94 protein-coding genes and 1 pseudogene (1 of these 95 cut by a window edge) are annotated in these 115,343 nt (G+C 64.4%); 39 read left to right on the plus strand and 56 right to left on the minus strand.

Going from position 1 to position 115,343, the window contains the following annotated elements; all coding sequences use genetic code 11:
- Positions 1–8: 8 nt before the first annotated feature.
- The 4 genes from LFL96_RS13315 to LFL96_RS13330 form a co-directional block, all read right to left on the minus strand.
- Positions 9–362: a RidA family protein gene (locus LFL96_RS13315; RefSeq protein WP_280995696.1), complete on the minus strand. Its 354-nt coding sequence runs from the start codon at positions 360–362 to the stop codon at positions 9–11.
- 81 nt (positions 363–443) lie between these two features.
- The gene (locus LFL96_RS13320) at positions 444–1,358 is read right to left on the minus strand and encodes an alpha/beta hydrolase (protein ID WP_280995697.1); all 915 of its coding nucleotides are present in this window, start codon (positions 1,356–1,358) and stop codon (positions 444–446) included.
- Positions 1,359–1,649: 291 nt separating this feature from the next.
- Entirely contained in the window at positions 1,650–2,291 is a 642-nt protein-coding gene (locus LFL96_RS13325) for a CoA transferase subunit B (RefSeq protein ID WP_280995698.1), read from the minus strand.
- A gap of 2 nt (positions 2,292–2,293) precedes the next feature.
- On the minus strand, positions 2,294–2,998 hold the full coding sequence (locus LFL96_RS13330; RefSeq protein WP_280995699.1) for a CoA transferase subunit A: 705 nt from the start codon (positions 2,996–2,998) through the stop codon (positions 2,294–2,296).
- A 263-nt stretch (positions 2,999–3,261) separates the two neighbouring features.
- On the opposite strand from LFL96_RS13330, the gene LFL96_RS13335 reads away from it, so the two are divergent.
- Positions 3,262–3,807 carry a LuxR C-terminal-related transcriptional regulator gene (locus tag LFL96_RS13335; protein ID WP_280995700.1) on the plus strand — a complete coding sequence of 182 codons (546 nt, stop codon included), beginning with the start codon at positions 3,262–3,264 and terminating at the stop codon, positions 3,805–3,807.
- A 130-nt stretch (positions 3,808–3,937) separates the two neighbouring features.
- Here the strand turns inward: LFL96_RS13335 and LFL96_RS13340 are convergent, their stop codons facing one another.
- Both LFL96_RS13340 and LFL96_RS13345 read right to left on the minus strand, forming a co-directional pair.
- Complete coding sequence (locus LFL96_RS13340) at positions 3,938–4,369, minus strand: thioesterase family protein (RefSeq protein ID WP_280995701.1); 432 nt, start codon at positions 4,367–4,369, stop codon at positions 3,938–3,940.
- Positions 4,370–4,466: 97 nt separating this feature from the next.
- Entirely contained in the window at positions 4,467–5,243 is a 777-nt protein-coding gene (locus tag LFL96_RS13345; RefSeq protein ID WP_280995702.1) for an SDR family oxidoreductase, read from the minus strand.
- Positions 5,244–5,432: 189 nt separating this feature from the next.
- Here LFL96_RS13345 and LFL96_RS13350 point away from each other — a divergent pair, with 189 nt between their 5' ends.
- Positions 5,433–7,106, plus strand: coding sequence for an electron transfer flavoprotein-ubiquinone oxidoreductase (locus tag LFL96_RS13350; protein ID WP_280995703.1), 1,674 nt, complete (start codon positions 5,433–5,435; stop codon positions 7,104–7,106).
- Between the two features lie 114 nt (positions 7,107–7,220).
- On the opposite strand, the gene aroC is transcribed toward LFL96_RS13350, so the two are convergent.
- From aroC to LFL96_RS13365, 3 genes are all read right to left on the minus strand, one after another.
- On the minus strand, positions 7,221–8,321 hold the full coding sequence (gene aroC / locus LFL96_RS13355) for a chorismate synthase (protein WP_280995704.1): 1,101 nt from the start codon (positions 8,319–8,321) through the stop codon (positions 7,221–7,223).
- A 150-nt stretch (positions 8,322–8,471) separates the two neighbouring features.
- Positions 8,472–10,409, minus strand: a complete 1,938-nt coding sequence (locus LFL96_RS13360) for an MFS transporter (RefSeq protein WP_280995705.1) — start codon at positions 10,407–10,409, stop codon at positions 8,472–8,474.
- 259 nt (positions 10,410–10,668) lie between these two features.
- Positions 10,669–11,127, minus strand: a complete 459-nt coding sequence (locus tag LFL96_RS13365) for a CBS domain-containing protein (RefSeq protein ID WP_280995706.1) — start codon at positions 11,125–11,127, stop codon at positions 10,669–10,671.
- A 339-nt stretch (positions 11,128–11,466) separates the two neighbouring features.
- Here LFL96_RS13365 and LFL96_RS13370 point away from each other — a divergent pair, with 339 nt between their 5' ends.
- The 3 genes from LFL96_RS13370 to LFL96_RS13380 all read left to right on the plus strand — a co-directional run bounded on the left by LFL96_RS13370 (position 11,467) and on the right by LFL96_RS13380 (position 14,198).
- On the plus strand, positions 11,467–12,822 hold the full coding sequence (locus tag LFL96_RS13370; RefSeq protein WP_281000742.1) for an O-acetylhomoserine aminocarboxypropyltransferase: 1,356 nt from the start codon (positions 11,467–11,469) through the stop codon (positions 12,820–12,822).
- Entirely contained in the window at positions 12,819–13,652 is an 834-nt protein-coding gene (locus LFL96_RS13375) for an alpha/beta hydrolase (protein WP_280995707.1), read from the plus strand. The genes LFL96_RS13370 and LFL96_RS13375 overlap by 4 nt, the downstream gene beginning before the upstream one ends.
- A 225-nt stretch (positions 13,653–13,877) precedes the next feature.
- The gene (locus LFL96_RS13380; RefSeq protein WP_280995708.1) at positions 13,878–14,198 is read left to right on the plus strand and encodes an Mpo1-like protein; all 321 of its coding nucleotides are present in this window, start codon (positions 13,878–13,880) and stop codon (positions 14,196–14,198) included.
- Here LFL96_RS13380 and LFL96_RS13385 read toward each other — a convergent pair.
- Positions 14,199–15,455 (minus strand): annotated as a pseudogene (locus LFL96_RS13385) (YihY family inner membrane protein); the annotation flags it as partial.
- Between the two features lie 210 nt (positions 15,456–15,665).
- Here LFL96_RS13385 and wrbA point away from each other — a divergent pair.
- The 3 genes from wrbA to LFL96_RS13400 all read left to right on the plus strand — a co-directional run bounded on the left by wrbA (position 15,666) and on the right by LFL96_RS13400 (position 18,205).
- A complete protein-coding gene (gene wrbA, locus LFL96_RS13390; protein WP_280995709.1) occupies positions 15,666–16,268 on the plus strand; it encodes an NAD(P)H:quinone oxidoreductase in 603 nt (200 codons plus the stop codon).
- Positions 16,265–16,690 carry a DUF2069 domain-containing protein gene (locus LFL96_RS13395; protein WP_280995710.1) on the plus strand — a complete coding sequence of 142 codons (426 nt, stop codon included), beginning with the start codon at positions 16,265–16,267 and terminating at the stop codon, positions 16,688–16,690. The genes wrbA and LFL96_RS13395 overlap by 4 nt, the downstream gene beginning before the upstream one ends.
- Positions 16,691–16,786: 96 nt before the next feature.
- Entirely contained in the window at positions 16,787–18,205 is a 1,419-nt protein-coding gene (locus tag LFL96_RS13400; protein ID WP_280995711.1) for an FAD-binding oxidoreductase, read from the plus strand.
- Between the two features lie 162 nt (positions 18,206–18,367).
- Here LFL96_RS13400 and LFL96_RS13405 read toward each other — a convergent pair whose 3' ends face one another.
- From LFL96_RS13405 to LFL96_RS13435, 7 genes are all read right to left on the minus strand, one after another.
- Positions 18,368–19,468, minus strand: a complete 1,101-nt coding sequence (locus tag LFL96_RS13405) for a porin (protein WP_280995712.1) — start codon at positions 19,466–19,468, stop codon at positions 18,368–18,370.
- Between the two features lie 180 nt (positions 19,469–19,648).
- Positions 19,649–21,592 carry a CocE/NonD family hydrolase gene (locus LFL96_RS13410; RefSeq protein ID WP_280995713.1) on the minus strand — a complete coding sequence of 648 codons (1,944 nt, stop codon included), beginning with the start codon at positions 21,590–21,592 and terminating at the stop codon, positions 19,649–19,651.
- Positions 21,589–23,202 carry an ABC transporter substrate-binding protein gene (locus LFL96_RS13415; protein WP_280995714.1) on the minus strand — a complete coding sequence of 538 codons (1,614 nt, stop codon included), beginning with the start codon at positions 23,200–23,202 and terminating at the stop codon, positions 21,589–21,591. The genes LFL96_RS13410 and LFL96_RS13415 overlap by 4 nt, the downstream gene beginning before the upstream one ends.
- Entirely contained in the window at positions 23,199–24,242 is a 1,044-nt protein-coding gene (locus LFL96_RS13420) for an oligopeptide/dipeptide ABC transporter ATP-binding protein (RefSeq protein WP_280995715.1), read from the minus strand. Before LFL96_RS13420 ends, LFL96_RS13415 begins: the two co-directional genes overlap by 4 nt.
- Entirely contained in the window at positions 24,239–25,216 is a 978-nt protein-coding gene (locus tag LFL96_RS13425; protein ID WP_280995716.1) for an ABC transporter ATP-binding protein, read from the minus strand. Before LFL96_RS13425 ends, LFL96_RS13420 begins: the two co-directional genes overlap by 4 nt.
- Before the next feature lie 8 nt (positions 25,217–25,224).
- The gene (locus tag LFL96_RS13430) at positions 25,225–26,136 is read right to left on the minus strand and encodes an ABC transporter permease (RefSeq protein ID WP_280995717.1); all 912 of its coding nucleotides are present in this window, start codon (positions 26,134–26,136) and stop codon (positions 25,225–25,227) included.
- Positions 26,133–27,104 (minus strand): ABC transporter permease, encoded by a 972-nt coding sequence (locus LFL96_RS13435; protein ID WP_280995718.1) that lies wholly within the window; start codon positions 27,102–27,104, stop codon positions 26,133–26,135. Before LFL96_RS13435 ends, LFL96_RS13430 begins: the two co-directional genes overlap by 4 nt.
- 168 nt (positions 27,105–27,272) lie before the next feature.
- Between LFL96_RS13435 and LFL96_RS13440 the strand changes: the two genes are divergently transcribed.
- On the plus strand, positions 27,273–28,175 hold the full coding sequence (locus LFL96_RS13440) for a LysR family transcriptional regulator (RefSeq protein ID WP_280995719.1): 903 nt from the start codon (positions 27,273–27,275) through the stop codon (positions 28,173–28,175).
- Positions 28,176–28,197: 22 nt separating this feature from the next.
- Positions 28,198–29,007 (plus strand): metallophosphoesterase, encoded by an 810-nt coding sequence (locus LFL96_RS13445; RefSeq protein WP_281000744.1) that lies wholly within the window; start codon positions 28,198–28,200, stop codon positions 29,005–29,007.
- Positions 29,008–29,234: 227 nt separating this feature from the next.
- Here the strand turns inward: LFL96_RS13445 and LFL96_RS13450 are convergent, their stop codons facing one another.
- Both LFL96_RS13450 and LFL96_RS13455 read right to left on the minus strand, forming a co-directional pair.
- Entirely contained in the window at positions 29,235–29,393 is a 159-nt protein-coding gene (locus tag LFL96_RS13450; RefSeq protein ID WP_280995720.1) for a hypothetical protein, read from the minus strand.
- A 246-nt stretch (positions 29,394–29,639) separates the two neighbouring features.
- Entirely contained in the window at positions 29,640–30,578 is a 939-nt protein-coding gene (locus tag LFL96_RS13455) for a LysR family transcriptional regulator (protein WP_280995721.1), read from the minus strand.
- 251 nt (positions 30,579–30,829) lie between these two features.
- Between LFL96_RS13455 and LFL96_RS13460 the strand changes: the two genes are divergently transcribed.
- From LFL96_RS13460 to LFL96_RS13475, 4 genes are read left to right on the plus strand one after another with little or no spacing between them, the layout of a single operon-like run.
- Positions 30,830–32,344 (plus strand): efflux transporter outer membrane subunit, encoded by a 1,515-nt coding sequence (locus LFL96_RS13460; RefSeq protein ID WP_280995722.1) that lies wholly within the window; start codon positions 30,830–30,832, stop codon positions 32,342–32,344.
- Positions 32,345–32,355: 11 nt separating this feature from the next.
- Positions 32,356–34,563 (plus strand): FUSC family protein, encoded by a 2,208-nt coding sequence (locus LFL96_RS13465; RefSeq protein WP_280995723.1) that lies wholly within the window; start codon positions 32,356–32,358, stop codon positions 34,561–34,563.
- Positions 34,553–34,753: a DUF1656 domain-containing protein gene (locus LFL96_RS13470; protein WP_280995724.1), complete on the plus strand. Its 201-nt coding sequence runs from the start codon at positions 34,553–34,555 to the stop codon at positions 34,751–34,753. Before LFL96_RS13465 ends, LFL96_RS13470 begins: the two co-directional genes overlap by 11 nt.
- A 13-nt stretch (positions 34,754–34,766) precedes the next feature.
- The gene (locus LFL96_RS13475) at positions 34,767–35,627 is read left to right on the plus strand and encodes an HlyD family secretion protein (protein WP_280995725.1); all 861 of its coding nucleotides are present in this window, start codon (positions 34,767–34,769) and stop codon (positions 35,625–35,627) included.
- Positions 35,628–36,197: 570 nt separating this feature from the next.
- Here the strand turns inward: LFL96_RS13475 and LFL96_RS13480 are convergent.
- Positions 36,198–37,874, minus strand: a complete 1,677-nt coding sequence (locus LFL96_RS13480; protein WP_280995726.1) for a methyl-accepting chemotaxis protein — start codon at positions 37,872–37,874, stop codon at positions 36,198–36,200.
- A gap of 571 nt (positions 37,875–38,445) precedes the next feature.
- Between LFL96_RS13480 and LFL96_RS13485 the strand changes: the two genes are divergently transcribed.
- From LFL96_RS13485 to LFL96_RS13495, 3 genes are all read left to right on the plus strand, one after another.
- Positions 38,446–39,690 carry an MFS transporter gene (locus LFL96_RS13485; RefSeq protein WP_280995727.1) on the plus strand — a complete coding sequence of 415 codons (1,245 nt, stop codon included), beginning with the start codon at positions 38,446–38,448 and terminating at the stop codon, positions 39,688–39,690.
- A 529-nt stretch (positions 39,691–40,219) separates the two neighbouring features.
- The gene (locus LFL96_RS13490; protein ID WP_280995728.1) at positions 40,220–41,449 is read left to right on the plus strand and encodes a hypothetical protein; all 1,230 of its coding nucleotides are present in this window, start codon (positions 40,220–40,222) and stop codon (positions 41,447–41,449) included.
- Between the two features lie 266 nt (positions 41,450–41,715).
- The gene (locus LFL96_RS13495) at positions 41,716–43,623 is read left to right on the plus strand and encodes a propionate--CoA ligase (protein ID WP_280995729.1); all 1,908 of its coding nucleotides are present in this window, start codon (positions 41,716–41,718) and stop codon (positions 43,621–43,623) included.
- A gap of 121 nt (positions 43,624–43,744) precedes the next feature.
- Here LFL96_RS13495 and LFL96_RS13500 read toward each other — a convergent pair whose 3' ends face one another.
- Both LFL96_RS13500 and LFL96_RS13505 read right to left on the minus strand, forming a co-directional pair.
- Positions 43,745–44,581, minus strand: coding sequence for a 5'-methylthioadenosine/adenosylhomocysteine nucleosidase (locus LFL96_RS13500; protein ID WP_280995730.1), 837 nt, complete (start codon positions 44,579–44,581; stop codon positions 43,745–43,747).
- Positions 44,578–46,929, minus strand: a complete 2,352-nt coding sequence (locus LFL96_RS13505; protein WP_280995731.1) for a UvrD-helicase domain-containing protein — start codon at positions 46,927–46,929, stop codon at positions 44,578–44,580. The genes LFL96_RS13500 and LFL96_RS13505 overlap by 4 nt, the downstream gene beginning before the upstream one ends.
- An 822-nt stretch (positions 46,930–47,751) precedes the next feature.
- Between LFL96_RS13505 and LFL96_RS13510 the strand changes: the two genes are divergently transcribed.
- Positions 47,752–50,634, plus strand: a complete 2,883-nt coding sequence (locus tag LFL96_RS13510) for a valine--tRNA ligase (protein ID WP_280995732.1) — start codon at positions 47,752–47,754, stop codon at positions 50,632–50,634.
- Between the two features lie 70 nt (positions 50,635–50,704).
- The gene (gene galU, locus LFL96_RS13515; protein WP_280995733.1) at positions 50,705–51,586 is read left to right on the plus strand and encodes a UTP--glucose-1-phosphate uridylyltransferase GalU; all 882 of its coding nucleotides are present in this window, start codon (positions 50,705–50,707) and stop codon (positions 51,584–51,586) included.
- Between the two features lie 170 nt (positions 51,587–51,756).
- On the opposite strand, the gene LFL96_RS13520 is transcribed toward galU, so the two are convergent.
- From LFL96_RS13520 to LFL96_RS13535, 4 genes are all read right to left on the minus strand, one after another.
- Complete coding sequence (locus tag LFL96_RS13520) at positions 51,757–51,984, minus strand: sulfurtransferase TusA family protein (RefSeq protein WP_281000746.1); 228 nt, start codon at positions 51,982–51,984, stop codon at positions 51,757–51,759.
- Between the two features lie 745 nt (positions 51,985–52,729).
- Positions 52,730–53,779, minus strand: coding sequence for a Gfo/Idh/MocA family oxidoreductase (locus LFL96_RS13525; protein ID WP_280995734.1), 1,050 nt, complete (start codon positions 53,777–53,779; stop codon positions 52,730–52,732).
- The gene (gene iolG / locus LFL96_RS13530) at positions 53,779–54,816 is read right to left on the minus strand and encodes an inositol 2-dehydrogenase (RefSeq protein WP_280995735.1); all 1,038 of its coding nucleotides are present in this window, start codon (positions 54,814–54,816) and stop codon (positions 53,779–53,781) included. The genes LFL96_RS13525 and iolG overlap by 1 nt, the downstream gene beginning before the upstream one ends.
- Positions 54,809–55,690: a MurR/RpiR family transcriptional regulator gene (locus LFL96_RS13535; protein ID WP_280995736.1), complete on the minus strand. Its 882-nt coding sequence runs from the start codon at positions 55,688–55,690 to the stop codon at positions 54,809–54,811. Before LFL96_RS13535 ends, iolG begins: the two co-directional genes overlap by 8 nt.
- A gap of 289 nt (positions 55,691–55,979) precedes the next feature.
- Here LFL96_RS13535 and LFL96_RS13540 point away from each other — a divergent pair, with 289 nt between their 5' ends.
- From LFL96_RS13540 to iolB, 7 genes are all read left to right on the plus strand, one after another.
- Positions 55,980–57,026 carry a sugar ABC transporter substrate-binding protein gene (locus LFL96_RS13540; protein WP_280995737.1) on the plus strand — a complete coding sequence of 349 codons (1,047 nt, stop codon included), beginning with the start codon at positions 55,980–55,982 and terminating at the stop codon, positions 57,024–57,026.
- A gap of 165 nt (positions 57,027–57,191) precedes the next feature.
- Positions 57,192–58,376, plus strand: a complete 1,185-nt coding sequence (locus LFL96_RS13545) for an ABC transporter permease (protein WP_280995738.1) — start codon at positions 57,192–57,194, stop codon at positions 58,374–58,376.
- Between the two features lie 14 nt (positions 58,377–58,390).
- Positions 58,391–59,197 (plus strand): ATP-binding cassette domain-containing protein, encoded by an 807-nt coding sequence (locus tag LFL96_RS13550; RefSeq protein ID WP_280995739.1) that lies wholly within the window; start codon positions 58,391–58,393, stop codon positions 59,195–59,197.
- 65 nt (positions 59,198–59,262) lie between these two features.
- Positions 59,263–61,323, plus strand: coding sequence for a 5-dehydro-2-deoxygluconokinase (gene iolC / locus LFL96_RS13555; protein ID WP_280995740.1), 2,061 nt, complete (start codon positions 59,263–59,265; stop codon positions 61,321–61,323).
- A complete protein-coding gene (iolD, locus tag LFL96_RS13560; RefSeq protein ID WP_280995741.1) occupies positions 61,320–63,302 on the plus strand; it encodes a 3D-(3,5/4)-trihydroxycyclohexane-1,2-dione acylhydrolase (decyclizing) in 1,983 nt (660 codons plus the stop codon). The genes iolC and iolD overlap by 4 nt, the downstream gene beginning before the upstream one ends.
- Before the next feature lie 10 nt (positions 63,303–63,312).
- A complete protein-coding gene (gene iolE, locus LFL96_RS13565) occupies positions 63,313–64,230 on the plus strand; it encodes a myo-inosose-2 dehydratase (protein ID WP_280995742.1) in 918 nt (305 codons plus the stop codon).
- On the plus strand, positions 64,227–65,027 hold the full coding sequence (gene iolB, locus LFL96_RS13570) for a 5-deoxy-glucuronate isomerase (RefSeq protein ID WP_280995743.1): 801 nt from the start codon (positions 64,227–64,229) through the stop codon (positions 65,025–65,027). The genes iolE and iolB overlap by 4 nt, the downstream gene beginning before the upstream one ends.
- 60 nt (positions 65,028–65,087) lie before the next feature.
- Here iolB and LFL96_RS13575 read toward each other — a convergent pair whose 3' ends face one another.
- A complete protein-coding gene (locus tag LFL96_RS13575) occupies positions 65,088–67,106 on the minus strand; it encodes a hypothetical protein (protein WP_280995744.1) in 2,019 nt (672 codons plus the stop codon).
- Here LFL96_RS13575 and LFL96_RS13580 point away from each other — a divergent pair.
- Both LFL96_RS13580 and LFL96_RS13585 read left to right on the plus strand, forming a co-directional pair.
- Positions 67,105–67,587 carry a hypothetical protein gene (locus LFL96_RS13580; protein WP_280995745.1) on the plus strand — a complete coding sequence of 161 codons (483 nt, stop codon included), beginning with the start codon at positions 67,105–67,107 and terminating at the stop codon, positions 67,585–67,587. The two genes, LFL96_RS13575 and LFL96_RS13580, sit on opposite strands and share 2 nt — an antisense overlap.
- 624 nt (positions 67,588–68,211) lie before the next feature.
- Positions 68,212–69,240: a hypothetical protein gene (locus LFL96_RS13585; protein WP_280995746.1), complete on the plus strand. Its 1,029-nt coding sequence runs from the start codon at positions 68,212–68,214 to the stop codon at positions 69,238–69,240.
- Here LFL96_RS13585 and map read toward each other — a convergent pair.
- From map to LFL96_RS13600, 3 genes are all read right to left on the minus strand, one after another.
- Positions 69,234–70,016: a type I methionyl aminopeptidase gene (gene map / locus LFL96_RS13590; RefSeq protein WP_280995747.1), complete on the minus strand. Its 783-nt coding sequence runs from the start codon at positions 70,014–70,016 to the stop codon at positions 69,234–69,236. The genes LFL96_RS13585 and map overlap by 7 nt on opposite strands.
- On the minus strand, positions 70,013–70,225 hold the full coding sequence (locus LFL96_RS13595; protein WP_280995748.1) for a ParD-like family protein: 213 nt from the start codon (positions 70,223–70,225) through the stop codon (positions 70,013–70,015). The genes map and LFL96_RS13595 overlap by 4 nt, the downstream gene beginning before the upstream one ends.
- A gap of 103 nt (positions 70,226–70,328) precedes the next feature.
- Entirely contained in the window at positions 70,329–71,315 is a 987-nt protein-coding gene (locus LFL96_RS13600; RefSeq protein ID WP_280995749.1) for a zinc-dependent alcohol dehydrogenase family protein, read from the minus strand.
- Between the two features lie 133 nt (positions 71,316–71,448).
- On the opposite strand from LFL96_RS13600, the gene LFL96_RS13605 reads away from it, so the two are divergent.
- Positions 71,449–72,318: a LysR family transcriptional regulator gene (locus LFL96_RS13605; RefSeq protein WP_280995750.1), complete on the plus strand. Its 870-nt coding sequence runs from the start codon at positions 71,449–71,451 to the stop codon at positions 72,316–72,318.
- Positions 72,319–72,570: 252 nt separating this feature from the next.
- Positions 72,571–72,867, plus strand: a complete 297-nt coding sequence (locus LFL96_RS13610; RefSeq protein ID WP_280995751.1) for a YrhB domain-containing protein — start codon at positions 72,571–72,573, stop codon at positions 72,865–72,867.
- A gap of 140 nt (positions 72,868–73,007) precedes the next feature.
- On the opposite strand, the gene LFL96_RS13615 is transcribed toward LFL96_RS13610, so the two are convergent.
- Both LFL96_RS13615 and LFL96_RS13620 read right to left on the minus strand, forming a co-directional pair.
- Entirely contained in the window at positions 73,008–73,994 is a 987-nt protein-coding gene (locus LFL96_RS13615) for a hypothetical protein (protein ID WP_280995752.1), read from the minus strand.
- Positions 73,995–74,123: 129 nt separating this feature from the next.
- Positions 74,124–74,960, minus strand: coding sequence for a DUF5677 domain-containing protein (locus LFL96_RS13620; protein ID WP_280995753.1), 837 nt, complete (start codon positions 74,958–74,960; stop codon positions 74,124–74,126).
- Between the two features lie 1,234 nt (positions 74,961–76,194).
- Between LFL96_RS13620 and LFL96_RS13625 the strand changes: the two genes are divergently transcribed.
- A complete protein-coding gene (locus LFL96_RS13625; protein ID WP_280995754.1) occupies positions 76,195–76,668 on the plus strand; it encodes a cupin domain-containing protein in 474 nt (157 codons plus the stop codon).
- A gap of 42 nt (positions 76,669–76,710) precedes the next feature.
- Here LFL96_RS13625 and LFL96_RS13630 read toward each other — a convergent pair whose 3' ends face one another.
- The 8 genes from LFL96_RS13630 to LFL96_RS13665 form a co-directional block, all read right to left on the minus strand.
- Positions 76,711–77,430 carry an ABC transporter ATP-binding protein gene (locus LFL96_RS13630; RefSeq protein ID WP_280995755.1) on the minus strand — a complete coding sequence of 240 codons (720 nt, stop codon included), beginning with the start codon at positions 77,428–77,430 and terminating at the stop codon, positions 76,711–76,713.
- On the minus strand, positions 77,427–78,263 hold the full coding sequence (locus LFL96_RS13635) for an ABC transporter ATP-binding protein (protein ID WP_280995756.1): 837 nt from the start codon (positions 78,261–78,263) through the stop codon (positions 77,427–77,429). The genes LFL96_RS13630 and LFL96_RS13635 overlap by 4 nt, the downstream gene beginning before the upstream one ends.
- Complete coding sequence (locus LFL96_RS13640) at positions 78,260–79,474, minus strand: branched-chain amino acid ABC transporter permease (RefSeq protein ID WP_280995757.1); 1,215 nt, start codon at positions 79,472–79,474, stop codon at positions 78,260–78,262. Before LFL96_RS13640 ends, LFL96_RS13635 begins: the two co-directional genes overlap by 4 nt.
- Before the next feature lie 169 nt (positions 79,475–79,643).
- The gene (locus LFL96_RS13645) at positions 79,644–80,582 is read right to left on the minus strand and encodes a branched-chain amino acid ABC transporter permease (RefSeq protein WP_280995758.1); all 939 of its coding nucleotides are present in this window, start codon (positions 80,580–80,582) and stop codon (positions 79,644–79,646) included.
- Between the two features lie 4 nt (positions 80,583–80,586).
- Complete coding sequence (locus LFL96_RS13650; protein WP_280995759.1) at positions 80,587–81,036, minus strand: thioesterase family protein; 450 nt, start codon at positions 81,034–81,036, stop codon at positions 80,587–80,589.
- A gap of 2 nt (positions 81,037–81,038) precedes the next feature.
- Positions 81,039–81,569 carry an NUDIX domain-containing protein gene (locus LFL96_RS13655; RefSeq protein ID WP_280995760.1) on the minus strand — a complete coding sequence of 177 codons (531 nt, stop codon included), beginning with the start codon at positions 81,567–81,569 and terminating at the stop codon, positions 81,039–81,041.
- A gap of 112 nt (positions 81,570–81,681) precedes the next feature.
- Positions 81,682–82,074, minus strand: a complete 393-nt coding sequence (locus tag LFL96_RS13660) for a hypothetical protein (RefSeq protein WP_280995761.1) — start codon at positions 82,072–82,074, stop codon at positions 81,682–81,684.
- Positions 82,075–82,155: 81 nt separating this feature from the next.
- Positions 82,156–83,463 (minus strand): YbfB/YjiJ family MFS transporter, encoded by a 1,308-nt coding sequence (locus LFL96_RS13665; protein ID WP_281000748.1) that lies wholly within the window; start codon positions 83,461–83,463, stop codon positions 82,156–82,158.
- 212 nt (positions 83,464–83,675) lie between these two features.
- Here LFL96_RS13665 and LFL96_RS13670 point away from each other — a divergent pair, with 212 nt between their 5' ends.
- Positions 83,676–84,581, plus strand: a complete 906-nt coding sequence (locus LFL96_RS13670; protein ID WP_280995762.1) for a LysR substrate-binding domain-containing protein — start codon at positions 83,676–83,678, stop codon at positions 84,579–84,581.
- A gap of 248 nt (positions 84,582–84,829) precedes the next feature.
- On the opposite strand, the gene alaS is transcribed toward LFL96_RS13670, so the two are convergent.
- A complete protein-coding gene (gene alaS / locus LFL96_RS13675) occupies positions 84,830–87,454 on the minus strand; it encodes an alanine--tRNA ligase (RefSeq protein WP_280995763.1) in 2,625 nt (874 codons plus the stop codon).
- 329 nt (positions 87,455–87,783) lie between these two features.
- On the opposite strand from alaS, the gene LFL96_RS13680 reads away from it, so the two are divergent.
- The gene (locus tag LFL96_RS13680; protein WP_280995764.1) at positions 87,784–89,004 is read left to right on the plus strand and encodes a CaiB/BaiF CoA-transferase family protein; all 1,221 of its coding nucleotides are present in this window, start codon (positions 87,784–87,786) and stop codon (positions 89,002–89,004) included.
- A gap of 24 nt (positions 89,005–89,028) precedes the next feature.
- On the opposite strand, the gene LFL96_RS13685 is transcribed toward LFL96_RS13680, so the two are convergent.
- On the minus strand, positions 89,029–89,607 hold the full coding sequence (locus tag LFL96_RS13685) for an alpha/beta hydrolase (protein WP_280995765.1): 579 nt from the start codon (positions 89,605–89,607) through the stop codon (positions 89,029–89,031).
- Positions 89,608–89,874: 267 nt separating this feature from the next.
- Positions 89,875–91,566 (minus strand): gamma-glutamyltransferase, encoded by a 1,692-nt coding sequence (gene ggt / locus LFL96_RS13690; protein ID WP_281000750.1) that lies wholly within the window; start codon positions 91,564–91,566, stop codon positions 89,875–89,877.
- 580 nt (positions 91,567–92,146) lie between these two features.
- Between ggt and LFL96_RS13695 the strand changes: the two genes are divergently transcribed.
- Positions 92,147–93,856: a glutamine--tRNA ligase/YqeY domain fusion protein gene (locus LFL96_RS13695; protein ID WP_280995766.1), complete on the plus strand. Its 1,710-nt coding sequence runs from the start codon at positions 92,147–92,149 to the stop codon at positions 93,854–93,856.
- Between the two features lie 160 nt (positions 93,857–94,016).
- Positions 94,017–94,934, plus strand: coding sequence for a transporter substrate-binding domain-containing protein (locus LFL96_RS13700; protein ID WP_280995767.1), 918 nt, complete (start codon positions 94,017–94,019; stop codon positions 94,932–94,934).
- A gap of 21 nt (positions 94,935–94,955) precedes the next feature.
- Here LFL96_RS13700 and LFL96_RS13705 read toward each other — a convergent pair whose 3' ends face one another.
- Both LFL96_RS13705 and LFL96_RS13710 read right to left on the minus strand, forming a co-directional pair.
- Positions 94,956–95,411 carry an NUDIX domain-containing protein gene (locus LFL96_RS13705; RefSeq protein WP_280995768.1) on the minus strand — a complete coding sequence of 152 codons (456 nt, stop codon included), beginning with the start codon at positions 95,409–95,411 and terminating at the stop codon, positions 94,956–94,958.
- Positions 95,412–95,493: 82 nt separating this feature from the next.
- On the minus strand, positions 95,494–95,886 hold the full coding sequence (locus LFL96_RS13710; RefSeq protein WP_280995769.1) for a hypothetical protein: 393 nt from the start codon (positions 95,884–95,886) through the stop codon (positions 95,494–95,496).
- 217 nt (positions 95,887–96,103) lie between these two features.
- On the opposite strand from LFL96_RS13710, the gene LFL96_RS13715 reads away from it, so the two are divergent.
- A complete protein-coding gene (locus tag LFL96_RS13715; protein ID WP_280995770.1) occupies positions 96,104–96,343 on the plus strand; it encodes a hypothetical protein in 240 nt (79 codons plus the stop codon).
- Here LFL96_RS13715 and LFL96_RS13720 read toward each other — a convergent pair.
- Positions 96,316–97,728 carry a cytochrome c peroxidase gene (locus tag LFL96_RS13720; protein ID WP_280995771.1) on the minus strand — a complete coding sequence of 471 codons (1,413 nt, stop codon included), beginning with the start codon at positions 97,726–97,728 and terminating at the stop codon, positions 96,316–96,318. The genes LFL96_RS13715 and LFL96_RS13720 overlap by 28 nt on opposite strands.
- A 262-nt stretch (positions 97,729–97,990) precedes the next feature.
- On the opposite strand from LFL96_RS13720, the gene LFL96_RS13725 reads away from it, so the two are divergent.
- The 3 genes from LFL96_RS13725 to LFL96_RS13735 all read left to right on the plus strand — a co-directional run bounded on the left by LFL96_RS13725 (position 97,991) and on the right by LFL96_RS13735 (position 101,640).
- Positions 97,991–99,601 carry an acid phosphatase gene (locus LFL96_RS13725; RefSeq protein WP_280995772.1) on the plus strand — a complete coding sequence of 537 codons (1,611 nt, stop codon included), beginning with the start codon at positions 97,991–97,993 and terminating at the stop codon, positions 99,599–99,601.
- Positions 99,602–99,789: 188 nt separating this feature from the next.
- Positions 99,790–100,173: a DUF427 domain-containing protein gene (locus tag LFL96_RS13730; RefSeq protein ID WP_280995773.1), complete on the plus strand. Its 384-nt coding sequence runs from the start codon at positions 99,790–99,792 to the stop codon at positions 100,171–100,173.
- 723 nt (positions 100,174–100,896) lie between these two features.
- Entirely contained in the window at positions 100,897–101,640 is a 744-nt protein-coding gene (locus tag LFL96_RS13735; RefSeq protein WP_280995774.1) for an AfsA-related hotdog domain-containing protein, read from the plus strand.
- 144 nt (positions 101,641–101,784) lie between these two features.
- On the opposite strand, the gene LFL96_RS13740 is transcribed toward LFL96_RS13735, so the two are convergent.
- From LFL96_RS13740 to LFL96_RS13785, 10 genes are all read right to left on the minus strand, one after another.
- The gene (locus LFL96_RS13740) at positions 101,785–102,807 is read right to left on the minus strand and encodes an aldo/keto reductase (protein WP_280995775.1); all 1,023 of its coding nucleotides are present in this window, start codon (positions 102,805–102,807) and stop codon (positions 101,785–101,787) included.
- Between the two features lie 39 nt (positions 102,808–102,846).
- Positions 102,847–103,491, minus strand: a complete 645-nt coding sequence (locus LFL96_RS13745) for an HAD-IB family hydrolase (RefSeq protein WP_280995776.1) — start codon at positions 103,489–103,491, stop codon at positions 102,847–102,849.
- Between the two features lie 129 nt (positions 103,492–103,620).
- On the minus strand, positions 103,621–105,225 hold the full coding sequence (locus tag LFL96_RS13750; protein WP_280995777.1) for an FAD-dependent monooxygenase: 1,605 nt from the start codon (positions 105,223–105,225) through the stop codon (positions 103,621–103,623).
- A 328-nt stretch (positions 105,226–105,553) separates the two neighbouring features.
- Entirely contained in the window at positions 105,554–106,450 is an 897-nt protein-coding gene (locus LFL96_RS13755) for a LysR family transcriptional regulator (RefSeq protein ID WP_280995778.1), read from the minus strand.
- A gap of 293 nt (positions 106,451–106,743) precedes the next feature.
- Positions 106,744–108,336, minus strand: coding sequence for an efflux transporter outer membrane subunit (locus tag LFL96_RS13760; protein WP_280995779.1), 1,593 nt, complete (start codon positions 108,334–108,336; stop codon positions 106,744–106,746).
- An 11-nt stretch (positions 108,337–108,347) separates the two neighbouring features.
- The gene (locus tag LFL96_RS13765) at positions 108,348–111,542 is read right to left on the minus strand and encodes a multidrug efflux RND transporter permease subunit (RefSeq protein WP_280995780.1); all 3,195 of its coding nucleotides are present in this window, start codon (positions 111,540–111,542) and stop codon (positions 108,348–108,350) included.
- 7 nt (positions 111,543–111,549) lie between these two features.
- Complete coding sequence (locus tag LFL96_RS13770; protein WP_280995781.1) at positions 111,550–112,713, minus strand: efflux RND transporter periplasmic adaptor subunit; 1,164 nt, start codon at positions 112,711–112,713, stop codon at positions 111,550–111,552.
- Positions 112,714–112,812: 99 nt separating this feature from the next.
- Positions 112,813–113,958, minus strand: coding sequence for a ketoacyl-ACP synthase III family protein (locus tag LFL96_RS13775; RefSeq protein WP_280995782.1), 1,146 nt, complete (start codon positions 113,956–113,958; stop codon positions 112,813–112,815).
- A complete protein-coding gene (locus LFL96_RS13780; protein WP_280995783.1) occupies positions 113,951–115,003 on the minus strand; it encodes a LysR family transcriptional regulator in 1,053 nt (350 codons plus the stop codon). The genes LFL96_RS13775 and LFL96_RS13780 overlap by 8 nt, the downstream gene beginning before the upstream one ends.
- A gap of 91 nt (positions 115,004–115,094) precedes the next feature.
- Positions 115,095–115,343, minus strand: the final stretch of a protein-coding gene (locus LFL96_RS13785) for an SDR family oxidoreductase (protein ID WP_280995784.1). It continues 510 nt past the right edge of the window; the window shows 249 of its 759 coding nt (coding positions 511–759); its start codon lies off the right edge, out of view — the gene reads right to left on this strand; the stop codon is at positions 115,095–115,097.

Genomic DNA, 115,343 nt, shown 5'->3' on the forward strand with positions numbered 1-115,343 from the left:
AAGCCGGTTCAGTCGCGCTGCGCCGCGACCACGACGATCTCGACGAGGCACTTCGGATTCGCGAGCTTGGCTTCGACGGTGGCGCGCGGCGGCGTGGCGCCCTGCGCGACCCACTCGTCCCACACCGCGTTCATGCCGGCAAAGTGCACCATGTCCGAGATATAGATCTGCACCGACAGCAAATGCGACTTGTCGCTATTCACTTCCGCCAGCAAACGGTCGATGTGGCCGAGCACTTCACGCGTCTGACCCGTGATGTCCTGATCCGCGTCTTCGGCGATCTGGCCTGCGAGGTACACCGTGCCGTTATGCACGGCGGTTTCGGAGAGGCGCTTGCCGACGTGATGACGAATGACTGCCATGAAGAATCCTGATTGGGTTGAAGATTGAACGGAGAGGCATCCGCGCGGCATCCATTCGCGGATGCCGCGCGCAACTGCATATTATGACGCGTCGCCGGCGGCTCCGATGAAGAACTGCCGCGCGACATCGATCTGATCGGGCGAGAGAAATGCCGGCGCATGCCCGACGCCGGCGATTTCGACGCTCGACACCGCCCGCCCGGTCTCGACCATCTTCGCGACGGTTTCGCGCGACAACAAATCGGACTGCTCGCCGCGCACCACCAGCACCGGCCCCTGGAAGCTCGCGAGCGAATGCCACAACGCGGCCTCGCCGAGTTTGGCGGCTTCCTCGGTGATCGCGGCAAACGGCACGGCGATGCGCGGGTCGTAGCGCAACAGCCAGGCGCCGTCTTGCTCGTGCAGCAGCGGCGTGTTGATTTCGCGCCAGTCGTCCGCCGACAGTGGCCCGAACGATTGCGCGAGCGAGGCCGCGTAGTCGACACCTTGTTGCAGCGTATCGAAGCGCACCGGCTTGCCGAGATAGTCGCCAATGCGCTTCACGGCCACCGGTTCAAGATGCGGGCCGACGTCGTTGAGCAGCAGCTTGCGGATCGGCGTGTCCGGCAAGCCGGCGAGCGCCATGCCGATCAGCCCGCCCATCGAGGTGCCGAACCAGTCCACCGTCTCGACATTCAGCCGCGCGATCAGCGTGACCATGTCGGCCACATATTGCGGCACGCTATAGAAGTTGGGGTTCGCGAGCCACGACGACAATCCCCGCCCCGCCACGTCCGGACACACCACGCGATAAGTGCCCGCGAACTGCGCCGCGAGCCGGTCGAAATCGCGCCCGGACCGCGTCAGGCCATGCACGCAGACGAGCACGCGCGGATTGGCCGGATCGCCCCACTCGGTATAGGCGATGCGATGCAGACCCGCGGCGCTCGCGCATTGCACGTAACGTTGACGCGGAGCCGTGGGCCCGGCGCTGGAAGCGGACGTTGTTGCGGTCATCGGGGCTCCTTGCGAAAGCGCCGCGGAGCACGGCTCTCACGGCGAAGATCGACGAGGCATCGATCGAGGAAAGATTGTAAACCGCTTTGCCGCGCGACAAGGATCGGCCAAACGGCATAGGACGGTGTAGGACGACATAGGACTGCATCGCTAGGCATCAGGCAAAGCGGAACACCCACCCCATCGCACCAAACAAAACGGGCGAGACTCACGTCCCGCCCGCCTGTCGATTCAGACTTCGCCGCCGCAACCGCCAGCGACGCAAGTCCCGTTAAAGCTCGCGCACCGTCTTCAACTCACCGCGCTCACATCGAGCGGCGCGCCGGTCTTCGCCTGGATTTCCTCGACGCTGACGCCCGGCGCCAGTTCGCTCACCTTCAGGCCGTTTTCCGTCACGTCGATCACGCCAAGATCGGTGATGATCTGGTCGACCACGCCGACACCCGTCAGCGGCAACGTGCATTCCTCGAGAATCTTATGCTGGTCGCCCTTCGCGACGTGTTCCATCAGCACGACCACGCGCTTGACGCCCGCGACCAGATCCATCGCGCCGCCCATGCCCTTGATCATCTTGCCCGGGATCATCCAGTTGGCCAGATCGCCTTTCTTGCTGATCTGCATCGCGCCCAGAATCGCCAGGTTGATGTGGCCGCCGCGAATCATCGCGAACGAATCCGCCGACGAGAAGATCGACGAGCCCGGCAGCGTCGTCACGGTCTGCTTGCCGGCGTTGATCAGGTCGGCGTCCACTTCGTCCTCGGTCGGCGACGGGCCAATGCCCAGCAAGCCGTTCTCCGATTGCAGCCACACTTCGACGCCGGCGGGCACGTGGTTCGCGACCAGCGTCGGCAAACCGATGCCGAGGTTCACGTAGAAGCCGTCCTGCAATTCCTTCGCCGCGCGCGCGGCCATTTCGTCACGAGTCCATGCCATGATCAGGCTCCTTTCGCGCGGACGACGCGTTGTTCGATGCGTTTTTCCGGAGTCGCATTGAGCACAATGCGCTGAACGAAGATGCCGGGCGTGTGGATCGCGTCCGGATCGAGTTCGCCCACCTCGACGATCTCCTCGACCTCGGCGACGGTGATCTTGCCGGCCATCGCGCACATCGGGTTGAAGTTGCGCGCGGTGCGGCGGTAGATCAGGTTGCCGGCCTTGTCGGCCTTCCATGCCTTGACGAGCGCGACGTCCGCGGTCAGCGAGTGTTCGAGCACGTAGTGGTTCTCGCCGAACTGGCGGGTTTCCTTGCCCTCGGCGATCAGCGTGCCGTAGCCGGTATTGGTGAAGAACGCCGGAATGCCCGAGCCGCCCGCGCGCAGTTTTTCGGCGAGCGTGCCTTGCGGCGTGAATTCGAGTTCGAGTTCGCCGGCCAGATACTGGCGCTCGAATTCCTTGTTCTCGCCGACGTACGACGAGATCATCTTCTTCACCTGGCGCGTTTCGAGCAGCAGGCCGAGGCCGAAACCGTCGACGCCCGCGTTGTTGCTGATGCAGGTGATGCCCTGCACCTTCGAATCGCGCAGCGCGGCGATCAACGCCTCCGGAATGCCGCACAGGCCGAAGCCGCCGACGGCGAATGTCTGCCCGTCCTTGACGATGTCCTTGAGCGCCTCGGCGGCGCCTGGATAGACCTTGTTCATCAGTTTGTCCCTTCCTCTATGGAAACCCGAAACCGCTGTGCCGGACGCCGGAACCTGCCTGATGCATGCACCGGCACGCCGACCTTGATCGCTGCGACGCGTAGCAAGACGTTGCGCGGGCTCGTACCCGACACGTCATTCTAGTCATCCGACGCAAACCGTGCGCCCGGCTTTGCCGGCATGTCGTCATGTGCCCGAAAGAGTACGCTGGGCGCGCCATGCGGCACAATACGCAAAAATACATAAGTACTTGCCGCCAACCCATGCCCGCACTGGACTACCAAACCGCTTTTCAACTCGCGCCGATCGGACTCGTGCTGTCGCGCGAGCGGGTGATCGAGGATTGCAACGAAGAACTGGCGTCGATATTCGGCTGTCCGCGCGAGGCGCTGCTCGGCCAGTCATTCCAGGTGCTGTATCCGTCGACGGACGAATTCGAGCGGATCGGCGCGCGCATTCCGCCGATCATGACCGCGCAAGGCAGCTACGCGGACGACCGCATCATGAAGCGCGCCAACGGCGAACTGTTCTGGTGTCATGTGACAGGCCGCGCGCGTCAACGCGCCGACGCGCACGCGGCCGGTGTCTGGACCTTCGAGGATTTGAGCGCGACGCGCCGCGTGGCGGTCGAATTGACGCCGCGCGAACGCGAGATCGCCGCGCAACTGGTGACCGGCAAGACCAGCAAGCAGATAGGGCGCGTGCTGGACATCAGCCCGCGCACCGTGGACGTGTACCGTGCGCGGTTGATGCGTAAATACGATACGGGTAATGCGACCGAGCTGTTGCAGCGCTTGCTGGGGCATTGAACCGGGCATTGAACCGGAAAGCCGATCGGGAACTGAACGCGGCACGCGGGCCGCCTGTTTCGTACCGGTTGCGCTTCATGCCGATCGCTTCATGCCGCACGTTCAACCCAAACGGCCCTGACTGTCCGGATCAGGCCGCCTTGACCAGCGCGGCGCGCTCGATCGTCTCGCGCAGCAGATCGGGCACCGGCACCGACTTGCCGGCGGCGTAGTCGATCCACACGCAGCGCGCGGCGCCGCGCGCGTACACGGTGTGCGGATCGTCCGCACGCACCAGTTCGAAGCCGGTGTCGAAGCTGCTGCGGCCCGGCGTGGCCACCGTCATCCGGCCGATCACGTCGCCGGGATAATGCAGTTGCTTGAGAAACTCCATCGATGCATTGACGATCACCGGACCTTGCCCATCGGCATTGCTGCCCGCCAGACCCAGTTGCTCGAACCACGAGATCCGCACCTGCTCCATGTAACGGAAATAAACCGTGTTGTTCACATGGCCGAATGCATCCATGTCGCCCCAGCGGATCGGCATCGACATCTCGAAAACTGCGTGAAAATCGCTCATCTTGCTTCCGTTCTACTTGCTTCTTGAGTGGTTGAAATCTGTTGCGGCCGGTGAGCGCGGTCCGGTCCGCCTATGTTTTTCCGCCTGCCACGCACGCTCAGGACAGGCCGAACCCATCGTCGGCGGCAATCACCGAGCCGTTGATGAACTGCGATTCGTCGGCCGCCAGCAGCAGCAGGAGCCCGTCGAGATCGTCCGGCTTGCCGACGCGGTGGCGCGGCAGCATCGACACCAGTTTCTGCCCCTGCTCGGTCGACCAGTGATGGTGATTGATCTCGGTATCGATATAGCCCGGGCAGATCGCGTTCACGTTGATGCCGTGCTTGCCCCATTCGAGCGCCATGGCCTTCGTCATATGGACGACGGCGGCCTTGCTCATCGAATACAGGCCGATCTGCGGCAGCACGCGCAGCCCCGCCATGGACGCGATATTGATGATCCGGTACGACGGGTTCTGCGTGCCGTTGCCGCGCATGATCATGCGTTTGGCCACCTCCTGGGCGACGAAGAAGGCGCCGCGCGTGTTCGTGTCGAACACGTACTCGAAGTCCGCCGGCGTGACCTCCGAAAGCTTCTGCGTGGTCGACACCCCCGAGTTGTTCACCAGAATGTCGATGGTGCCCGCCTCGGTTTCCGCATGCGCGACCGCCGACTTGATGCTCTGGTAGTCGGTCACGTCGAGCGACACCACGTGCGCCGCGCCGCCCGACGCCTCGATCTCGGCGCGCAGTTCCTTCAACCGCTCGGTGCGCCGGCTCGCCAGCACGACCTTGGCGCCCGCCTGCGACAACACTTGAGCAAAGCGCTTCCCCAACCCGCTCGAAGCGCCGGTGATCAGCGCGACCTTGCCTTCCAGATTGATCGAACGGCCCATTGTCGTTCCCTTGTTCGGTTGTTGTTACCACTGCGATTGACAGAAGCGGTAGGACCGTCGCCGCGGGCCGCTACCGTATCATATAAATAGAACGATCGTGCTAATCTCCGCTCATCCGGTTGCAGTGCGGGTGTGCATCGCCCACAATACGAACCCGAAAAAAGCATTCTAACGGTAAGAGGAGCATCAATGACCCCCGCAAGTCTCATTGAGCAATACGGTCCACGCGAGTCGATGGAATACGACGTCGTGGTCGTCGGCGGCGGCCCGGCTGGCTTGTCCGCGGCGATCCGCCTGAAGCAGCTGGCGGCGGAAAAAGGCGTCGAGCTGGGCGTGTGCGTGCTGGAAAAAGGCTCGGAGATCGGGGCTCACATTCTGTCGGGCGCGGTGATGGACCCGCGCGCGATCACCGAACTGATCCCGGACTGGAAGGAAAAAGGCGCGCCGCTCACGGTCGACGTCACCGAGGACAAGTTCCTGTTCCTGACCGAGACCGGTTCGAAGAGCGTGCCGACCTGGGCGCTGCCGGATAACTTCAAGAACCACGGCAACTATGTCATCTCGCTCGCCAATGTGACGCGCTGGCTGGGTCAGCAGGCCGAGGCGCTGGGCGTCGAGATTTTCCCGGGCTTTCCGGCCGCTGAAATCCTTTACAACGACGACGGCTCGGTCAAGGGCGTCGCGACCGGCAATCTCGGTATCGGCAAGGATGGCCAGCCGACCGAGAATTTCCAGCTCGGCATGGAACTGCATGCGAAATACACGTTGTTCTGCGAAGGCGCGCGCGGGCATCTGGGCCGCCAGCTGAGCGACAGGTTCAAGCTGCGCGACGGCGCCGATCCGCAGGTGTACGGCATCGGCATCAAGGAGCTGTGGGAAATCGATCCGTCGAAGCACAAGCCCGGTCTCGTGATGCACACCGCCGGCTGGCCGCTCGAAAACGATACCTACGGCGGCTCGTTCCTCTATCACATGGACAACAACCAGGTGGTGGTGGGCTTCGTCGTCGGCCTCGGCTACACGAATCCGTATCTGTCGCCGTTCGAGGAATTCCAGCGCTACAAGACGCATCCGGCCATCCGCGCGGTGCTCGAAGGCGGCAAGCGCGTGTCGTACGGCGCGCGGGCCATTACCGCCGGTGGCCTGCTCTCGCTGCCGAAGCTGGTGTTCCCGGGCGGTGCGCTGGTGGGCGACGACGCGGGCTTTCTCAATGCGTCGCGAATCAAGGGTTCGCACGCGGCGATCAAGACCGGCATGCTGGCGGCCGACGCCGCTTTCGATGCCGTGCAGGCAGGTCGTCAGAACGACGAATTGACCGCCTATCCGGAGAGCTTCAAGACGTCGTGGCTGCACACCGAGCTGCATCGCGCACGTAACTTCAAGCAGTGGATGAGCAAGGGCCTGTACCTCGGCACGCTGATGGTCGGTCTCGAACAGAAGGTGCTGGGCGGCAATGTGCCGTGGACGCTGCATCACCAGCACTCGGATCACGAGATGCTGAAGCCGGCGTCGCAATGCAAGCCGATCACGTATCCGAAGCCGGACGGCAAGCTGACGTTCGACCGGCTGTCTTCAGTGTTCATCTCGAACACGAATCACGAGGAGAACCAGCCGGCTCACCTGACGCTGAAAGATCCTTCGGTGCCGGTGAACGTGAACTGGCAGACCTATGCAGGTCCGGAATCGCGCTACTGCCCGGCGGCGGTGTATGAGTTCGTCAAGAACGACGATGGCGGCGAGCGTCTGGTGATCAATGCGCAGAACTGCGTGCATTGCAAAACGTGCGATATCAAGGACCCGACGCAGAACATCGTGTGGGTTACGCCCGAGGGTGGCGGCGGTCCGAACTACCCGAATATGTAATGGAGTAGTTTGCCTTCGCGGCGCGGTGACTCGGAGTCGCCCGCTGCGAAGGTGGCATGCGTGAAGTTGGGATGAAAGCGCGCGGCTTAAGTGCGCTTGGTGCGCCTCGGGCGCTTAAGGTGCGCTTGCCGCGATCTTCGGCGTATCGACCGCGACATCGCCGCATTGCGCACGATGGCGCAGCGCGTGGTCGATCAGCACCAGCGCGAGCATCGATTCGGCGATCGGCGTGGCGCGGATCCCGACACACGGATCATGCCGCCCGAACGTTTCCACCACCGCCGGTTGTCCGGCCTTGTCGATCGAACGGCGCGGCGTGCGAATGCTCGACGTCGGCTTGATCGCGATCGACACGGTAATGTCCTGCCCCGTCGAAATACCGCCGAGCACCCCGCCCGCGTGATTGCCGACGAAACCCTCCGGCGTGAGCTCATCGCCATGCACGGAGCCGCGTTGCGCGACGCTCGCGAAACCCGCGCCGATCTCCACACCCTTCACCGCGTTAATGCCCATCATTGCGTGCGCGATGTCCGCGTCGAGGCGATCGAACAACGGTTCGCCAAGACCGACCGGCACGCCCGACGCGACGACGTTGATACGCGCGCCGATCGAGTCGCCGTCTTTACGCAGCGCGTCCATATAGTCTTCGAGCTGCGGCACGATGTCCGCGTTCGGCACGAAAAACGGGTTCTCTCGCACGTGCGCCCAATCGACGAAGGGCACGTCGATCTCGCCCAATGCCGCCATGTAGCCGCGGATTTCAGTGCCGAATTTCTCGCGCAACCATTTCTTCGCGACCGCGCCGGCAGCGACCGTGGGCGCCGTCAAACGCGCCGATGAACGGCCACCGCCGCGATAGTCGCGAATGCCGTATTTCTGCCAGTAGGTGTAGTCGGCGTGGCCGGGACGGAACGTGTCGACGATGTTGCCGTAGTCCTTGCTGCGCTGATCCGTATTGCGGATCAGCAGCGCGATCGGCGCGCCGGTGGTCTGGCCTTCGAACACGCCGGACAGGATTTCGACCTTGTCTTCTTCCTGGCGTTGCGTGACGTGGCGCGACGTGCCGGGCTTGCGACGGTCGAGTTCGAACTGGATGTCGGCCTCGCTGAGCGCCATGCCCGGCGGGCAACCGTCGATCACGCAGCCGATAGCGGGGCCGTGCGATTCGCCGAAGGTCGTGACAGTGAAAAGCGTACCGAGCGTGTTGCCGGACATGGGCGTCGTCCAAAGGAATGCGGGGAAAACGCTATTATGCCAGCCCGTTACGGGCCGGGCATGTGGCCATCGCGCAGGTATGACTTGCGGCGAGGCGAATGATGCGGGGTACGCCGGGGGACCATCCGCCCCGGCTAGTCCGCTCGCCCCCTACTTCCGCGCGCCGCGCAACTCCGTCACCACCTGCTGCAACAACTCGGGCGTCGCCAGCGCCGGCTCGATCGGCTCGCCGACGGCGAGCGTCAGCCGGCTCATCACGCCCTTCTGGACAGGGCGCGGCCAGCGCGCGTCGTTGGCGCGCGAGAACACGCTACCCCAGAGGCCGCGCAGCGCCATCGGCACCACCGGCGCCGGCGTGCGCTTGATGATCTCGGTCACGCCATGACGGAACGGGTTCATATCGCCGGTTTTGGTCAGCTTGCCTTCCGGGAAGATGCAGACCAGATCGCCCTCGGCCAGCGCCTGCGCGCAACGCTCGTAGGCGCGCGTCAGCAGCTCGGCATCCTGATGCGCGGGCGCGATCGGAATCGCTTTCGCGTGACGGAACACCCAGCCGGCCAACGGCGACTTGAAGATCTGATGATCCATCACGAAACGGATCGGCCGCGGGCTTTCGGCCATGATGACGATCGCATCGACGAAGCTCACGTGATTGCACACGAGCACGGCGGCGCCCTCTTCCGGAATCCGCTCGGCGTGCACGAGCCGGATCCGGTAGAACGTGTGCACCAGCACCCACGCGACGAAGCGCAGCAGAAACTCCGGCACCAGCGAGTAGATATACGTGGCGACGACGATATTCAGCAGCGCGGTGACGAGGAAAATCGCCGGAATGCTGAAACCGGCCGAGGTCAAGCCGACCGCCATCAACGACGACAGGATCATGAACAGCGAATTCAGGATATTGTTCGCGGCGATGATCCGCGCCCGGTGGCTCGGCTGGCTGCGGCTCTGGATCAGCGCATAGAGCGGCACGCTGTAGAAGCCGCCGAACATCGCGAGCAGGAACAGGTCGGCCAGCACGCGCCAGTGCGCGGGCCGCGCGAGAAATTCGCCGACGCTCAGCAGATGGCCCGCCGCCGGCAGCGCATGGCTCGCGAAAAAGAGGTCGATGGCGAACACGCTCATGCCGATCGAGCCGAGCGGCACCAGCCCGATTTCGATGCGCCGCTTCGAGAGCTTCTCGCACATCAGCGAACCCAGGCCTATGCCGATCGAGAAGGTACCGAGCAGCACGGTGACGACATCCGGATTCGCCGACAACACGTTCTTCGCGAAGCTGAAGAACGACGACAGGAAGGTCGCGCCGACGAACCACAGCCACGAAATCCCCAGCAAGCTCAGAAACACGGTGCGGTTTTCGCGCGCGAGCTTCAGGTTGCGCCACGTCTCGCTGACCGGATTCCAGTTGATGCGCAAGTCGGGCTGCGCGGCCGGCGTGACCGGCACGAAGCGCGACACGAAGCGCCCGACCAGCGCGATGGCGACGCACGCGCAGGCCAGCACCACCGCGCCATGCTCGACGAACCCCGCGCCCGCGCCGCCGATGATCGTGCCGATCAGGATCGCCACGAAGGTGCCCATCTCGACCATGCCGTTGCCGCCCACCAGCTCCGATTTCGACAGATGCTGCGGCAGGTACGAATACTTGACCGGCCCGAACACGGTGGAATGCACGCCCATCAGGAACGTGCACAGATACAGCAGCGGCGCGCTATGCAGCCAGAACCCCGTGCCGCCGATCAGCATCACGACGATCTCGAAGCTCTTGACGAAGCGCGTGAGCATCGCCTTGTCGTATTTGTCGGCGATCTGGCCGGACGTGGCGGACAGCAGCACGAACGGCAGGATGAAGATCGCGGAAATGAGGAATGCGGCGGTTTTCGGGTCGACGCCGGAGAAGCGCGCCGCCTGATACGTGACGAGCGACGTGAAGCCGATCTTGAACACGTTGTCGTTCATCGCGCCGAGGAACTGGGTCCAGAAAAACGGCGCGAAGCGGCGCTCGCCGAGCAGCTTGAACTGGGAGTCGTGCGCTTCGCTGGCGCGGGCAGCGCGGCGGGCGGCGGGTATCGGACGATCGCTCATGAGGGTCGAGGACAGGCTAAAAGAGCAACTGGAAAATCGGGTCGGCCACGGCTTTAAATGCATTCCGGGTACACCGCCGGGCACAAAAAAAGCGCACGCTTTCGCGCGCGCCTTTGCTGCATGTTCGGATTCACGGTCACGGCTTGAACGGCTCGACTGGCTTGAGCCGCTTGACGGGCTTGACTAGCTGCAACGAATTGAACGACTCAGCCGCCGCGTTGCCCCGTGCCGATCATGCACCGGCGAAAATCGGCCACGCTCAGCGTGCGGGCTGCTGTTCCTGCTCTTCCGGCCAGTCGCGAATATACGCCTTGAGCATGCGGTTCTCGAAACCCTGCTCTTCCACCACAGCCTTGGCGACGTCGTAGAACGAGATCACGCCCATCAGCGTGCGGCTTTCCATGACCGGCAGATAACGGACATGATGCTCCAGCATCATGCGGCGAACTTCGTTGACGTCGGTTTCGGGCGTGCAGGTGAGCGGATGATCGTCCATCACCTTGCGGATCGTCGAGGTGCCGACGCTGCCGCCATTCTTGCTCAGCGTCATGATGATTTCGCGGAAGGTCAGCATGCCGACCAGGTCGCCGTACTCCATTACGACCAGCGAACCGATGTCGTGCTCCGCCATGGCGTTGACGGCTTCATGCAGCGTGGTATCCGGTGTGACCGTGAAAAGGGTGTTGCCTTTGACCTTAAGAATGTCGCTGACTCGCATGATCTGTCTCCCGGGATACCCGCTAATCTGGTGATGCATGAATGATTTTTGATCCTAGCGGAAAGCCCCATAAAAGGAAAGCGGCCCGCCCACCAAGGCCCGGCGGGGATTCTGCGGGCGAAAGGCGGGGATTTTCCGCTCGTCCGGTGCCGACTCACCGCTCACTTGGCGCTCACTCACCGCGCATTCGGCGCGCATTCAACGCGCATTCGCTGCATTGAAATCGCGCCGCCGCGCTCCCCGTCATCGGGAAAACCGCGCTTGATGTGCGCGGCGCCGATGATAGGATGGCCGCCACTTTCACCTTTCGCGAGGCTGTTCGTGGCCTCGCCGTTCCGCATGTCCGCCAACCGTTTCGACACGCTTGCGCTGCACGCCGGCGCCGCGCCCGACCCCACCACCGGCGCGCGCGCCACGCCGATCTACCAGACCACCTCGTTTTCGTTCCGCGATCCCGACCACGCCGCGGCGCTCTTCAATATGGAGCGCGCCGGCCACGTCTACTCGCGCATCTCGAACCCGACCGTGGCCGTGTTCGAGGAACGCGTCGCCGCGCTGGAAAACGGCGCGGGCGCGATCGGCACGGCAAGCGGCCAGGCCGCGCTGCATCTGGCCATCGCCACGCTGATGGGCGCGGGCGCGCATATCGTCGCATCCAGCGCGCTGTACGGCGGCTCGCACAACCTGCTGCACTACACGCTGCGGCGCTTCGGCATCGAGACGACCTTCGTCAAACCGGGCGACGCCGACGCGTGGCGCGCCGCGCTGCGCCCGAACACGCGTCTGCTGTTCGGCGAAACGCTCGGCAATCCGGGCCTCGACGTGCTCGACATCGCGACCGTCGCGCAGATCGCGCACGAACACCGCGTGCCGCTGCTGGTCGACTCGACCTTCACCACGCCGTATCTGCTCAAGCCGTTCGAGCACGGCGCCGACTTCGTCTATCACTCGGCGACCAAATTTCTCGGCGGCCACGGCACGACGATCGGCGGCGTGCTGGTGGACGGCGGCACGTTCGACTTCGAAGCGTCGGGCCGTTTCCCCGAATTCACCGAGCCGTACGACGGCTTTCACGGCATGGTGTTCAGCGAGGAAAGCACGGTCGCGCCGTTCCTGCTGCGCGCGCGCCGCGAAGGTCTGCGCGACTTCGGCGCCTGTCTGCATCCGCAGGCCGCGTGGCAACTGCTGCAGGGCATCGAAACGCTGCCGCTGCGGATGGAACGGCATATCGCCAACACGCGCCGCGTGGTCGAATTTCTCGCCGCGCATCCGGCGGTCGAGGCCGTCGCCTACCCCGAACTGCCAACGCATCCGGACCACGCACTCGCCCGGCGTCTGCTGCCGCGCGGCGCCGGCGCGGTGTTCAGCTTCGACCTGCGCGGCGGCCGCGCCGCCGGGCGCAGCTTCATCGAGGCGCTGTCGCTGTTCTCGCATCTGGCGAACGTCGGCGATGCGCGCTCGCTGGTGATCCATCCCGCGTCGACCACGCATTTCCGCATGGATGCCGCCGCGCTCGCCGCGGCCGGCATCACCGAAGGCACGATCCGCCTGTCGATCGGCCTCGAGGATCCGGACGATCTGATCGACGATCTCAAGCGCGCATTGAAAGCCGCGCAGAAAGCCGGCGGCTCGGGCACGAAGCCGCCCGCCCCACCCACTGCCGCCGCGACGCCTTCCCGCCCGGAGTCCGCATGATCGTCACCGTTCAAGGCCAATCCGCCTACGCGTACACCGGCGGCAAACCGTTCGACCCTGCGCTGCCCACCGCCGTGTTCATCCATGGCGCGGAGCACGACCATAGCGTGTGGGCGCTGCAAAGCCGCTACTTCGCGCACCACGGTTTCGGCGTGCTGGCGGTCGATCTGCCTGGCCACTGCCGCAGCGCGGGCCCGGCGCTGACCAGTGTGCCGGCCATGGCCGACTGGCTCGCCGCGTTGCTCGATGCCGCCGGCGTGCAGCGCGCGTTCGTGGCCGGCCACAGCATGGGCTCGTTGATCGCGCTCGACTTCGCCGGCCGCTACCCCGATCGCGCGACGCATCTCGCGCTGCTCGCCACCGCGGTTCCGATGAGCGTGTCCGACGCCCTGCTCGACGCCGCGTTGAACCGCGAGCCCGAGGCGATCGAGATGGTCAATCAGTGGTCGCATTCGACCTTCGCCGCGAAGCCCTCGTGCCCCGGTCCCGGCTTCTGGCTGCATGGCATGAACCAGCGGCTGATGGAGCGCGTGTCGGCGAAGGGCGAGCCGAACCTGTTCCATACCGACTTCAGCGCATGCAACAGCTACGCGGACGGTCTCGCGCGCGCCGCCGACGTGCGCTGCGCGACGCGTCTCGTCGTCGGCCGGCGCGATGCGATGACGCCGCCGCGCGCAGCCAGGGCGCTCGCCGACGCGCTCGCGCAAGCCGGCGCGCAGGTCGACACCGTCACGCTGGATGCCGGCCACGCGCTGATGACCGAGCAACCGGATGCCACGCTCGACGCCCTCTTCAGCTTCGCGACGACACCGCCCCGCGACCCGCGTTGAATGTCACGAATTGCCACGCGCCGTCATGACGGACGCGTCACGATAGAGGTTTCGAAAGCGGCGCGCCATCGGCCGAATGGCCAGGTTGCGCCGCCGCTTCGATAGCCGCACAATGGGCCACGCCTGTCCTGTTTCGAACGCGTGCGGCGCATGCCGGCGCGCACCCCGAAGCTTATTGAAAGCGACGGACACCAGGCTGACAAGCATGACAACAGGGAGGCCGCCATGGCTCAAACCGCCCACTCCGATCACTTCGCGAGTTTCGCGGAGTTCTATCCGTACTATCTCAGCGAGCATCGCAATACGGTCTCGCGGCGGCTGCATTTCGTGGGATCGCTCGGCGTCATCGGCTGTCTCGCGATGGCGCTCGCCACCGGCGACTGGCTATGGCTGCCGGCGGCGGTGATCTGCGGATATGGCTTTGCCTGGGTCGGGCATTTCTTCTTCGAGAAGAACCGGCCGGCCACCTTCCGTCATCCGGTGTACAGCCTGATGGGGGATTGGGTGATGTTCAAGGACATCTGCATCGGCAAGATTTCGCTGTAGCCGCGACGCGGCGCGGACCGCCAGCAGCACGGCCAGCGTCACATTCTTCAGTCTGTCGTTATCCAGCGCGCCAAGCAGCGTGTCGCCGTCCACCCGCGTGGAATCGAGTTCGAGCTGATATTCGAGTTCCGCGCGATCGATCACGAACAGATCGAACAATCGCTCGACGGTAATCTGCGCGGGGTTCGCCAGCAGCAGGAAATGCGGACGCATGCCGTCTTCCTGCAGCCGCGCAATCCACTCGATTTCTTCGAGCTTCTGCAGCAGGTTGATCGTGGTGTCCATGTCGCGGCGGAGCATCCGTGAGAGTTCGGGCACCGTGTAGCCGCGCTTGCCCGCATCACGCGCTTCGGAGAGCCGCGCGAGCAGTTCGAGCGAATCGAACAGATCGCTGCCCTCGAACGTGGGCCGATGAAACTGGCCGATGCGAATGGCCGGCAGCGCGGACGCGATCATCGCGCCGGCCAGCGTGATGAACCAGCACAGATACATCCACAACAGAAACAGCGGCACCGCCGCGAAGGCGCCGTACACGGCCGTGTAAGTCGGGATGCGGCGCACGTAGTAGCCGAAGCCGCGCTTCGCGAGTTCGAAGGCGATCGCCGCGGTCACGCCGCCGATCACCGCATCGCGCCACTCCACCCGGCAATTCGGCAGATACACGTAGAGAATCGTGAAGGCCAGCGCCGTGAGCGGCAGCACCGCGCCCGTCAGCGCCCATTCGATCACGGGCGTCATCCGCTGCGCGGCGGTGAATGTCATCGACTGCGTGAAGACGTATGACGAAATCGACAGGCTCACGCCGATCAGCAACGGACCGAGCGTGATGATCGCCCAGTAGACCAGAATGCGCTGCGCGATCGGCCGTGCCTTGCGCACGCGCCAGATCACGTTGAACGCGGATTCGACGGTCATCATCGTCATCACGGCCGTGAGGAACAGCAGGATCATGCCGATCGTGGTAAGTCCCTTGGCCTTGGACGCGAACTGGTTCAGATACTTGAAAATCTGACTGTTCAGTTGCGCGGGCATCAGGTGGTCGGCGAGGAAAAACTGCAGCGACTCCTGGAACGAACTGAAAATCGGGAAGGCGGTGAACAACGCGAACGCGACCGTGGCGAGCGGCACGAGCGCGAGCATGGTGGTGAACGTGAGGCTGCCTGCCACCTGCGGAATACGGTCTTCGCTGCTGCGCTGCGCGGCGAACTGCGCGAGCCGTTTGAGCGTGTCGAGATCGAAACGCACCCTGGACAACAAACCCCACCTCCTTGCTTCGTGAACCCGTGATTCGGGGCCGTGCTTCGGGCCGTCTGCCCATCTTCGCTCCGCTCGCCGGCGCGACGTACGAAGACCGGTGAGACACAACGAAACCCGGCACGAGACGCCTTAACAGGACCTGGCCGAATGGCTATGGATGGCCTGTCCAGCAGACCCAGCCCCTATAATACCTGTTCACCGATGAGGCCTATGAAAGACATTCTCGTGCTCTATTACAGCCGTCACGGCGCCACGCGCGAGCTTGCGCTGGCGATCGCGCACGGCGTCGACAGCGTCCCCGGCATGCAGGCGCGCGTGCGCACCGTGCCGGCGGTTTCCACGGTCTGCGAAGCGACCCAGCCGGACATTCCCGCCGAAGGTCCGCCCTACGTCGAACTGCGCGATCTCGAAGAGTGCGCCGGTCTCGCGCTCGGTTCGCCTACCCGCTTCGGCAACATGGCCGCATCGCTCAAATACTTTCTCGACGGCACCACGCCGCAGTGGCTGGCAGGCGCGTTGTCGGGCAAACCGGCCTGCGTGTTCACGTCGACGGGCAGTCTGCATGGCGGCCAGGAATCCACGCTGCTGTCCATGATGCTGCCGCTGCTGCATCACGGCATGCTGATCGTCGGCATTCCGTACACGGAGAGCGTGCTGTCCACCACGCAGACCGGCGGCACGCCATACGGCGCGTCGCATTTCGCGCGCGCGGGTACCGCCGAACAGGGCATTTCCGCCGACGAGCGAACGCTGGCCGTCGCGCTCGGCGCGCGCGTCGCGCGTACCGCGGCTTCCATGAGCGAGCGGCCGTGAACGCGCCCGTGCCGCGCAACACCCTCGCCGCGCATGGCGCCACCGCGTCCCTGCTCGCGCTGATCGCGCTGTGCGTCGCGTGGGAATGGTGGCTCGCGCCGCTGCGCCCCGGCGGCTCGGCGCTGGTGCTGAAGGCCGTGCCGTTGCTGCTCGCGTGGCCGGGGGTCTGGCGGCATCGGCTTTATACGCTGCAGTGGGCGTCCATGCTGATCCTGCTGTATTTCGCGGAAGGCGTCGTGCGCGGCTGGAGCGACACGGGTTTGAGCGCGCGGCTGGGCTGGGCGGAAGCCGCGCTCTCGGTCGTGTTTTTCGTCTGCACGCTGGCTTATGTCGCGCCGTTCAAACGCGCGGCGAAGCTCACGAAGAAGCAGGCGGCGCAAGACGCGCGCACGCGCGACAATCAGGAAGCCGACCACGCTTGACGGTGCCGGACATCGCTGCGGCATCACGCTCAAGCTCAGCCTAAGTTTCAGCCCCAACCGCCCCCTATCTCCGCCCGTATCCGCTGACCGACCATCATGACTCAACCCGCTTTTCTCGACGCGTGCCGCGACGCCATCGGCGCCGCCCATGTCCTGACCGATGCGCACGACACCGCCCCTTACCTCACCGACTGGCGCCGCCGTTATAGCGGCGCGGCCTGCGCGGTGCTGTGTCCGGCCACGCCCGCCGAAGTCGCGGCGCTCGTCAAACTCGCGCACGATCACCGCATCGCACTGGTCCCGCAAGGCGGCAACACCGGCCTCGCCGGCGGCGCGACGCCGGACGCGAGCGGCGCGCAGGCGGTCGTCAGCCTGCGGCGTCTGAATCGCGTGCGCGACATCGACCCGCACAACAACACGATCACCGTCGAAGCCGGCGTGATCCTCGCCGACGTGCAACGGCATGCATCGGAAGCGGGCCGGCTGTTTCCGCTGAGCCTCGCGGCCGAAGGCAGTTGCACGATCGGCGGCAATCTGGCCACCAATGCGGGCGGCACGGGCGTACTGCGCTACGGCAATACGCGCGAACTGTGCCTCGGCCTCGAAGTGGTCACGCCGCAAGGCGAACTGTGGGACGGCCTGCGCGGACTGCGCAAGGACAACACCGGCTACGATCTGCGCGATCTGTACATCGGCGCGGAAGGCACGCTCGGCATCATCACCGCCGCCGTGCTGAAGCTGCATCCGCAGCCGGCCGCGCGCGTCACGGCGCTCGCCGCGCTGGCCTCGCCGCATGCCGCGCTCGATTTTCTCGCGCTCACGCAAAGCGTTGCCGGGCCGCTGCTGACCGGTTTCGAACTGATGTCGGATTTCTGCCTGCGTCTCGTCGGCCGCCATTTCGAGCAGATGCGCTATCCGTTCGCCGGGCATCACGCGCAGGTCGTGTTGCTGGAACTGTCGGACAGCGAGAGCGAGGAACATGCGCGCGGCCTGTTCGAGCGTCTGATGGAAACGGCGCTCGAAAACGGTCTGGTGCAGGACGCCGTGGTCGCCGAAAACCTCGCGCAATCGCGCGCGTTCTGGAATCTGCGCGAGCACATTCCGCTCGCTCAGGCCGAGGAAGGTCTGAATATCAAGCACGACATCGCGGTGCCGATTTCCCGCATCGGCCATTTCATCGAGGCCACCGACGCCGCGATCGCGCAGGCGGTGCCGGGCGCGCGCATGGTGACGTTCGGCCATCTCGGCGACGGCAATCTGCACTACAACGTGCAGGCGCCCGAGGGCGTCGACGCGAAGGCGTTCCTCAAGCAGTATCAGAGCCCGATCAACCGGATCGTCTACGACAGCGTGCACCAGCATCGCGGCAGCATCAGCGCCGAACATGGGCTCGGCCAGTTGAAGATCGACGAAGCGATGCACTACAAGCAGGACGTCGAGGTGCGTTTGATGCAGGCGGTCAAACGCGCGCTCGATCCGCTGAACCTGATGAACCCGGGCAAGGTGCTCCGCTGAAGCGGACAGGTTTGACGCATGGCGCCGGCCGGCTCGTGCCGGCGCGCCGTCAAGAGCGTGTGGCCCCGCATTGAGCGGTCGAGCGCGGCTTTGACGGGCACGCATCTCCAGTCAGGGATTGCCGGCGAACGCATCGGCGACTCACGAGCGTTCGCCGGGCGCTCAGAACTTGTGACGGATACCCGTGACGGCAATGAACTGCGTGCCGCTACTTGAAGGTCCGGATGCCCCTTCGATCTGCGCGACCGCGTTGGTGGCGCGCTGATACAGCAGGTCGATATAGACGTCGGTCGATTTCGACAGGAAGTACTGGAGCCCTGCCGTCGTCTGCCAGTAGTGCCACGAGTCCACCGCCCCATTCGTCGACACGTTGGTGTAGGTCTCGCCGATCGCCGCGTGCACGGTGGGCGAGATGCGATAGCGCAGGCTTGCTTCGGCATTCTGGTAAGTCTGGTACTGGCTCGCGGGCGTCAGCTCGAAACGGGTGTTCGTGTACATCAGGCCGACGCTTGCGTTGCCGATGTCGTATAACCCGCCCGCGCCGTAAATGCGCTGCTTGCTGATGCCCTTCAGGAAGGTGAAATAGTTGTCGGACGGAATCGCGCCGCTCGTGTCGGTGGCGGGGTGATCGAGCATCACGTAGGCCGCGCCCAGATGCCACGGACCATTGGCGTAGCTTGCGCCGACGCTGTATGAGCGATTCGTCGCGAAGTTGCCCGGGTTGCCCGACAACGCATACAGGGTGTTGATCTGCAGACCGTGGAAGGTCGGCGTCACGTACTTGACCGAATTGTCGGTGCGAAACGTGTTGTTGATATCGTCGACATCGAACGGGTGGGTGCCGTACTGCACGGTGTCAGTGGCGAGTTGCAGCGGTTCCAGCGAATCTTGCGAGGCGTTGTACTGACGGCCGAACGTCAACGTGCCGTAGCGATCGCTCGACAAACCGACCCACGCCTGTCGTCCGAAGATACGTCCGTTCGCGCTGGCCGTACCGTTCATCAGATTGAAACCGTTCTCGAGCCGGAATACCGCGCGGTTGCCGCCGCCGAGATCTTCGCTGCCGAGCAACCCCCAGCGTGAACCCTGTTCGCTGCCGGCCGTCGCCTGATAGTTCGACTTGCCGCCCTGATTACTGGTGTAGGTGAAACCGCCGTCGGCGATGCCGTACAGCGTCACGCTCGACTGTGCGTGTGCCGCGCCGGCCGACAGGCCGATGCCGCCAATGGCGAGCAGCGCCGCCGGGAATGTCTGTTTGCGCATGGTGCTTTTCCTCTTCGAGTGGGTCTTACTGTTGAAAATCGGCGTGCGGCGTGCGCCCGCGGTCGTGCTGGCTCAGCGGCCTTTCAGGTATGCGCGGAAACTGCGGGCAAAACGGGGCCCCGGGCGACGCGCTGAACGCGTCACCTCAGTGACCGCAAAAAGGGTGTGGCGGAGGCGCTGCTAGCCGGTGCTGCGGCTGTCTGCCGGGTTCGACTGCATGGCGTCGAGCGACGCCAGCGGGACCAGCGGCAGTACGACGTGCGACGCCTGACCCGCGCCGAAGTGCACGCGGTTCACCGCGACGCGCGGCGTGCGCGCCAGCGCGGGCGGCTCACCGCTATTCGGGTTGACGTCGAAGTGCGGAAAATTGCTGCTCGACACATCGAGACGGATGCGATGGCCACGTTTGAACAGATTCGCGGTGGCGAACGGTTCGATTTCGATCGCGTAGACGCGTCCCTCTTCCAGGGCGCGCGGTTCGGTCCACGATTCATGAAAACGGCAGCGGAAAATGCCGTCGGTCAGATTCATCGCGTAGCCGTGCGGGTAATCCTCGTGCGGCGGGTGGACATCGATCAGCTTCGCGGTGAAGTCGGTGTCGGGCGCATCGGATGAAATCCACAGCTTGACGACAATCGGCCCGATGACGGCAAGGTCTTCTTCGAGCGGCGCCGTCTGGAACACGAGAACATCGGCGCGTGCCGCGAGCGGCATGCCCATGTGCCGGGTACCGAAGAAGCGCGCGTCTTCGCGCTGGTCGAACGCGCCGCCTTCGAAAACCGGCGCGCCGGAAGTGAGCGCGCCGCCGATCGTCGGCACCGGGTTGGATGGATCGAACGAATACGCAGTCGCGGCGGGCGTCGCGTGCAATGCGTCGTTCCACGCCGCAAGCGAGCCGTCCTCGGCAAGGTAAAGCGGCGTGTGGCGCGTGCCGGGCAGCGGCCATCGCGGCGAATCGACCCAACGACCGCCGTGCTCCATGCGGCCCTGTGGATTACGCGCCCCGCTACCGCCGCCCATCACGAAGATACGGGCAACGGCCGCGTCCGCTCCGTTCGACGCGCCGTCCGGCTTCAGCCAGCGGTCGAACCAGTCGGCCCGGAACGTCAGCCAGTCTTTCGCGATCGGCCCTTCGATCACCGCGTCGGGCCCGAACTCGACGTCGCCGCTGTGCGACACGTTGCGATCGCCGTGCAGCCACGGCCCCATGATCAGATACGCCGGGGCGCCAGGCGTGCCGGACAACGCCGCGAAATTGTCGAGCGTGCTGCGCACGTAGGCGTCGTACCAGCTCGACATCAGCACGGTCGGCACGCGCCTCATCGTGGCGTAATAGCCCTCGGCGTAGATGCCCGGCTGTTTCCAGTAGTCGTCGAAGATGTCGTGCGTCCATTGCTCGAACAGATAGCGCTCGTATTCCGGCACCGCCGCCAGCGGCGAGTGACCCGGCCGCCACGGCATCCGCGCGAACCATTGACGCAGATCGCTGGCATCCAGCGCGTCGGCCACCAGCGGATTCCCGGCGGCCGAAGCGCTGTTCCTGGCCCGGTTAAACGCCCACGTCGCCTGTTTCAGTTCGAATGCGCCGCCCTGGCGAATGCCGCAGCGATAGCCGTTCGCAAAACCACCGGAGTCCAGCACCATGCACGCGAGTCCCGGCGGATTCAGGCAGGCCGCCGCGAGCTGCGTATGGGCCGCGTAAGACAGCCCCATCGTGCCGATCTTGCCGTTCGACCAGGACTGTCGCGTGATCCATTCGATCGTGTCGAAACCGTCCGGCCCCTCTGCGATGTATTTCGTGAACGTGCCCTCGGAGTGGTAGCGCCCGCGGCAGTCCTGCAGCACCACGGCATAGCCGCGAGCGGTGAAATGGCGGGCCACCTCGGCACGATTCGCGGGCGGCTGGCCGTGATGGATTTCCGAACGCGAGATATCGGATTTTCCGTACGGCGTGCGCTCCAGGATCGTGGGTAGCGGCGCGTCGATGCCGGCACGGTAACCGGCGGGAAAGTACACGTCGGTCGCGAGCCGCACGCCGTCGCGCATCGGCACCATGACGTCGCAAAACGGGTTGAGCGGCAAATCGGCGGCAAGCGCCCCGCCGTGGGAAAAAGCGTCGGTCATGGTTGGGTCTCTATGAAAAGCAGCGACGTGCGTTCGGATTTGTTCGGATGGAAGATCACGCCGTGGCGAGCCGCCCAGTAGTCCACCGGGAAATAGAGCGGCACGATGCCGTAGTCGCTGAAGCCCGCGTGCGCGGCCTGTTGCAGCAACTGGTCGCGCCGCGCCGGATCGAAGGTCGTCGCGGCTTCACGCAGCAGCCGGTCGAGCGCCGGATTCGAATAGCGGGTGCGGTTGAACGCGCCCGTGCCGCTTTCGCGTGAATAGCTTTCGAGCACGTTGGTGAGCGCAATCGCGGAGTCGCTCGTGGTATTGCCGAAACTGAAGACGAACGCACTGTAGCTGCGTCGCGCGGCTGCGCCCGCGTACACGTTGTACGGCTGAGTGACGACGTCGTTCACGGCGATGCCGCCGCGCGCCAGCATCTGGCCGAGCGCCTGACCCAGATCGCCGTCGCTCGCAAAGCGGTCGTTGGACGAATGGATCGTCAGCCGGAAACCGTCCGGATAGCCCGCCGCCACCAGCAGCCGTCGCGCGCCGACCGGGTCGTAGCGCTCCGGCTGGAGCCGTGGGTCGTAACCGCCCATGCCGGGCGGCACGATTTGCCCAGCCGGCAGTCCGGCGCCGTTCAGCAGATGCTGGGTGATCGCGTCGCGGTCGATCATCTTCGAGATGGCTTCGCGCACGCGCACGTCGCGCAGCGGATTGCGCGCGATCGCCGAACCGTCGGCGGCGGCGACGAACGGCGAGGCGTCGCGCGACGAATCGAGTGCGAGATAGACGAGTCGTGCGGACGGCCCGGAAAAGAGCGTCACGTTTCGCTCGCGGCGCAGACGGCCGATCGTAACGGGCGGTACGTTGTCGATCAGATCGACCGAACCCGACAGCAACGCCGACAGCCGCGCGGCATCGTTCGACACGAACCGGATGGTGCAGCTGTCGAAAACGGGCCGCTTGCCCCAGTAATGTTCGTTACGCACGAGTTCGAGGCGGTCGCCGGGAATCCAGCGCGCGAGACGATAGGGACCGGTGCCGACCGCGACGGCGGGCAGGCGGTAGTCGTTGCTCGCGTGACCCGCCGTCGCGCGCTGCGAGACGATGTACACGAGCCCGATCTGCTCGACGAACGCGGGCGAAGGCGTCTTCGTCACGATGCGCAGCGTCAGCGGGTCGACCACCTCGATCCGGTCGATGTTCGCGACCGCGCCAGAATACGGGGCCGGACTGTTCGGCACGCTGCGCGCGCGGCGCAGCGAATATGCGACATCGTCGGCGGTCATGGTCGAGCCGTCCGAGAAGTGCACGTTCGGGCGCAGATGGAATTCCCATGTGAGCGGATCGACCGCGTGCCACGACACCGCGAGGCCGGGCCGGACCTGCAGGTTGTCATCCTGTTCGATCAGCCGCTCGAACATGTTTTCGGCGGTCTGCATGTTGTTCTGCGTGCGCGAGAACAGCGGATCGAGCGACTGCGGCTCGGATGCGAGCGCCATCGTCAGCGAGCGCGCCTGCGCGACGCTTGCCGCGCAGGCAAAGCTCAGGCCACAGGCGAGCGCGATGGCCGCTTTACGCACGACGCCGGGTCGGCGCATGAATGAAACCGGTGCGCTCATCGCCCCTCCACCAGATGACACGCGACCTGATGGGCGGCCGCACTCGCGCGCAACAAGGGCCGCTCGGTGCGGCAACGCTGCGTTGCGTGAGGACATCGCGGATGGAAATGACAGCCGTCGGGCGGTGCGAGCGGCGACGGAATCTCGCCTTGAATGGATTCGAACTGCCGCTTGCGGTTCGACAGGCGCGGCACGTGGGCAAGCAGCGCGATCGTGTACGGATGCCGCGGATTGGCGAACAGTTCGACGGTCGGCGCGGTTTCGACGATACGACCGAGATACATGATGGCGACACGATCGCTGATGTGCTCGACAACGCCCAGATCATGGCTGATGAACAGGTACGTGAGACCGAGATCGCGGCGCAGTTGCATGAAGAGGTTGATGATCTGCGCCTGGATCGACACGTCGAGCGCCGCGATCGATTCGTCGCAGATCAGGAAATCCGGCTTCACGGCCAGCGCGCGGCCAATGCCGATGCGCTGACGTTGCCCGCCGGAAAATTGATGCGGAAAGCGTTCGCGGAAATCCGGATTCAGGCCGACACGCTCCATCACGTCGACGACATAGGCGTCCAGATTCCCGCGCTCGACGATGCCGTGCACGAGCGGCGCCTCGCCGATGATGTCGCGTACCTGCTTGCGCGGATTGAGCGACGACAGCGGATCCTGGAAGATCATCTGGGTCGCGAGCCGGTGGCGCGGCTTATGCTGCCCGGCGCGCGCGCGGTCGGGCCCGCTGTCCGGCGCCGCCGGCTCGCCGGTCTTCTCTATCGTGCGGATCGTGCCGCTCGACGGCGTCCCGATCCCGGCCAGCATCCGGCCGAGCGTCGATTTCCCGCAGCCGGATTCGCCGACGAGACCGACCACTTCGCCGCGATGAATCGTCAGGCTGACGTCGTCGACGGCATGGACGATCTGTTCCTTCGCGCGAGCGCCGAGCCACCCGGCGATCCGCTCGGCGTAATTCAGGCGACGAACGAAGCGGCGCGACACGTGGTCGACTTCGACCAGCGGCGCCATGACATGGGGTGCGTTCATGCGGGCGCTCCGGAACGTGGGTGGAAACAACGAAAGCGATGCGTACCCTCGCCGGTAACGGGCGCCTCGGCGCTGCGGCACAACGCCGTGACATGCGCACAGCGCGGCGCGAACGCGCAGCCCACCGGCAGCTTGAGCGCACTCGGCGCGATGCCCGGAATCTGCCTGAGCGGCTCTCCGCGCCGGGCCTTTTCGGGCAAGGAGTCGATCAGTCCGATCGTGTACGGGTGGCGCGGCCGTTCCAGAATCTCGTCGACGCTGCCCGTTTCGACAACCCGGCCGGCGTACATCACGCAGATGCGGTCCGCCAGTCCCGCGACCACGGCGAGGTCGTGACTGACCCACACCATGGCGGTACGCGAGCGCGCGCACAACTTCTGCATTTCCGCGAGGATCTGCGCCTGGATCGTGACGTCCAGCGCGGTGGTCGGTTCGTCGGCGATGATCAGTTCCGGGTCGTGCAGCAACGCGATCGCAATCGCCACGCGCTGTCGCATGCCGCCCGACAGTTGATGCGGATACGCGTTCAGCCGTTCGTCCGGCGACGGAATGCCGACCGACGCCAGCGCGTCGCGCGCCCGTTGCCGCGCCGCGTGCTTCGATACGCGCGCGTGGGCCTGGACTGCCTCGATCATCTGCGTGTCGATCCGCAGAACCGGGTTCAGCGTCATCATCGGATCCTGAAAGATCATCGCGATACGATTGCCGCGCAAGCGGCGCCGCGCTTCGGACGTGAGCGTCGTGAGGTCTTCGCCTTTGAACAGCACGCGGCCGCCGACAATGCGTCCCGGTGCGTCGATCAGCCCGAGCACGGAGAAACCGGTAATCGATTTGCCGGAACCGGATTCGCCGACGAGGCCCAGGATCTCGCCAGGCGCGACGTCGAAACTCGCGTCATCGACGGCTTTCGCGACGCCGGCGCCGGTAAAGAAATACGTGCGCAAATTCTGCACGGACAGGGTAAGCATGGACATGCGCGATCCTATTTCCGTAGACGCGGATTCAATGCTTCGCGCAGACTGTCGCCGACGATATTCATGCTGAACACCAGCACGAGCAGCAACAGGCCGGGAAAAACACTGATCCAGTAGAAGCCCGCGATCAGTTGCTGATAGCCGTTTGCGATCAGCAGACCCAGCGACGGCTGCGTGACGGGCAAGCCGATGCCGAGAAAGCTCAGGGTGGCTTCGGCCGAAATGGCGGCGGCGATCTGAACGAGCGCAATGACGATGACGGGCGGCAGGCAGTTCGGCAGCAACTGGCTGAACAACGCCCGCCGGTGGCTCAAGCCGAGGCAAAACGCGGCCTCCATATATTCCTTGCGACGCTCGACCGCGGCGACCGCCCGCACCGTGCGCGCGAAGTACGCCCACTGCACGACCACCAGCGCCAGGATCACTTTGTCGACGCCCTGCCCGAGAATGGCGAGCATCATGAGCGCGACGAGAATCGTGGGGAAGCCGAGAATCAGATCGACGGCGCGCATCACCAGCGTGTCGACGTAACCGCCGAAGTACGCGGCCACCAGGCCGAGCGTCGTGCCGAGCGACATCGCGAAGACGCCGCTCAGCACGCCCACGCCAAGACTGATGCGTAGTCCGTACATCATCGCGGCGAACATGTCACGCCCGAGCGCATCGCTGCCCAGCAGATACAGATGACCGCTTACGCCACGCGCGCCGGGCGGGAGACGGCCGTCCACGATATTGAGCGCGGCGAGATCATAGGGATTCTGCGGGGCGATCCACGGCGCGAGCAGCGCGATCGCGACGAGCACGAGACAGATGGAGGTCGCCGCGGCGACGGCCGGATGGCCAAACAGGCTGCGCAGCACGATACCCAAAGTGGTATCGCGGTCAGGCCGCCATGCAAGCATCGTGGCGCTATGTCTCATACCGCCTCCAGTCGCACGCGCGGATCGAGCAGCGAATAGACGATGTCCACCAGCAGGTTGAGCAGCGTGAACATCGCGACCACGATCAGCAGATACGCAACGATGACCGGACGGTCGAGCTTCGTGATGCTGTCGATGATCAACTTGCCGACGCCAGGCCACGCGAAGATCGTCTCGGTCACGGTGGCGAAAGCGATCAGCGAGCCGAATTCCATTCCGACCACCGTGACGATGGGAATCAGAATGTTTTTCAGCACATGCACGAAGATCACGCGCCGCTCGCGCAGGCCCTTGGCGCGCGCGAACTTCACATAGTCGAGCGGTAGCGTTTCGCGCACGCCGGCGCGCGTGAGGCGCGTGACGAGCGACATCTTGAAGAGCGACAGGTTCAGCGCGGGCAGCAACAGATGCCGCAGGCCGTCCCACGTCGCGAGGCTGGTATGGATGCCGAACAGAACACCGGCTTGACCGCGGCCGGCCGACGGCAGCCAGCCCAGCGTGACCGAAAAGATCAGCACGAGCATGATGCCCTGCCAGAAGTTCGGCAGGCTGAAGCCGAGAATCGAGCCCGTCATCACCGTGCGGTCGAGCACCGAACCCGCCTTCAGGCCGGCGATCAGTCCAAGCGGCAGACCGACCAGCAGCGCCAGCAGCAGGGCCACGCACGCCAGTTCCAGCGTTGCCGGCAGGCGTTCGAGAATCAGTTGGATCGACGGCTGGTTGAACACGAACGAACGACCGAGATCACCGTGCAGCGCTCGTCCGATGAAATGCAGATACTGTTGCCAAAGCGGCTGGTCGAGGCCGAGCGATTGCACGGCCTGGGCCATTTCGGCTGGCGTGGCGTCGGCCGGGACGAGAATCGCGATCGGATCGCCGATGGCGAACACGCCGCAGAACACGAGCACCGACGTGAGCAGCAATACGCCGATGCTCTGGATGAGCCGCCGGATGATGAAGGCGATCATTGCGTGTGAAACCTCAAATGATGAAAATGCGGGGGGCACCGCGCAGGCGGCACCGGACTCATGCAACGCCCCGATCATTCGACGGCAATAAACTGTCCGCAACCTTATGTCGAATCCACATACTCCTATGCGGAACGTGAAATGAACCTCAAGCAACTCGAAGCTTTCGTGGCGATTTCCGCGCTGCATACGACGACGGCTGCCGCACAGCGGCTGGGTTGTTCGCAATCGGCGGTCAGTCGTCTTCTGAGCCAGCTGGAGGAGGATCTCGGCCTGAACCTGTTCGTGCGCGAACAGGGACGCCTCACGCCGACGCGTGAAGGCGACGCGCTCGTGCAGGAGGTGGAAACGATCGTCGAAGCGGCGCGTTGCCTGGAGCGGCATGCGCAGCAATTGCGGCTGGCCGGCACCCAGCGCAAACTCGTGCGCATCATGGTGCCGAATACGTTTGCCCAGTTTTTGCTGCCCGCGGTCATGCAGCATTTCTATACAACGCACCGCGACGCGGTATTGGAAGTGTTTTCGGGGACCTACGACGCATCAGAGCGCGCCCTGCTGAGCCGCGAGGTCGATCTCGCGTTCGTGCGACTACCGACGCGCCTGTCCGGCTTTTCGGTGAAGTGGCGTTTCCAGAGCGAATCGGTTTGCGTGATACCGCGCTCGCATCCGCTCGCCGGGAACGCGACGGTCTCTCCACGCGACCTGGACGGCGTGCCGCTCGTGTTGCTATGGCGTCAGAGCGCACTTCGTCACGACGTGGACTCAGCGTTCCGCAGCGCGCGGGTGACGCCCAATGTGGTCGCGGAAGTGCATTCGGTGAGCGTGGCGTGCGCAATGGCGGCACGTGGGGTTGGCGCGGCGATCGTCAACCGCTTGATCGCACAATGCTGCGAGACCGAACAATTCGTGATGAGGCCGTTCGTGCCGACGATCAGCTTCGAGACCGGGATCGCATCGCTCGAGTCCGATGCGCTCCGCGCAACATGCGATGCATTTGCCGCGTGCCTCGCCGATGCGCTGGAAAATCTTCGCATCCAGCGCGATGCTATCCAGCATGTCGCCCGGACATAACCGCCCGCAGGAGAACGTGACCGTGAAGATACGCGTGCTGTCCGATCTGCATCTGGAGAACGAGGAGCCCGAACTGATTCCGCATGCGCAGGCGGATCTGATCGTGCTGGCGGGCGACATCCACAATCATGCGGCCGGCCCGCGCTGGGCCGCGCAGGCGTTCGACGACGCCGTGCCGGTGGTCTACGTGCCCGGCAATCACGAGTACTACGACGGCGAGTTCGGCGCGCTCGATGCGGCGCTGTACGACGCCGCCGCGCAGGTCGAGAACGTGCACGTGCTGAACAACGCCACGCTCACCGATCCGCAGGGACGCTGGCGCGTGCTCGGCACGACCCTGTGGACCGACTTCGCGTTATACGGCTCGGACCCGGCCACCCTGGCGGAATCGATCGACGCATCGCGCCGCGCGATGCTCGACTTCAACGGCCCGATCCAGATGCACTGGCCGCACGACCCGCATGACGACGACGCGCGCGAGTTCACGCCCGCCGATTCGCTCGCCCTGCACCGGCGGGCACGCGCCTGGCTCGAAGGCGAACTGGCGAAACCGTTCGGCGGCAAGACGATCGTCGTCACGCATCACGCGCCGCATCGCTTGAGTCTGGCCGAGCGGTACGCGCAGGATCGCGTGTCGGCGGGATTCGTCTGCCATTTGCCGGAGCTGGTGCGCGCGCCGGTTGCGCTGTGGATTCACGGCCATACGCATACGTCGTTCGACTACAGCGTCGAAGGCACACGCGTGGTCTGCAACCCGCGCGGCTATCTCGACCGGCGTACGGGGCGCTGGGAAAATCCGGCATTCCGGTGGGACAAGGTGATCGAGGTCTGACGCCGGCTTCGCGTCGATGGACAGCATGAAGCGCATGGACCGCGAGCCCGACGACGAACCGGGTTCGATCGAAGCGCGCTGGAATGAATGGCCGAACGGCCTGAGAGACCTGCTAAAAGCGAAACGGGTCGAGTGACCCGCAAGACGGGGCGAACCGGGCGAACGGGGGCGAAAGGATGCCAAAGGCGCGGCATCGAATGGCCGCGCCGGCATCCATCCCCGAACGCTTACCGATCCTGACGCCGGCTCCGCGCTTCCGGCTGCTCGACCTTGACCGGCACCAGTTGCGGCTGCTGTTCGCGCAGACGGCGCAACAGATCGCGCGATGCCGCGATTCCGATCAGTCCCATCATGACGGCCACGCCGATCATCAGATGCGTATCCATGAATCCCTCGTCCTTCAGTTAGTGCGGTTTGCCGAACGGCAGCGAAAAATGTGCGCGTCCGGCTGAAGCGGCAGCGCGTGAACGACACGTTAGCAAATCGGCCGGCGGGGAGAAGTAAGGAAATGTTGCGGCGCGATAGCGATGTAACAGGACCCAAGACCTACGCGCCCGCGCCCCGGGAAAACCGGCTGCGCAAACCTCGCGACACGGCGTCGCTCGGGGCCGCCCAGGCCTATTCACCGCTGCTCAGGTCCGCGCAAACTGCCGCAATTCCTCATGATCGACGGCCAGCGTCGCGGGCAGTTCATCGCGCAGAAACTCGACCCACGTGCGGATTTTCGCGTCCAGATACTGGCGCGACGGATACAACGCATACAGATTCATTTCCTGCGACGTGTATTCCGGCAACAGCCAGACCAGATCGCCGCTGCGCAAACCGCTGATCGCCGAGTAGATCGGGATCAGGCCGATGCCCATGCCCCGGCACGCCGCCACCGCCATCGCCTCGGCCACGTTCACCTGGAACGAGGTGTTGCCGAGTTCGACGGTTTCCTCGCCGTTCGGGCCGTCGAAGGTCCATTTATCCGGCGGAAACACCGGCGTGACCATCTGCATGCAGGTGTGATGCGCGAGATCGGCGGGCGTCTGCGGCACGCCGTGCCGCTCCAGATATGCCGGCGACGCGCACGCGATGCTGAACGCGCTGCCCAGCCGCTGCGACACGAGCCCCGAGTCCGGCAGGCCGGTGGCGAGCGTCAGCGACACGTCGAAACCTTCGTCGAGCAGATCCGGCATGCGCTGCGCGAGCGTCAATTCGATCTGCACGTCCGGATAGCGCTCGCGATAGCGGCCCACGGCCGGCACGACGTAGTGCTGGCCGAAGCTCGTCATGGCGTGAACCTTGAGTTTGCCGGACGGCCGCGCGTGGGCGTCGCTCGCCTCGGCTTCGGCCTGATCGACGTACGCGAGGATCTGCTCGCAGCGCTGCAGATAGCGCTCGCCCGCCTCGGTCAACGCGATGCGGCGCGTGGTGCGGTTCAGCAGACGCGTACGTAGATGCGCCTCCAGATCGGACACTGCGCGCGACGCATAGGCCGTGGTGGTGTTCAGGTGCTGCGCGGCACCGGTAAAGCTGCCCGCTTCGACCACCCGGACGAAGACGCGCATGTTTTGAAGCGTATCCATGACTGTCCCATGCAACGTAGCCGCGGCTCGGAGAGCACGCGCGCACCAAAGCGGCGATGAGCGGGCAATTGCGCCGCGCTCCGGCCCCATACAACGTCCGTTGCGATTTTATCGGAAGCGATTGTTACACGATTCGCAAAGGCGATTGTCTCACAATCCGTAAAAATGCCTTGCATCTTTACCGGTTATTCCGCAATCAATCTAAAAATACAATGACGCACAGGCATCTATAGTCAATTTTGGAGGAAATCGTGCAGTCTCCGGTACAGAAAAGGGTCGTCGCAGCCGCGGTTCTTACGATCCTATTAACAATCGCCGGCTGCGCCAGTACCGGAGGCATCGCGCCGCAAGCGAGCGGCGTCGATCCTTCCTCGCTCGACGCGGGCAACGCGATTCGCGCCGCCGCGGCCGACGCCCAGTGGCCCGCCGCCGACTGGTGGCGCGCCTACGACGATCCGCAACTGAACGCGTGGATCGACGCCGCGCAGGCCGGCAACCCGAGCCTCGCGGCTGCCCAGGCCCGTGTGCGCGAAGCGATGTCGATGGCGGGCGTGGCACGCGCCGCGCTCGCGCCGCAGGTCAACGGCAGTCTGTCGATCCAGCGTCAGAAGTGGGCCGACAACCTGTACTACGGTCCGGGCCCGCTCGCGGGCGAGCAATCGTGGAACAACACCGGCACGCTGGGACTGTCGTATCACCTCGATCTGTGGGGCAAGGACAGCAACGCCGCCGAACGCGCGCTCGACGCCGCGCACGCCAGCGCCGCCGATGCGCGCGCCGCCCAGCTCGAACTCGACAACAACGTGGTGCGCACGTACATCGAGATGTCGCTGAACTACGCGCTGCTCGACATCGCCAAAGCGACCGTGCAGCAACAACAGCAGATCGTCGATCTGGCGACGCGTCGTCTGAAGGGCGGCATCGGCACGCAGCTCGAAGTGAGCCAGGCCGAAACGCCGATGCCCGAATACGAACGGCAGATCGACGCGCTCGAAGAAAAGATCGCGCTCGGCCGCAATCAGCTGGCCGCGCTGGCCGGCAAGGGACCGGGCGCGGGCGACACGATCCAGCGCCCGGCGCTGTCCCTGAGCAACGCGCCCGCGAGTCTGCCGGCCGCCCTGCCCGCCGGTCTGATCGGCCATCGGCCGGACGTGGTCGCGGCGCGCTGGACGGTGGCGGCGCAGGCGCGCGGCATCGACGTCGCCAAGGCCGGCTTCTATCCGGACATCAACCTGCTCGCATCGATCGGCGGTTATGCGGCGATGGGGCCGCTGTTCCAGTTCCTGAAAGACCCGTCGCATAGCTGGAGCGCGGGGCCGGCGCTGTCGTTGCCGATTCTCGACGGCGGACGTCTGCGCTCGCAGCTCGGCGCGGCATCGGCGGGTTACGACGAGGCGGTCGAGCGTTACAACCAGTCGATCGTCGGCGCGTTGAAGGACGTGTCCGATCAGGTGATCCGGCTGCGTTCGCTGGCCACCCAGGCCAACGACGCCGATCGTTCGGTCGCGGCGGCTCGCAAGAACTACGAACTGTCGCGCGAAGGGTATCGCCGCGGCCTCACCGACTATCTGAACGTGCTGGTCGCGCAGAACCAGTTGCTGCGCGCGCAGGAAGGCGTCGCGAAGATTCAGGCGGAACGGCTGGGCGCGCATGCGGCGCTGGTGACGGCGCTCGGCGGCGGGCTGGATGAGCCGGCCAACGGGCCGACCGCGACTCAGACGCTGCCGGCGCACGGCAAGGCCGGCGCCGCGCCGAAACTCGACTAAGGCCGCCGATCATGTCCGCCTCCTCCTCCGCCCCGCGCCCCTGGTCGCTCGCCGCGCTCTACGCGGCCGCCGCCGACTGGGCGCGCCACGACGGCCTCACGTGGATCTACCTGTTCAAGGCGCTCGCCGCGTGTTTCCTCGCGCTCGGCATCGCGATGAAACTCGACCTGCCGCAGCCGCGCACCGCGATGACCACCGTGTTCATCGTGATGCAGCCGCAAAGCGGAATGGTGTTCGCGAAGAGCTTCTACCGGATCTGCGGCACGCTGGTCGGCCTCGTCGTGATGCTCGCGCTGATCGGCCTGTTCGCGCAGCAGCCGGAACTGTTCATCGTCTCGACCGCGATCTGGGTCGGCATCTGCACCGCCGGCGCGGCGCGCAACCGTAACTTCAAGTCGTACGGCTTCGTGCTGGCCGGCTACACCGCCGCGCTGATCGGCATTCCCGCCTCGCAGCATCCGGACGGCGCATTTCTCAGCGCGCTGACGCGGGTCGCCGAGGTGGTGGTCGGCATCGTCTGCGCGGGCGCGGTGAGCGGCCTGGTGTTTCCGCAGTTCGCCGGCCTGCAGATGCGCGGCACCGTGCGCGCACGTTTCTCGGCGTTCGTCGAGTATGTGTCCGCGTCGCTTGCCGGGCACAACGACCGCGCGAAAATCGAGGCGACCAATGCGCGCTTCGTCGCGGACATCGTCGGCTTCGAGGCGGCGCGCAGCGTCGCGGTATTCGAAGGCCCCGATTCGCGGATGCGCGGCGGCCGCCTCGCCCGGCTGAACAGCGAGTTCATGACCGCGTCGACGCGCTTTCACGCGTTGCATCAGTTGATGAACCGTCTGCGCGACGCGGATACCCACGGCGCGGCCATCGCGATCGATGCGCTCGAACCGTATTTCAAGGAAATCGCCCCGCTGCTCGCCCGGTCCGGCGAGCCGGTGCTGAGCGCGGCCGATGCCGCACACGCCGCCGCACAGCTCGCCGCCTACAAGGCCGAACTGCCGAAGCGCGTGCGCGCGACGCGCGGCGCGCTCGAAGCGCATCCGGAAGCGCCGCGGCTCGACTTCGACACCGGCGCGGAACTGCTGTACCGCTTCATCGACGATCTGCACGCGTACGCGGCGACCTACGCGTCGCTCGCCGTCGACACGCATGAACGCGAGCGCTGGATCGAACGTTACGAGCCGAAGACCAACGCGATCGCGGCGGGCGTCGCGGGCGTGCGGGCCGCGCTCGTGATGATGGCGCTCGGCGCGTTCTGGATCGCGACCGCGTGGCCGAGCGGCTCGACCTTGACGCTGAACGCGGCGGCCGTGTGCGCGCTGGCGTCGGCGTCGCCGGATCCGAAGCGCACGGTGTTCCAGATGGCGGCCGGCACGCTGGTCGCGTCGGTGATGGGAATGATCGCGGTGTACTGGGTGTTTCCGCGCGTCGACGGTTTTCCGCTGATGTGCGCCGCGCTCACGCCGTTCCTGCTGCTCGGCGTGTTCATGACGACGCGTCCGGCGCTGGCCGGTTACGGCGTCGGCTATTGCATCTTCTTCTGCTTTCTCGCCGGGCCGGACAACGTGATCCATTACGACCCGAGCGGCACGCTGAACGACGCGATCGCGCTCGTGCTGTCGATGCTGGTGTCGTCGATCGCCTTCGCGGTGCTGTTGCCGCCGTCGACGCCGTGGCTGCGCAACCGCCTGCTGGTGGACCTGCGTCGTCAGGTCGTGCTGGCGAGCCGCGCGGGAATGCGGCGGGTGCGTTCGCGCTTCGAGAGCGGCGCGCGCGACCTGATGTTCCAGATCAACGCGTTGGCGCCGAACGAGCCCGAGCTGAAACGCGACACGTTGCGCTGGCTGTTCGCCGTGCTCGAAGTCGGCAACGCGATGATCGATCTGCGCCACGAAGTCGCGACGCTGCCCGCCGACGCGCGTTACGCGAAAACGATGCCGTGGCGCGTGACGTTGCGGACGATGCGCGACGCGCTGACCGCGCTGTTCGAGCGGCCGCGCGCGGACCGGTTCGACCGCGCGCTGGCCGCGATGGCCGATGCGATCGCGGCCGTGCAGCAGGTGCTGGCCGCGTTCACGCCGCCGCGCGAGGAGCGGCATCGGCTGCAACGCATTCTGAGTCAACTGCATTTCATTCGTACCGCGCTGCTCGATCCGCAATCGCCGCTTGAACCGTTGATGAGCGGACGTGCCGACGCGTCAGAGGGAGTTCGTCATGCCACGTGATATCGCTGTTTTCGACGCCTACGTGCCGGCCATCGTGCTGCTGTTCATCGCGGGGTCGGCGCTGACCTGGGTGCTGGACCGCGCGATCGCTTATACCGGGCTATACCGCGTGGTGTGGCATCCGTCCTTGTTCCGGGCCAGTTTGCTCGTGTGTGTGTGCGGCGTGCTGGGTCTCGCCGTTTATCGCTGATCAGAGTCGAATCATGACCATCCGAAATCTTGTGGGCTTCGTCGCGACAGCCGTTATTTTCATCGTCGCGATTTTGATTGGGCGCGTGCTGTGGGTTCATTACATGGATGAACCGTGGACGCGCGATGGGCGCGTGCGCGCCGAGATCGTCAATGTCGCGCCGGACGTATCGGGCGCGGTGGTGGATTTGCCGGTGAAGGACAACCAGCTGGTGAAGAAGGGCGATCTGTTGATGCAGATCGATCCGTCGCACTACGAGATCGCGGTCGAGCAGGCGCAGGCGGCGGTGGCCGCGCGCAAGGCCGAGTTGCAGATGAAGCGCGACGATGCGCAGCGGCGCGCGGATATGGATGCGCTGGTGGTGTCGAAGGAGAGTCGCGAGAATGCGACGCATACGGCTTCAGCCGCCGAGGCTTCGTATCAGCAGGCGATGGCCGCGCTCGATGCCGCGAAATTGAATCTTGCGCGCACGCGGGTGGTGGCGCCGGTCGATGGCTATGTGACCAATCTGAATGTATTCCGCGGGGACTATGCGACGGCCGGGGCGGCGAAGCTGGCGATCGTCGATAGCCATTCGTTCTGGGTTTATGGGTATTTTGAGGAGACCAAGCTGCCGCATGTGCGGGTCGGGGATAAGGCTGAAATCCGGTTGATGAGTGGGGGGACCTTGCGGGGGCATGTCGAGAGTATTTCTCGAGGGATTTATGACCGGGATAATCCGCAGAGCCGGGAGTTGGTGGCTGATGTGAATCCGACTTTCAACTGGGTGAGGTTGGCGCAGAGGGTACCCGTTCGGGTGGGGATTGATTTTGTGCCCGAGGGGGTGGTGTTGGCGGCTGGGATTACTTGTACTGTGGTTGTTCAGCCTGGTTGATTCTGGTTTTTTCTTTTCTGGTTTTTTCTTTTCTGGAGTTTTTGGCCTTTCCTTGCATTCTTATCGGTCTATTAGCGTTGCCCCTGTGCGGGGCGGCACTTACTCTCTTTGCCGCGGCAAAGAGAGTAAGCAGAGAAAGCCGCTTCACACCGCCAGCTTATAAGCGGGTCCCCCGCGCAGTCACGATAGTGGTGCATCTGGAATCCGTGTTTCCGCGCACTCGGCGTTCGTGACAAGGCAGTCATGCTTCCGGCGGCGCTGCGCGCGCCCCGGGGCAAATCTAACGCCACCCTCCGGTTTGGATGGACCGCCCCGACGAGCGCGCAGCGCGAGACGGGATGAAAGAGTCCTTTGTCACGAGCGGGGAGTGTGCGAGGGCACGGATTCCAGATGGGCCACTACCGTGGCTGTGCGAGGTGCCCGCTTATGAGCTGGCGGTGTGAAGCGGCTTTCTCTGCTTACTCTCTTTGCCGCGGCAAAGAGAGTAAGTGCCGCCCCGCACAGGGGCAACGCTAATAGACCACTAACAATACAAGGAAAGGCCCAAATTCCAGACAAAGAAAGACCCAACTACAACCTAAACTTCCCAACCATAACCTTCAACCCCCTAGCCTGATCATCCAGCGACCTGGCCGCCGCCGTCGCCTCCTCCACCAAAGCGGCATTCTGCTGCGTCCCCGAATCCATCTGCGTCACCGCGAGATTAATCTCCTCAATCCCGGCACTCTGCTCGGAAGAAGCCGCCGAAATCTCCCCCATGATGTCCGTCACACGCTTCACCGCCTTGACGACTTCATCCATCGTCTGCCCGGCATCCTGCGCCAGCGTCGAGCCATTCCCCACCCGCTCGACCGACGTACTGATCAACCCCTTGATCTCCTTCGCCGCAGCGGCGCTGCGCTGCGCCAGATTCCGCACCTCGGCGGCGACGACCGAAAAACCGCGTCCTTCCTCCCCAGCCCGCGCAGCCTCCACCGCCGCGTTCAAGGCCAGAATGTTCGTCTGGAACGCAATCCCCTCGATCACCCCGATGATGTCGCCGATACTCCGCGCACTATCGTTGATCTCGTTCATCGTCGCGACCACGCGGCTCACCACCTCGCCGCCCTTCTCCGCGATCTCCGATGCGTTGTTCGCCAGCGTGCTCGCCTGCTTCGCGTTATCCGCGTTCTGCCGCACCGTCGACGTCAACTGCTCCATGCTGCTCGCCGTCCGCTCGAGCGCCATCGCCTGCTGCTCCGTGCGCTGCGACAGATCCAGATTGCCCATCGAAATTTCGCTCGACGCCGTCGCGATCGCATCGGCACTCGACGCAATGTCGGCCACCGTCGTCGCGAGCCCGCTCTGCATGTCGTGCAGCGCAAACAGCATGCTCGATCTGTCCTTGCGCCCCAGCGCAATCTCGTTCGACAGATCGCCCGCCGCGATCCGGCTCGCGATCTCCTTCGCGTACGCCGGCTCACCGCCGAGCTGACCCGCGAGGCGTCGCACCACCCACTCACTGATGCCGAACGCCAGCACGATCAGCCCGATCGTCATCACCGCGATCATCACGAACGACGAGTGGTAGATAAATCCCGATGCCTCGATGGTCGCCTTCGCGGCCGTACCGCGCTGCGCGACGAGCTCATCGACCATTTTTTCGAGCTTGCCGGTCTCCACCAGCAGCGACACGTCCTGCGTGCCGACCTGCCAGTTCATCTGCGACAGATCGAGCGGCTGCGCCTTCACCAGCGTCACGAAATCACGCAGGTGACCGCTCCACACCGTCACGGCGGCGGCGAATTTTTTCTGCTGGTCGACCGCTTTCGCGTCCGACGTGTCGACGTACTGTTGCAGCGTCGCGAGTTGCGCGGCCAGCCCGCTCAAACCCTTGTCGATGTCGCCGCCAAGGTCGTCGCGCTCCTTCGCGGTGGTCGCGGTCAGCAGCATCTTCTGCGCGCGGCTCGCGCGCAGCATGTGGCCACGCGCTTCTTCCGCCGCGCGGCTGGCGACGTGCCCCTGGTCGTAGATGGATTGCGCGGAGGCGTTCAGCCGGCTGATCTGCGTCAGCGAGAACACCCCGATCAGCAGCGTGCCGATCAACAGCACCGCGAAAGCGAGCCGCAACATCGCCTTCACGGACAAACCCTTCAGCCGCACGGATCGCGAGCGGCTACCCTGGCCTCGCGGCGGCAATTTGCCCGCCGCGTCCCCTTCCGGAACGAAACCCACGCCCGCCTGGCTGCCCAGCGACACTGCTTTCATATTCCCCGTCCCCACGTGTAGAGCTGCCGGCAAGGTCAGTCCCGGCATTGCTGCTTATCTCTCCGGGTCTACGGCACGATCGTCGGCGATCTTTAGCGTCGCTCGCGAAATGCCCACTTCATGCCGCCCGGTCCTCGACGCGTCGCCTTGTAAGCTTCGCGCCCGCGACCGTTTTATACATGGCCAAAAATCCTCGATCCGGATTTATCCGACGAGACCGCGGCCACCCGTGGTAACGGCAACACACTCCCGCCACGCACCGCCGCGCAGCACGCCGTTCCCCGTTTCGATGCACGGCGAACCCGCATTGACGACACCTGCATCGTCAAACCGGCCAATTCGTGTCCGATTCGTGGCCGATTCGCGACAAAACTTGTCCTTACAATTCGCTCAAGCCACATTAAACTGCGACACATAGCTGATCCCGCCGGTTAGCGCGTCGACATGCCGCAGTGGTTCGATCCCGTCGTTCAACCGCCTTTCCACGCAGACGTCACCGCGCAGACAGCGTCGAATCCTTTGCGTCACCGTCTTTTTTCGCCACCTTTCGCCATCTTTGTGCCCCAACCCTATGGAAACGAGCCTCGATAAAAGCGCCCTCGCCGGAGCGTCGGCCGCCCCCGCTTCGCAACCCGCCGCCAAGGTCCAGCGCACGGTTTACTCCGTGCTCGGTGCGATCAGCTTCTCGCACCTGCTCAACGACATGATCCAGTCGTTGATCCTCGCGATCTATCCGATGCTGAAGGACAACTTCGCGCTGTCGTTCGGCCAGATCGGTCTGATCACGCTGACTTATCAGATCACCGCGTCGCTGCTGCAACCGTTCATCGGCATCTACACGGACAAGCATCCGAAGCCGTATTCGCTGCCGGTCGGCATGGGCTTCACACTCGCCGGTCTACTGCTGATGTCGGTCGCGCCGAGCTTCGGCGTGCTGCTGGTCGCGGCGGCGCTGGTCGGCTGCGGATCGTCGGTGTTCCATCCGGAGTCGTCGCGGGTCGCGCGCATGGCCTCCGGCGGACGGCACGGTCTCGCGCAGTCGCTGTTCCAGGTGGGCGGCAACGCGGGCTCGTCGCTCGGACCGCTGCTGGCCGCCTTGATCGTGATTCCGCACGGCCAGCGCAGCATCGCGTGGTTCTCGGTGGCGGCGCTCGTCGCGATCGTCGTGCTCACGCAGATCGGCCGCTGGTACAAGCGTCATCCGTCGGTGAAGAAGGCGCGCGGCGCCGTCGCGCACGCCACGCTGTCGCGCAACAAGGTCATCTTCGCGATGAGCGTGCTGATGCTGCTGGTGTTCTCGAAGTACTTCTACCTCGCGAGCATCAACAGCTACTTCACCTTCTATCTGATCGACAAGTTCCATCTGCCGGTGCAGGCGGCGCAGATCCATCTGTTCGTGTTCCTCGCCGCGGTCGCCGCGGGTACCGTGATCGGCGGTCCGATCGGCGACCGGATCGGCCGCAAGTACGTGATCTGGGTATCGATCCTCGGCGTCGCGCCGTTCACGCTGCTGCTGCCGTACGCGAACCTGTTCTGGACCGGCGTGCTGACGGTGATCATCGGCGTGGTGCTGGCCTCGGCGTTCTCGGCGATCATCGTGTATGCGCAGGAGTTGATCCCCGGCAAGGTCGGCATGGTCGCGGGCCTGTTCTTCGGCTTCGCGTTCGGCATGGGCGGCGTCGGCGCGGCGGTGCTCGGGCAACTGGCCGACGCCACCAGCATCACCTACGTGTACAAGGTCTGCTCGTTCCTGCCGCTGATCGGCGTGTTGACGGTGTTCCTGCCGGATGTCGAGGGCAAGCGCGCGAAGGCTTGAGGAGGACGGATAGAGTCGACTGAATCCAGGCCGCTTGATATCTGCCATTGCACGTTTCGACCTGCAATGGCAGAACCGGCATGTCGGTCTTCAAGTACGGGACCCATGTTTCGCACCATGTGAATGCGCCTGGCAGGACGGTTGTCATCGGTTTTCATCTATAACGACCTGACACGGCTCAGCTAACCAAGCACACCACTGCGCCCCATCGTATCGCCCACACCCATTGCCTCACAGGACTTCGAGAGCGACCAGCCCTGTACAACGACCCGTTGCACAACCTCAGGCGTGAATTCTTTGATCACATTCCGCCTACCCATCTCTCACCTCAGTTGAAGCGTTATCCCTTTCAGAAAAGTCCAGGCGTATCGGGCCGCCATGGTGCGCGATCCAGCCGAAATGACAGGAATATCACGCCTTCAACACGTTTAATAACATCGAATCATTAATATACAGGTGCGGAGTCATTCATCCGCGCCAACAAGATTACCCTCTCGCACCAACACCCCCGCCATTGGAGATTATAGCCATGAGCACCTTTATCTACGACGAAAACAAACTGACCATACAAGGGTTCTACACTTCCGCAACGCCGAGCGAGAACAGGCAAGCCAAAAAATTAATAACCTCGACGTCAGGCGACCGATCTCTTTATGGAAATGGCAAGATGACCGGGATCTGTTTTCTAAAATATTCCTACTCTGACAACAGCGTAACCCTTGATTCATTGATGGCCGAGGAAATAGAAAACAATATTAAATCAAACATCCAGTTCCTGGAGCACGCCCAAAACACCGACATTACAACCAAAGGTTGGCTATGCTTTACAAGTGACGACGCCGGGCGCAACGATCAGTATTACCACGACTGCGCCACGCTAGTCGATACGGCGGTGCCCACCCCGACATTTACAGGGAGCAGCGTTTCCAACACCCTTCAGTTTTTCCTGCTACCACCCGTACAAAAATCAGGCGCTGTCGCCACCGAAATTTACGCATTCTATGTACCGTTGTCAGAGAATTATAGCGATCCCACGGCGCCAAGCAGTCCGTACAGCACCTACGGCACCAGTACGATTAAATTTAATGTTGCTGCACCAGTCGCTACCACGGAAGATTTCACAATGAGTGAAAAATTTGTATCCGGATCCGGCTATGACTCCTGCACCCATATCTATTATATTGATTACAACTCCTCCAAAAAAAATTCACAGATCCCACTGACCATTCTCCGCTGGGACTTCGAGACAAAGTACGCAGACGACCAAGGTTCAGGGAAAATGGTAAACATGGGGATAACCGGACATAGCGGCGTAATTTCCCTATTTACGCAAAATGGCGACCCAGGCGTTGCAAACGTCACAATATTGGCGCTCAATGCCAGCGAATCGGCCCTGTGGCCGGCAGACGACGACCACCCGCCTCACAATCAACCCTACAACTCTGCGGAGCCACTGGATTTCATCACAGACGGTTCAAGCACCGGCCTCTGGCAGACAGAGGGTATGGACGCGTTTTTTAACTCCGGATTTAATCCAGCTGGTGTCGCCGGAGTGCCGTTGGTGGTTATTTTTGGCGGGCACTTCACCGACACTGAGAATTCGCGCGGTGGTTGTACAGACTCCGACTTCAGATATAACCATCTCTACGCAAACGACTGTTTCGGCACAACACTGGAAATCATCATCGATAACGATAGCTCTGACTACTGGAATCACAACCAGGCAATCCACGCATGCAGCGTTTACTGGCCCAGCTGACTTTTCATTCAAGTCTCCCTTTGGACATCGGGCGCCGCAGCGCCCGTATCGTTTTCAGACCGGCCTGACGACCCCTTCGCTGGCCTGGCTCCATTCACGCCTTTGCGGCTCGAATTCACCAACCCTCCCGATCATGGTGAACCCGCGTTGTCCGCACGGCCCGGCCTGCTCTATGCTTGTGCCGACATATCCCAATCTCATACAGTGCAGGCTGGCCGTGGGCGCGCCGTCGGCGCTCGACCCACGCAGCAGAAGGATCGCCGCCGATGACAAGCTACCGCGACTTCCACCGCCGTTCGATCGAGAACCCCGAGGACTTCTGGCGCGACGAGGCGCGGCGGATTCATTGGGACACGCCGTTCGACACGGTGCTCGACCGCTCGAACCCGCCGTTCGCGCGCTGGTTCGTCGGCGGACGCACGAATCTGTGCCACAACGCGGTCGATCGACACCTCGCGTCGCGCGCGCAGCAGAACGCGCTGGTCTATGTGTCGACGGAAACCGGCATCGAGCGACGCTACACGTACGCCGAACTGCACGCCGAAATCAACCGCATGGCCGCGGTGATGCGCTCGCTCGGCGTGAAACGCGGCGACGTGGTGCTGCTCTATCTGCCGATGATCCCCGAAGCGCTCTTCGCGATGCTCGCCTGCGCGCGGCTCGGCGCGATTCACTCGGTGGTGTTCGGCGGCTTCGCGGCGCCGAACCTCGCGGCGCGCATCGACGATGCGAAGCCGGTGCTGATCGTCACCGCCGACGCCGGCGCGCGCGGCGGCAAGGTGATCGACTACACGCCGCTGATCGACGAAGCGCTCGCGCGCGCCAGCCACAAAACGGCGCGCGTGCTGCTGGTCGACCGGCAACTCGCGCCCGAGCGGCTGAACGCCAGCTATCTGGTCAGCTACGAGCCGCTGCGCGAACAGTTCTTCAATGCGCACGTACCCTGCGAATGGCTCGAATCGAACGAGCCGTCGTACGTGCTGTACACGTCGGGCACGACCGGCAAGCCCAAGGGCGTGCAGCGCGACGTCGGCGGCTATGCGGTGGCGCTGGCGGCATCGATGGAACATATCTTTCAGGGCAAGGCCGGCGACACGATGTTCACCGCGTCGGACGTGGGCTGGGTGGTCGGGCATAGCTACATCGTCTACGCGCCGCTGATCGCCGGCCTGACGACCGTGATGTACGAAGGCACGCCGATCCGGCCGGACGGCGGCATCTGGTGGCGTCTCGTCGAGCAGCACAAAATCAATCTGATGTTCACCGCGCCGACCGCGTTGCGCGTGCTGAAGAAACAGGACCCGGCGCTGCTGAAACAGGCCGATCTGTCGAGCCTGCGCACGCTGTTCCTGGCGGGCGAACCGCTCGACGAACCGACCGCCGCATGGATCGCCGACGCGCTCGGCAAGCCGGTGATCGACAACTACTGGCAGACCGAGACCGGCTGGCCGATGCTGGCGATTCCGCGCGGCGTCGAAGCGCTGCCCACCAAACTCGGTTCGCCGGGCGTGCCGTCGGCGGGCTTCCATCTGAGCCTGCGCAACGAACAGACCGGCGAACCGTGTCCGCCCGGCGAGAAAGGCGTGCTGACGCTGGGCTATCCGTTGCCGCCGGGTTGCATGTCGACGGTGTGGGGCGACGACTCGCGCTTCGTCGGCACGTACTGGTCGAGCGTGCCGAACCGGCAGGTCTATTCGACCTTCGACTGGGGCATTCAGGACGAAGACGGCTACGTGACGATCCTCGGCCGCACCGACGACGTGATCAACGTCGCCGGCCACCGGCTCGGCACGCGCGAAATCGAGGAAGCGCTGTCGAGCCACGCGGCCGTCGCGGAAGTCGCGGTGGTCGGCGTGACGGATGCGCTCAAGGGGCAGGCGGCGATGGCCTTCGTGGTGTTGCGCGACGCCGCCGCGTATGCGGACCCGAAACGTCGCGCGAAGCTGGAAGCGGATCTCGCGGCGACCGTCGACCGACAGCTTGGTGCGATCGCGCGACCCGCGCGCGTGGTGATGGTGCCGATGCTGCCGAAAACGCGCTCCGGCAAGCTGTTGCGCCGCGCGATCGCCGCGCTCGCGGAAGGGCGCGAGCCGGGCGATCTGCCGACCATCGAGGACCCGGCGGCTCTGCAGCAGGTGCGCGAAGCGCTGGATGAAACGGCGGGCAAGGGTTGACGACGCAGGGCGGGTTCCGGTTGTGCGCCTGATCGCGCTGCGGAACGCGCCGCCGTGTCACCGCCTTTCGCGGCCGGGCATACGCCCTTAATGCCGTTAACGCCCTTAAGCCCTTACGCCCTTACCTCGCGCCGCCGCGCGCCTTCAGAAACCGCGTGAGAATCGCGTTCGAATACGTACCTGCGATCTCGGTCAGAAACGATACGAACGATGTGGGCGCGTGATCGTCGGCGGTATCGGAGATCGTGCGCACGACCGCGCACGGCACCCCGTATTCGTGGCACACCTGCGCGATCGCCGCGCCTTCCATCTCGACCGCGAGCGCGTCCGGCAGCGCGTCGCGCAATGCCTGCACGGCCGCCGCGCTCGCCACGAACTGATCGCCGCTGATGATCAGGCCGCGATGCACGCGCGGCTCGCGCGTGCCGAAACGCGCCGACGCCGCCGCGCCCTCCTCGGCCACGAAACGTTCGCACGCCGCGGCGAGTTGCTCGGCCAGCGATTCATCCGCCGCGAAACGCGATACGCCGAGCAAGGGCACTTCGAAGCGCGGAAACAGCGGCGACGCGTCGAGATCGTGCTGCAACAGCGTATCGGCTACCACGATATCGCCGACCTTCACCTCCGTACCGACGCCGCCGGCCACGCCGGTAAAGACGATCGCTTCGACATCGAATGCATGGATCAGCGCGCTGACGGTGGCCGACGCCGCGACCTTGCCGACCCGCGCCAGCGTCACGACGCATGGCGCGCCGTGCACGGTGCCGAGGTGATAGTCGCGCTTGCCGTGCGTGACGGTGCGCACACCGGACTCGGCGCGCATCGCGTCGAGCAGATCGCCGAGTTCCTGCGGCAACGCCGCCAGAATGCCCAGCGGCCGATGCGAAGCCGGCACGTGGCCGCGTGAATCGTTATCCGCGGCGCTTCCGCCCGCCGTGCCTTGCCTGTCGACGCTCATTCGACCGCCTGGAGTTTCGCGACCGCGAGCGCCAGCCACTTCTCGCCGTGCCGCTTGAATTTGACCTGGGCCTTCGCGTCGGTGCCGCCGCCTTCGAGCGCGGTGATCGTGCCTTCGCCGAACTTGGTGTGGAACACCTGCTGGCCGATCCGAAAGCCCGTCTCCGCCGCGCGCTGTTCGTTCGCGAACGCGGGCAGCGGCGCGGGCGTCGACGACGCCGGTCCGGTGTAGCCCGGCCGCGCGAACCAGTCGCGGCCGTAACCGGCGTTATCCGAACGGCCACCCCAGCGCGCGCCCGCCTCGACCTTCGGCGTGAGCCACTTGAGGGTTTCCTGCGGCAATTCGTCGAAGAAGCGCGAGCGGATGTTGTAGCGCGTCTGACCGTGCAGCATGCGGCTTTGCGCGAACGACAGATACAGCCGCTCCTTCGCGCGCGTGATCGCCACGTACATCAGCCGGCGCTCTTCCTCCAGGCCGTCCGACTCCATCGCGCTGTTCTCGTGCGGAAAGAGCCCCTCTTCGAGGCCGGTGATGAACACCGCCGTGAATTCGAGGCCCTTGGCCGCGTGCACCGTCATCAGTTGCACGGCTTCCTGGCCGGCCTGCGCCTGGTTGTCGCCCGCTTCGAGCGAGGCATGCGACAGGAAGCCCGCGAGCGGCGTCATCGTGTCCGGGTTTTGCGCGGGATCGGCAATGCCGGGCGCGTCCAGCACGACGGTGTTCGGGTCGTCGGTGGCGACCGGCAGTTCGGGCGCGGCGCTCGCGCCGGGGCGAAGCGGAATCGAGCGCGCCGGCGTGTCCATGCCGTAGCCCTCTTCGCTCACGAAGGCCGCGGCCGCGTTGACCAGTTCCTGCAAGTTTTCCAGCCGGTCCTGGCCTTCGCGCTCGTTCTGGTAGAACTCGGCGAGTCCGCTCGCGCGGACCACGTATTCGACGGTTTCCGGCAGGCTCATCTGCTGGGTTTCCGCGCGCATTTTGCCGATCAGGTTCGCGAACCCGGCGAGACTCGATCCCGCCTTGCCCGCGACGTACGGAATCGCCGCCGCCATCGAGCAGTTGTACAGACGCGCGGCGTCCGCGAGTTGTTCGATCGAGCGCGCGCCGATGCCGCGCGTGGGGAAATTGACGACGCGCGCGAACGCGGTGTCGTCGTTCGGGTTGTCGATCAGCCGCAGATAGGCGAGCGCGTGCTTGACTTCCTGGCGCTCGAAAAAGCGCAACCCGCCATACACGCGATACGCGATGCCCGCGTTGACCAGCGTGTGTTCGATCGTGCGCGACTGCGCGTTGCTGCGGTAGAGAATCGCGATTTCGCTGCGCGACGTGCCGGTGCTGATGAGCGCCTTGATTTCCTCGACGATCCAGCCGGCTTCCTGCGAATCGGTGGCGGATTCGTACACGCGCACCGGTTCGCCGTGGCCCGCGTCCGTACGCAGATTCTTGCCCAGGCGCCGCGAGTTGTTGGCGATCAGCTGGTTGGCGGCATCGAGAATATGGCCGTGCGAGCGGTAGTTCTGTTCCAGCTTGATCAGATGGCGGACGTTGAACTCGTGTTCGAAGTCACGCATGTTGCCGACGTTCGCGCCGCGGAACGCGTAGATGGACTGGTCGTCGTCGCCGACCGCGAAGATCGCGTTGGTCTGGCCGGCCAGCATCTTGAGCCACGCGTACTGGAGCTTGTTGGTGTCCTGGAACTCGTCGACGAGAATGTGGCGGAAACGCGCCTGGTAATGGGCGCGCAGCGGCGGATTGTGCGCGAGCAGTTCGAAGCAGCGCAGCAGCAGTTCGGGGAAATCGACGACGCCTTCGCGCTGGCACTGCTGGTCGTAGGCTTCGTAGAGTTCGACGAATTTGCGGTTGAAGTTGTCGGTCGCGTCGACGTCTTTCGGGCGCAGGCCTTGTTCTTTCGCGTTGTTGATGAAGTACTGGAGGTTTTTGGCCGGGTACTTTTCATCATCGACGTTCAGGCCTTTCATCAGACGCTTGAGCGCGGAGAGCTGGTCCGCGGTATCAAGGATCTGGAAGGTAGCGGGCAGGCCGGCGTCGCGGTGATGCGCGCGAAGCATGCGGTTGCAGAGGCCGTGGAAGGTGCCGATCCACATGCCGCGCGTGTCGATGGGGAGGAGCGCCGAGAGGCGCGACATCATTTCGCGGGCGGCTTTATTGGTAAAGGTGACGGCGAGGACGGTGGCCGGCGACGCGAGGCCGTGCTGGATGAGCCACGCGATGCGGGTGATGAGCACGCGGGTTTTGCCGCTGCCCGCGCCGGCGAGGATGAGAGCGGGCTCATTGGGGAGCGTGACGGCGGCGTGTTGTTCGGGGTTGAGGTTGGCGAGCAGGTCGGGCATTTGAATTGGAGGGCGGCAGGTCGGGGGACATTATATGCCCCGGCGGGGGTGTGGTTTTTTCTTGTTTTGTTGTTTGTTTTTTTTGGGGTTTTTGGTCTTTCCTTGTCTGGAGTTTTTGGCCTTTCCTTGTGTTGTTAGTGGTCTATTAGCGTTGCCCCTGTGCGGGGCGGCACTTACTCTCTTTGCCGCGGCAAAGAGAGTAAGCAGAGAAAGCCGCTTCAACCCGCCAGCTCATAAGCGGGCGCCTCGCACAGTACTGGCAGTGGTGCATCTGGAATCCGTGTTCTCGCGCACTCCGCGCCTGTGACAAGGCAGTCATGCTTCCGGCGGCGCTGCGCGCGCCCCGGGGTCCATCACACGCCGCCCTCCGATAATCGGGCGGCGGTGCTTCTTGCCCCGTCTTTTTTCAGCGCCACGCCGAGGCGCAGCCGATGGCCCCACCGCAAAGGATGAACCCCTGGTTTGGGATGGACCGGGCCGGCGAGCGCGCAGCGCGAGGCGGGATGGATGAGCGCTTTGTCACGAGCGGGGAGTGCGCGAGGGCACGGATTCCAGATGGGCCACTACCGTGGCTGTGCGGGGTGCCCGCTTATGAGCTGGCGGGTTGAAGCGGCTTTCTCTGCTTACTCTCTTTGCCGCGGCAAAGAGAGTAAGTGCCGCCCCGCACAGGGGCAACGCTAATAGACCACTAAGAATGCAAGGAAAGGCCAAAATAACAGGCAAAAAAGAGAAAAGAAAAAAGCAAACCCCAGCCCGAACGGGCCCCCCCACCCCTCCCCGCTTATAATCAAACATTCCACGCATCCACCAGCAAAAACCCCCATGAGCGAGACCCCCACCGACACCACCGCCGACACCCTTTCGAAAAGCTTCGAGCCTCACACCATCGAAGCCCATTGGGGCCCGGAATGGGAAAAGCGCGCGTACGCCGCGCCCACTTTCGACGCGAACAAGAAAGACTTCTCGATCCAGTTGCCGCCGCCGAACGTCACGGGCACCCTCCACATGGGCCATGCGTTCAACCAGACCATCATGGACGGCCTCACCCGCTACCATCGCATGCTCGGCGAAAACACCCTCTGGGTGCCGGGCACCGACCACGCCGGGATCGCCACGCAGATCGTCGTCGAACGCCAGCTCGACGCGCAAGGCGTGTCGCGCCATGACCTCGGCCGCGAGAAATTCGTCGAACGCGTGTGGGACTGGAAACAGCAATCCGGTTCGACCATCACCGGTCAGGTCCGCCGCCTCGGCGCATCGATCGACTGGTCGCGCGAATACTTCACGATGGACGACAAAATGTCCGCCGCCGTGCGCGACGTGTTCGTCCGCCTGTACGAACAGGGCCTGATCTACCGCGGCAAGCGCCTCGTCAACTGGGACCCGGTGCTGATGACCGCCGTCTCCGACCTCGAAGTCGTCAGCGAGGAAGAAAACGGCAGCCTCTGGCACATCAAGTACCCGCTCACCGACGGTGCCGGCCATCTGGTCGTCGCCACCACGCGCCCGGAAACCATGCTCGGCGATACCGCCGTGATGGTCCACCCGGAAGACGAACGCTACGCGCACCTGATCGGCAAGACCGTCACGCTGCCGCTGTCGGGCCGCGAAGTACCGGTCATCGCCGACGACTACGTCGACCGCGAATTCGGCACCGGCGTGGTCAAGGTCACCCCCGCGCACGACGTGAACGACTACGCGGTCGGCCAGCGCCACGGCCTGCCGATGATCGAGATTCTCACGCTCGACGCGAAGATCAACGACAACGCGCCGGAAAAATACCGCGGCCTCGATCGCTTCGAAGCCCGCAAGCAGGTGGTGGCGGACCTCGACGCGCTCGGCGTGCTCGAGTCGGTCAAGGCCCACAAGCTGATGGTGCCGCGCGGCGACCGCACCGGCGTGATCATCGAGCCGATGCTGACCGATCAATGGTTCGTCGCGATGAGCAAGCCGGCGCCGGAAGGCACCTTCAATCCGGGCAAATCGATCGCCGAAACCGCCCTGGACGTGGTCCGCAACGGCCAGATCAAATTCGTGCCGGAGAACTGGACCACCACGTACTACCAGTGGCTCGAAAACATCCAGGACTGGTGCATCTCGCGTCAGCTCTGGTGGGGCCATCAGATCCCGGCGTGGTACGGCGAGAACGGCGAGATCTTCGTCGCGAAGACCGAGGAAGACGCGCGCGCCAAGGCCGCCGCGGCCGGCTACGCCGGCGCGCTCCGGCGCGACGAGGACGTGCTGGATACGTGGTTTTCGTCCGCGCTGGTGCCGTTTTCGTCGCTCGGCTGGCCGAACGAGACGCCCGAACTGCAGCACTTCATGCCGTCGTCGGTGCTCGTCACCGGCTTCGACATCATCTTCTTCTGGGTCGCGCGCATGGTCATGATGACCACGCACTTCACCGGCAAGGTGCCGTTCGACACGGTCTACGTGCACGGGCTGGTGCGCGACGCCGAAGGCCAGAAGATGTCGAAGAGCAAGGGCAACACGCTCGACCCGATCGATATCGTCGACGGCATCGACCTCGAAACGCTGGTCGCCAAGCGCACCAGCGGCTTGATGAATCCGAAGCAGGCCGCGTCGATCGAAAAGAAAACTCGCAAGGAATTCCCGGACGGCATCCCGGCGTTCGGCACCGACGCGCTGCGCTTCACGATGGCGTCGATGGCCACGCTCGGCCGTAACGTCAACTTCGATCTGGCGCGCTGCGAAGGCTATCGCAACTTCTGCAACAAGCTGTGGAATGCCACCCGTTTCGTGCTGATGAACTGCGAAGGCCACGATTGCGGCTTCGACCAGCCGGCGCAGTGCGGCGAGTGCGGACCGGACGGCCATCTGCACTTCTCGCAGGCCGATTTCTGGATCGTGTCGCAACTGCAGCGCGTGGAAGCGGAAGTCGCGAAGGGCTTCGCCGACTATCGTTTTGACAATGTGGCCAACGCCCTATACAAGTTCGTATGGGATGAATACTGTGACTGGTATCTGGAACTCGCCAAGGTTCAGATCCAGACGGGTCAGCCGAACCAGCAACGCGCCACGCGCCGTACGCTGTTGCGCGTGCTCGAAACGGTGCTGCGCCTCGCGCATCCGGTGATTCCGTTCATCACCGAGGCGCTGTGGCAGAAAGTAGCGCCGCTGGCGGGACGTTATCCCGCGGGCAAGGCCGAGGGCGAGGCGTCCATCATGGTGCAGCCGTACCCCGTTGCAGAGCCCGCGAAGATCGACGAGGACGCGGAGCAATGGGCCGCCGACCTGAAAGCGGTGATCGATGCGTGCCGGAACCTGCGTGGCGAGATGAATCTGTCGCCCGCGGTCAAGGTGCCGCTGCTCGCCACCGGCAACGCCGAGCGCCTGCGCACCTTCGCGCCGTACGCCCAGGCGTTGGCCCGTTTGTCGGACGTGCAGATCATCGCCGACGAGGCGACGCTGGATGCGCAGGCGGATGGCGCGCCAATTGCTATCGTAGGGAACGACAAGCTCGTGCTGAAGGTGGAGATCGACGTCGCGGTCGAACGCGAGCGTTTGTCGAAGGAGATTGCGCGGTTGAGCACGGAGATCGTCAAGTGCAACGGCAAATTGCAGAACGAGAGTTTCGTCGCGAAGGCGCCGCCGGCAGTCGTTGAGCAGGAGCAGAAGCGGCTGGCGGATTTCGAAGCCACGGTGGGCAAACTGAAAGCCCAACTGGCGCGTTTGCCGGCTTGATCGGCGCTCCCCCGCCCGCCGACCGGCGGGCACGAACTGATAGCTAAACCAGAGGACTCAGGGTAATCACATGCTAAAAGTTACAAAAGCGGTATTTCCGGTAGCAGGTCTTGGCACCCGGTTCCTCCCTGCCACCAAGGCGAGCCCGAAGGAGATGCTGCCGATCGTCGACAAGCCGCTGATTCAGTACGCGGTGGAAGAAGCCATGGCGGCCGGCATCACCGAGATGATTTTCGTCACGGGGCGCAGCAAGCGGGCCATCGAGGACCATTTCGACAAGTCCTACGAAATCGAAGCCGAACTCGAGGCGCGCGGCAAGGACAAGCTGCTGGAACTGGTGCGCAGCATCAAGCCGAGCCACGTCGACTGTTTCTACGTGCGTCAGCCTGAAGCGCTGGGACTGGGTCATGCGGTGCTGTGCGCGGAGAAGCTGGTGGGCGACAACCCGTTCGCGGTGATTCTCGCGGACGACTTGCTGTACGGCACGCCGCCGGTGATGACGCAGATGATCGAGGTGTTCGACCACTATCACAGCTCGGTGATTGGCGTCGAAGAGATTCCGCCGCAGGAGACGAAGTCCTACGGGATCGTCGACGGCAAGGAGTGGGAAGACTCGATCATCAAGATGTCGGGCATCGTCGAGAAGCCGGAGCCGAGCGTGGCGCCGTCGAACCTGGGCGTGGTGGGCCGTTACGTGTTGAAGCCGCGGATTTTCGACCACATCCGTTCGCTGAAGCCGGGCGCGGGTGGCGAATTGCAGTTGACGGACGCGATTCAGTCGCTGCTCGCCGACGAGCAGGTGCTCGCGTACAAGTATCACGGCACGCGGTTCGATTGCGGCAGCAAGCTGGGCTATCTGAAGGCGACGGTGGAGTTTGCGTTGCGTCACCCGGAAGTGGCAGCGGATTTCGAACAATATTTGCGGACCCGTTCGCCGGTGCTGGAGGGCTGAACGCCGGTCTGCATGCAATGCAGGCCGCTGGCCGGTGTTGGCCGGGACGGGGCCTGGAATAGCCTCTCGGTAGCGTGTGCTGGATGGATGTAAAAAAGGCGCTGTGCCTCGCGGATGCGGGGGCAGCGCCTTTTGTTTTGGGTTTGACGTGTTGTCGCTTGTTGACTGCGTTAGCGGCGTTTCATCAGGAAGGTGAAGACCTTGTCTTGCGCGGAGCTTTCGATGATTTCGTTGCCGGTTTGTTTGGCGAAGGCGGCGAAATCGCGTTGCGAACCGGGGTCGGTGGCCAGGACTTTGAGGATCTGGCCGCTTTGCATGTCGGAGAGAGCCTTCTTGGCGCGCAGGATGGGAAGCGGGCACAACAGGCCGCGGGCGTCGACTTCTTTGTGGATTTCGATTTGCATCGAAGGGGACCTTTTTTTGATGCCTGTTTCGGGGGTTTTTTTTTTATTTTACAGGGTTGGGGTTTGGGGTGTTTGGTTGTTCGTTGTCTGGAATTTTTTGGCCTTTCCTTGCATTCTTATCGGTCTATTAGCGTTGCCCCTGTGCGGGGCGGCACTTACTCTCTTTGCCGCGGCAAAGAGAGTAAGCAGAGAAAGCCGCTTCACACCGCCAGCTCATAAGCGGGCACCTCGCACAGCCTCGGTAGTGGTGCATCTGGAATCCGTGCCCTCGCGCACTCCCCGCTCGTGACAAAGGGCTCATCCATCCCGCCTCGCGCTGCGCGCTCGCCAGCCCGGTCCATCCCAAACCAGGGGTTCGTCCTTTGCGGTGGGGCCATCGGCTGCGCCTCGGCGTGGCGCTGAAAAAAGACGGGGCAAGAAGCACCGCCGCCCGATTATCGGAGGGCGGCGTGTGATGGACCCCGGGGCGCGCGCAGCGCCGCCGGAAGCATGACTGCTGTGTCACGGGCGCGGAATGCGCGAGAACACGGATTCCAGATGCACCACTGCCAGTACTGTGCGAGGCGCCCGCTTATGAGCTGGCGGGTTGATGCGGCTTTCTCTGCTTACTCTCTTTGCCGCGGCAAAGAGAGTAAGTGCCGCCCCGCACAGGGGCAACGCTAATAGACCACCAACACCACAAGGAAAGGCCAAAAACTCCAGACAAGGAAAGACCAAAAATCCAGAAAAAAAACCCAAACTAAAGAACAACAGCCCCACCCGCGAGAAGAGACTCCCTCAACCCACACCCAATCCTGGTAGCCTCCAACGCATCCGAAAGCGAAGCCCCAACCATCCCACTATTCACCGCCCCGCCGCGCAGGCGCAAAACCTCTTCCACAAACCCCCGCGCCTCAACCAGAAAAGCCTCTTCAAACCGATCAAAAAACGTCTCGGTACATTCAGCCCGAACCCCGGAGGGCCCATAAATCTCCAGCCGATTGGCAACCGGCACCCGCCCGATCGCCAACGCCCCCTGCGTGCCCATCACCTCGCTGTGCGTATCATTCCCATGCGCCTGCGTCCGCGACGCATAAAACACGGCGAGCTTCCCACCTTCGAACTCGCAGATCGCGACGCCATTATCGACATCCCCAAACTCGCGTAGCCCCTCATGCAATGCGACCGTCCCCGCCGCATACACCCGCGTGGCCCGCGGCTTGCCCAACAACCATCGTGCGACATCGATGTCGTGCACCGTGCAATCCAGAAAAATCCCGCCGGACGTCCCCGCGAAGCGCACAAAAAAACCATCGGTATCGTTCTTGTCCGTCGTCTGCGATCGCACCATGAAAGGCCGCCCAATCTCCCCAGCGGCAATCCGCTCATACGCGTCCCGATAGCTCGGATCGAAACGCCGCATGAAACCAATCGTCGCCAGCAGGTGCGGATACCGCTCGGCCTCGGCCAGCACCCGCTCGCACTCGGCCACTTCCAGCGATAACGGCTTCTCGCAGAACACATGCATGCCCGCCCGCAACGCATCGATAATCTGTTGCGCGTGCAACGACGATGGCGTCACCAGCCACACCGCATCCACCTCGGGATCGGCCAGCACCTCCGCATACTCGCCATACAGCCGCGGCGCCGGCAAGTTCTCGCGCGCCCACGCCCGCTCCTCCTCCACCGGACTGCACGCCGCCACCAGCGACGCCCCCGGCACCCGATACGCCAGATTCTCCGCGTGACGTTTGCCCAACCGGCCCAAGCCCACCACGCCGAGCCGCAGCTTTCCCGCCGCCGCGCTCATCACGAGGCCTCGCCGAGTTTGACCGCGCGCCCCTCGCGCCACGAACGCGTCGTGGCATCCGCGAGTTCGAGCGCTTTCAGGCCGTCCGCGACCGTGGTGCGCACCGGCTTGCCGTGCGTCACCGCATCGAAGAAATGCGCGATTTCCGCCGCGTACGCGGCCCGGTAACGTTCGAGAAAAAAGGCCTCGGGCACGTCGCTCGATACCTCGGTCTTCGAATACGCGGTGACCTCGGTCGGCCGGACATTACCCGCCTGCAACATGCCGGTGCTGCCCAGCACCTCGAAGCGCTGGTCATACCCATACGCGGCGCGCCGCGTGGTGTTGATCTGGCACAGACGGCCGCGCTTCGTGCGGATCGTCACGGCGGTGCAATCGACGTCGCCCGCATCGGCGATCGCCGGGTCGGTCAGGCAGCTGCCGGTGGCGTGCAGCGTGTCGGCTTCGTCGTCGAGAATCCAGCGGAAGATGTCGAAGTCGTGAATCAGCATGTCCTTGAAGATGCCGCCCGAATGCCGGATGTATTCCACCGGCGGCGCACCCGGATCGCGGCTCGTCACCACCAGCATCTCCGGCGTACCGATCTCGCCCGCGTCGATGCGCGCCTTCAGCGCGGAAAAGGTCGGATCGAACCGGCGCTGAAAACCGATCATGCACACCACGCCGGCCCGCTCGACCGCCTCGGCGCAGGCACGCGCGCGCTCCAGCGTCAGATCGACCGGCTTCTCGCAGAACACATGCTTCTTCTGCGCCGCCGACTGCTGGATCAGATCCGCATGCGTGTCCGTGCTCGAACAGATCACCGTCGCACCGACCGACGCATCGCCCATCGCGCCGTCGATATCGGCAACCTGCGCGCCGTGCTCGGCGGCCAACGCGGCGGCGGCCTCGCGATTCACGTCCACCACATACTTGAGCCGCACACCCGGCTGCCGCGCGAGATTCGCCGCATGAATCTTGCCGATGCGCCCCGCGCCGAATACCGCCACATCGATCGTCTCTGCCGCCTTGCCCACCGCCTTGCCCACTTCAGTCATCGTATCCTCCAGTGTCCGTGGATTCTTCAACGTTCAATTCGAGCTTGTACGCCAGCGCGATAAACAGCGCCTGGCACAAACAGATCGTGCTGGTCAGCGAGCGGAACGCGAACGCGCTGCCCTCTTTCACATACAGTTGGGTGGTCGCATAGCGCGACAGCGGCGATAGTTGGCTATCCGTAATAACCAACGTCTTCGCCTGATGATGATGCGCGACGCGCAGACAGTACTGCGTTTCCTTGCCGTACGGCGCGAAGCTGATCGCGATCACCACGTCGCCCTTCTTCACGCTGCGAATCTGTTCGCGATACATGCCGCCGAAACCGGACACGAGGTGCACGCGCTTGGGCGTGTGCTGCAACGCGTAGACGATATAGCTCGCCACCGGAAACGAGCGCCGCACGCCGATCACGTAGATGTTGTCGGCCTGCTGCAGCATCTTCACGGCGGCATCGAACTGCTTGTCGTCGAGACCGGCCTCGAGTTCTTCGAGACCGCCGCGCGACGCGGCGATGAATTCGCGCGCCACCGACCCGCCCGACAGCGCGCCGGGCTTCTCGTCGATCAGCTTGCGGATGCGCTGCTGATAACTCGGCGACGAACTGCCCTGCCCCGTATACGCCTGACGAAACACCGCCTGCAGATCGGAGAAACCGGAGAAGCCGAAGCGCTGCGCGAACCGCACCACCGCGGACGGATGCACGCCGCAACTCGCGGCGATGTCGCTGGTGCGATCCACCATCACGCTCGACCGATGCTGCTCGATGTAGCTCGCGACATTCTTCAACTGACGCGGCAGCGTCTCGTAGTTTTCCGCGATGCGCTGCATCAATTCATCGACGCTCGGCAATTCTTCTGTGCTCTCTTCCGCCATGGCTCTCTCTCGGGTGCTTTATTGCAGTGCGGCAGCGACGGCGCTTTTCGACGCGAAGCCCCGCCGCACGGCGTCCTGACGCTGCCGATTATAGGCAGGCGCGCACCCAAATGGAACGTATTTTCCATTTTTATTCGTCATGAAATTTTCATTGCAAGGCCGGAAAAGATGGCCTAATCTTGGTCGTGAGCGATGGTGTCGCGCTGAATCCGTAGCGGTCCGTATGCGAACGGAAAGCTGCCTGCCAGACGCTCCCTTCAATAACGACAGACCGAGAAAGGTGGAGACAATGAGACTTTGCAAGGGCAAGGCTACGCTCAGGATTCTGGTGACGGCATTGACGTTGGCGACGGGATTCGGCGCGGCTTCGGCCGCCCGCGCGGCGGACGCCCACTTCGTGCTGATCAGCCACGCGCCGGATTCGGATTCGTGGTGGAACACCATCAAGAACGCCATCAAACAGGCCGACGAGGACTTCAACGTCGAGACCGACTATCGCAACCCGCCGAACGGCGACATCGCCGACATGGCGCGTCTCGTCGAACAGGCCGCCGCGCGCAACTACGACGGCGTGATCGTTTCCATCGCCGACTTCGACGTGCTGAAGAGTTCGATCGCCAAGGTCACGCAGAAACACATTCCGCTCGTCACGATCAACTCCGGCACCGAGGAGCAAAGCGCGCAGCTCGGCGCGATCATGCACGTCGGCCAGCCTGAATACGCGGCGGGCAAGGCAGCGGGCGAGAAAGCGAAGGCCGCGGGCATCAAGTCGTTCCTGTGCGTGAACCACTACGCGACCAACCCCGCTTCGTTCGAACGCTGCCGCGGTTTCGCCGAAGCGCTCGGCGTCGACTTCAAGACTTCCACGCTCGACGCGGGTCAGGACCCGACCGGCGTGCAGTCGAAAGTGAGCGCGTATCTGCGCAACCATCCGAATACCCAGGCGGTGCTCGCGCTCGGTCCGCTGTCGGCCGATCCGACCATCAAGGCGCTGCAGCAGATGGGCCTCGCCGGCAAGGTCTGGTTCGCCACGTTCGACTTCGACAGCGACATCGCGAAGGGCATTCAGGACGGCACGATCCAGTTCGCGATCGACCAGCAGCCGTATCTGCAGGGCTATATCCCGGTCGCCGTGCTGGCCATCGTGAAGAAGGAACACACCACGGACCCGGCGAAGATCCGCCAGATCCTGCAAGCCAATCCGAAGTTCAAGGAACGGCTCGCCACATACGGCCTCGCGCCTTCGTACGGGCCGCGCAATATCGGCTCGGGCCCCGGCTTCATCACCAAGGCGAATGTCGACAAGGTGCTGAAGTACGCCGGGCAGTACCGCTAACGCGCATCGCGTTCGAGCCTGCCGCGCGCACCGCGGCAGGCGGGAATACAGGCAGGTCATCAGTCAGGTCAGGACTTATTGAGCGGGACCGGCCGGCGCACTCCGCGCCCGGCCGGCACTCGCCCGCTCTCGCCGTGTTTCGCGCGGCGTATCAAGGAGCTTCAAATGGGTGTCGCCAATCTTTTCCATCCCCATCCCCGCAAGCAGCCGCCGCCCGATCCGCAGGACCCGACGGCGCAGGCCAGCACCACGACGGCCGCCACCGCCGACGAACGCGTGCGGCGCGAATCCTGGTTCCGGCATCTGCTCAATCGCCCGGAATTCGCCGCGCTCGCCGGCACCGCGATGGTGTTCATCGTTTTCGGCGTGGCCGCCGGCAACTCGGGGATGTTCAACCTCGACGGCGTGATGAACTGGTCGCAGGTCGCGGCGTATCTGGGGCTGATCTCGGTCGGCGCTTGCGTGCTGATGATCGCCGGCGAGTTCGATCTGTCGATCGGTTCGATGATCGGTTTCGCCGGCATGATGGTCGCGCTGCCGACCATGTACTTCCACTGGCCGATCTGGCTCGCGATCCTCTTCGCGTTCGCCGGCTCGATGCTGCTCGGCGCGCTCAACGGCTATCTGGTGATGCGCACGCGGCTGCCGTCGTTCATCGTCACGCTCGCCTTCCTGTTCATTCTGCGCGGCCTCACGCTCGCGCTCTCGGTGATGTTCGCCGATCGCACGATCATCTCCGGCGTCGGCGACGTCGCGCGCCAGGACTGGCTCGCGCATACGCTGTTCCAGGGCGTCGCGTTCAAGGGTCTGTTCGTGTGGCTCGGCCACCTCGGTCTCGTGAAGATGCTCGACAGCGGCACGCCGCTCGTGCCCGGCATTCCGAAAGTCCTGCTGTGGTGGCTCGCGCTCGCGGTGGTGTGCGCGTTCACGCTGGCCCGCACGCGCTTCGGCAACTGGATCTTCGCGGTGGGCGGCGACGCCAACGCGGCCAAGAACGTCGGCGTACCGGTGCGGCGCGTGAAGATCTCGCTGTTCGTGCTGACCGCGTTCTGCTCGTGCCTGTATGCGGTGCTGCAGGTGTGCGACATCGGCTCGGCTGCCGCGGACCGCGGTCTGCAGGCGGAGTTCGAAGCGATCATCGCGGCGGTGATCGGCGGCACGCTGCTGACCGGCGGCTTCGGCTCGGTGGTCGGCGCCTGCTTCGGCGCGTTGATCTTCGGCGTGGTGCAGATCGGCATCACCTACACCAATGTCGATTCGGACTGGTTCCGTGTGTTCCTCGGCGTGATGCTGCTGTTCGCCGTGCTGTTCAACCACTACGTGCGCAGCCGCGTGGCGTCGTCCCGCTAAGACCGGAGCCGATCATGACCCCCACTGAACAACCGTCCGACGACATCATCCTGTCGCTCGACAACGTCAGCCGCTATTTCGGCAACATCATCGCGTTGAAGGAAATCAACCTCAAGCTGCGGCGCGGCGAAGTGCACTGCCTGCTCGGCGACAACGGCGCGGGCAAGTCGACGCTGATCAAGACGCTGGCCGGCGTGCATCAGCCGAGCGAAGGCACCTACCGGGTAGACGGCAAGCCGGTGCGCTTCACGTCGCCGAAAGATGCGCTCGATCTCGGCATCGCGACCGTCTATCAGGATCTCGCGCTCGTGCCGCTGCTCTCGGTGGCGCGCAACTTCTTCATGGGACGCGAGCCGCAGAAGAAGCTGTTCGGCTTCATCAACGTGATGGACCTCGAACAGTGCGCGACCGCGTCGCGCGACAAGCTCGCCGAAATGGGCATCAACGTGCGCGACCCGCATCAGCCGATCGGCACCATGTCCGGCGGCGAGAAGCAGTGTCTGGCGATCGCCCGCGCGATCCACTTCGGCGCGCGCGTACTGATTCTCGACGAGCCGACCGCCGCGCTCGGCGTCAAGCAGAGCTTCAACGTGCTGAAGCTGATTCACAAGGCGCGCGCCAAGGGCATCTCGGTGATCTTCATCACGCACAACGTGCATCACGCGTATCCGATCGGCGATTCGTTCACGCTGCTCAATCGCGGCCGCTCGCTCGGCACCTTCACCAAGGACACCATCAGCAAGGACGAAGTGCTCGACATGATGGCCGGCGGCGCCGAGATGCAGAAGATGATGGGCGAACTCGAAGGCGCGACGATCTGATTCATCCGCGTGACCCGGCCGCCGCACGCGCGGCGGACCGCACGCCCAGCTACCCAGGATTATTCATGGCTCACTCCAGCACACCAGGCGCCACGCAGGCCGTCTCGCCGTCCACGACATCCGCGCCGGGCGGCAGCCGTTTCGCGGCGGGCCGCACGCGCGACATCGTCTGCCTCGGCCGCCTCGCCGTCGATCTGTACGCGCAGCAGGTCGGCGCGCGGCTCGAAGACGTGGCGAGCTTCGCCAAGTATCTCGGCGGCTCGTCCGCCAACATCGCGTTCGGATGCGCGCGCCTGGGCCTCGCTTCGGCGATGCTCGCGCGTGTCGGCAACGATCACATGGGACGCTTTCTCACCGAGACGCTGACGCGCGAAGGCTGCGACGTCAGCCACGTGCGCGTCGATCAGGAGCGGTTGACCGCGCTCGTGCTGCTCGGCCTCAAGGATCGCGACACCTTCCCGCTGATCTTCTATCGCGAGAACTGCGCGGACATGGCCGTCGACGAAGCCGATTTCGACGAGGCCTTCATCGCGTCGTCGAAGGCGCTGCTGATTACCGGCACGCACTTCTCCACCGAACAGGTGAACCGCACGAGCCGCCGCGCGCTCGATCACGCGCGCCGCAACAACGTGCGCACGGTGCTCGACATCGACTACCGGCCGGTGCTGTGGGGTCTCACCGGCAAGGCGGACGGCGAAACGCGCTTCGTCGCGAGCGAGGGCGTGACCGCGCATCTGCAGCGGATTCTGCCGCTGTTCGATCTGGTGATCGGCACCGAGGAGGAGTTCCGCATCGCCGGCGGCAAGACCGAACTGGTCGACGCGCTCGCGATGGTGCGCGCCGTCACGTCCGCCACGCTGGTGCTCAAGCGCGGGCCGCTCGGCTGCCAGATCATCGACGGCGCGGTGCCCGCATCGCTCGACGACACGCCGCTGCACGGCGGCGTCGAAGTCGACGTGCTGAACGTGCTGGGCGCGGGCGACGCATTCGCCTCCGGCTTCCTGTCGGGCTGGCTGCGCGACCAGCCGCTCGACGCCTGCGCGCGCGCCGCGAATGCGAGCGGCGCGCTGGTGGTGTCGCGCCACGGCTGCGCGCCGGCCATGCCGACGCCCGCCGAACTCGACTACTTCCTGCGCGAAGCGAAAGCCGACCCGCAGCGTATGCGCCGTCCGGATCGCGATGCGACGCTCGCGCGGCTGCATCGCGTGTCGCCGGCCCGCAAACAATGGGACGAGGTGCTCGGCTTCGCGTTCGATCATCGCAACCAGTTCTTCGAACTCGCGCAACAGACCGGCGCGGACGATGCGCGCATCGCCGAACTCAAGGGACTGTTCGTGCAGGCCGTCGCGCAGACGGAAACCGCACTGGGTTTGCAAGGCCGCATCGGCGTGCTGATCGACGATCGTTACGGCCAGGATGCGCTGAATGCGGCGACCGGCCGCGGCTGGTGGATCGGCCGGCCGGTCGAATTGCCCGGCTCGGTGCCGCTGGTGTTCGACCACGGCCGCTCGATCGGCACCGCGCTGATCGCGTGGCCGCAGGAACACGTCGTCAAATGTCTGGTGCAGTTCCATCCCGACGAACCCGTCGAGCAACGCCTCGAACAGGAAGCGCAGTTGCGCGCGCTGTACGACGCGACCCAGGCGAGCGGCCACGAGTTGCTGCTCGAAGTGATTCCGCCGAAGCATGCGTCGTTGCCGCAAGGGCCGGACATCGTGTTCCGCGCGTTGAAGCGCCTGTACAACATCGGCATCTATCCGGAGTGGTGGAAGCTCGAACCGATGGACGCCGCGCAATGGCAGGCGGTCGATGCGCTGATCGCCGAACGCGATCCATATTGCCGGGGCGTCGTGCTGCTCGGCTTGTCGGCGGGCGTCGAACAGTTGAACGAGGGCTTTCGCGCCGCCGCGCAATCGGCGACGTGCCGCGGCTTCACCGTGGGCCGCACGATTTTCCACGAGCCGAGCCACGCGTGGCTCGCCGGCGAGATCGGCGACGACGAACTGATCGCGCGCGTGCGCCATACGTTCGAGACGCTGATCGCGTCGTGGCGGGCGACGCGCGGCGCGAGCGACACCCGCGCCGCCGGCACGCCGCATCGCGTTCATCAGGAGCAGGCCGCATGAACCAGCGCGTAATGCATCACCACACGGCGTCCGCCAACGACGCCACCCACACCGCCGATCCCACGCCGGCGGCATCCGGCACGATTCGTCTGACGGCCGCGCAGGCGCTGGTCCGCTACCTCGCCGCGCAACGCGTCGTGAGCGAGGACGGCGAAGGCACCGAGACGCTGTTCGGCGGCGTGTTCGCGATCTTCGGGCACGGCAACGTCGCGGGAATCGGCGAGGCGCTGTACCAGCATCGCGAGCAGTTGCCGACGCTGCGCGCGCACAACGAGCAGGCGATGGCGCACAGCGCGATCGCTTTCGCGAAAGCCCACTTCCGCCGCCGCATGATGGCGGTGACGACCTCGATCGGCCCCGGCGCGACCAACCTCGTGACGGCGGCGGCGCTCGCGCACGTGAACCGTCTGCCGGTGCTGCTGCTGCCCGGCGACATCTTCGTATCGCGCGCGCCGGACCCGGTGCTGCAACAGGTCGAGGACTTCCACGACGGCGGCGTCTCCGCCAACGACGCGCTCAAGCCCGTATCGCGCTACTTCGACCGGATCGTGCACCCGGCGCAATTGCTGAATGCGCTGCCGCGCGCGGTGCGCGTGCTGACCGATGCCGCGTTGTGCGGCCCCGTCACGCTCGCGTTGCCGCAGGACGTGCAGGCGCAGGCGTGGGATTTTCCGGAGGCGTTTTTCGCGCCGCGCGTGGTGGGCTTTCACGCGCCCGCGCCGCGCGCCGACGAACTCGACGCAGCGCTCGCGCCATTGCGGCTGGCGAAGCGGCCGTTGATCGTCGCGGGCGGCGGCGTGCTGTACGGACGCGCGACCGACGCATTGCAGCGCTTCGCCGCCACGCACGGCATACCCGTGGCGGAGACGCAGGCCGGCAAGGGCTCGCTCGCGTGGAACGATCCGCTGAACGCGGGCGCGCTGGGCGTGACCGGTTCGCCCGCCGCCAACGCGCTCGCGCAGGACGCGGATTGCGTGCTCGCGATCGGCACCCGCCTGCAGGATTTCACCACCGGGTCGAACACACTATTCGCGCACGCCGGCGTGATCGCCATCAACGCCAATCCGTTCGATGGCCTCAAGCATCGCGCGTGCGTCATCGAGGCGGACGCGCAGCTCACGCTGGATGCGCTCGTCGAGCCGTTGCGGGACTGGCGCGCGGAGCCCGCATGGACCACGCGCGCGCAGCAACTCGCGGCGGCGTGGCGCGAGACGGTCGGCACGCTCACGCATGCACCGCAACACGACGACGTGCTGCCGTACGAAGGCGACGTGATCGGCGCGATCCAGCGTTCGAGCGCGGGGTCGGCGGCGAACGACATCGTCGTCTGCGCGGCCGGCACCCTGCCCGCCGAATTGCACAAGCTCTGGCGCGCGGGCAAACCGGGCGCGTATCACGTCGAGTACGGCTATTCGTGCATGGGCTACGAAATCGCGGGCGGCCTCGGCGCGAAGCTCGCGCGCCCCGCGCGCGAAGTGATCGTGATGCTCGGCGACGGCAGCTATCTGATGATGAACAGCGAGATCGCGACCTCGGTGATGATCGGCGCCAAGCTGATCGTCGTGGTGCTCGACAATCGCGGCTATGGCTGCATCAACCGCTTGCAGCAGGCGTGCGGTGGCGCGCCGTTCAACAATCTGCTGGAAGACTGCATGCAGGGTCCGCTCGGCGCGCCCCAGATCGACTTCGCCGCGCATGCGCGTGCGCTCGGCGCGCAGGCCGAGCACGTCGCGAATATCGCCGAACTCGAAGCGGCGATGCAACGCGCGCGCAGCGCGAATCGCACCTACGTGATCAGTATCGACACCGATCCGGCGCGCACCACCAGCGAAGGCGGCTGGTGGTGGCAGGTCGCCGTGCCCGAAGTGTCGACGCGCGCCGCCGTGCGCGACGCGCGCGCCCAGTACGAGGCACGGCTCTCGGCGCGCGCCGACCCGTCCAGCGCGACGGCTCGCGCCACGCAACCCGACAACGAATGAGGACGCCCGCATGACTGCTTTCGACGTACGTATCGGCATCAACCCGCTCTCGTGGATGAACGACGATCTGCCCTCGCTCGGCGGCGAGACGCCGCTGGAAGTCGCGTTGACCGAAGGCCGCCAGATCGGCTATCAGGGCTTCGAACTCGGCAACAAGTTTCCGCGCGAACCGCAGGCGCTGAAAACGCTGCTCGCGCAATACGATCTCGCGCTGGTGTCCGGCTGGTATTCCGGGCGCCTCGCACGGCGCAGCGTGGAGGAAGAAATCGCTTCGGTCGGCCCGCATCTGGAATTGCTCGCGCAAAACGGCGCCACCGCGATGGTGTACGGCGAAGTGGCCGACTCGATCCAGGGCGCGCCGCAGCCGCTGTATCAACGGCCGCGTTTTTTCAGCGACGCGCAATGGGCCGCGTACGCGGCACGCGTCGATGAATTCGCGCGTTATACGCTAAGCCGTGGCGTGCGGCTGGCCTACCATCACCACATGGGCGCGTATGTCGAAACGCCCGCCGATGTCGATCAGTTGATGTCGCGCACCAGCGACGCGGTCGGTCTGCTGTTCGACGCCGGGCACATCACGTTCGCGGGCGGCGATCCGCTGGCGGTGCTCGACAAACATATCGGCCGCGTGTGCCATGTGCATTGCAAGGACGTGCGCCCCGCCGTGATGAAGCTCGCGCGCAATCGCAACTGGAGTTTTCTCGATGCGGTGATCGCGGGCGCATTCACGGTGCCGGGCGACGGCGCGGTGAATTTTCCGGCCATCATCGCGCGATTGAAGCGGCACGGTTATCGCGGCTGGCTGGTGGTCGAGGCGGAGCAGGACCCGGTGGTCGCGCCGTCGTTCGAATACGCACAGAAGGGTTACCGGACGTTGCGCGCGCTGGTCGATGCGCCGCTCGACGACGTCACGCAGGAGGCAGCATGAGTCTATTGGTCAAGGCACAGCGCGACGGCCAGACGATCGCGCGGGTCACGCCGGCATCGGCGTGCTGGCGGTACGTGGGTTTTGCCGCGTACCGGCTGGGCGCGAACGAAGTCGTGCATGTGTTCGAAGCGGCGCGCGAGGTGTGCATCGTCGTGCTGACCGGCGCGGTGGATATCGAAACCGCGGACACCACCTGGCACGCGCTCGGCTCGCGCGACAGCGTGTTCGAAGACGCCGCGCCGCACGCGGTGTATCTGCCGCCGGGCGTGCGGATCACCGTGCGCGCGAATCGCGATGCGGAGATCGGTGTAGCCAGCGCGCCCGCCAAAGGCGAGTTCCCGGCGCGGCTGATCGAACCCGCTTCGATGAAACGGTCGACGCGCGGCAAGGGACTGAATACGCGTTACGTCTGCGATATTCTTCCGCAGACCGAGCCGGCCGAGTCGTTGCTCGTGGTCGAAGTCCGAACGCCGGGCGGTCATGCGTCGAGCTATCCGCCGCATAAGCACGACACCGACAACGTGCCGCACGAGAGTTCGCTCGAAGAGACGTACTACCATCGGTTGAATCCGCCGCAGGGTTTCGCGTTTCAGCGCGTTTATACGGACATGCGCGATATCGACGAATCGATGGCCGTCGAGGATCACGACGTGGTGATGGTGCCGCGCGGCTATCACCCGGTGGTCGTGCCGTATGGCTACGACTCGTACTACCTGAACGTGATGGCCGGCGGGCAGCGGGTCTGGCATTTCCGCAACGATCCGGCGCACGAGTGGATCATCAATAAAGACGCCTGACGTTCGGGCCCGGATCTCGCCGCCGTATTTACCGCCTCGTTTTCCGCGTTAGTTTGCACCTTACTTTCGCGCGGCGAGATCCACGTCCAGCGCGCCGTCCTCGCCCATTCTCACCGTGCCCTTCGACACGTCGCGGCGATAGCCGTACAGGTCGAACTTCATCACGCCGGGGTTCGAGCTGTCCTTGATGAAGGTGCGCGTATTGGTGACCAGCGAGTTGAACATCTTCACGTCGCCGGATTCGATCCACACGAAGCTCCTGCCCGCGCCTGCGGGCGGGCGCGCCACCGCGGCCCCGCCGTCGCGCTTGAACTTCAGCACCAGTCCTTCGTCGGTCACCGTCGCGCTGGCGAGACGCCCTTGCAGCACCGGCGGCGGAAACACCGTGTATTGATCGAACACCAGCTGGTTACCCTTCAGCGCGACGCCCTTGCGCGTGAACGGCGTGAGCGACGCGAGCGGAATGTCCAGCGCGCGCAGCAGGCCCGCTTGCGGCACCCCGAGCACGCTCACCGAGGTCGGTTCATACACCAGATGCCGCTCATCCTTCGCGACGATCGTGCCGCTCATCGTGGTCGGCAGCCAGACGCCGGGGAAGTGATTCCACAGCTTGATGCCGCCCGTGACCTGCAGCTTGCCGTCCACCGGTTTCAGTTGCAGGTCGTTCAGCGAACGCGGCTGATAGTCGAGCAGATAGTCGTTGAACAGCGCCGCCATCGCGGGCCACGGTTCCACCACCTCGCCGCCGATGATGCGGATGTCGTATTGATCCGGATCGTCCAGATCGACCGGCTGGCCGGGATGCTTCGGCACCATCTGCGCGTCCAACGTGCGCACGTGGAAACCGATCCGTCCGGCAACGTAGAAGTCGACGTTCTCGACATGGATCAGCGGTGCGGCGCCGGGCGAGCGGCGCTCGTCGCCGAAAGCCGAGCCGGGCGTGGACAGACGCTCGCCGTTGAATGCCGCGCGCGTGCTGACGGGCATCGCGTGCGGCGCCGCGTTCGATGCGCTTCGCAGTGCCGGCGGGATGTGTTGCCAGACGAGCCGTGCCTGCGCGAGCGAGGCCTGCTGCGCGCGGATGAAGCTGTCGTTGAAACGGGCGCTCGCGCTGCCGGTTTGCGAGGGTGTGTCTTTCGTGTCGCCGGAAGCGGTGCCCGCTGCGTTCGCCGCATTGGCCGCATTCGTTGCGTTGCCGTTCGTCAGCGTTGCATACGAAGGGAGATGCGCATCCAGCGCACCGCTTTCGTCGAACGTGAGGTAACCCGATGCCATCTGGTCGCGGTAGTGATACAGGTCCAGCACGAACGGCGCATTCGCGTCGAGCGGCGTGATCGCCATGTCGATGTTCATCGGCATCGAGCGCATGAACTTCACGTCGCCGCCCTGCACCAGCATGCCGCGCGCGGGCATCGTCGCGGGCCAGTCGATGCGCGGCACCGTGCGGTCGTCGAGCGTGAAGCGCACGCCCGCCGCGCTCGTGTCGATCCGCGAGATCGTCATGCGCAGCGCGGGCGGCGGCGTCAGCTTCGCGACCTGCATCACGACGTCGTCGCCGTCGAGGCGCGCGATCGGCGTGTCCACCTTCAGCAGGTCGGCCATTTTCACGTGCGCGGCCTGCATCAGCTTGTCGGCGCCGACGCCGGCCACTTCGACGTGATCGGCGTGGAAGACGAGTTCGCTGGCGTTGCGCATCGACAGCGAACCGCTCAGCACGATCGGCACCCAGGTCTCGCGATGCATTTCGCCGGTAATGCGCAAGCTGCCGCCGTCCTGCGGCACCACCTTCATATTGCGCAGCGGCGAACCCTGATACTGGAACAGATAGCGATCGAAGATCGCCGTGAGCTTCGCGCTGTCGAGCGTCACGTCGCCGCGATGCACGTTGATCGTCACGCTGGTCGGATCGTCGAAAACGATCGGCTGGCCGGCGTGCGCCGGGCTCAGTGTCGCGGCCATGTCGTGGATCATGAAACCGATGTCGCCGGTCACGCGGAAATCGACGTCGCGCGCGAACATCAACGAACCGTCGATGCCGGAGTCGCGCAAGGTCAGCGGACGGACGCGTTTTTCCGTCATGCCGCTCGACGAAGGGATGCGTGCGGCGACGCTTTGTTCGGCGGCGAGTTGTTTTGCCTTGGCGAGTTCGAGCGAGGGGCGCGCCGCTGCGGAAGTCGCACTGTCGGGTGATGACGCGGCGAGTTGTGGCGAGGTGGCCGAAGGCGTCGACGAAGCCGTTGTCGTTGCGGAGGCAACGTTGCTCGAACTCGCGTCGGCGCATGCGGACATTAACAGCGCGGCCGTTAAAAACGCCGCGCTGGTGGCGACGGGCGCGCCACGCCAGAAGCGCGCCTGCCAGTGCGCATGCGACGAGCCGTTGCAACCTGTGCCCATCGAGATGCCGCTCCCGTTCGCGGCGGCTTCATCCACCCTGCGTTGCTGTCTCACGATGTCTCCTCCTGTCGCCGGGACGCGCGTGTCGGGCGTCGGCCATGTCATGGTTCGCTGCACAGACGCGGGCTTTAAACGACTCACCCGCGACGCGCGCCTTCTGACCTGATTGTCTTGATTTGTCAGCGCGCTGCCGACAAGATTTCTGGAGGACGCTCACCAAACGATCAAGCGTTTGAATCGGACTCGCCCAGGGTTGGAAAGCGGCTTGCGACGGGCTCATGCGGCAGATTGACGATCGCAATTCAAACGGCATTGCCGGATGAAATTTCGACCGGTTGTGCGATGGAACGCGCAGGCGACGCGCAAAACGTTTGCCGCATTGCAATAAAGACATGGCAATCCACGGGCATGGGACATGCCAGACAGTTGCCTTGAGAACGACGGTTTAGTCCACTATCCAGGTTTCGAACGCCCTGAAGGTTTTGCTCGACGGGTCGCGACGCTGGGTTCATCGCCCGTCTTCACCGTCGTATTTCCGGCGGCGATTTTTTAGTTGGTATGCCGAATCATCGCTGATTAGAATCAGCCCGCATTTTCGTTCCCTCTCCGCTCATTTCTCTTCGCATTCGCGGATGAAACTTCGCGCCGACACGGCTTGACCGCACGCATGTCGATCATCGTCGGCGTCAACGCGTGTCTCGCTCCGTCACGTTCCTGAAGGTGCCTCATCTTCGAGAACACATTCCGTTCGACGGCAACCCGAAGTTCCTTCCTTCTGAAAGGATGCGCCATGAACTACAGCAAGCGCCGTTTGTTCACTTCACCGCAGCACCTCTGGCCGTTCGTTTTCGCCTGGCTATTTCTGACGATGCTGACACCCGCGCACGCTGCGGACGCTGCGTCGTCCGCACGCCAGCTCACGACCGTGGCGACCTTGAGCGAGGCCGCGCGCCCCGCGAACGTGCCGTCGGATTACGTGGTCACGCCGAATGGATTCTTCTCGCCCGACTGCGTGCAGGTCATCCACGCGCACGAAAACTTGCGCGCGGACGGCAGCATTCGCCAGAGCGATGGAACAGTTCGAGCGCCGGCGAAATGCGGCCGCGCGCACTACGACCGGCAAGGACACAGCATCGCGCCGACCGCGGCCGGTCACGCCGCGCCGGTGTCCACCGCCAACGCGGTCGAGCCGGATTATCACGGCTGGATCGAGAGCGTGAATTACCAGAACGGCAGCAACGTCGGCCGCTTGCGCGCGAGCTGGAAAGTCCCGTCGACGCCCAACGACGCGGGAAATCAAACCGTTTTCTTCTTCCCGGGCCTCGAGCAGACGCCGACCGTGCAGTCGATCCTGCAACCGGTGCTCGGCTGGAACGGCTTCAACGATCACACGTGGACCATCGCGAGCTGGAATTGCTGCACGGCCGGCACCACCACGCACACCGATCCGGTCAACGTGTCGCCGGGTGACGAAATCGTCGGCGACATGTATTCGCTGTGCGGCGTGGGCGTCTACGATTGCGGGTCCTGGTCCATCGTCACGCAGGACACGACCAATGGTCAAAGCGTCACGTTGAACACCGCACCTCAGGGCGAGTTGCAATGGGTCTTCGGCGGTGTGCTCGAAGTCTACGGTTTCAGTAGTTGCAATCAGCTTCCACCTGAGGCATCGACGCAGTTTTACGGCGTCAGCGTGTGGGATACCAACGGCAACGTGTTGTCGCCGTCGTGGCAAGGCGGCTTCGCGAGTTCGTCGCTCTCGCCGCAATGCAATTACAACCTGGCCGTCGGCCCCGGCTCGGTCTATCTGTATTACTGAGGCGCAAGCCGGTTCGCCGGCTTTTCCTCGGCGCGCAACGTCAATACGCGCACACCGTTTTGCGTCACGGCGACGGTGTGCTCGAATTGCGCGGACAGTTGGCCGTCACGCGTGACGACGGTCCAGCCGTCCTCTTCGGTACGCACCGCGTGGCGCCCCTGGTTGAGCATCGGTTCGATGGTGAAGACCATGCCTTCGCGCAGCGTCAGGCCCGTGCGCGGTTTGCCCCAATGCAGCACTTGCGGATCTTCGTGCATTTCGCGACCGATGCCGTGGCCGCAATATTCCCTGACGACCGTATAGCCGTTACGGCGCGCGTGCCGCTCGATCGCGTGGCCGATGTCGCCGAGTTGCGCACCGGGACGCACGGCCTTGATGCCTTGCCACATCGCTTCGTAGGTGACCTGCACGAGACGCTTTGCCAGCGGCGCGACGTCGCCGACCAGATAGGTTTTGCTGGAGTCGGCGATGAAGCCGTTCTTCTCGAGCGTGATGTCGAAGTTGACGATATCGCCGCTCTGCAAGGTCTCTTCCCCGGACGGCACGCCGTGGCACACCACGTTGTTGCGCGACGCGTTGAGCGCGTACGCGTAGCCGTACTGCCCCTTGCTTGCGGGGCGAGCGCCGAGATCGTTGACGATGAAGCTGTCGACCAGATCGTTGACCTGCATGGTGGACATGCCGATCAGGCTCAGGCCGTTCAGGTAGCCGAATACGTCGGCGAGCAGCTTGCCGGACTCGGCGAGCAAGGCGATCTCTTCGGGGCGTTTGGTCATGTCGATGCGGCGGAAACGGCCTGCTCTTCGACGCCCGCTGCTCGCAATTCACGTGCGACGACTTCGTTGAAAGTCAGGGTGGGGTTCAGTTCGCAGAGGATGCCGATCTTGATCCAGAAGGCGGCTTGCGCGTTGATGGAGCGGCAGGAGACGGTGCTCGCCTTGCGGATCTGGTCGTGCAGATCGTCGTCGATGTTTACGATGCCCATGGGGTTGGTGCCAGAGTTTATATATGGAATGTATACGAATCATATATTACCGATCGAGAAGAATGCAACCTGGGAGATGGGCCGCTAGCGCCCCTCCCCGATCTCACGCGACGTCCACCACGATCTTTCCACGTGCGGTAGCGTTCGTGATGGCGTCGTAGGCAAGCTCCGCGGAGCGTAGATCGAACCGGCGGGGATCGAGATGCGGTGTCAGCTTGCCGGCTTCGACCAACCTCGTCGCCTCGCGCAGCATCGCCCCATGGTGCGCGCGATACTGCCCCGTCAGGAGCGGATAGAGGGTGAAGACCCCTGAGTACGTGGCTTCCCGGAAAGACAGCGGCGCCAGCGCATGCGTACCCCAGCCCAACGCGCTGACGACATGGCCAAAGTGCTTGACCGCGGCGAACGAAGCATCGAGCGATGGGCCGCCGACCGTATCGACAACGAGATCGAAACCGGTGCCGTGCGTCGCCGATGCGACATATTGCTCGACAGACTGCGACCGGTAGTCGATGGGCGTGGCGCCGAGGCGCGCAACGAGATCGTGGTCGCGTGAACTCGCCGTTGCAAAAACCTGACCACCCAATGCGCGCGCCAATTGCACGGAGACATGGCCGACGCCACCTGCTCCGCCTTGCACCAGCACCGTTTGCCCCGCCTGTAGATGCGCCCGGTCGACAATGCCGGAATAGGCGGTGACGAACGCGAGGGGCAGCGCCGCAGCTTCGCGCATCGACAGGTTGGCCGGCTTGATCGCCAGCAGGTCGGCATCGACCGCCGCGTACTGGGCCAGCGAGCCCTGAATGCCGCCGACACCGCCCGTCATTCCGTAGACCTCGTCGCCGACCTTGAAAGCGGTGACGCCGGGTCCGACGGCATCGACCACGCCGGCCATATCGATGCCGAGCACCAGCGGAAGCGGATGCTTCGCGTGCGCTGCGCTGCCCGCGCGGATCTTGGTGTCGAGCGGATTGAGACCGCTGGCGGCAATGCGCACGCGCACCTGGCCGTGAGCCGGTTCGGGCATCGAGACTTCGGTCAATTCGAGCGGGCCGTTGTAGCGGTTGAGGACGAGCGCTTGCATGGTCATGGTGGGTTCCGGTCGGGTTGCTGTCGGGTTGCTGTCGGTTGCGTTTCCGTCGTGTGAACGGGGTGGATGTGTTCATCATGGTTTATGCTGTAACGCATGTAAATCTACGTTTTCGCACAATGGCCATGCAAAAATGAATGATGCCAAGCTGGATTGGAGCGATGTCAGAATCTTTCTAGCGATTGCCCGCTGCGGCACGCTTGGCGCAGCGGCGAAGCGCGTGGGCCAGACCCAGCCCACCATGGGGCGCAGATTGCGTGCTCTCGAAACAACGCTGGGCCACACGCTGTTCCAGCGCACGAGCGACGGCTTTGTCTTGACGGATGAGGGCACGGCGGTCCTCGCCTACGCCGAGCGCATGGAAGAGGAAGCGCTGGGCTTCACGCGCGCGCTCGTCGGCGAGGAGACACAGTTGACGGGTCTGCTGCGCGTGTCCTCCTCCGACTGGTTCGGCATGCACATACTCACGCCGGTGTTCGCACGCTTTCTCGCGAGGCACCCGGGCATCTCGCTCGAACTCGTCACGGATTCGCGCCTCTACAACCTCGCACGGCGCGAGGCGGATCTGCTATTTCGCATCACGCCGTTCGACGAACCCGACGTCATTCAGCGCAGGCTGATGCACATCGACTATGCGTTGTACGGGCACGCCGATCTCGTTCCTCCGTCACGCGGCGAAGGTGATGGGTACACGCTGATCAGCATGGATAGCGCGTTCGGTTCGCTGCCCGACGTCGCGTGGGCCAAGCGCATGCTGCCTCGGGCCAGGATCGGGTTCGGCAGCAATAATCGCGGTGTACAGGCGCGCATGTGTGCGGAAGGAGCGGGCTTCGCCGTGCTGCCTTGTCCGCTTGGCGATGCGACGCCGGGGATCCGGCGGATCGATCTGGGTGAAACGCCGCCGGGTCGCGATGTCTGGCTGGGTTATCACCGTGATTTACGTCGTGTTGCGCGGTTGCGTGCGCTTCTGGATGCGACGATTGATGCGCTGGCGAATGTTTGAGTTGGGGGATTGTTGGCTTTACGCGACTGGCTGGTGTTGCGTGCAGTGGTTCGCAGTTGTGGAGACGCGGGCGGTTGGGACAATTGCGTGGGATGGTTTCGGGCCGAGCGCATACGGATATGGTTATTCGAAACCATTGGCCAGCTCGTCTGTGCGAAAAGCATAAGTCAGTAGTCAGCCACAATCGGCCGCTCGACTTCAGTATCTGAATTGGTGACAATCGGTTCGCAAATACATCCACACTAATATCTGATGGAACTTACAGCCGAGCAAGCAAAGGAAGTTGCCCAACGTGCCATCACCAAGGCAGGTTGGGAAGGCTGCGACGCGGTTGTTGTCGACGAATACACACAAGAGTTCGATGTCGGCTGGGTCTTCTACTATCAGTCAGCGCGTTTTCTAGAAACGGGAGAACATGGTTTCTCGCTGGTCGGAAACGCTCCCATCTTCGTGAGTCGCGTGGGGGAGTATTCCACCTTCATCAGCTACCTTAGACCCGTTGTCGAATCCATCGAAGCCTTCCGCGTCTGCGGAAATGCAAACGCGTAGTCAACGACGGCACATGCGGCGCAAATTCTTGAGTGACCGTTTTGGGAGGCGAGTGAACGGCTGCTCCGGGTCGACCAGAACCCGCCGCATCGGGTGGCGGTCGGCCAGGAACGGTCCATCGCGACACCAGCCGAATTTCGCTACGATGAAGGGTGCATAGCAGTCAGGATCTGCTCAACGACCGAAGCAGTTGCCTCAACGTATTTCTGGAGATCGCGTGCGTAAATAGTTACCGTCGCGCCTACCGGCCAGCGACCATCAGTCTCTTTTTCAAACCGGGCGTCTACGGTGCCTCCTCTGTGAGCGAGCAGATTGCGCAACTTCCCGAGTGTGAACAGCTCGGAGTTGTTTAATGCCGCCGTGAGTCCTATCGGCCGTCCTAGTAGTGGCAACAGGACAGCCTTTATTGAAACGAGATCACTTAAATCATTCTCTGACAACACCATATCTCCAGCGCGGCCTGACAGATCCAGGCCGATGTCCATCAGCTCACTAAGGGTCCATTTGGCGCGGCCGATGCGTTTTTTTGCGTCTTCGTCTGCCAGCAGTAAATTCAATGCATCCGGTCGGCGATTTAGATAAGCCCGAATGAAATCTGAAACGAATGTTTCGAGCGCCGCCCAGACACTAATGACCGACTGAAGCAGTAAGTCCTGTGCGCCGCGAAGCAAAGCTCCTTTATCTAGGCCGGCCGAGCGATGCAGTTTCTCTACAGCACCGCGGTGAGCAGCGTCTCGCCCTTCGTCGGAGCCAAGGAGTTCAACGAATTTCGCATGCGCGATCGTGTTTCTTAGCGGGGGTACCGCACTATTCAAATCGTCCTTCAGAGGATCTAGCTGATCTAACGCCAGAATGGTTGCCTGCTGATGAAACGCTTGTTGATGCACGTCAAGAACACCCAACCAAGCCATACGGTACGGCAGCAAAGCCGCCTTATTTATTCGAGTTAAAGTTGCTCCGAATGTAGTAGCAAGTTGCGCCATCGCTTCTGGCAAGTCGGTCGCCTGTTCCGATATTCTTCCTAGCCACTCGGAAATGGACAGCGATGCTGGCAAAACGAAATACTCTACGTTTTCAGTAGTCGCGCCACCCTCCATCGTTGACGGCTTATCGAAATTTTCATTCATGGAAAAGTACCGATGTATCATCGCGGACGAGTATCTTAACTCGTCATTGAGTCGCTACTCGCTCGTCACGCATACATCGCGAATGTTTGGTCCCGAGCGAGCCGACCTACCGCAACGGGTCGAATTCGATCACTCGCCGTCTTCAACCTGGACGGCTTCCCATGTTCGCCTGGCTTCCTCGGCTACGGCGTTCACGTCCCGTTCGCTTAGGTCAGTGAACTGATGCAACTCGCTTCCGGCCCGAACCAATAGATCAACGGCGATCATCAGCAGCATCCCGAGCACCGGTTCGTCGATGAGACGGCAATACTCAAGCTCAGTCAGTCGTTCCCGTCCCGCATGTCGAGTAATAAGCGAGGTGAGGTTTGGGTGAACGAACGCGCAGAGGATGCGGTAATGCAGATACATTCCTGCGAGGTCCACGTTCTTTAGCTTTGTCTCAAGCAAAATCCTCTCTTTTCCGGCTTTGGACAGTTCGTCTCGCACGGGGTCGTCACGCTCTTTCCATTCCTTGACAGTCGCGGCGATCTCTTCCGGCACGTTTTCGAGCCTTAAGATGTCAGAGAACATTGCAACGTTACTTCGCGCGTTCTCGTAGCGCAATTGGTCGAGATATTCGGCTTTGGCCGACAGGTTCGTCAGGTCCGCCACGCCTTCGAGCATCGAGCGAATTGGCCCCGCCGCATGGGTCGCGTGCCCACCATCGATAAGGCATAGCGCCGCGCGGAACTGTTCGAAGATTGTCAGTATGAGGCATGCACCGATGCGTGCCTCGCCTGAGTCTGCGACACTTGCACGAGCTATCAGAGCTTCGAACCCTTCGAGTGTCGTGGTCGCGGCGGCGCGCGCCGGTCCAGCCTTTGTCATGTCCGTTTCCTCGGTTTTGAGGTGATGTTCGGCCGAGCGGCGCGACCGCACCGCGAACCGCATTGATGTCGAGTCGAACGCCGTGCGATCCTTGAGCATAGCGCGGCTGTTATCGGCGGCGGATTCAACCGGTCGATGCAACGATTTACAACATACTGGCCGCGTTCACGTCATTGTTGGTAACTGGCAATAAAAAGTTCATTTGGTACGGGCATTGTAGATTTTTCCCTGAAGGGGTGACTATGAAATGTTGGATATGTGGGGATGAGGCGGGAACGGGGGAGCATCTCGTCAAGGCATCCGACCTCAGAAATTACTTCGGGCCGGTCTCGCAAAAGACTCCACTGTTCTTTCATACGTCGCGACGCCGAAACGTTAGATTGGGCAGTGTGAAAGCAGACATGCTGAAATCGAAGGCACTCATCTGCAATCGTTGCAACAGCAGCCTTACTCAACCCTACGATAGGGCATGGGATCGGTTTTCGGACTACCTTCGGCGGCACTTCCTGCCGTTGCCGAACTTAGGCTACGTTGATTTGGGGCGAATCTTTCCGCATCACACTAGGTGCGCCGCGATCTATCTACAGTTGTATTTCGTAAAACTATTTGGTTGCAGAATCATTGAAGAAGACATTCCAATCGACATACGACCTTTCGCCAACGCCTTGCTAAACGCCAAAACGCTTGAGAGTGTGACCCTTGGGTTCGCCTTGTTGAGGGACGACACGGGTAAGAGAAGTGCCGGGGTGACGCACATCGAAGGCATAAACGTGCGTGGGTCTACGGTTTGCGCGACGTGGCTCTACTCCGTTGGCGAACTCAGCGTGTTTGTTGAGTATTCTACGTTGCCCAAGAAATCTAAATCCGTTCGATGGTGGAGGCCGACGCGCCACGGCCGAATAGTGCCGCTAACAAACACTACGCGCTGGCGGATGTAGGCGAGTCGAAGATACTTGGCGAGCGTGAGTGGATAGAAAATAGCTCTATAGTGCGGCACAACACCATCGCAAGCCCGCCGCGATGCCTCACAGAATTCGCCGTCGATAAGACGCAGAGACCGGTTTCAGCCCTGCTTCGCCAGTGAACGACCGCTCTGGAGAATCGCGACCGTCCCTTGTGGGTCGAGTCCGGCCGTTTGCTGGCGAAATCGTGAAGACCGCAAAAAGTTGACTTCCGATCAGCACAGTCAGCAACCACTGCTGTCCCGACGGCACCAGCCAACCAACAACAACCGCCCCCTCACATTGATTATTCAAATCAAGATTGACACCCCACCCCCACCTCCACAAAATCGCGTCCATCAGCTTTGACAAAAAAAGCAAAGGAACGCGAAATGTCCCATCCGATACCCTGCATCATCGCCACCGACGCCGCGCCCCGCACCAAGCCATCCAATTACCCCGAACCCTTCGCATCGCGCATGCAGGGACGCGAAAAGAAACCGCTCGGCGACTTATTCGGCCTGAAGCAATTCGGCGTAAACCTGACGACGCTAAAACCCGGCGCCGTGTCCGCGCTGCATCATCGGCATTCGGCGCAGGACGAGTGGATATATGTGCTAAGCGGCGAGGTAACCTTGCATATCGGCACCGACAGCTATCCCATGCAAGCCGGCATGTGCGCAGGATTTCGCGCAAGCGGCGAGCCGCATCACCTGCATAACGATTCATCGGCGGACGCGACGATCATTGAAGTGGGCAGCCGAATCGAAGGCGACGAAGTGAGCTACGCCACCGACGATCTCGTCGCCGTCATGAGCCCCGCCGGGCAATGGCAGTTCGAACATAAAGACGGCCGACCTTACTAACCTTCACCGCGCGCCAGCCGGAACAAAAAAACCTTCAACATCTCACCCCGCCCCCAACCATTCCCGCATCACATCGTCGCGCGTCAAGAACGTATTCAGCGCATCGTCGAACACGATCTCGCCGTGCCCCATCACCGCGACGCGGCTCGCGAGTTCCCGCGCGATCACGAGCCGTTGCTCGATCAGCAGCATCGCGACGCCGCGTTCGCGCAGCATCCGCAGACACGTCACGACCTGATCGATCACGATGCTCGCCAGTCCCTCGCCGGGTTCATCGATGATCAACAGATCCGGATCGCCCAGCAGCGCGCGCGCCAGCGTCAGCATCTGCTGCTCGCCACCCGACAGCGCGCCCGCACGCGTACGTCTTCTTTCGCGCAGGACCGGAAAAAGCGCGTACGCATCGTCGAAAGTAAAACGCGGAGAACGGCCGCGTGCGTGTGCGTCAGGCGCCACGCCGAGTTGCAGATTCTCATGCACGCTCAGCGTCGGAAAAACGTCGCGATGTTCGGGCACATAGCCCAGCCCCAATCGCGCGATCTCGAACGTGCGCAAACCGGCAAGCGGCCGTCCCGCGAACCGCAGCGCCCCTTCGCTGCGCACGAGCCCCATCAGCGCACGCGCAAGCGTCGAACGCCCCGAGCCGTTTCGGCCGACCAGCGCGAGCACGTCGCCCGCATCGATACGCAAGGTCACGCCATGCAGCACTTGACTCGCGCCATACCACGCGTCGAGGTCACGAATGTCGAGCAACGTCGTCATGCGCCGAAGCCCTCGCCGCGACCGTCACCACTGCGGCTACCGGCGCCCTTACCAAGACCCGCAAGGCCCGCAACACCCGCACCACCCCCGCCACTCTCCCCCAGATACGCCGCCCGCACCGCCGCATCCGCGCGAATCGCCGCCGGCGTGCCGCTTGCGATCACGCGCCCTTGCACCAGCACCGAGATCCGGTCCGCAATCGCGAACACCGCATCCATGTCGTGCTCGACCATCAACAGCGTGCGACCGGCGGTCGTCTCGCGGATCAGTTCGATCGCACGCGCCGCCTCCGCGCGATTCATCCCCGCGGTCGGTTCGTCGAGCAGCAGCGTGTGCGCGCCGCCCGCGAGCGCAATGCCGAGATCGAGCGCGCGTTGCCCCGCATAGCTCAGCGTGCCCGCCTGCACATGCCGGTACGCGCCCAGGCCGACGGCATCGAGCACCTGTTCGGTGCGCGCATCGACAGTCCGCGAGCCGGTGAAGCGCATCCACCAGCGCGTGCGATCGCGCTCGGCAAGCTGCGCCGCGCAGCGCAGGTTGTCGAACACGCTGAGCCGCGCGAACACGCTCGTCGTTTGAAAACTGCGTGCGAGGCCGCGACGCGCAATCGCGGCCGGCGGCAAGCGCGTGATCTCCGCGCCGAACAGATCGATGCGCCCGGCGTTCGGCCGCGCGCCGCCGGCGATCAGGTTGAACAGCGTCGACTTGCCCGCGCCGTTCGGCCCGATCAGCGCGTGACGCTCGCCGGGTTGAACCGCGAGATCGACGCCGCGCAAAATCTGCGTGGCGCCGAAGCGTTTCGTGACGCCGTAAAGCGCGAGTGCGGGGATCATCGCGCGGCTCCCGTCATGCGCGACTGCCCGGGTTGCGGCGTTGCCAGCCCGGCCCACGCGCGGCGCGCAACGCGCATCGTCACGGCGCCCGCCAAGGCCAACACGAGCAGCGCACCGCCGAGCCTGCCGTAAAGCGACGATGCATCGTCCAGCGACACGCCGGCGAAACTCAGCCCCGCCCCATCATCCGAGCCGAACTGCACGGCGTACGCCCACTGCACCGCCAGCACGATGGCCGCCGTCCACAGCAACGCGGCGGCCGTGCTCCACAGATAGGCCGCCGCACACCGCCGCCAGCCGCGCGTGGCGATTCGCGCAACCTGCCGCTCGACGAAGCCCGCCAAACCATCGGGCGACATCACGACGACCATCACGAAAAACAGTCCGAGATAAAAGAGCCACGCCCGCGTCACGCTCGCCACCACGACGCTGAAAAATGTCAGCACGACCGCGCCCACCACCGGCCCGAAAAACGACGCCGTGCCGCCGATCACCGTGGCGATCAGCACCGATCCCGACCGCAGCATGCCGACGCTCTCCGTCGATACGAGTTCGACGTTGATCAAGCCTAGCGTCCCCGCGATACCCGCGAAAAACGCCGACACCACCACCACGCCATAGCGCACGCGACGCGGATAGCACCCGAGCGCCGCCGCGCGCACCGGGTTGTCGCGCACGGCATTCGCGAGCCGTATGAACGGCGTGCGCGACAACGCGTACATCGCGACGCATGCGAGTCCGCACCACAGCGCGATCAGTGCGTACGCCTCGCCCGCGGGGCCGAAACTCCAGTTGCCAATCAACGGTCCGCTGGTGCGATCGATCGACACGCCCGCTTCACCGCCGAACCAGTCGGGCAGCGTCCACGCGGCGGCCGTCACGAGTTCGCCGAGGCCAAGCGTGATCATCGCGAACGCGGTCCCCGCGCGGCGCGTCGACACGGCGCCGAACACCACCCCGCACAACGCGCCGCCGATGCCGCCGATCAACGGCAACACCGCCAGCGGCACGCCGCCGAGATGGTTGAACACGTGCGCGGCGATCAGCGCACCGAGCCCGGAATACGCGGCATGACCGAACGACAGCAGGCCCGTTTCGCCGAGCAGCAGGTTGTAGGAGAGCGCGAACACGATCATCGTCGCGGTCTGCGCGAGGTAGGTGAGCAGCCAGCTTTGCGGCCACACGAACGGCGGCACGGTCAGGAACAGCATGAGCGCAAGCCATGGCGCGAATGTGTGCAGCGGGCCATGAGTGCGCGGCGCGGCAAACGCGTCAGGCTTCACGGACGCGGTTGAGTCCGCGGACCTCGCCGGCTCGTCGGAGACGCGCGCCGCCTGAGCCGCCTGAGCCGCCTGTGCCGCCTGAGCCGCCTCTCGCCGCTTACGCATGATCGTCACGTCGTCCCGAAAGCCCGCGCGGGCGCAACGCCAGCATCGCGACCAGCAGCAGATACGGAATCAGCGGCGCGAGTTGCGCGAGCGTCAGCGCATCCCAGCGAGCGGGCAAGGACGCGCCGAACACGGAGGCCGCGTCGCCGAGCGACACGTCGCTCGCGACGGCCAGCGTCTGCACGCAGCCGATCAGCAGCGACGCCGCCAGCGCGCCGCCCAGCGATCCCAACCCGCCAATGACGACCACCACGAACACGATCGAGCCGAGCGAATCCGCCATCGCCGGTTCGATCACGAAGAGCGGCGCGCCGATCACGCCGGCGAGCGCGGCGAGCGCCGTGCCGGCCGCGAACACGCCGGTGAACACGCGCGGCACGTTGTGACCGAGCGCTTCGACGGCGCTGGCATGCGTGAGCGCGGCGCGCACGATCAAGCCCGCTTTCGACACGCGCAGCACCGCGTACAGCACGCCGAGCATCGCCAGCGACACCACCATCATGAACGCCCGGTAACGCGCGAACGACGCACCGTAGACGGTGAACAGCGGTCCGTCGAGCACATTCGGTATCGCCAGGGAAAGCGGGTTCAGCCCCCAGCCTAGCTTGACCAGTTCGCCGAGCAGAGAGGCCGCGCCGAACGTCAGCAGCAACTCGGCGAGATGACCGTGGCCGCGCACGCGTCGCAGCAGCCAGCGCTCCAGCGCCGCCCCCAGCAGACCGACGACGAGCGGCGCGATCACCAGCGCACTCCAGAACCCGGCATGCGCGGCCACCGACAAACCGACGTAAGCGCCGAGCATGTAAAAGCTCGCATGCGCGAAATTCAGCACGCCGAGCATGCTGAAAATCAGCGTCAGCCCGGCCGACAGCATGAACAGCAGCAAGCCGTAACTCACGCCGTTCAGCAGATTGATGACGAGCGACTGCACGCGCCTAGTCCGCCTGCGCCGCAACGGTGATCGCGTCGAGCGCCGCGCGCAGATCGGCGGGCAGATTCACCGGACGTCGCGTGACGCGATCCACGTAGACATGCACGAAGTGACCTTGCGCGGCGGGCGCTGCTTCGCCCTCCTTGAAGAGTCCGACTTCGTAGCGCACGCTCGATGTTCCGAGCCGCACCACCCGCAAGCCCGCCTCGACGCGCTCCGGAAACACCAGCGGCGCGAAGTAGTTGCAGTGCGTTTCGACCACGAGCCCGATCGTCGCGCCATGCTCGAAATCGAGCACGCCGGCGCGGATCAGATACTCGTTCACGACGGTGTCGAAGTAGCTGTAGTAGATGACGTTGTTCACGTGGCCGTAGACATCGTTGTCCATCCAGCGCGTGGTGATCGGCAGGAAGTGCGGATACGCGTGGCGCGCGGCCGGAGCGGGTTTGTTCATCGTTACTGCCCCGGCTTCTCGACGAATTCGAACGGCAAGCCGCGCCGCCGCATCCATTCGCCGAGCGCCTGGCCGGTGCCCGCACGCCACGGCCGCAGATTAGCCGGCTCGACCAGCCGGTATTCGAGCAGTTCCGGCGACAGCGCCACCGTCCCGTACGCCTTCACGTGATACGCGATGATCAGTTCGTTCTTGCGGATGAACTCGTACACGCCGACCAGCTCCACGGTCTCGGCATGCAGCGAAGTCTCTTCCAGCACTTCCCGCGCGATGCCCTCTTCCGGCGTTTCGCCGTTTTCGAGGAAGCCGGTGATCAGCGCGAACATGCCTTTCGGCCACGCGGCGTTGCGCGCCAGCAGAATCTTGCCTTCGTACTCGACGATGGCCGCCACCACCGGCAGCGGGTTGTTCCAGTGGACGTAGCCGCAGGTTTCATCGGGGCAGCTCTGGCGGATGCGTCCGCCTTCGTGTTCGGGGTCGGCGCGCTCGGTCAACGGCGTGGCGCAGCGCGGACAGAATCGGTAATCGGTCATGGCGTGAGGGACGTCTCTTTGTTTTGTGGCCGGATGGGTGTGTCGGATCGCCTTCGCGGCGGGCGCGGCAACTGGGCGGACGCCGCGTTCGATTCTCGCGGGAACATGATGCTTACGCTGGGAATTTCCTGCAACCGGGTTTGCGGTAACTCCGCCATTCGATGGGCGATTCGGCGAACGCGGCCGATGCGAGCGATGCGCCTGCGATGCCTGCGATGCCTGCGATGCCTGACATGCCTGACATGCCTGACATGCCTGACACGACGATGTGGGCGTGAGCTTGCTGGCTGCCACGCCGTCGAACATGTTGGAGTCGGTCTGGGAGAGGTCGCGCGGAGGGTCTGCGGATCTGGCTGTTCGACGAGTCGTCGCCGCAAGCCCGCTCGTGGCTGCTTCGTTTGGCGGTGATTAGCCTGTCGAGCGCGTCGAACGCGTCCAGCGCTTCGGGCACGTCGTGCGCGTCAGGGCGGATGCCGGCGTCATTGCTGGACGCGAAAGGTTGCATGACTGGCGACGCACCCGGCGACAGGCACGATGGGATGACCGGAAAGCGGTCATTCTAGTGCGCCGGCGGCCGTTATGTTTTTTAGCGGGACGACACCACCGTGTGGCCACGCGGCGCGAGCGCCACCGCGATCAAACCGGCCGCGCCGAGCACCAGCGAGGCCGCCGCCAGCCACAGCGCGAGCGAGAACGAACCGGTGTGCGCGGCGATCGGCGCGGCCACCAGCGGGCCGACGATCTGGCCGATACCGTACGCGGCCGTCGCGAAACCCATCAACCCCGCCGCGTGATCGCCACGCAGACGCCGCGCTTCACGCATCGCGAACAAGGTGATCGCGGTGAACGGCAGCCCGAGCAGGATGCTGCCGAACGAGAATCCGGCCGCCGTCGGCCAGACGATGCCGAGCCCGACGCCCACCGCCTGCAACACGTAGCAGCCGGCGAGCAGCACGCGGTTGTCCCAGTGGAGCGGGAGGCGCGCGGCGAGCACGGCGCCGGCCATCAGCGCGACGCCGAACATCGGCCAGAACAGATCCGGCCACGACGAACCCGGCAACGCGTGCCGCGCAATCACCGGCAGGAAGGTCGCGGTGATGATGTAACCGAAACCGGGAATGCCGTAGAGCAGGATCAGCCAGAAAGCGTCGGCGCTGCGGGGTTGAGGGGTGATGGAGTGAGGCGTTCGGTTCGCCGCCGCCCGCGCCGCCCGCGCTGCCTGTGCCGTCTCCTCCGATTCGACCTCGTCCAGCTCGGCGGCGGAAAGACCGATCGACGCCAGTTCGATCTCGGCGAATTCGGTTTCGGTCTGGTTGCCAGTTGCCTGCGGGTTGGGCACTGGCGCGCCGGCTGCGTGGCCATCGGTCTTGCCGCCAAACGCCGACCACACCAGCAACGACAACACCGCCGCGATCAACCCGAAACCAATCCACCCCGCCGTGGCGCCATAGCCTCCCGCGGCGCTGACCAGCAGGCCGGTACCGGCGATCCCCAAACCCGGGCCCGCGTAGATCACGCCGCTCCAGCCATGCGCGTCGAGTTCGGCAAGCCGCCGCAATCCCCACTGGGATGCATAGACAAAGGTCCACGCGCTGACCGCACCGGCGACGAAGCGCACCACCGCCCACACCCAGAACTGACTGGCGATGCCCATAGCCAGCGTCAGCAACACCGTCAGCACGAGACCGAGCCGCACCATCCGCGCGGCATCCACCCGCAACGCCGCGCAGGCCACCGCCCCGACGAAATAACCCGCGTAGTTGAACGACGCCAGCCAGCCGCCGTGCTGGATATCGAGGTGCGGCTGGCCGAATGCGCTGCCGTGAAGCATCAGCGGCAATAACGGCGTGAACGCAAAGCGACCGATGCCGAGCGCAACGGCCAGGGTCACCATGCAGGCAAGCGCGGCCTGCCGGGCGGCGCGATCGTCGGCCGGACGGCCGGTGGCAGTGACAGAGGCAAGTGAATTCGTGGACATGACAGCAAAATGACGACAGATGACAACCGTTGACGGCCACCATTTCGGATGGGTTCAGTGCATCGTAGCTTGACGTTTCGATCATTAAAAATGAATAATTACGATACAAACCATCATCTGGAGAGATCATGGATCTGGCCGCACTGACCATCTTTCGCGCCGTGGTGCGAGAAAACGGCGTGACGCGCGCCGCCGCCAAGCTCAATCGCGTGCAATCGAACGTGACCACGCGCATCAAGCAACTGGAAGAGCAACTGGGCACCGACCTGTTCATCCGCGACGGCCGGCGCCTCGTGCTGACGCCGGCCGGCGAGACGCTGCTGCCCTACGCCGAGCGCCTGCTCGCGCTTGCCGACGAGGCACGCCATGCCGTGCGCGAGGATCGTCCGAGCGGCCGGCTGCGGCTGGGCACAATGGAAAGCGTCGCCGCGACGCGTCTGCCGAGCCTGCTCGCGCGTTATCACACGCAATGGCCGGATGTCGCGCTGGAGCTGGAGACGGGAACCACCGGACGGCTGATCGAGCGGGTGCGCGAGTTCGAAGTGGACGCAGCGCTGGTCGCGGAACCGCTCGATCCGGCCTCGCTCGACGAACTGTTCGAAGCGGTGCCCGTGTTCACCGAGGAACTGGTGATGCTGACGCCGCGCGAGCATCGGCAGATTCGCGAGGTGCGCGACATTGCGCTATCGACGCTGGTCGCGTTCGAGCGTGGCTGCGCTTATCGGGCGTATATCGAGAAGTGGTATCTGGAGCATGGGGTGCGTCCGGCGCGCGTGCTGGAGCTGGGCTCGTATCACGCGATCGTCGCGTGCGTGGCGGCGGGCGCGGGCGTCGCGGTCGCGCCGCGCTCGGTGCTCGATTTGCAGGCCGATGCCAGCAATATCGCCGTGCATCCGCTTCCGGAAATCGGGCCGATCGACACGCTGCTGGTGTGGCGGCGCGGGCATTTTTCGTCGGCGCTGAATGCGCTGAAGAAAACGTTGACGGCGACGGACGAGGTGGTGGAATTGCCGGAGACGGCGAGCGTTGTCTGATGCAGCGGAGCGTTGCGCCGAGGGCGCGTTGTTGCGACGTTGATTCGACGTTGATTCGACGTTGTAGCGACGCCGATAGCCGTGGGGCCGCTTGAAAGACCCGCCCGTGGATCGCACCACACGGCGCGCGGCGAACCGCCCGGACCTCGGACACGCCCGAAAGCGCCGCGCAAAAAACTTGGGCCACGTAGCGCGCCGATGTTCCGGCGCCCTACGTGGCCCAATCAACTTCAAACAGTCAGTTCAGATCAGAGCTGCGCTTCGACCCAGCCCTTCACGCCGGCCAATGCCGCCGGCAGATTCGCCGGTTCGGTACCGCCAGCCTGAGCCATGTCGGGACGGCCGCCGCCCTTGCCGCCCACCTGCTGCGCGACGAAGTTGACCAGTTCGCCGGCCTTGACCTTCTTGCTTGCGTCCGCCGTCACGCCGGCGATCAGGCTGACCTTGCCACCTTCGACCGCCGCCAGCACGATCGCCGCGCTCTTCAGCTTGTCCTTCAGCTTGTCGACGGTCTCGCGCAGCGTCTTGACGTCCGCGCCTTCGAGCGTGGCGGCGAGCACATGCACGCCGGCGACTTCGATCGCCTGGCCGGCCAGCTCGTCGCCCTGGCTCGACGCCATCTTCGACTTCAGCGCGCTCAATTCCTTCTCGAGCGACTTCACCTGATCCTGCACCTGCGCGATGCGCTGCGTCAGCTCTGCCGGTTGCGCCTTCAGCACCGCCGCCGCCGCATTGATGCGCGCGTCGAGATCCTGCACGAAACGCACCGCGTTATCGCCCGTGATCGCTTCCACGCGACGAATACCCGCCGCCACGCCGCCTTCCATCACGATCTTGAACAGACCGATGTCGCCGGTGCGATTCACGTGCGTGCCGCCGCACAACTCGCGCGAGAAACCGAGGTCGAGCACGCGCACTTCGTCGCCGTACTTCTCGCCGAACAGCGCCATGGCGCCGCCCTTCACCGCTTCGTCGAACGGCATGACCTGAACCACGCCGGGCGCGTTCGCCAGTACTTCGGCGTTGACGATTTCCTCGACGCGGCGAATCTGCTCGTCCGTCATCGGCGCGTTATGCGCGAAGTCGAAGCGGGTCTTGTCCGCGTCGACCAGCGACCCCTTCTGCTGCACGTGCGAGCCGAGCACTTCACGCAGTGCCTTGTGCATCAGGTGGGTGGCCGAGTGATTGCGGGCCGTGCGGGCGCGCCGCACCGCGTCGATTTCCGCCTTGACCACGTCGCCGACCTTCAGCGTGCCCTGTTCGAGCGTGCCGTGATGGCCGACCACGTCGGCCTGCACCTTCAGCGTGTCGGCCACCGCGAAACGCACGCTGGCGTTCGCGAGCACACCCTGGTCGCCGACCTGGCCGCCCGATTCCGCATAGAACGGCGTGTGATCCAGCACGACGACCGCCTGCTGACCCGCCTCGACCGCTTGCACCGACGCGCCGTCCACGTACAGCGCGATCACCTTCGCGTCGTCGAAGACGATTTCTTCGTAACCGTGGAACGTGGTCTTCGCGCCCGAGTATTCGAGGCCTTGCGCCATCTTGAACTTGCCGGCCGCGCGCGCCTGGTCGCGCTGACGCGCCATGGCTTCGTCGAACGCGGGTTCGTCGACGGTCACTTCGCGTTCGCGGCAGACGTCCGCCGTCAGATCCAGCGGGAAGCCGTACGTGTCGTGCAGCTTGAAGGCGAGTTCGCCGTCCAGCGTCTTGCCGCCCTTCGCTTCCAGATCGGCCAGCGCGCTGTCGAGAATCGACATGCCGTGCTCGATGGTCTCGAAGAAGCGCTCTTCTTCCTGACGCAGCACGTCCGTCACGCGTTGTTCCGCTTCCTTCAGTTCCGGATACGCCTCGCCCATCTGCGCGACGAGGTCGGCCACCATGCGATGGAAGAACGACCCCTTCTTGCCGAGCTTGTAGCCGTGACGGATCGCGCGGCGCACGATACGGCGCAGCACGTAGCCGCGGCCTTCGTTGCCCGGAATCACACCGTCGACGATCAGGAACGAGCACGCGCGGATGTGATCGGCGATCACCTTCAGCGAGTTGTTGGTCAGGTCGGTCACGCCGGTTTCACGGCCCGCCGCCTTGATCAGCGCCTGGAACAGGTCGATTTCGTAGTTGCTGTGCACGTGCTGCAGCACCGCGGCGATCCGCTCCAGACCCATGCCGGTGTCGACGCACTGCTTGGGCAGCGGCGTCATGTTGCCTTGCGCGTCGCGGCTGTACTGCATGAACACGAGGTTCCACACTTCGATGTAGCGGTCGCCGTCTTCCTCCGGCGATCCCGGCGGGCCACCCCACACGTCCGGACCGTGGTCGTAGAAGATTTCCGAGCACGGGCCGCACGGGCCGACGTCGGCCATCTGCCAGAAGTTGTCCGACGCGTAGCGCGCGCCCTTGTTGTCGCCGATGCGGATGATGCGCTCGACCGGCACGCCCACTTCCTTCGCCCAGATGTCGTGCGCTTCGTCGTCTTCCTGATAGACGGTCACCCACAGCTTGTCTTTCGGCAGCTTGTAGACGCTCGTCAGCAACTCCCACGCGTAATGGATCGCGTCGCGCTTGAAGTAGTCGCCGAACGAGAAATTGCCCAGCATTTCGAAGAACGTGTGGTGACGCGCGGTGTAGCCGACGTTTTCCAGATCGTTGTGCTTGCCGCCGGCGCGCACGCTGCGCTGCGCGGTCGTGGCGCGCGAATACGGGCGCGATTCCGCGCCGAGGAACACATCTTTGAACTGCACCATTCCCGAATTGGTGAAGAGCAGCGTCGGGTCGTTGCCGGGCACAAGGCTCGACGAGCGAACGATCGTATGGCCCTTCGATTCGAAGAACTTGAGGAATTTCTCGCGGATTTCGGCGGCTTTCATAGCGTGCGGGGGACGGGTTTGCCAGTTCCCTGGCTGTTACCGGCGGCATCGAGCGATGCGCCAACTGTGTGATTCTTAAACGACTGATTATACGGGATCGGCGCCCTTGCGCGACGGCACCGCCCGTCCGTTAGCCATTCGGCCAGGTCAGGACGGGCAGCATCGGACATCGGGCATGAGGTCCGCCGCGCATTTCGTCGCCCGAGAATCGTCCCATGTTCGTCCTATGGCGTTCGGCTGACTGCGCCCGCGCGCCCGGATCGCTTAAGATTGCCTGCATTCGCGGCCCGTCACGCGCCGCAACGGCTACCTAGGAGACATCGAACGACATGGGCGCTCTCAGTCATATCCGCGTACTGGATCTCACACGCGTGCTCGCCGGCCCGTGGTGCGCACAGACCCTCGCCGATTTCGGCGCCGACGTGATCAAGGTCGAACGCCCGGAGGTCGGCGACGACACGCGGCACTGGGGGCCACCCTACCTGAAGACGCCGGACGGCGCGGACACGCGCGAGGCCGCGTACTACCTGGCGGCGAATCGCAACAAGCGCTCGGTCACCGTCGACATCGCCACGCCCGAGGGCCAGCGGATCATCCGCGAACTGGCGGCGCAAAGCGACGTGGTGCTGGAGAACTACAAGGTCGGCCAGTTGAAGAAATACGGCCTGGACTACGCGTCGCTCAAGGAGGTGAAGCCGGATCTCATCTACTGTTCGGTGACCGGCTTCGGGCAGACCGGGCCGTACGCGCAGCGCGCCGGCTACGACTTCATCGTGCAGGGTATCGGCGGCTTCATGAGCATCACCGGTGAGCGCGACGGCCAGCCCGGCGGCGGTCCGCAGAAAGCCGGCGTGGCGATCGCGGACCTGATGACAGGCATGTACTCGAGCGTCGCCGTGCTGACGGCGCTCACGCACCGCGACCGTACCGGCGAAGGCCAGTACATCGACATGGCGCTGCTCGACGTGCAGGTGGCCATGCTCGCCAACATGAACTCGAACTTCCTCGCGAGCGGCCGGCCGCCGGTGCGCTGGGGCAACGCGCATCCGAACATCGTGCCGTACCAGACCTTCCAGACGAGCGACGGCTGGATCATCGTCGCGGTCGGCAACGACGGGCAGTTCCGCAAGTTCGTCGAGGCGGGCGGCCGCCCGGAACTGGCCGACGACGAGCGTTTCGCCACCAATCCGGCACGCGTGCGTCAGCGCGAAACGCTGGTGCCGATGCTCGCGGAGATGGTGCGGCTGCAGGGCAAGCGCGAATGGATCGCCGCGCTGGAGGCGGCGGGCGTGCCCTGCGGACCGATCAACGATCTCGGCGAAGTGTTCGAGAACGAGCAGGTGCTGGCGCGTGGGATGCGGGTCGATCTGCCGCATCCGTCGGGCGGCGAGGTCAAGCTCGTGCCGAATCCGATCAAGATGTCCGCGACACCGCCGCAGGCGGTGAGCGCACCGCCGACGCTGGGCGAGCATACGGACAACGTACTGCGCGACGTGCTGGGTTACGACGACGCGCGGATCGATGCGTTGAGGAAGCAGTCGGTGATTTGACGGCGGGTGGTCTGGGGGCGGGTTTCAGTTGCCAGGCTGCCGGGCACCGAACGATTCGCCGAATGAATCCAGCCATCGACGGCCCTCGTCCCAATCGCCGAGCCCGCTGTCCGCGTTGATATGGCCGCGCGGGCCGATGCCGATCCAGCGGCTACCCCACGCAGTCGCACAGTGCTGCGAAAACGGCAGACCGCCGTAGGGATCGTCGCTGCTCGCCACCACCATGCTCGCGAACGGCAAACGTGCGAGCGGGACCGGCGCGAAGCCGCTTGCGTCCTGCGGGAACTGCTCTCCAGCAGGGTCGGGGACGGCCACCAGCAACGCGCCCGCTACCTTCGCGAGTTGCGCGGCACTCGCATATTGCGTCGCCCAGAAGGCGACCGTCAGGCAGCCGAGACTGTGCGCCGCGAACGCGACCGGTGCGGCGGCGGCGGTGACGGCGGCCTCGAGCGTGCGGCACCATGCATCGCGTGAAGGGTGATCCCAGTCCGGCATCTGTACGCGTTTGAACGCCGGGTCGAGTGCCTCCCAGCGGGTTTGCCAGTGGCCCGCGCCGGAGTTCTGATAGCCGGGCAGGACCAGCAAGGTGTTGGGCTTGGTCATCGTGTTCGCCGTGTGTGGTCGAGTGTGATTGTTGTTGATGGTGTTGTTGTCGTTGTCGCGTGAGGCGTCGTCGGCTTCAGTGTCGGCACGGACCGGGCTGCGTCGCGCCGGGTTGCTCTGCGTCGCGGCACTCAAGCCGGAGCCGGAGCCGGAGCCAAAGCCGAAGCCGAAGCCGAAGCCGAAGCCGGAGCCGGAGCCGGAGCCGGAGCCGGAGCCGGAGCCGAAGCCAAAGCCGAAGCCGAAGCCAAAGCCGAAGCCGAAGCCGCGTCACCGTATCACACGCCCCACCCCGACGCCACGCGGATCGGCCGCCGGTTCAGGCGTAGTGCCCTCCACGCGAATCAACTGCACGTCGCCGGTGAAGCTCTGCTCGTCGAGCGTGTACCCCTTCGCTCGCAGCTGTTCCGCCAGCTCACCCGCAATCGGTCGATACGGCTCGAAGTAGATCGTCTTTTGCGGCAACAACTGATGATGGAAGCGCATCGCGGCGAGCGCATCCGTCGGGCTCATGCCGAAGTCGTACAGATCGGTCATCACCTGGAATAGCGTGGTCATGATTCGCGATCCGCCTGGCGTACCGATCGCGAGCGCGACCTTGCCGTCCTTCAGCAGCAAGGTCGGCGTCATCGACGAAAGCGGCCGCCGGCCCGGCGCGATCGTATTGACGTCATCACCGCCACCCGTACCGGACGCAGCCACGCCAGCAGAACCCGAACCCGCCGCGGCCCCGCCCGCAGGCTTCGTCACGAAATCGTCCATCGCATCGTTGAGCAGGAAACCGCCGCCGTCCACCACCACGCCCGAGCCAAAATCGCCGTTCAACGTGTACGTGTTCGACACCGCGTTACCCCACTTGTCGACCACCGAGAAATGCGTGGTCTGCGCCTTCTCCGCCGACCCGGCCGCATCCGCGAGACCGGGCTTCACCGGCGCGGCGCCCGGCACTTCGTCGGGTTTGATTTCGTCGGCGCGCTGCGCGAGATAGGCGTCGTCGAGCAGCTTGCCCACCGGCACCGTCGACGAATCCGGATCGCTCAGGTACTGCTGCCGGTCGGCGAATACGCGGTCCTCGATCTGCGCGATCAGATGGATGTACGGCACGGAGTTCAGTTCGAGGCCATCGAACGCCTGCTTCAGATCGGCCTTCATCTTCAGCATCTGGATCAGGCCGACGCCGCCCGAACTCGGCGGCGGCGCGGTGACGACCTGATAACCGTTCCAGTCGGCGGTGAGGGGTTGACGCCACACGGCCTTGTACTGCGTCAGATCCTGCTTCGTGACGAGACCGTGGCCGTACATCTGCTGCACGATCAGGTCCGCGGTGCGCCCTTCGTAGAACTCGCGGCCGCCGTCGCCGGCAATGCGCGACAACGTCTGCGCGAGTTCCGGCTGGCGATACGTGACGCCCGCCTTGAGGTTCGAGAAGTAGGCGTCGAAGTTGGTCTTGCCGGCGAAGTTCTTCGCCGCCGCGTCGCGGCGCTGCTGCAGCCACGGCTCGACCGGGAAACCGTCGGTGGCATAGCGGATCGCGGGCGCCAGCACCTGCTTCCACTTCAGTTTGCCGAAACGCTGCTGCGCCTCCCACATGCCTTCGACGGTACCCGGCACGCCGACCGCGCGATGCCCGACCGCGCTCAAGCCCGGCAGCAGGTTGCCCTTGTCGTCGAGGTACATGTCGCGGGTCGCCTGTTGCGGCGCGCGCTCGCGGTAGTCGAGAAAGTAGGGCTTGCCGTCCATCAGCACGGTCATGAACCCGCCGCCGCCGATGTTGCCCGCGTCCGGCCGCGTCACGGCCAGCGTGAACGCCATGGCCACGGCCGCGTCGATCGCGTTGCCGCCGGCCGCGAAAATCTGCTGCGCGGCGTCCGCGCTGTAGCGGTCCGGCGCCGCCACCGCCGACGCGTCGAGCACCGGCTTGGGCGCGGTCTTCGCGAGCGCGGCGACCGGCGCGAGACTCATCGCCAGCAACGCGAATCCGGCGGACGCCGCCGCGAACCGGGGTAACCGGCGCGCCAGACCGCGCAGCCAGGCGCGAGACTCGGTGGCGGACCCACCGCGGTCAGGAAAGTCAGCGGCCAGACAGGAACCAGAAACGAAACGCGCGCGACGCGCGCCTTGGGTCGAAACAGACATCCGAGATACTCCGGGGAATGAGGGGCACGACGCAGCGGCGCGAATGCGTGAATCGAAGATTCGAGGACTCGAAGACTCGAAGATTCCAAGACTCACGAGACACAGGACACGCAGGACACGCGAGAAACGCAAGGAACGCGAGGGCCGCAAGGGACACGAAAAACGCGAAAGCTGCGAGGGGCCGCACGCATGCTAAGTCGCTGACCTGGCGGCCAACAAACCGTTTTACCTCCTGTTACAGCACCTTAAACGCAGCTTGCGGCCCGTCCAGCCGACGGGGAAAACCCGCCGAAACCGCTCGAACGTTGGCTGCGCGCCGCATTCGCCTGCCGCGAAGGGACGCGTCAGGTAGAATTGCCGGATCAGTGAGCGCATCACGCGCCCCGACCGACTTTCACCTTCTCGCATGAATACCGAACGCAACGACGCGCCAGCGGCATCCAATTTCATCCGCAACATCATCGACGACGACAACCGCAGCGGCAAATGGGGCCAGCGCGTCGAAACGCGCTTTCCGCCGGAGCCGAACGGCTATCTGCACATCGGCCACGCCAAGAGCATCTGCCTGAATTTCGGCGTGGCGCGCAGCTACGGCGGCGTGTGCCATCTGCGTTTCGACGACACGAACCCGGAAAAGGAAAGCGTCGAATACGTCGATTCGATCATCGACGCCGTGCGTTGGCTCGGCTTCGAATGGGAGAAGGACGGCAAGGAACAGCTCTACTACGCGAGCGACTACTACGACAAGCTGTACGAGTTCGCGGAACTGCTGATCGAACGCAACAAGGCCTACGTGGACAGCCAGTCGGCCGAGGAAATGCGCGCCAACCGCGGTTCGGCCACCGAGGTCGGCACGCCGTCGCGCTTCCGCGACCGCTCGGTGCAGGAAAACCTCGACCTGTTCCGCCGCATGAAGGCCGGCGAGTTCAAGGAAGGCGAGCACGTGCTGCGCGCGAAGATCGACATGTCGTCGCCGAACTTCAACATGCGCGACCCGGTCATTTACCGCATCCGCTTCGCGCATCACTACCGCACCGGCGACAAATGGTGCGTGTACCCGATGTACGACTACACGCACTGCATCTCGGACGCGCTGGAAAACATCACGCATTCGCTGTGCACGCTGGAGTTCGAAGACCATCGTCCGCTGTACGACTGGATCCTGAACGAACTCGCGGAGGCCGGCATTTTCACGCGCCCGCTGCCGCAACAGATCGAGTTTTCGCGTCTGAACCTGACCTATGCGATCACCAGCAAGCGCAAGCTGCTGCAACTCGTGACCGAAGGCCACGTGGACGGCTGGGACGATCCGCGCATGCCGACCATCGTCGGCGTACGCCGCCGCGGCTTCACGCCGGAATCGATCCAGCTGTTCTGCGAGCGCATCGGCGTGACCAAGGTCGATTCGTGGATCGACATGAGCGTGTTCGAAGGCGCGCTGCGCGACGATCTGGACGCGAAGGCGCCGCGCACGGTCGCCGTGCTGGACCCGGTCAAGCTGATCATCGACAACTTCCCGGAAGGCGTCAGCGAGCCGTGCAGCGCGCCGGTCCATCCACATCATCCGGAACAGGGCGTGCGCGAGTTTCCGATTTCGCGCGAACTGTGGATCGAGCGCGAGGACTATAACGAAACGCCGCCGAAGGGCTATTTCCGCCTGTTCCCGGGCAACAAGGTGCGGCTGCGCTACGGCTACGTGATCGAATGCGTGGGCGCGGACAAGGACGAGAACGGCAACGTGGTCGCGGTGCATTGCAACTACTTCCCGGACAGCAAGTCGGGCACCGAAGGCGCGAACAACTACAAGGTCAAGGGCAACATCCACTGGGTCAGCGCGGCCACCGCCTGCCCCGCCGAAGTGCGCATCTACGACCGCCTGTTCAAGGAACCGCAACCGGACGCCGGCGGCCGCGAATTCCTCGACGCGCTGAATCCGGACTCGAAGCGCGTGGTCAACGCGTACCTCGAACCGGGCGCGCGCGAAGCGCTGCCGGAACAGCGCTATCAGTTCGAGCGTCATGGCTATTTCGTCGCCGACCGCGTCGATTCGACCCCCGGCAAGCCGGTGTTCAACCGGATCGTCAGCCTGCGCGACAGTTGGGGCAAGCCGGCGTAAGCTTGGGCGACCGTTGGTCGCGGCGCATCCGAATGTGCGCAACTGACGTAAAAGACGGCGTGCATCCCGATCGCGGGGTGCACGCCGTTTCGTTGCATCATGTTCCATCGACAGTGACGGCGCGCCCGCCCGGCTGCGTCAGTCCCGGAGGTCCGGTCCGATGAAAGTTACCGCCCGCCGCGGGGCGCGAGCCGCCCTGCTCACGCTGTTCGCGCTCGGTGCCACGTGCCTTGCCTGCGCCGCGCACGCGGACGAACTCACCGGCACGCTGAAAAAAATCCACGACGACGGCGTGGTCGTGCTCGGCGTGCGCGAAGCGTCGATTCCTTTCTCGTACTTCGACGGCAAGGGCACCGCCGGTTATTCGCAAGACATCGCGCTGCAGATCGTCGACGAAATCAGGAAGACGCTCGGCATGCCGCAACTCAAGGTGCACGAGATCACCGTCACCTCGTCGAACCGCACCTCGATGCTGCTGAACAACCAGATCGATCTGGAGTGCGGGTCGACCACGCATACGGCGGAACGCGAGAACGTCGCCGCTTTCTCGAACAGTTTTTTCCAGTATGCGGTGCGGATGATCGCGCGCAAAAGCAGCGGGATCACGGACTTCCCGGACCTCGCGGGCAAGGCGGTCGTGACGACCGCGGGCACGTCCGACGAGCGGCTGTTGCGTCGTCTGAACACCGAAGGACATCTGAAGATGCGCATCACCAGCGCGCGCGATCATGCGGACGCGTTCGCCGCGCTCAAGGAAGACCGCGCGGTCGCCTTCGTGATGGACGAGCCGATCGTGTACGGCTTCAAGGCGACCGATCCGCGTCCGGACGACTTCGTCGTGACCGGCACGCCGCTCGGCTACGAGGTGTATGCGTGCATGTTCCGCAAGGGTGACGAGCCGTTCCGCAATCTCGTGAACGGCGTGATCGCGCGCAGCCAGACCTCGGGCGACGCGGAACGCCTGTATCGGCAATGGTTCACGCAGCCCATTCCGCCGCGCGGCATCAATCTGAATTTTCCGTTGTCGGAACAGAATCGCGCGCTGTTTGCGCATCCGAACGATCGCGCGCTGGACTAGCCGCGGCCGAACCCGAACCCGCTACGCCGCCAGCGACCGATGCAGTTCCGTCAGCGATAAGGTCGTCTGAAAAAGCCGCGACAGGCTCCGGCTCGCGTAACGATCGACCTCGTGCGGCGCGGCCCAGCGATACGCATCCATCTCGGGAATCATCGTGCCGTCGGAGCGGCGCGGAAACAGTGACGTGCAGATGCATGCGCTCAGATCGAGTTCGGACGCGACGGCCCGCGCGGCAAACAGATGCAGATCCTTATCGCGCCGGTAGACGAACAATCCCAGATCTTTCAGCCGGGCCGCATCGATCTCGATGCCGGTTTCCTCGACCATTTCGCGCAGCGCGGTGACGTGCGGCGCCTCGCCCTCCTCGCCGTGTCCTTTCGGAATGTCCCAGTGCGAGGTTTCGGTGGCATGCGCGAGCAAGACACGGCCGCCGGGATCGAGCAGCACGATCCCGCACGAGACGACCCGCGCGCTCACGGCCGTCCCGCGTTGCGCCAAGCCATGGCACCGGAGCGCGCCGGCGTCGAAGCGGCACGCAGCGTCACGACGCCCAGCATGCTCAGTGCTTCTTCTGCAATTGCCACTTGCCGCTGCTGCCCTGCTTGCAGAATTGCGGACGCAGGTTCATGGACTGCCCTTTCGCATTCAGCACGACACCGACGTCGCGGCAGGTGCGCTCGCCATCCTTGGCCGTACCCGCGACGGTGATCGTCGCGTCGATCTTCACGCTATTGCCGGTGCCTTCGTTGACCCAGTTCGCGGCTTCGCCGTCCTGCTTGTCGTTCAGCGCGTCGAACACGGCCCTCTTGATCGAGTCGACGTCGCGCGGCTTCATGTAGCTGATCGGCGTGTCGTTCAGAAAGCCGAGGTTCGCCGCCTGCGCGCCGAGCGCGCCGCCAAGCAGCAAACCGCCGACGGTCAGATGAAACAGGGCACGGGTTCGCATCGACATGAAGGGTTCTCCTCGAAAGTGTTGCAGACGGCCGACGCGCGCAGGCATTTGCGCACGTGATCTGGACCCCAAAAGCATAGCATGGAGCCTTTCGTTAATTTTAAGACGCGTCTCATACCCGTTCGATGACGGTATTTCTAAGATTGCTCTGTTGCGCCGCAGCGCCAATCCGACGTCGAATCCGACGTCAAATACGCGTCAAAAATAAACCGTCTCCATGAACACCGCCCACTCCCTCGAAACCTTCGCCGTCGCACTGGCGCTGTTGTGCGTCGCACTCGTACCGATCGCGATTCGCCGCGATCCCGGCCTCGCGCGCCGCATCGTGCGCATGGAAGCCGTGCCGAAAGCGCGCTGGCCGAATCTCCTCACGCGTTTCGGGCTGGCCTGTCTGCTGACGTCGTTCGCGCTGCTGCTGATCGGCTGCTACTACATCCTCGAAGGCGCGGGTTTCTGAGCGTCGTACCCATCGGTCAGCGTCTTCAGAAACGCGACCACATCCCTGATTTCCGCCTCGTCCAATGAAGGTTTGTCGCCCGGCTTGCGATCGAACGGCGGATCGGTATTCAGATTGACCCAATAGCGCTGCGGCAGGTCGTCGAACTTCCGCACCTTGCCGTTCGATACCGGATAGAACTTCTCCGGATTCGTATCGCGCTGCGCGTAGAAACGCAGCACCTGCTCCAGCGAATGATAGATGCCGTTGTGGAAGAAGCTCTTCTTCAACGCGACGTTGCGCAGCGTCGGCGTGCGGAAAAGCCCGCAAAACTCCGCGCGCCCGCCGAGGTCGGTGCGCTCCGGACCGCACGCGCCGAGGTCGTGGAATTGCGGGTCGCGATTTACCGCCAGCGCGCGGTTGCGCGGCACGCCGATCGCGATCAAACCGAAATCGCTGAACTGCGGCGGCGCGCCGTCCTTCGTGCGCTGGCTGATATGGCAGCTCGCGCAATTGCCCTTCTGTTCGTCGTTGAAGAGTTGCAGGCCGTGCAGTTCGGCTTTCGTCAGTTGCGCGTTGCCGGCCAGAAACGCGTCGTACTTGCTGGTGTACGGATAGAACAGTTCGGGCGTCTGCTCGAAGGTTTCGAGCGCTTGCAGCACCGCGTTGAAGGTGGCGTCGTCGTTGTCGAAGATGCGCGCGCCGAATGCCTCGCGGAATGCATCCGCGTACGGCGACGCTTTCACCGCGGCTGTGACCTTGGCCGGCGTGCTACCCATTTCGAACGACGACAACAGCGGAATGCGCGCCTGGTCGCGGCCACGGTCGACGCGGCCATCCCACGTCAACCCGCCGGTCGGACCCGCGTCGACGCTTTCGTCGCCTTCGTCGTCGGACTCGTGATAGTGCTCGGCGAAGGCCGGTACCGATTGCAGATACTTCAGCGTGGGCGCGGCGCGCATGCCGGTGCGATGCATGTCGTTGCCGCCCAGTTGCACCGACAGCGCATTCGGCGGCGAGAAACCGTGGCCGGGGCTATGGCACGACGCGCACGCGAGCCGGCCCGAGCCGGACAGCGACGCATCGAAGAACAGTTGCTTGCCGAGCGCGCTCATCTGCTGGACGGATTTGAACACCTCGGCCCGGGTCTGGCCGGCGTCGTGCACAGCGGGCTGCGCACCGGACTGCGCGCTGGCGGCAAGGGCGGCTGAAGCGGAAGCCGAAGCGGAAGCGGAAACCGCCGCGCTCGCGGCGCCCACCGAAGCCGCCGCGCTCGCCGGCGCTCCGCCGCCCGCCGCGGACGTCCTCGAATCGCACGCCGCCAGCCCCAGCGTGAGGCCCGCGAGCGCGAGCATCGTCGTCAATGTTCGAGCCATGGCGGTTGCCCCAGCGCGCCGCCGCGCCATCAGCCGAACCGCCGTTTTCCGTATCCCCGCAAGACCAGGCCGCATATGAGTGAAGTGAGTTGCCGATAGTAAAGTCCGCGAGCGTATTTCAATTGAATGTCTTTTAAATGACATAACGCCGACGCAATTTTAGAACTCAAAGCAATTCGTAATTAATTACATCTTTCTGTCAAATTCTGTCGCCAAACTTTCGCCCGCGGTCGTCGCTGTAAGTAATCGCACGACGGCCCGTCCCCAACGCGAGAGAGAGAATCCACATCCAATGAACAAAAAACTGATCTGCGCGACGCCTATCGCGATCGCAGCGGCGTTGACCCTGTACGCGTGCGGCGGCAGCGACGTCACGCCGCAACCGGACACCGCGGCGCAGGCCAACGCGCAAGCGGACATCTCGTCGATCAAGACGGTCGTCGTGATCTACGCGGAGAATCGCAGCTTCGACAACCTGTACGGCAACTTCCCCGGCGCCAACGGTCTGCAGAACGTGACGGCCGCGAACTCGACCCAGCTCGACCGCGACGGCTCGACACTGGCGACGCTGCCGCCGGTATGGAACGGTCTGACGCAAACCGGCGTGACGCCGGTGATCACCCAGGCGATGACCGCGAATCTGCCGAACACGCCGTTCGCGATCGACGATCCGAAGGGCTTCAACACGCCGATCACGGCCACCACGCGCGATCTGTATCACCGCTTCTACGAGAACCAGATGCAGATCAACGGCGGCAAAAACGACAAGTTCGCCGCATGGGCGGATTCGGGCGGCCTCGTGATGGGCCACTACACGCTCAACGCCGACAAGCTGCCGCTGTGGAAGATCGCGCAGCAGTACACGCTGGCCGACAACTTCTTCATGGGCGCGTTCGGCGGCTCGTTCCTGAATCACCAGTGGCTGATCTGCTCGTGCACGCCGACCTATCCGAACGCGGACAAGAGCCCGGCGGCCGGCTCGATCTCGGCGGTGGAAAACGACGGCGTGACGCTGAAACTGGCGACGAACTCGCCGGCCTCGGCACTGACCGGCGCGCCGAAGTACGTGCTGTCCGGCAACCTGACGCCTGACTTCTACGCGATCAACACCATGCAGCCGCCGTATCAGCCGAGCGGCAACAAGGCGGCGACCGGCGGCGACGCGAGCCTCGCCGATCCGACGCAGGCGACCACGCTGCCGGCACAGACACAAAAGCACATCGGCGATCTGCTGAGCGACGCGAAGGTGTCGTGGGCGTGGTACGGCGGCGCGTGGGGCGCGGCGGTGTCGGCGGCGCAAACCGGCACGGCCAACGTGATCTACGGTGCGAATCTGACGGCGCCGAACTTCCAGCCGCATCACCAGCCGTTCAACTACTTCGCCGATCTGGCGCCGGGCACCTCGAATCGCGCGCAGCATCTGCTGGACGGCGGCCTCGCCGGTTCCGAGTTCATCAAGGCGATCGATGCGGGCACGCTGCCGCAGGTGTCGTTCTACAAGCCGCAGGGCAACCTGAACGAGCACGCGGGCTACACCGACGTCGCGTCGGGCGATCAGCACATCGCCGATGTGATCTCGCATCTGCAGAAGAGCCCGCAGTGGAACAACATGCTGGTCGTCGTGACGTACGACGAGAACGGCGGCTTCTGGGATCACGTCGCGCCGCCGAAGGCCGACCGTTGGGGTCCGGGCACGCGGATTCCGGCGCTGATCATCTCGCCGTTCGCGAAGAAGGGTTATGTCGATCACACGCAGTACGACACCACCTCGATCCTGCGCTTCGTCACGCGCCGCTTCTCGCTGCCCAAGCTGCCGGGTATCTCGGCACGCGACGCGGCGCTGGTCAGCAACGGCAGCAAGCCGATGGGCGACCTGACCGCGGCGTTGAACATCAAGCAGTAAGGGGTGCGGTAAGCAACGGGCCGCCGCCGGCGACGGCGCGGCCATCCGGTGGGCAGTTTTGCGGGCAGCTTCGGCTGCCCATTTTTTTTGCGCGGCAGGCAAGCTCACGCAAGACGCGTTCTCCGCGAGCAGCGTATGCTTCGAACGCAAGCCCGCACGCGCGTCCCTTCCACAAGGAGTCCGACAGCATGACCGAAAGAACCGTCAAAGTCCCCGGCCCCGATCATCCGATCACGATCGAACCCGCCAATGCACGCGTCGTCGTCACCGCGGCCGGCCGCGTGATCGCCGACACGAAGGACGCGCTGGTGCTGCGCGAAGCCGCGTACGCGCCCGCCTATTACATTCCGCGTACCGACGTCGACATGAACCTGCTGGCGCGCACGGAGCACACGACTTATTGCCCGTACAAGGGGGAATGCGCGTACTACAGCATCACCGCAGCCGGCGAGCCGGGGGTGAACGCGGTGTGGACATACGAGACGCCGTACACGGCCGTCAAGGAAATCGCGCAGCATCTCGCGTTCTATCCGAACCGCGTCGATTCGATCGAGGTTCAGCCGAAGGGGTGAACGACGCTCAGCGCCGGCGTCCGGTTGCGCGGCCGGACACATGAACGCAAACGCGGCTGAAGCGGATACTTCAGCGCCAAGATCAGCGGATTCGAACCCAGCCGTTTCAAACGCACCGTCACGTCTCCGGCCGCCGTGGAAGAAAAACAGAACGGCGGCCTCCCCTCCTTCCGTTGACCCGCGTCGGCCGCCGTGCCGGTGCATCGCCGGCCATGGTTTCCGCCCCGCACGCGCACGGCGTCGCATCACCTCATGCGAATCCGATCGAACGCCTGCTCATATAAAAAAGACACCGTCATGAACATATTAATTCCGCAAAAACCGAACGGCCGTTGCAATAATTTGTGTTTAAAAAAAATCAACCAGTTTGATAAAGTAGGTTTCACGGAAGTCAGTTTATGGCCAGTCCATTAATCGCACCGAAATCAAGAAACGGTCGCGATCAATGCGAAAAGCATATCAAAAGGACGCCATAACACCCAAACCGGAATCGCTTAAAAGAAATTCCGCCAATCAAATGACGCCACGGAATATCTCGCGATAACGGAGCACGGACACGCCTTGCACCAAGGCGCTCTGACTGAATGACCGGAACTCGAATCGCCGCTCGACTGGGCTGCCGGCTATGGCGGTCCGGGCATGCCGTGCGGAAATGGTTTTATCTTCGAGACAGTTAGCCGTCGAATTACCCTTTATTTAACACTTAACCAGGCAGAGGATTCTATGCAAGTTGTATATGTCGTGGACAACCGCTTCTCCCAGTTTGCAGAAAAACATGAAACCGTGTTTACGGTGTCGTCGTTCATCGACCTGGTTTCAAAAGAGCCGAATGGAGAGCGTCTGAACGTCATTCTCGGCCAGGGCGTGGATCAGGCCGGGCTGCAGACCTTAATCGACCGCTATGCGGCGACGCCTAAAATGATTGAAATCGTATTTGGCGCGAAGCGTCCGAAAGCGACCTATTTCGACGCGCACAAGCACAAGTCGCGCAACATCGTGGTCAGTCTGGCCGAACGCGTCAGCGATCAGGAATTCCTGATGGACCTGTATTTCGACGGCGACAACGAGTTCTTCGACGATCACATGTCGGGTCAGCACATCCAGGGCATGGGAATCACCGAGGCCGGCCGCCAGGCGTTTCTCGCGGTGACCGAGCAATACTGCCTGCCCGCCGGCAAGCGCCACTACTTCGTCATTCACCGCATGGAGACCGAATTCAAGGCGTTCGTCTTCCCGATCGACGCCTACGCGCGCTACTTCATCGTGTCGGAAAATCGCGGCAGCAAGGGCAACGTGTCGATCGAGGCCCGCATCGAAATCTGGCAGGCGGAGGTGTTGTGCGCGGTGTGCCAGGTGTCGTTCACGGCGTTCGAGGTGTCGTGGATCAACAATCGCGAGCACGCCGCCGCGCAGAACGTGCTGAGCGCGCGTACCGAGCAGTTGACCCGGACCTTGCTGGCCGCCTGAGGTTGAGTCGCCCAACCACCGCATCGATGAAAAACGCCGCGGTGGCGTCTGTCGAAAGACAGCGTCACCGCGGCGTGCAGTGGTTGCCCAGTAGCGGCGCAAAAAACATCGCGCCGGACACCAGACCCGACACCAGGCGCGACGTCAGCGATCCAGCCCGTACGTCGCCAGAATTTCCGGCGCGTAACGGCGCCCGCTCACCGGCCTGTCGTTCAGCGCCTGTTCCAGTTCCCGCAAGGTCTGCGCCGGTAACGTCAATGCGCTCGCCCCGACATTGCTCGCCAGATAGTCGAGCCGCTTCGTGCCGGGAATCGCCAGCAGGTTCCCGGCGCGGCTCAGCACCCACGCAATCGCGATCTGGCTGGTCGACGCGCCGATCTTTTTCGCCACCGCGCCGATCGCCGCGGCAAGATCGCCGTTCGATGCAAGCGCGTCTTTCGAAAAACGCGGCAGCGTGCGGCGATAGTCGCTCTGGTCGAGCGCGTCCAGCGTGTTCAGCGAATCGGTCAGCAAGCCTCGCCCGATCGGACTATAGGCGACGAGCGTCACGCCTAGATCGCGGCATGCCGCGAAAATGCCGTTGTCCTCGACGTCGCGCGACATCAGCGAATATTCGGTCTGCACGGCGGCGAGGCCATGCTCGCCGTCGGTGAGACGCAGCAATTCGGCGTGCGCGCGCTCGATGGTCCGCGCACTCGCCTCCGACAAGCCCACCGCGCGAATCGCGCCCTGCTTCAACAGCGTCGCCATCGCGGACATGCTCGCCTCGATCTGTTCGCCGTAGTGGCTGATACGGTGCAGATAGAACACATCGATGTGGGTTTTCAGGCGCTCGGCGCTCTTCGAAAACGCTTCGAGAATGTACGCGGGCGAATTGTCGATGCCGCGTTTGGCCGGATCGTCCTTGTCGCGAACGATCCCGCACTTGGTCGCGAGCACGACGCGCTCGCGCGCGCCGCTGCCGTTCAGCACGCGGCCGACCAGTTCCTCGTTATGACCGTAGCCATACACGTCCGCGGTGTCGAAATGATCGACGCCGAGTTCGAGCGCGCGATGCAGCACGCGCTCCGATTGCTGCTCATCCGTCGGCCCGTAGAACTCGGACATTCCCATGCAGCCCAGTCCGACCGGATTGACGTCGAACGGGCCAAGCTTTCTGACAGACATTCGATCCCACCTTTTTAGAAAGAAGTTAGCGCTGCGGTGTCAGGCAATGATTTCCCAGCCCTTGTCGCGCGCGAGGGCCGCCATCGGCGCATCGGGGTTCACCGCCACCGCGTGACCCACGGCCGACAGCAACGGCACGTCGGTGACGTGATCGCCGTACGCGAAACAGCGCTCGGGCGGCACATCGCGCTGCGCGCAGAAATGGGCGACGGCCTGAGCCTTGCCGGCGCCGATCGCCTGCTGGGTCAGCGCGCCGGTATAGATGCCGTCCCGCACCGCGGGTGCCGAGCAATACGCCGAGCGCACGTCCAGCAAGGTCATCAACGGATGGAGGATGTCGACCATCGCGCCGGACACGAACACCACCTCGTCGCCGGCCTGCTGATGCGCGCGCAGGCGGGCGACGCTGGCCTGCCGCTGCGGATACGGCCGGGCATCGAACAGCGCGCGCGCGGCATGGCGCACCTCGGTCCGCGCACGGCCCGCGAAGCGACTGTAGTAAAACGCGTTGATCGTTTCGCGCGGCGCGCCGTCGCGCACCTGCTGCTGGATCTGGCCCATCAGCTCGTCGTAGGTCGGCGCGCGGCCGGGCGGCAGGTATTCGTCGAAATAGAACTTCGCGAATACGAACATGCTTTTGCAATCGATCAGCGTTTCGTCGACGTCGAAAAAAGCGAGCCTCATGCCGCGCTCCCCGTGACGCGCGGCCGTGCATGCGCATCAAGCGCATCAAGCACTTCAAGCGCCGTTCTACCGTGTAGTGATTTCACGAATTCATCCTGTCTTCAAGGTTCGGATTGCGCGCGCACGACGCTAGATTCGCGCGACGTGCGGATAAGGCGCATGAAGCGGCTCGGTGGCGCGCAAAGCGTCCGCCGGATAGGTCGCGGCGATATAGCCGTCCGGCCGGCTGAGCACGATGCCCTCGAATCTGCTTTTGCCGCCGTTGTGCTGCAGCGGCCGTTCGAACGAGAAAAGCTCGGGCTGCTGTTCGCTGCGCCACGACGAGAACAACCGCCGGTACGCTTCCGCGCCGGCGCCCTCGCCGGAGATGAACGCGACGTGCCGCTTTCCGCCCAGCCGATGATTGGAATAGCCGCCGCCTCGCAGCGCGTGATTGGCGAGCCGGCTGCCGGGCGCCGGCCCTTCTTTGGGCCCCGCCGCGGACGCTGCCCCGTGCGGGCGATAGCTCCACGAAATCTGCGCCATCGCCGCCAGCAACGGCGACGGCTGATAGAAGCGCGTCATCAGCGGCGCGATGTAGTCGAAGAAAAACCGCGGTCCCAGCTTGCGCGAGACCACTTTCATCATCGCCGCATCGGCATTCGTGACGATGCTCAACGCAGCCGGACGACGCTCCGCCTCGTAGCTCTCCAGCAAGGACGCATCCGCCGATCCGTCGAGCACCGCCGCGATCTTCCACGTGAGGTTCGCGACGTCGTTCAGACCGGTGTTCATCCCCTGCCCGCCCGCGGGCGAGTGGATATGCGCGGCGTCGCCGGCGATGAACACGCGGCCCTTGCCGAACTGCGCGGCCACGCGTTTGTGAATGCGATACGAGACGAGCCGGCTGGGTTGATCGAGCGAAACATGCTGGAGCAGGTCGTTGTCCTTGAGGAATTTTTCGAAGTCGGAGAATTCGACGTTCGTGGCGCCCGATGCATCGGTCGAATCCATACCCGCCGAAAAGTCCGGGCCCACGACGCGGTAAACGCCCTCGGGCTGCGGAATCACCGCGACAGTGGTCTTGCTGCCCATGAAGACGTGACTGGAACTGCGATCGATCGCGTCCTCGCCGACCTTCACCTCGCTCAGCAGGAAGCGCAGCGGATAAGTCTCGCCCTCGAAATCGATGCCCAGACGGGTGCGCACCATGCTGCCGGCGCCGTCGCAACCGATCAGATAGCTGTAGCGCCGTGTGACGAGCTGACCGTCCGCCTGGGCGATGTCGGCCGTCACGCCCGTCTCATCTTGCGAGAAGTTCTTCAGCACCGACTGCCAGCGCGGTGCCGCGCCGACGCGCGTCAGATGACCGGCGAGAATGCGTTCCGATTTCGACTGCGGCAACACCAGCATGTACGGATAGTCCGTCTGCCCGGCGATCGAATTGAAGTCGAGCTTGAACAGCTTGCGCGCGCCGCGATGGAAGGTCATGTATCGCGTGGGATGACCGGCGGCGATGAACTCGCCGTCCAGACCGAGCATCGACATGAATTCGAGCGTGCGGGCATGCACGCCGAGCGCGCGCGACTCGTCGACCGGACCCGCGCGGGCATCGATCAGATCGAATTCGATATTTTGCTTCGCGAGAAAAGCCGCCGCCGTGAGGCCGGTCGGACCGGCGCCGACGATCAACACGCGTTTGGGCGTGTCCTCGCGGGCATGCTGGTTTTCCGCAAGCAGTGGAGTCGTTTTCATTTTATCGTTCACCTGTCACACTTTTGATGTTCCGCCAAGCAACGTGATTAAAGAATTAGAAGCATCCTGATTTCCGGTCTACGAAAAAACGTAAACGCCAAAGACGATGCCAATAGCCGTCTTTCGCAGATATATTGCGCGACGCATTCCACACCTGGCAATCCGGCTGCCTCTCCGAATAGAACGGAATTCTTTTCTTTAATTAATCTTCCGGTAAACGGCAACACCGAAAGCACGCCCAGACGGGAATGCTTTCAAGGTGATTTAAAAAATAAATGCGCCAGCGTTATAGCGGATTATTTCGTGATTTAACGAATCCGCAATCGCGTCAGGACGTGGTCAGCCCATGCTCGCCGAGCAGATTGCTGGCCGCGAATTCGATGAACGCCCGCAGCTTGACCGAGCGCCACTGGCTGGCCGGCCAGACCAGATGAAAGTCGATGGAGTTTTTCGTTTCCTCCTCGAGCACGGCCTTGAGTTCGCCGCGCCGCAGGCATTCGCGCACGAGGAAATCGGGCAGGCAGGCAATGCCCAGCCCGTCGACCGCCGCGTGGTGCAGCATTTCCACATGCGAGCAGATCAGCCGGGTGCGCAACTCGACGCGCGCCGCGTCCGGCAACGGCCATGGCGACAGCTTGCCGGTCGTGGTGGCCCGAAAACGCAGGCAATCGTGCTGCTGCAGTTCCCCGACGGTGGCCGGCACGCCGTGCTGCGCGAAATAGCCAGGCGTGCCGACCAGCCACATCTGACAGGTGCCGAGATGGCGCGACACCAGCCGCGAGTCGGTCAGCGCGCCCGTGCGCACCACCACGTCGAATCCTTCCTCGATGATGTCGACGAGACGGTCGCTGAAATCCAGTTCGACTTCCAGTTCCGGATAATCCTTGATGAAACGCATCAGGGTGGACTGGAAAGGCCGGCACACCAGCGGCAGGCTCACCTTGAGCCGGCCGTGCGGACTCTGCTTTTTCTCCAGCAGCCGGCGCGCGCCTTCCTCCATTTCCAGGATCGCGCGCTGGCAATGCTCCAGATATTGCAGCCCTTCGTCGGTCAGATGAATGGCGCGCGTATTACGGTGGAACAGGCGAACGCCAAGCCGCTCTTCCAGCTTGGTGATCGATTTCCCCACCGCCGACGCGGAAAGCCCGAGCCGTTTGCCCGCCTCCGTGAAATTCGTGGCCTCGCAGACTTTGACGAAGGTCACGATGCCATTGAAATGTTGCATGAGTCATCCCCGAATACGCGGCATGCGAAATGCATTGAAAATTGCGTTTTTGCTTCGGAGCGATCCTACCGATTTTTCAAATCGAAGTGGCAAAAAATACAGACCGGCGTTGTTATTTACACGACGACACATTACCTCAAGATTTATATGACCGAAACGGTATTTGCTTATCAGCCGGCTCGAATAGCGATATTCCAGAAAACCGGATGACCGTTATTTATATTGATTTTCTTATAAGTCGAATAAGGGTCATCCGCCACACTCTGCTTACGCCCGTTTCATCGCGGCTCGAATCACCGGGCCGCGATCGTCTCCTCCCATCCACCGCCCAGCGCCTGAATCAGGTTCACCGTCGAGAGCGCCTGCACACCCGCGAGTTGCGCGTCGGCGCGGCGCGCCTGCAACGCGCTGCGCTCGGCGTCGATCACCTCGAGATAGCTGACCGCGCCCTCCCGATACTGCTTGACCGATAACTGCGACGCGCGGTTCGACGCGCTGACGGCGATCCATTGCGTCACGCGCTGGTCTTTGAGAATGCGCAGCGCCGCGAGGTTGTCCTCCACTTCGCGAAACGCCGTCAGCACCTGCTGACGATAGTTCGCGACGCTTTCCTCGTGCACCGCGCGCGCATTCGCGAGATTGCCGGAGCGCCGTCCGCCGTCGAACAGGGGCAAGGTCAGCGCCGTGCCCGCGAGCGGTCCCAGCAGAAACGCGCGGCTGCTCCACTTCATCAGATCGCCCAGCGACGCGGACTCGAAACCGCCGACGCCGGTCAGCGACAGCGACGGAAAGAACGCCGCTTTCGCGACGCCGATCCGCGCGTTGGCCGCGGCAACGGTCCGTTCGGCCGCGGCGATGTCGGGGCGGCGCTCCAGCAACGCGGACGGCAAGCCGGCCGGAATCTCCACGCTCACCGGCTCGAGCGGACTGGCCGCGAACGAGAACTCCGCCGGCGTCTTGCCGAGCAGCACGGCGAGGCTGTGCTCCGCCGCCGCGCGCAGGCGCGTGAGCGTCAACAGATCGGAGCGGGCCGACGCCAGTTCGGCGCGCGACTGCGCGAGGTCCAGTTCGCTGACTTCGCCCAGCTCGAAACGGTGCTGCACGAGACGCAGCGCATCGTCGCGCAGTGCCACGGAGCGTGACAGCACCGCCAGTTCCGCATCGAGTTCGCGCACGGTGAAATAGCTGCGCGCGACGTCCGATTGCAGCGCCAGCATCACCGAGCGGAAGGTGGCTTCGCTTTGTTCCGCGTCGGCGGTGGACGCCTTCACTTCATCGGAGACCCGGCCGAACAGATCCGCTTCGTAGGACACGCCGGCCTGCGCGCGCCAGAACGTTTGCAGCGGCCCGTTCGCGTTGTCCGGCAGGAACTGCGAGGCGGGCGAGAACTTCTGCCGGCTCGGCCCGAAGCCGGCATCGAGCGTCGGAAACAGACCCGCGCGGGACGCCTGCTGGATCGCGCGCGATTCCTTCACGCGCGCCGCGGCAACCTGCAGGCCGGGATTCGCCGCTACCGCGTCGTCTTCGAACGCGTTCAGGACCGGATCGCCGAACACGCGCCACCATGCGCCGCGCGCTTGCGCCTCCGCCGGCTCGGCGACCTTCCACTGACCGTTCCGCGCCGCCACGCCGCTGGCCGCATCAGCCGCATCAGCCGCATCAGCCGCATCAGCCGCATCAGCCGCATTGGTCGCGCTGGTCGCGCTGGTCGCGTTGGTCGCGCTGGCCGCATTAGCTGCGCCCGCCGCCCCCGGCCCCCCCGCTCCTTCCTTGAACGCCGCCGGCAGCGCGACCGCCGGCTTCTCGTAAGTCGGTGCGAGCGAGCAGCCGCTCGCGGCCAGCAAGGCAAACAGGCCCGGCAAAGTCAAACTACGCCATGTCGTCACGTCATGCCTCCTTAAATTTCGACCGGTGCGGCCACGTCGTGCATGCGCGGCCGGGCCGCGTGCCGATCGGCCAGCCGTTCGCCGCCCGCGAGCTTACGCAGCACGACGTAGAACACCGGCGTGAGCAGCAAGCCGAACAGGGTCACGCCCAGCATCCCGAAGAACACCGCGATCCCCATCGCGTGACGCATCTCCGAGCCCGCGCCCGACGACAGCACCAGCGGCACCGAGCCCATCAGGAAGGCGACGGACGTCATCAGGATCGGCCGCAGGCGCAGCCGGCTCGCCTCGATCGCGGCCGCCACGATGGTGCGGCCGCGCATCTCCAGTTCGCGGGCAAACTCCACGATCAGGATCGCGTTCTTGGCGGACAGTCCGACCAGCACCATCAGCCCGATCTGCGTGAAGATGTTGTTGTCGCCGCGCGTCAGCCACACGCCGGCCAGCGCGGAGAGCAGCCCCATCGGCACCACCAGGATGATCGCGAGCGGCAAGGTCAGGCTCTCGTAGAACGCGGCCAGCACGAGGAACACGAGCAGCACGCTGATCGGGAACACCCACAGCGCGGCATTGCCGGCCAGCACCTGCTGATACGTCATCTCGGTCCACTCGTACTTGATGCCCGGCGGGAAAGTCTCCGCGGCGATCCGGTCGATCGCGGCGAGCGCCTGCCCCGACGAATACCCCGGCGCCGGGCCGCCGTTGATGTCGGCGGACGGAAAGCCGTTGTAGCGCACCACCATCTCCGGGCCGTAGGTCGGGTTCACGTTGACGAGCGTGGCGAGCGGCACCATCTCGCCGTTCGCGTTGCGCGTCTTCAGCAAACCGATGTCGGCGGCCGTCGCGCGGAATGGCGAGTCGGCCTGCACGCGCACCTGATAGACGCGTCCGAAACGGTTGAAGTCGTTCACATAGAGCGAGCCCAGGTAGATCTGCATGGTGTCGAAGATGCTCGTCACCGGCACGCCGAGCTGCTTGGCGCGAACCCGGTCGATGTCCACGTTCAGCTGCGGCACGTTGATCTGGTAGCTGGAGAACAGCGGTCCCAGCTCCGGCGCGGAAGCCGCGCGCTTGATGAATGCCTGCGTCACTTCGTTCAGCCGTTCGTAGCCCAGCGCGCCGCGATCCTCGATCTGCATCTTGAAGCCGCCGAGCGTGCCGAGTCCGAGCACCGGCGGCGGCGGAAAGACCGCGATGAACGAGCTTTTGATCTTCGCGTACTCGCCGTTCAGACTGTTCGAGATTTCGTTCGCCGACAGATTGCCGCTGCCGCGCTGCGCGAGCGGCTTCAGCGTGATGAAGACGATCCCGCCGCTCGACGAATTCGTGAAGCCGTTCACCGACAGCCCCGGAAATTCGAGCGCGCTGGCCACGCCCGGCTGGGCGAGTGCGATCTTCGTCATGTCGTGAATGACCTTCTCGGTGCGGTCGAGCGATGCACCGTTCGGCAGTTGCGCGAACGCGATCAGATACTCCTTGTCCTGCGCGGGCACGAAGCCGACGGGCACGGTCCGGCTCATGAACAGCGTCAGCGCGAGCAGCACGCCATAGAGCGCCAGCATCGCCGTCTTGCGCCCGACGATCCGCGTCACGCCCACGCCATACACGCCCGAGACGCCGTGAAAGAAGCGGTTGAAGCGCGCGAAGAACCCGCCCAGCACGCGCTCCATCGCGCGCGTGAGCCAGTCCTTCGGCGCGTCGTGCGGCCTGAGCAGCAGCGCCGACAAGGCGGGCGACAGCGTCAACGAATTGAATGCGGAGATCACCGTCGAGATCGCGATGGTCATCGCGAACTGCTTGTAGAACTGCCCGGTCAGGCCCGACATGAAAGCGAGCGGCACGAACACCGCGACCAGCGTCAGCGCGATCGCGAGAATCGGCCCGCTCACCTCGCGCATGGCCTGATAGGTCGCTTCGCGCGGCGACAGACCGGCGGCGATGTTGCGCTCGACGTTCTCCACCACCACGATCGCGTCGTCGACCACGATCCCGATCGCGAGCACCATGCCGAACAGCGACAGCGCGTTGATCGAGAAGCCGAACGCGAGCAGCAGCGAGAACGTCCCGACGATCGAGATCGGCACCGCCAGCAGCGGAATGATCGACGCGCGCCACGTCTGCAGGAACAGGATCACCACCAGCACCACCAGCACGATCGCCTCGGACAGCGTGCGGATCACCGAATCGATACTGGAGCGCACGAACTCGGTCGGATCGAACACGATCCGGTAATCGACGCCCTTCGGCATGTCGCGTTTGGCCTCGACCATGATCTCGCGCACCTTGCGGGAAATCTCGAGCGAATTGCCATCAGGCGCTTGCAGGATCGCGAACGCGATCGCCGGCTTGCCGTCGAGCAACGAACGCAGCCCGTACTCCGAGGCCGCCAGTTCGACCCGCGCGACATCGCGCAGATAGGTGACGCCGCCGTCCGGCGCGACCTTCAGCACGATGTCGCCGAACTCTTTCTCGGACGACAGCCGGCCGCGCGCATTGACCGACAGTTGCATCGGCACGTCGACGGTCATCGGCGAGCCGCCGATCACACCGGCCGCCACCTGCACGTTCTGCTCGCGGATCGCCGCCACCACGTCGTTCGCGGTCAGCCCGCGCGCCGCCACCCTGGCGGGGTCGAGCCAGACCCGCATCGCGTAGTCGCCGCTGCCCCATACCTTGACCTCGCCCACGCCCGGCACGCGCGCGAGCCGGTCCTTGAGATTCAGGATCCCGTAATTGCGCAGGTACGTCATGTCGTAGTGATTGTCGGGCGACACCAGGTGCACGACGAGCGTCTGCGTCGGCGACGACTTCGCGGTCGTGACGCCGAGCCGCTGCACGTCGTCGGGCAGACGCGGCAACGCCTGCGATACGCGGTTCTGCACGAGCTGCTGCGCCTTGTCCGGGTCGGTGCCGACCTGGAAGGTGACGGTCAAGGTCAGGTTGCCGTCGCCGTTCGCCTGCGACTGCATGTACAGCATGTCCTCGACGCCGTTGATCTGCTCCTCCAGCGGCGACGCGACGGATTCGGCGATCACCTTGGGATTCGCGCCCGGATACTGCGCGTGCACGACGATCGAAGTCGGCACCACTTCGGGGTATTCCGACACCGGCAACCTGAACAGCGAGATCAGTCCGGCCAGCAGCACCATGACCGACAGAACGCCCGCCAGGATCGGCCGGTCGATGAAGAATCGGGAAATGTTCATGGCCGTGCTAGCTACCGATAGAAACGAGGTGGACCCGGACGTCGTCGCCCGGCTGGACCCGCTGCACGCCGTTCACGACGATGCGCTCGCTTTTCGCGAGCCCGCTCGACACGATGCGCAGCCCGTTGTCGGCCAGCTCGCCAGGCACGATCTCGCGGTACTCGACGTGATTGCGCGCATTCACGACCAGCACGAACTTCTTGTCCTGGTCGGTTCCGATCGCCGCGTCGGGAATCAGGATCGCGTCGTGCGGCGCGTTGCCGCCGATCTTCACGCGCGCGAACAGCCCCGGCAGCAGCGTGCCGTTCTCGTTGTCGAAGCGCGCGCGCACGCGGATGGTGCCGGAGCGCGTATCGAAGCGGTTGTCGACCGAGGCGACGCTGCCCGAATACGAATAGTCCTGCTGGTTCGCGAGACCGAGCCGCGCCGGCACCTCGGCGCGATCGCCGCGGCCGAGATAGCGCAGATAGGTTTTCTCGTCGACGTCGAAGGACGCGTACATCGGCGAGATCGACACCACGGTGGTCAGGAGCGGCGCGTTCGCCCCCGCCGACACCACGTTGCCCACCGTCAGTTCCGCACGCGACACGCGGCCCGCGATCGGCGCGACGATGCGCGTGTACGACAGATTGACCTGCGCGAGTTCGAGCGCCGCGGCGGCCGCCTTCAGACCCGCGGACGCCTCGCGCGCCGCGTTCTGCTTCTCGTCGAAGTCGCGCCGGGCGATTGCGTTGTCCTCGATCAGACGCTGCGCGCGTGCGGCTTCCGATGCCGCGTTGTCGCTGCGCGCGCGCGCCGCGGCGAGCTGACCGGCGGCGCGGTCCACCTCGGCCACGTACGGGTGTGGATCGATCGTGAACAGCAGATCGCCTTTCCTGACGAGCGCGCCATCCCTGAAATCGACGGCGACGATCGTGCCCGACACGAGCGGCCGGATCTCGACGTTGCCGACGGCTTCGAGCCGCCCGGAATAGCTCTGCCATTCGCTGAGTTTCTGTGCCAGCACGGGTGCCGCGTCGACCTCGGTGAGCGCGGCGGGCTCCTGCGCCTTGACCGCGCCATGGCGATCGACGACGAACACCGCGGCGCCGAGCGCCACGGCCGCCGCGGCGACGGTGATGGCCACGGTCGTCCTGCGCGGACCGCGAGCTGATGGGGTGAGTGGTTTCATCGGATCGGTTCTTTCAGTGAGGTGAATGAAGTCGTGGAAAACGCGGGCGGTCGCCAGTCGCCGCTCGGTATCGGGATCGGTATCGGTATCGCTATCGGTTCACGCGAAGGCGGCCGTCGTGGCATCGATCGCCTCGCATTTCGCGGCGAGCGACACGTCGTGCACTTCCAGCAGCATCAGCGCGCAGCTGAACCCCGCGCCCGAACCGATCAGCAGCACGCGCTGACCGTTTTCGAGCTGGCCGCTGCGCGCCAGCGCCACCAGCGAGAGGAACTGGTCGGCCGTGCCGGTGTGCCCGACCTGCCGTCCCCACGCACCGAAATGACGGCGCGCGAGATCGCGGAACATGCCTTCGTACAGCGGCGCCGAGATCGCCTGGCCGACGTGCGGCGTCAGGAGCCAGTCGGCCGGATTCGCGTGCAGATCGAAGCGCTTCAGCGCGCTGTCGCGCAAGCTCGTCAGCGCATGGCCGATCGCTTCGAAAAAGCGTTCGCGGCCGAACCGCTCCATGAAGCCCTTCTTGCTTTCGCGCACGCCGAATTCGTGGCGCGCGGCGTCGCGATGCCCGGCGTGCTCAGCGTGCTCGTCCACGTGACGGTGCATGCCTTCGAGTTCGGGGACGCCGGCGATCGACAGCAATTGCACTTTCGCGAAGCCGGGCGCGTGGCCGAACAAGGCGGCGGCGGCGGCATCGCCGTACACCACGCCGTAATCGCCGCGCCAGCGGTCGAACGAGGACGTACCGAAACGGTCCGAGCCGATCACCAGCGCGTCCTTGCCGCCGCTTGCGCCGGCCAGCGTATCCAGTGCGACGCGCGACGCGACGAACATGCCGTTGCAACCGTGCGCGAGCGAAAAAGCCAGCGCCTGCGACGCACCCAGCGCGTGCTGCAACGCGGCGGCCGGCTGCCACAGGCGGGCATGGCCGTGACGATGAATCGACGTGTAGGTCAGCAGCCCGAGCTGGGCCGCGTCGGCGCCCAGCGTCCCGAGCGCGGTGCGCGCGGTCGCCAGCGCCATGTCGGCGGGCCACCACTGCTGCTCCACCGCGACGGACAGATAGTTATCCTTGGCATGCTCCTCCTCGCCGTACCAGCCCTGCTGGATCGCCTCGCCGACGGTGGTCAGCGTCGGCGGCGTGTAGGCCGCGCACGCGCGCAGCCACAGGTCACCGGCGGCACCCGGCGACGCCGCGCGCGCGGCGAGGTCGAGCGTGCCCTGTTCAAACGTGACCCGGTCAATCATGGTGATGCTCCCGATTCGTTGCGCCATGCCGCGCGCCGGCATGCAGCGGCGGCGACAGCGAGAAAGGCTGATGGGACAGCAGCGGCAGGCGCGCCTGGATCGCCTCGATGCAGATCGACGCGACCGAGCGCACCGCATTCGACCGGCTCGCGGATTCGGGGATCGACATCCACACCGGCAGCGTCAACGCACCCGCGGCGGCGCCCGGCGGCTCGAACCGCACCAGACTCGACTGCTGGTCGATCATGTAGTCCGGCAGCATGGCCGCGCCGAAGCCGTTGCGCACCAGGTGCGTGACGTCCTCCAGATGGGAGATGGTCAGTTCCGCCGAACCGGTGCCGCTGTCCTGGCGGCCCTGCCACACGCCCGCCTCGAAGACCCAGACCGGCAGGCTCGCGCGCGCGTCGTCGCGGCACGCGTTCGACATCGCCATCGACATCGTCAGGTCGGCGAGACGGCGAATCTTGCGACGCCCGCGTTCGGGCCGCTCGAAGCCGAAGGTCAGATCGGCGTCGTCCTCTTCCTGGCGATGCGTGCAGAAGCTGCGCAGGTTCACCGTGATGCCCGCGTTGTCCGCGAGAAACGGCGGCAATGCATGCAGCAGCAGCCGGCACAGCATCGAATCCACCGCGAGGTTCACGTGATCCATCACCGCGGCGTCGCCGCCCGTGACGCGCTTTTCCAGCACGCCGAACGCATCGCTGATGTGTTCGCAGTTTTCGAGCACCTGGCGGCCCGCTTCCGTCAGCGTCAGACCGTGCGGCTTGCGCTGGAACAGACACAGACCCAGCTCGCCCTCGAGCTGCTCGATGCGGCGGCTGAGCGTCGCCACGCTGACGCCCAGTTCGTCCGCCGCGCGCCGCATCACGCCGCAGCGGGCCAGCACGACGAAATAGCGATAGGCATCCCAGTCCCAATGCAGATGATTGCGCCGCGCGACTTCGCGACGCGGAAAGGAAACCGGACACGACGGCGCGCCGTCGCCGGCGGCCATCGCGGATGGACCGTCGGTCACATTCGTAGACACATCAACTTGTTTCAACATGACTCCCCTTGCCCGATTGCACGGGCAGCGGTCCGATATTTCGATGCCGTCGCATCGGGCCCGCCTGCGCGCGCCCGATGCGCTCGCGAAACTAGATCTGCGCGTAGCCGCCGTCGACCGGCAGATCGATGCCGTTGACGTAGCGGGCATCGTTCGACGCGAGGAACAGCGCCGACGACGCGATCTCGTCCGGCTGCGCGACGTAGCCTGCCGGCACGACGCCCGCCGCGTACTCCTTGAACTGCGAGATCTGCTGCTCGTCCATCTTCAGGCCGGTGGTGAGGATCGGCGTGTGCGTGAAGCCGGGGCTCAACGCGTTCACGCGAATCCGGCGGCCCTT

Source organism: Paraburkholderia sp. D15 (genome assembly GCF_029910215.1).
In the GTDB taxonomy this organism is placed as follows: domain Bacteria; phylum Pseudomonadota; class Gammaproteobacteria; order Burkholderiales; family Burkholderiaceae; genus Paraburkholderia.

Bases quoted from the DNA above. Each gene is read 5' to 3' on its own strand.
- LFL96_RS13665 (WP_281000748.1), bottom strand. From the start codon at position 83,463: ATGGTGACCCTGGCCGTTGCGCTCGGCATCGGTCGCTTTGCGTTCACG.
- LFL96_RS13775 (WP_280995782.1), bottom strand. From the start codon at position 113,958: ATGATTGACCGGGTCACGTTTGAACAGGGCACGCTCGACCTCGCCGCG.
- LFL96_RS13475 (WP_280995725.1), top strand. From the start codon at position 34,767: ATGACCATCCGAAATCTTGTGGGCTTCGTCGCGACAGCCGTTATTTTC.
- LFL96_RS13505 (WP_280995731.1), bottom strand. From the start codon at position 46,929: ATGCCCGACCTGCTCGCCAACCTCAACCCCGAACAACACGCCGCCGTC.
- iolC (WP_280995740.1), top strand. From the start codon at position 59,263: ATGGCTCACTCCAGCACACCAGGCGCCACGCAGGCCGTCTCGCCGTCC.
- LFL96_RS13620 (WP_280995753.1), bottom strand. From the start codon at position 74,960: ATGCTCAAGGATCGCACGGCGTTCGACTCGACATCAATGCGGTTCGCG.
- LFL96_RS13750 (WP_280995777.1), bottom strand. From the start codon at position 105,225: ATGAAAACGACTCCACTGCTTGCGGAAAACCAGCATGCCCGCGAGGAC.
- LFL96_RS13550 (WP_280995739.1), top strand. From the start codon at position 58,391: ATGACCCCCACTGAACAACCGTCCGACGACATCATCCTGTCGCTCGAC.
- LFL96_RS13420 (WP_280995715.1), bottom strand. From the start codon at position 24,242: ATGAACGCACCCCATGTCATGGCGCCGCTGGTCGAAGTCGACCACGTG.
- LFL96_RS13765 (WP_280995780.1), bottom strand. From the start codon at position 111,542: ATGAACATTTCCCGATTCTTCATCGACCGGCCGATCCTGGCGGGCGTT.
- LFL96_RS13405 (WP_280995712.1), bottom strand. From the start codon at position 19,468: ATGCGCAAACAGACATTCCCGGCGGCGCTGCTCGCCATTGGCGGCATC.
- LFL96_RS13535 (WP_280995736.1), bottom strand. From the start codon at position 55,690: ATGGCGGAAGAGAGCACAGAAGAATTGCCGAGCGTCGATGAATTGATG.
- LFL96_RS13400 (WP_280995711.1), top strand. From the start codon at position 16,787: ATGACTCAACCCGCTTTTCTCGACGCGTGCCGCGACGCCATCGGCGCC.
- LFL96_RS13450 (WP_280995720.1), bottom strand. From the start codon at position 29,393: ATGGATACGCATCTGATGATCGGCGTGGCCGTCATGATGGGACTGATC.
- LFL96_RS13495 (WP_280995729.1), top strand. From the start codon at position 41,716: ATGACAAGCTACCGCGACTTCCACCGCCGTTCGATCGAGAACCCCGAG.
- LFL96_RS13510 (WP_280995732.1), top strand. From the start codon at position 47,752: ATGAGCGAGACCCCCACCGACACCACCGCCGACACCCTTTCGAAAAGC.
- LFL96_RS13325 (WP_280995698.1), bottom strand. From the start codon at position 2,291: ATGGCATGGACTCGTGACGAAATGGCCGCGCGCGCGGCGAAGGAATTG.
- LFL96_RS13660 (WP_280995761.1), bottom strand. From the start codon at position 82,074: ATGCAACCTTTCGCGTCCAGCAATGACGCCGGCATCCGCCCTGACGCG.
- LFL96_RS13770 (WP_280995781.1), bottom strand. From the start codon at position 112,713: ATGAAACCACTCACCCCATCAGCTCGCGGTCCGCGCAGGACGACCGTG.
- LFL96_RS13320 (WP_280995697.1), bottom strand. From the start codon at position 1,358: ATGACCGCAACAACGTCCGCTTCCAGCGCCGGGCCCACGGCTCCGCGT.
- LFL96_RS13740 (WP_280995775.1), bottom strand. From the start codon at position 102,807: ATGTCTGTCAGAAAGCTTGGCCCGTTCGACGTCAATCCGGTCGGACTG.
- LFL96_RS13585 (WP_280995746.1), top strand. From the start codon at position 68,212: ATGAACTACAGCAAGCGCCGTTTGTTCACTTCACCGCAGCACCTCTGG.
- LFL96_RS13490 (WP_280995728.1), top strand. From the start codon at position 40,220: ATGAGCACCTTTATCTACGACGAAAACAAACTGACCATACAAGGGTTC.
- LFL96_RS13545 (WP_280995738.1), top strand. From the start codon at position 57,192: ATGGGTGTCGCCAATCTTTTCCATCCCCATCCCCGCAAGCAGCCGCCG.
- LFL96_RS13615 (WP_280995752.1), bottom strand. From the start codon at position 73,994: ATGAATGAAAATTTCGATAAGCCGTCAACGATGGAGGGTGGCGCGACT.
- LFL96_RS13410 (WP_280995713.1), bottom strand. From the start codon at position 21,592: ATGACCGACGCTTTTTCCCACGGCGGGGCGCTTGCCGCCGATTTGCCG.
- LFL96_RS13780 (WP_280995783.1), bottom strand. From the start codon at position 115,003: ATGTTGAAACAAGTTGATGTGTCTACGAATGTGACCGACGGTCCATCC.
- wrbA (WP_280995709.1), top strand. From the start codon at position 15,666: ATGAAAGACATTCTCGTGCTCTATTACAGCCGTCACGGCGCCACGCGC.
- LFL96_RS13650 (WP_280995759.1), bottom strand. From the start codon at position 81,036: ATGAACAAACCCGCTCCGGCCGCGCGCCACGCGTATCCGCACTTCCTG.
- LFL96_RS13745 (WP_280995776.1), bottom strand. From the start codon at position 103,491: ATGAGGCTCGCTTTTTTCGACGTCGACGAAACGCTGATCGATTGCAAA.
- LFL96_RS13605 (WP_280995750.1), top strand. From the start codon at position 71,449: ATGAATGATGCCAAGCTGGATTGGAGCGATGTCAGAATCTTTCTAGCG.
- LFL96_RS13380 (WP_280995708.1), top strand. From the start codon at position 13,878: ATGGCTCAAACCGCCCACTCCGATCACTTCGCGAGTTTCGCGGAGTTC.
- iolE (WP_280995742.1), top strand. From the start codon at position 63,313: ATGACTGCTTTCGACGTACGTATCGGCATCAACCCGCTCTCGTGGATG.
- LFL96_RS13610 (WP_280995751.1), top strand. From the start codon at position 72,571: ATGGAACTTACAGCCGAGCAAGCAAAGGAAGTTGCCCAACGTGCCATC.
- LFL96_RS13350 (WP_280995703.1), top strand. From the start codon at position 5,433: ATGACCCCCGCAAGTCTCATTGAGCAATACGGTCCACGCGAGTCGATG.
- LFL96_RS13600 (WP_280995749.1), bottom strand. From the start codon at position 71,315: ATGACCATGCAAGCGCTCGTCCTCAACCGCTACAACGGCCCGCTCGAA.
- ggt (WP_281000750.1), bottom strand. From the start codon at position 91,566: ATGAGTCTCGCGCCGGTCGCCGCGCTCGCGAAGACCGCGCCCAAGCCG.
- LFL96_RS13635 (WP_280995756.1), bottom strand. From the start codon at position 78,263: ATGATCCCCGCACTCGCGCTTTACGGCGTCACGAAACGCTTCGGCGCC.
- LFL96_RS13315 (WP_280995696.1), bottom strand. From the start codon at position 362: ATGGCAGTCATTCGTCATCACGTCGGCAAGCGCCTCTCCGAAACCGCC.
- iolG (WP_280995735.1), bottom strand. From the start codon at position 54,816: ATGACTGAAGTGGGCAAGGCGGTGGGCAAGGCGGCAGAGACGATCGAT.
- LFL96_RS13755 (WP_280995778.1), bottom strand. From the start codon at position 106,450: ATGCAACATTTCAATGGCATCGTGACCTTCGTCAAAGTCTGCGAGGCC.
- LFL96_RS13575 (WP_280995744.1), bottom strand. From the start codon at position 67,106: ATGACGGAAAAACGCGTCCGTCCGCTGACCTTGCGCGACTCCGGCATC.
- alaS (WP_280995763.1), bottom strand. From the start codon at position 87,454: ATGAAAGCCGCCGAAATCCGCGAGAAATTCCTCAAGTTCTTCGAATCG.
- LFL96_RS13580 (WP_280995745.1), top strand. From the start codon at position 67,105: ATGCCGCTCGACGAAGGGATGCGTGCGGCGACGCTTTGTTCGGCGGCG.
- map (WP_280995747.1), bottom strand. From the start codon at position 70,016: ATGACCAAACGCCCCGAAGAGATCGCCTTGCTCGCCGAGTCCGGCAAG.
- LFL96_RS13725 (WP_280995772.1), top strand. From the start codon at position 97,991: ATGAACAAAAAACTGATCTGCGCGACGCCTATCGCGATCGCAGCGGCG.
- iolB (WP_280995743.1), top strand. From the start codon at position 64,227: ATGAGTCTATTGGTCAAGGCACAGCGCGACGGCCAGACGATCGCGCGG.
- LFL96_RS13470 (WP_280995724.1), top strand. From the start codon at position 34,553: ATGCCACGTGATATCGCTGTTTTCGACGCCTACGTGCCGGCCATCGTG.
- LFL96_RS13480 (WP_280995726.1), bottom strand. From the start codon at position 37,874: ATGAAAGCAGTGTCGCTGGGCAGCCAGGCGGGCGTGGGTTTCGTTCCG.
- LFL96_RS13415 (WP_280995714.1), bottom strand. From the start codon at position 23,202: ATGAGCGCACCGGTTTCATTCATGCGCCGACCCGGCGTCGTGCGTAAA.
- LFL96_RS13340 (WP_280995701.1), bottom strand. From the start codon at position 4,369: ATGAGCGATTTTCACGCAGTTTTCGAGATGTCGATGCCGATCCGCTGG.
- LFL96_RS13695 (WP_280995766.1), top strand. From the start codon at position 92,147: ATGAATACCGAACGCAACGACGCGCCAGCGGCATCCAATTTCATCCGC.
- LFL96_RS13330 (WP_280995699.1), bottom strand. From the start codon at position 2,998: ATGAACAAGGTCTATCCAGGCGCCGCCGAGGCGCTCAAGGACATCGTC.
- LFL96_RS13425 (WP_280995716.1), bottom strand. From the start codon at position 25,216: ATGTCCATGCTTACCCTGTCCGTGCAGAATTTGCGCACGTATTTCTTT.
- LFL96_RS13525 (WP_280995734.1), bottom strand. From the start codon at position 53,779: ATGAGCGCGGCGGCGGGAAAGCTGCGGCTCGGCGTGGTGGGCTTGGGC.
- LFL96_RS13465 (WP_280995723.1), top strand. From the start codon at position 32,356: ATGTCCGCCTCCTCCTCCGCCCCGCGCCCCTGGTCGCTCGCCGCGCTC.
- LFL96_RS13335 (WP_280995700.1), top strand. From the start codon at position 3,262: ATGCCCGCACTGGACTACCAAACCGCTTTTCAACTCGCGCCGATCGGA.
- LFL96_RS13430 (WP_280995717.1), bottom strand. From the start codon at position 26,136: ATGAGACATAGCGCCACGATGCTTGCATGGCGGCCTGACCGCGATACC.
- LFL96_RS13655 (WP_280995760.1), bottom strand. From the start codon at position 81,569: ATGACCGATTACCGATTCTGTCCGCGCTGCGCCACGCCGTTGACCGAG.
- LFL96_RS13710 (WP_280995769.1), bottom strand. From the start codon at position 95,886: ATGTCGATGCGAACCCGTGCCCTGTTTCATCTGACCGTCGGCGGTTTG.
- LFL96_RS13485 (WP_280995727.1), top strand. From the start codon at position 38,446: ATGGAAACGAGCCTCGATAAAAGCGCCCTCGCCGGAGCGTCGGCCGCC.
- LFL96_RS13670 (WP_280995762.1), top strand. From the start codon at position 83,676: ATGGATCTGGCCGCACTGACCATCTTTCGCGCCGTGGTGCGAGAAAAC.
- LFL96_RS13715 (WP_280995770.1), top strand. From the start codon at position 96,104: ATGAACACCGCCCACTCCCTCGAAACCTTCGCCGTCGCACTGGCGCTG.
- LFL96_RS13730 (WP_280995773.1), top strand. From the start codon at position 99,790: ATGACCGAAAGAACCGTCAAAGTCCCCGGCCCCGATCATCCGATCACG.
- LFL96_RS13455 (WP_280995721.1), bottom strand. From the start codon at position 30,578: ATGGATACGCTTCAAAACATGCGCGTCTTCGTCCGGGTGGTCGAAGCG.
- LFL96_RS13735 (WP_280995774.1), top strand. From the start codon at position 100,897: ATGCAAGTTGTATATGTCGTGGACAACCGCTTCTCCCAGTTTGCAGAA.
- LFL96_RS13435 (WP_280995718.1), bottom strand. From the start codon at position 27,104: ATGATCGCCTTCATCATCCGGCGGCTCATCCAGAGCATCGGCGTATTG.
- LFL96_RS13640 (WP_280995757.1), bottom strand. From the start codon at position 79,474: ATGCTGTTCCTGACCGTGCCGCCGTTCGTGTGGCCGCAAAGCTGGCTG.
- LFL96_RS13370 (WP_281000742.1), top strand. From the start codon at position 11,467: ATGTCCGCCAACCGTTTCGACACGCTTGCGCTGCACGCCGGCGCCGCG.
- LFL96_RS13630 (WP_280995755.1), bottom strand. From the start codon at position 77,430: ATGACGACGTTGCTCGACATTCGTGACCTCGACGCGTGGTATGGCGCG.
- LFL96_RS13365 (WP_280995706.1), bottom strand. From the start codon at position 11,127: ATGCGAGTCAGCGACATTCTTAAGGTCAAAGGCAACACCCTTTTCACG.
- LFL96_RS13680 (WP_280995764.1), top strand. From the start codon at position 87,784: ATGGGCGCTCTCAGTCATATCCGCGTACTGGATCTCACACGCGTGCTC.
- LFL96_RS13625 (WP_280995754.1), top strand. From the start codon at position 76,195: ATGTCCCATCCGATACCCTGCATCATCGCCACCGACGCCGCGCCCCGC.
- LFL96_RS13700 (WP_280995767.1), top strand. From the start codon at position 94,017: ATGAAAGTTACCGCCCGCCGCGGGGCGCGAGCCGCCCTGCTCACGCTG.
- LFL96_RS13720 (WP_280995771.1), bottom strand. From the start codon at position 97,728: ATGGCGCGGCGGCGCGCTGGGGCAACCGCCATGGCTCGAACATTGACG.
- LFL96_RS13595 (WP_280995748.1), bottom strand. From the start codon at position 70,225: ATGGGCATCGTAAACATCGACGACGATCTGCACGACCAGATCCGCAAG.
- LFL96_RS13375 (WP_280995707.1), top strand. From the start codon at position 12,819: ATGATCGTCACCGTTCAAGGCCAATCCGCCTACGCGTACACCGGCGGC.
- LFL96_RS13685 (WP_280995765.1), bottom strand. From the start codon at position 89,607: ATGACCAAGCCCAACACCTTGCTGGTCCTGCCCGGCTATCAGAACTCC.
- aroC (WP_280995704.1), bottom strand. From the start codon at position 8,321: ATGTCCGGCAACACGCTCGGTACGCTTTTCACTGTCACGACCTTCGGC.
- LFL96_RS13540 (WP_280995737.1), top strand. From the start codon at position 55,980: ATGAGACTTTGCAAGGGCAAGGCTACGCTCAGGATTCTGGTGACGGCA.
- LFL96_RS13345 (WP_280995702.1), bottom strand. From the start codon at position 5,243: ATGGGCCGTTCGATCAATCTGGAAGGCAAGGTCGCGCTGATCACCGGC.
- iolD (WP_280995741.1), top strand. From the start codon at position 61,320: ATGAACCAGCGCGTAATGCATCACCACACGGCGTCCGCCAACGACGCC.
- galU (WP_280995733.1), top strand. From the start codon at position 50,705: ATGCTAAAAGTTACAAAAGCGGTATTTCCGGTAGCAGGTCTTGGCACC.
- LFL96_RS13500 (WP_280995730.1), bottom strand. From the start codon at position 44,581: ATGAGCGTCGACAGGCAAGGCACGGCGGGCGGAAGCGCCGCGGATAAC.
- LFL96_RS13360 (WP_280995705.1), bottom strand. From the start codon at position 10,409: ATGAGCGATCGTCCGATACCCGCCGCCCGCCGCGCTGCCCGCGCCAGC.